The sequence below is a fragment of the Gluconobacter sp. P5H9_a genome, from assembly GCF_018812085.1.
Taxonomy (GTDB): domain Bacteria; phylum Pseudomonadota; class Alphaproteobacteria; order Acetobacterales; family Acetobacteraceae; genus Gluconobacter.
The window spans coordinates 57,672-142,819 of record NZ_JACRVW010000007.1 but is presented as its reverse complement, the minus strand read 5'-3'; the positions used below and the strand labels follow the sequence as shown (position 1 = coordinate 142,819).

The 85,148-nt window shown below is 56.6% G+C and carries 73 protein-coding genes and 2 tRNA genes (1 of these 75 only partly in view); 39 read left to right on the top strand and 36 right to left on the bottom strand.

Annotated elements, in window-relative coordinates; genetic code table 11:
- Window positions 1-373 precede the first annotated feature (373 nt).
- Complete coding sequence (locus tag KP708_RS09535) at window positions 374-1,378, top strand: lipid A deacylase LpxR family protein (protein ID WP_202207361.1); 1,005 nt, start codon at window positions 374-376, stop codon at window positions 1,376-1,378.
- A 66-nt stretch (window positions 1,379-1,444) separates the two neighbouring features.
- Here the strand turns inward: KP708_RS09535 and KP708_RS09530 are convergent, their stop codons facing one another.
- On the bottom strand, window positions 1,445-3,121 hold the full coding sequence (locus KP708_RS09530; protein ID WP_215750853.1) for a GGDEF domain-containing phosphodiesterase: 1,677 nt from the start codon (window positions 3,119-3,121) through the stop codon (window positions 1,445-1,447).
- A 95-nt stretch (window positions 3,122-3,216) separates the two neighbouring features.
- Window positions 3,217-5,319 (bottom strand): ATP-dependent DNA helicase RecG, encoded by a 2,103-nt coding sequence (gene recG, locus KP708_RS09525; protein ID WP_215750854.1) that lies wholly within the window; start codon window positions 5,317-5,319, stop codon window positions 3,217-3,219.
- 72 nt (window positions 5,320-5,391) lie between these two features.
- On the opposite strand from recG, the gene mfd reads away from it, so the two are divergent.
- Window positions 5,392-8,892, top strand: a complete 3,501-nt coding sequence (gene mfd, locus KP708_RS09520) for a transcription-repair coupling factor (protein ID WP_215750855.1) — start codon at window positions 5,392-5,394, stop codon at window positions 8,890-8,892.
- Between the two features lie 27 nt (window positions 8,893-8,919).
- On the opposite strand, the gene KP708_RS09515 is transcribed toward mfd, so the two are convergent.
- The gene (locus tag KP708_RS09515) at window positions 8,920-9,792 is read right to left on the bottom strand and encodes a DUF2125 domain-containing protein (RefSeq protein WP_215750856.1); all 873 of its coding nucleotides are present in this window, start codon (window positions 9,790-9,792) and stop codon (window positions 8,920-8,922) included.
- Window positions 9,793-9,902: 110 nt separating this feature from the next.
- Between KP708_RS09515 and KP708_RS09510 the strand changes: the two genes are divergently transcribed.
- Together KP708_RS09510 and KP708_RS09505 are read left to right on the top strand one after the other, a co-directional pair.
- Complete coding sequence (locus tag KP708_RS09510) at window positions 9,903-10,721, top strand: DUF1217 domain-containing protein (protein WP_211496916.1); 819 nt, start codon at window positions 9,903-9,905, stop codon at window positions 10,719-10,721.
- 76 nt (window positions 10,722-10,797) lie between these two features.
- Window positions 10,798-12,210, top strand: coding sequence for a pyridoxal-dependent decarboxylase (locus KP708_RS09505; RefSeq protein WP_215750857.1), 1,413 nt, complete (start codon window positions 10,798-10,800; stop codon window positions 12,208-12,210).
- Here KP708_RS09505 and KP708_RS09500 read toward each other — a convergent pair.
- From KP708_RS09500 to KP708_RS09490, 3 genes are all read right to left on the bottom strand, one after another.
- Window positions 12,179-14,053: a cobaltochelatase CobT-related protein gene (locus KP708_RS09500; protein ID WP_215757168.1), complete on the bottom strand. Its 1,875-nt coding sequence runs from the start codon at window positions 14,051-14,053 to the stop codon at window positions 12,179-12,181. The two genes, KP708_RS09505 and KP708_RS09500, sit on opposite strands and share 32 nt — an antisense overlap.
- Before the next feature lie 6 nt (window positions 14,054-14,059).
- Window positions 14,060-15,076 (bottom strand): cobaltochelatase subunit CobS, encoded by a 1,017-nt coding sequence (gene cobS / locus KP708_RS09495; protein ID WP_215750859.1) that lies wholly within the window; start codon window positions 15,074-15,076, stop codon window positions 14,060-14,062.
- Between the two features lie 78 nt (window positions 15,077-15,154).
- Window positions 15,155-15,769 (bottom strand): J domain-containing protein, encoded by a 615-nt coding sequence (locus KP708_RS09490; RefSeq protein WP_211500707.1) that lies wholly within the window; start codon window positions 15,767-15,769, stop codon window positions 15,155-15,157.
- Between the two features lie 67 nt (window positions 15,770-15,836).
- On the opposite strand from KP708_RS09490, the gene KP708_RS09485 reads away from it, so the two are divergent.
- Together KP708_RS09485 and KP708_RS09480 are read left to right on the top strand one after the other, a co-directional pair.
- On the top strand, window positions 15,837-16,127 hold the full coding sequence (locus KP708_RS09485) for a BolA family transcriptional regulator (RefSeq protein ID WP_215750860.1): 291 nt from the start codon (window positions 15,837-15,839) through the stop codon (window positions 16,125-16,127).
- The gene (locus tag KP708_RS09480) at window positions 16,124-16,717 is read left to right on the top strand and encodes an outer membrane lipoprotein carrier protein LolA (protein ID WP_215750861.1); all 594 of its coding nucleotides are present in this window, start codon (window positions 16,124-16,126) and stop codon (window positions 16,715-16,717) included. Before KP708_RS09485 ends, KP708_RS09480 begins: the two co-directional genes overlap by 4 nt.
- On the opposite strand, the gene lipB is transcribed toward KP708_RS09480, so the two are convergent.
- Complete coding sequence (lipB, locus tag KP708_RS09475; protein WP_215750862.1) at window positions 16,698-17,381, bottom strand: lipoyl(octanoyl) transferase LipB; 684 nt, start codon at window positions 17,379-17,381, stop codon at window positions 16,698-16,700. The two genes, KP708_RS09480 and lipB, sit on opposite strands and share 20 nt — an antisense overlap.
- A gap of 75 nt (window positions 17,382-17,456) precedes the next feature.
- Here lipB and KP708_RS09470 point away from each other — a divergent pair.
- The 7 genes from KP708_RS09470 to KP708_RS09440 all read left to right on the top strand — a co-directional run bounded on the left by KP708_RS09470 (window position 17,457) and on the right by KP708_RS09440 (window position 21,900).
- Window positions 17,457-17,542, top strand: a tRNA-Leu gene (locus KP708_RS09470).
- 213 nt (window positions 17,543-17,755) lie between these two features.
- A complete protein-coding gene (gene galU / locus KP708_RS09465) occupies window positions 17,756-18,634 on the top strand; it encodes a UTP--glucose-1-phosphate uridylyltransferase GalU (RefSeq protein WP_202207373.1) in 879 nt (292 codons plus the stop codon).
- 181 nt (window positions 18,635-18,815) lie between these two features.
- Window positions 18,816-18,998 carry a DUF3553 domain-containing protein gene (locus tag KP708_RS09460; protein ID WP_202207374.1) on the top strand — a complete coding sequence of 61 codons (183 nt, stop codon included), beginning with the start codon at window positions 18,816-18,818 and terminating at the stop codon, window positions 18,996-18,998.
- 9 nt (window positions 18,999-19,007) lie between these two features.
- Window positions 19,008-19,781, top strand: coding sequence for a ComF family protein (locus KP708_RS09455; RefSeq protein WP_256445259.1), 774 nt, complete (start codon window positions 19,008-19,010; stop codon window positions 19,779-19,781).
- Window positions 19,782-19,788: 7 nt separating this feature from the next.
- On the top strand, window positions 19,789-20,046 hold the full coding sequence (gene grxC, locus KP708_RS09450; protein ID WP_215750864.1) for a glutaredoxin 3: 258 nt from the start codon (window positions 19,789-19,791) through the stop codon (window positions 20,044-20,046).
- The gene (locus tag KP708_RS09445) at window positions 20,047-20,523 is read left to right on the top strand and encodes a DUF2147 domain-containing protein (protein ID WP_215750865.1); all 477 of its coding nucleotides are present in this window, start codon (window positions 20,047-20,049) and stop codon (window positions 20,521-20,523) included.
- 105 nt (window positions 20,524-20,628) lie between these two features.
- Entirely contained in the window at window positions 20,629-21,900 is a 1,272-nt protein-coding gene (locus tag KP708_RS09440; protein ID WP_202207378.1) for a lactonase family protein, read from the top strand.
- Window positions 21,901-21,941: 41 nt separating this feature from the next.
- Here the strand turns inward: KP708_RS09440 and ubiG are convergent, their stop codons facing one another.
- Window positions 21,942-22,697 (bottom strand): bifunctional 2-polyprenyl-6-hydroxyphenol methylase/3-demethylubiquinol 3-O-methyltransferase UbiG, encoded by a 756-nt coding sequence (gene ubiG, locus KP708_RS09435; protein WP_215750866.1) that lies wholly within the window; start codon window positions 22,695-22,697, stop codon window positions 21,942-21,944.
- Between the two features lie 175 nt (window positions 22,698-22,872).
- On the opposite strand from ubiG, the gene KP708_RS09430 reads away from it, so the two are divergent.
- The 6 genes from KP708_RS09430 to prfA all read left to right on the top strand — a co-directional run bounded on the left by KP708_RS09430 (window position 22,873) and on the right by prfA (window position 30,006).
- Window positions 22,873-24,195: an aspartate kinase gene (locus KP708_RS09430; RefSeq protein WP_215750867.1), complete on the top strand. Its 1,323-nt coding sequence runs from the start codon at window positions 22,873-22,875 to the stop codon at window positions 24,193-24,195.
- Between the two features lie 5 nt (window positions 24,196-24,200).
- Window positions 24,201-25,235 carry a nitronate monooxygenase family protein gene (locus KP708_RS09425; RefSeq protein ID WP_202207602.1) on the top strand — a complete coding sequence of 345 codons (1,035 nt, stop codon included), beginning with the start codon at window positions 24,201-24,203 and terminating at the stop codon, window positions 25,233-25,235.
- Window positions 25,236-25,251: 16 nt separating this feature from the next.
- A complete protein-coding gene (locus tag KP708_RS09420) occupies window positions 25,252-26,487 on the top strand; it encodes a helix-turn-helix domain-containing protein (protein ID WP_215750868.1) in 1,236 nt (411 codons plus the stop codon).
- A gap of 61 nt (window positions 26,488-26,548) precedes the next feature.
- Entirely contained in the window at window positions 26,549-27,700 is a 1,152-nt protein-coding gene (gene ispG, locus KP708_RS09415; RefSeq protein WP_215750869.1) for a flavodoxin-dependent (E)-4-hydroxy-3-methylbut-2-enyl-diphosphate synthase, read from the top strand.
- Window positions 27,700-28,941, top strand: coding sequence for a histidine--tRNA ligase (hisS, locus tag KP708_RS09410; protein WP_215750870.1), 1,242 nt, complete (start codon window positions 27,700-27,702; stop codon window positions 28,939-28,941). Before ispG ends, hisS begins: the two co-directional genes overlap by 1 nt.
- Window positions 28,942-28,944: 3 nt before the next feature.
- Complete coding sequence (gene prfA, locus KP708_RS09405; protein WP_215750871.1) at window positions 28,945-30,006, top strand: peptide chain release factor 1; 1,062 nt, start codon at window positions 28,945-28,947, stop codon at window positions 30,004-30,006.
- A 4-nt stretch (window positions 30,007-30,010) separates the two neighbouring features.
- Here prfA and KP708_RS09400 read toward each other — a convergent pair whose 3' ends face one another.
- On the bottom strand, window positions 30,011-30,469 hold the full coding sequence (locus KP708_RS09400; RefSeq protein ID WP_064273185.1) for a hypothetical protein: 459 nt from the start codon (window positions 30,467-30,469) through the stop codon (window positions 30,011-30,013).
- A 30-nt stretch (window positions 30,470-30,499) separates the two neighbouring features.
- On the opposite strand from KP708_RS09400, the gene prmC reads away from it, so the two are divergent.
- Together prmC and KP708_RS09390 are read left to right on the top strand one after the other, a co-directional pair.
- Window positions 30,500-31,348, top strand: a complete 849-nt coding sequence (gene prmC / locus KP708_RS09395) for a peptide chain release factor N(5)-glutamine methyltransferase (RefSeq protein WP_215750872.1) — start codon at window positions 30,500-30,502, stop codon at window positions 31,346-31,348.
- A 259-nt stretch (window positions 31,349-31,607) separates the two neighbouring features.
- On the top strand, window positions 31,608-32,042 hold the full coding sequence (locus tag KP708_RS09390; RefSeq protein ID WP_371822766.1) for a DUF4167 domain-containing protein: 435 nt from the start codon (window positions 31,608-31,610) through the stop codon (window positions 32,040-32,042).
- A gap of 40 nt (window positions 32,043-32,082) precedes the next feature.
- Here KP708_RS09390 and KP708_RS09385 read toward each other — a convergent pair whose 3' ends face one another.
- Both KP708_RS09385 and KP708_RS09380 read right to left on the bottom strand, forming a co-directional pair.
- Entirely contained in the window at window positions 32,083-32,952 is an 870-nt protein-coding gene (locus KP708_RS09385; protein ID WP_215750874.1) for a glycosyltransferase family 2 protein, read from the bottom strand.
- 72 nt (window positions 32,953-33,024) lie between these two features.
- Window positions 33,025-33,099, bottom strand: a tRNA-Met gene (locus tag KP708_RS09380).
- Between the two features lie 174 nt (window positions 33,100-33,273).
- Between KP708_RS09380 and KP708_RS09375 the strand changes: the two genes are divergently transcribed.
- Window positions 33,274-34,461: a mechanosensitive ion channel family protein gene (locus KP708_RS09375; RefSeq protein ID WP_064273188.1), complete on the top strand. Its 1,188-nt coding sequence runs from the start codon at window positions 33,274-33,276 to the stop codon at window positions 34,459-34,461.
- Window positions 34,462-34,619: 158 nt separating this feature from the next.
- Window positions 34,620-35,552 (top strand): GIY-YIG nuclease family protein, encoded by a 933-nt coding sequence (locus tag KP708_RS09370; protein WP_215750875.1) that lies wholly within the window; start codon window positions 34,620-34,622, stop codon window positions 35,550-35,552.
- 27 nt (window positions 35,553-35,579) lie between these two features.
- Here KP708_RS09370 and KP708_RS09365 read toward each other — a convergent pair whose 3' ends face one another.
- Window positions 35,580-37,109 (bottom strand): APC family permease, encoded by a 1,530-nt coding sequence (locus KP708_RS09365; protein WP_215750876.1) that lies wholly within the window; start codon window positions 37,107-37,109, stop codon window positions 35,580-35,582.
- 39 nt (window positions 37,110-37,148) lie between these two features.
- Window positions 37,149-37,991 carry an undecaprenyl-diphosphate phosphatase gene (locus tag KP708_RS09360; RefSeq protein WP_046901482.1) on the bottom strand — a complete coding sequence of 281 codons (843 nt, stop codon included), beginning with the start codon at window positions 37,989-37,991 and terminating at the stop codon, window positions 37,149-37,151.
- A 128-nt stretch (window positions 37,992-38,119) separates the two neighbouring features.
- On the opposite strand from KP708_RS09360, the gene KP708_RS09355 reads away from it, so the two are divergent.
- On the top strand, window positions 38,120-38,584 hold the full coding sequence (locus KP708_RS09355) for an MlaD family protein (RefSeq protein ID WP_215750877.1): 465 nt from the start codon (window positions 38,120-38,122) through the stop codon (window positions 38,582-38,584).
- A gap of 6 nt (window positions 38,585-38,590) precedes the next feature.
- Here KP708_RS09355 and KP708_RS09350 read toward each other — a convergent pair whose 3' ends face one another.
- Together KP708_RS09350 and KP708_RS09345 are read right to left on the bottom strand one after the other, a co-directional pair.
- Complete coding sequence (locus KP708_RS09350) at window positions 38,591-39,655, bottom strand: ATP-grasp domain-containing protein (protein ID WP_215750878.1); 1,065 nt, start codon at window positions 39,653-39,655, stop codon at window positions 38,591-38,593.
- A gap of 4 nt (window positions 39,656-39,659) precedes the next feature.
- Window positions 39,660-40,226: a DedA family protein gene (locus KP708_RS09345; RefSeq protein WP_215750879.1), complete on the bottom strand. Its 567-nt coding sequence runs from the start codon at window positions 40,224-40,226 to the stop codon at window positions 39,660-39,662.
- Window positions 40,227-40,395: 169 nt separating this feature from the next.
- Between KP708_RS09345 and KP708_RS09340 the strand changes: the two genes are divergently transcribed.
- The 8 genes from KP708_RS09340 to KP708_RS09305 are packed head-to-tail and all read left to right on the top strand — an operon-like array spanning window position 40,396 to window position 48,204.
- Window positions 40,396-41,379, top strand: coding sequence for a lytic murein transglycosylase (locus KP708_RS09340; protein ID WP_215750880.1), 984 nt, complete (start codon window positions 40,396-40,398; stop codon window positions 41,377-41,379).
- On the top strand, window positions 41,366-42,223 hold the full coding sequence (locus KP708_RS09335) for a septal ring lytic transglycosylase RlpA family protein (RefSeq protein WP_215750881.1): 858 nt from the start codon (window positions 41,366-41,368) through the stop codon (window positions 42,221-42,223). Before KP708_RS09340 ends, KP708_RS09335 begins: the two co-directional genes overlap by 14 nt.
- Window positions 42,220-43,497 carry a D-alanyl-D-alanine carboxypeptidase family protein gene (locus tag KP708_RS09330; RefSeq protein WP_046901487.1) on the top strand — a complete coding sequence of 426 codons (1,278 nt, stop codon included), beginning with the start codon at window positions 42,220-42,222 and terminating at the stop codon, window positions 43,495-43,497. Before KP708_RS09335 ends, KP708_RS09330 begins: the two co-directional genes overlap by 4 nt.
- On the top strand, window positions 43,481-44,146 hold the full coding sequence (gene tmk / locus KP708_RS09325; RefSeq protein ID WP_215750882.1) for a dTMP kinase: 666 nt from the start codon (window positions 43,481-43,483) through the stop codon (window positions 44,144-44,146). The genes KP708_RS09330 and tmk overlap by 17 nt, the downstream gene beginning before the upstream one ends.
- On the top strand, window positions 44,143-45,066 hold the full coding sequence (locus KP708_RS09320) for a DNA polymerase III subunit delta' (RefSeq protein ID WP_215750883.1): 924 nt from the start codon (window positions 44,143-44,145) through the stop codon (window positions 45,064-45,066). Before tmk ends, KP708_RS09320 begins: the two co-directional genes overlap by 4 nt.
- 29 nt (window positions 45,067-45,095) lie before the next feature.
- The gene (gene metG / locus KP708_RS09315; protein WP_215750884.1) at window positions 45,096-46,634 is read left to right on the top strand and encodes a methionine--tRNA ligase; all 1,539 of its coding nucleotides are present in this window, start codon (window positions 45,096-45,098) and stop codon (window positions 46,632-46,634) included.
- Complete coding sequence (locus tag KP708_RS09310; protein WP_215750885.1) at window positions 46,631-47,416, top strand: TatD family hydrolase; 786 nt, start codon at window positions 46,631-46,633, stop codon at window positions 47,414-47,416. Before metG ends, KP708_RS09310 begins: the two co-directional genes overlap by 4 nt.
- Window positions 47,413-48,204, top strand: a complete 792-nt coding sequence (locus KP708_RS09305) for an MBL fold metallo-hydrolase (RefSeq protein WP_203547423.1) — start codon at window positions 47,413-47,415, stop codon at window positions 48,202-48,204. Before KP708_RS09310 ends, KP708_RS09305 begins: the two co-directional genes overlap by 4 nt.
- Before the next feature lie 38 nt (window positions 48,205-48,242).
- Here the strand turns inward: KP708_RS09305 and KP708_RS09300 are convergent, their stop codons facing one another.
- Complete coding sequence (locus KP708_RS09300) at window positions 48,243-49,871, bottom strand: hypothetical protein (RefSeq protein ID WP_099212388.1); 1,629 nt, start codon at window positions 49,869-49,871, stop codon at window positions 48,243-48,245.
- A 514-nt stretch (window positions 49,872-50,385) separates the two neighbouring features.
- Here KP708_RS09300 and KP708_RS09295 point away from each other — a divergent pair.
- The gene (locus KP708_RS09295) at window positions 50,386-51,765 is read left to right on the top strand and encodes an MFS transporter (RefSeq protein ID WP_215750940.1); all 1,380 of its coding nucleotides are present in this window, start codon (window positions 50,386-50,388) and stop codon (window positions 51,763-51,765) included.
- 16 nt (window positions 51,766-51,781) lie between these two features.
- On the opposite strand, the gene KP708_RS09290 is transcribed toward KP708_RS09295, so the two are convergent.
- The 16 genes from KP708_RS09290 to mutM form a co-directional block, all read right to left on the bottom strand.
- The gene (locus KP708_RS09290; protein ID WP_202207398.1) at window positions 51,782-54,346 is read right to left on the bottom strand and encodes a cation:proton antiporter; all 2,565 of its coding nucleotides are present in this window, start codon (window positions 54,344-54,346) and stop codon (window positions 51,782-51,784) included.
- Window positions 54,347-54,420: 74 nt separating this feature from the next.
- Window positions 54,421-55,026: a thiamine phosphate synthase gene (locus KP708_RS09285; protein WP_215750886.1), complete on the bottom strand. Its 606-nt coding sequence runs from the start codon at window positions 55,024-55,026 to the stop codon at window positions 54,421-54,423.
- Entirely contained in the window at window positions 55,027-55,812 is a 786-nt protein-coding gene (locus KP708_RS09280; RefSeq protein WP_046901496.1) for a thiazole synthase, read from the bottom strand. It lies immediately after the preceding gene.
- Between the two features lies 1 nt (window position 55,813).
- Window positions 55,814-56,011 (bottom strand): sulfur carrier protein ThiS, encoded by a 198-nt coding sequence (thiS, locus tag KP708_RS09275; protein ID WP_046901497.1) that lies wholly within the window; start codon window positions 56,009-56,011, stop codon window positions 55,814-55,816.
- A 41-nt stretch (window positions 56,012-56,052) separates the two neighbouring features.
- Window positions 56,053-57,021, bottom strand: coding sequence for a glycine oxidase ThiO (gene thiO, locus KP708_RS09270; protein WP_215750887.1), 969 nt, complete (start codon window positions 57,019-57,021; stop codon window positions 56,053-56,055).
- A 52-nt stretch (window positions 57,022-57,073) separates the two neighbouring features.
- On the bottom strand, window positions 57,074-58,654 hold the full coding sequence (locus KP708_RS09265) for a hypothetical protein (protein WP_215750888.1): 1,581 nt from the start codon (window positions 58,652-58,654) through the stop codon (window positions 57,074-57,076).
- Window positions 58,651-61,638 carry an FAD-binding and (Fe-S)-binding domain-containing protein gene (locus KP708_RS09260; protein ID WP_215750889.1) on the bottom strand — a complete coding sequence of 996 codons (2,988 nt, stop codon included), beginning with the start codon at window positions 61,636-61,638 and terminating at the stop codon, window positions 58,651-58,653. The genes KP708_RS09265 and KP708_RS09260 overlap by 4 nt, the downstream gene beginning before the upstream one ends.
- A 93-nt stretch (window positions 61,639-61,731) precedes the next feature.
- Window positions 61,732-63,558 carry a glutamine--fructose-6-phosphate transaminase (isomerizing) gene (glmS, locus tag KP708_RS09255; RefSeq protein ID WP_215750890.1) on the bottom strand — a complete coding sequence of 609 codons (1,827 nt, stop codon included), beginning with the start codon at window positions 63,556-63,558 and terminating at the stop codon, window positions 61,732-61,734.
- Window positions 63,558-64,892 (bottom strand): bifunctional UDP-N-acetylglucosamine diphosphorylase/glucosamine-1-phosphate N-acetyltransferase GlmU, encoded by a 1,335-nt coding sequence (gene glmU / locus KP708_RS09250; protein ID WP_215750891.1) that lies wholly within the window; start codon window positions 64,890-64,892, stop codon window positions 63,558-63,560. The genes glmS and glmU overlap by 1 nt, the downstream gene beginning before the upstream one ends.
- 77 nt (window positions 64,893-64,969) lie before the next feature.
- Window positions 64,970-65,788 (bottom strand): DUF3108 domain-containing protein, encoded by an 819-nt coding sequence (locus tag KP708_RS09245; RefSeq protein ID WP_215750892.1) that lies wholly within the window; start codon window positions 65,786-65,788, stop codon window positions 64,970-64,972.
- Window positions 65,778-68,222, bottom strand: coding sequence for a DNA topoisomerase (ATP-hydrolyzing) subunit B (gene gyrB / locus KP708_RS09240; protein ID WP_211512025.1), 2,445 nt, complete (start codon window positions 68,220-68,222; stop codon window positions 65,778-65,780). Before gyrB ends, KP708_RS09245 begins: the two co-directional genes overlap by 11 nt.
- Before the next feature lie 82 nt (window positions 68,223-68,304).
- Window positions 68,305-69,408, bottom strand: a complete 1,104-nt coding sequence (gene recF / locus KP708_RS09235) for a DNA replication/repair protein RecF (RefSeq protein WP_215750893.1) — start codon at window positions 69,406-69,408, stop codon at window positions 68,305-68,307.
- 10 nt (window positions 69,409-69,418) lie between these two features.
- On the bottom strand, window positions 69,419-70,543 hold the full coding sequence (dnaN, locus tag KP708_RS09230; protein ID WP_215750894.1) for a DNA polymerase III subunit beta: 1,125 nt from the start codon (window positions 70,541-70,543) through the stop codon (window positions 69,419-69,421).
- 96 nt (window positions 70,544-70,639) lie between these two features.
- Window positions 70,640-72,055 carry a chromosomal replication initiator protein DnaA gene (gene dnaA, locus KP708_RS09225; RefSeq protein ID WP_215750895.1) on the bottom strand — a complete coding sequence of 472 codons (1,416 nt, stop codon included), beginning with the start codon at window positions 72,053-72,055 and terminating at the stop codon, window positions 70,640-70,642.
- 314 nt (window positions 72,056-72,369) lie between these two features.
- Window positions 72,370-72,639: a 30S ribosomal protein S20 gene (gene rpsT, locus KP708_RS09220; RefSeq protein ID WP_046901507.1), complete on the bottom strand. Its 270-nt coding sequence runs from the start codon at window positions 72,637-72,639 to the stop codon at window positions 72,370-72,372.
- Window positions 72,640-72,763: 124 nt separating this feature from the next.
- Entirely contained in the window at window positions 72,764-73,597 is an 834-nt protein-coding gene (mutM, locus tag KP708_RS09215; RefSeq protein ID WP_215750896.1) for a bifunctional DNA-formamidopyrimidine glycosylase/DNA-(apurinic or apyrimidinic site) lyase, read from the bottom strand.
- Between the two features lie 30 nt (window positions 73,598-73,627).
- Here mutM and KP708_RS09210 point away from each other — a divergent pair, with 30 nt between their 5' ends.
- The 5 genes from KP708_RS09210 (at window position 73,628) to KP708_RS09190 (ending at window position 79,136) form a co-directional block, all read left to right on the top strand.
- Window positions 73,628-74,416 carry a class I SAM-dependent methyltransferase gene (locus tag KP708_RS09210; protein WP_064273224.1) on the top strand — a complete coding sequence of 263 codons (789 nt, stop codon included), beginning with the start codon at window positions 73,628-73,630 and terminating at the stop codon, window positions 74,414-74,416.
- A gap of 3 nt (window positions 74,417-74,419) precedes the next feature.
- Window positions 74,420-75,610 carry a bifunctional phosphopantothenoylcysteine decarboxylase/phosphopantothenate--cysteine ligase CoaBC gene (gene coaBC, locus KP708_RS09205; RefSeq protein ID WP_215750897.1) on the top strand — a complete coding sequence of 397 codons (1,191 nt, stop codon included), beginning with the start codon at window positions 74,420-74,422 and terminating at the stop codon, window positions 75,608-75,610.
- A gap of 23 nt (window positions 75,611-75,633) precedes the next feature.
- A complete protein-coding gene (dut, locus tag KP708_RS09200) occupies window positions 75,634-76,089 on the top strand; it encodes a dUTP diphosphatase (RefSeq protein WP_215750898.1) in 456 nt (151 codons plus the stop codon).
- Between the two features lie 90 nt (window positions 76,090-76,179).
- Window positions 76,180-77,826 carry an ABC transporter permease subunit gene (locus KP708_RS09195; protein ID WP_215750899.1) on the top strand — a complete coding sequence of 549 codons (1,647 nt, stop codon included), beginning with the start codon at window positions 76,180-76,182 and terminating at the stop codon, window positions 77,824-77,826.
- Complete coding sequence (locus KP708_RS09190; protein WP_099212431.1) at window positions 77,823-79,136, top strand: AAA-associated domain-containing protein; 1,314 nt, start codon at window positions 77,823-77,825, stop codon at window positions 79,134-79,136. The genes KP708_RS09195 and KP708_RS09190 overlap by 4 nt, the downstream gene beginning before the upstream one ends.
- A gap of 37 nt (window positions 79,137-79,173) precedes the next feature.
- On the opposite strand, the gene msrA is transcribed toward KP708_RS09190, so the two are convergent.
- Both msrA and KP708_RS09180 read right to left on the bottom strand, forming a co-directional pair.
- Window positions 79,174-79,716, bottom strand: a complete 543-nt coding sequence (gene msrA / locus KP708_RS09185; protein ID WP_046901514.1) for a peptide-methionine (S)-S-oxide reductase MsrA — start codon at window positions 79,714-79,716, stop codon at window positions 79,174-79,176.
- Between the two features lie 50 nt (window positions 79,717-79,766).
- Window positions 79,767-81,698, bottom strand: coding sequence for a CocE/NonD family hydrolase (locus KP708_RS09180; protein WP_215750900.1), 1,932 nt, complete (start codon window positions 81,696-81,698; stop codon window positions 79,767-79,769).
- Between the two features lie 153 nt (window positions 81,699-81,851).
- Here KP708_RS09180 and ilvD point away from each other — a divergent pair, with 153 nt between their 5' ends.
- Window positions 81,852-83,708 (top strand): dihydroxy-acid dehydratase, encoded by a 1,857-nt coding sequence (ilvD, locus tag KP708_RS09175; RefSeq protein ID WP_202207413.1) that lies wholly within the window; start codon window positions 81,852-81,854, stop codon window positions 83,706-83,708.
- Here the strand turns inward: ilvD and KP708_RS09170 are convergent.
- Window positions 83,686-84,600, bottom strand: coding sequence for a hypothetical protein (locus KP708_RS09170; protein WP_252347500.1), 915 nt, complete (start codon window positions 84,598-84,600; stop codon window positions 83,686-83,688). The genes ilvD and KP708_RS09170 overlap by 23 nt on opposite strands.
- A protein-coding gene (locus tag KP708_RS09165) for a valine--tRNA ligase (protein ID WP_215750901.1) crosses the window boundary here: on the bottom strand, window positions 84,557-85,148 show its 3' portion. Its footprint extends 2,075 nt past the window's final position; 592 of the gene's 2,667 nt are visible here — the last part of the coding sequence; the start codon falls outside the window, past its right edge; the stop codon is at window positions 84,557-84,559. Before KP708_RS09165 ends, KP708_RS09170 begins: the two co-directional genes overlap by 44 nt.

Genomic DNA, 85,148 nt, shown 5'->3' with positions numbered 1-85,148 from the left:
CCATAKKATGGCTGGGACGMATAGTCCCCGTCAMACCCGCCGCGGCGAGGTGAGTTAAAGCTGCGGTCGGTTCTGTTGTTTCTCAACGGTCTAATCCCGAGACTGGGGTGCCACGGAGGGCTTCTATCCCCTGCCATGACGTATTTCAAAAAGGTGAGAAAAGCCTCAGGCCTTCCTCTGAGGGAATCACTAGCATGGTTTTTTCCCGCACTGCCACAACGAAAGTGCGAGAAGTGCCCAACTCGCGCGGATTTTAAGATTGTCTCAGTCCACCAAGGGGCTCCGAAGGCTTTGCTTTGATGCCCAGTAATGACATAAAGACACAAATTAATAGCGTCATTACCCTGATCGTACGCGAGATGCAGAGGTGCCCATGCAGACCCGACTGACTCTTTCCTTCGGGGCCTGTGCCCTACTCGCACTGGCATCTTCGACCGCCATGGCAACTCCTTTGCAGGATCCTTACGGCACCTGGACGATTCAGGGCGAGAATGATGCCGTCTCCACTCTGAAGGGGACATCAGATCAGTATTATACATCTGGCCTGCGCATTAACTGGACGTCAGGAACCGACAATCTTCCGGAGCCGATTGCGAATCTGAATCATTTCCTGATGGGAAATGGGATGCAGCGCATCAGTATCGGTTTGCAGCAGCTGATTTTTACGCCGCGGGAAACCCAGATGGCGCAGCCGCCGCAGGGTGACCGCCCTTACACAGGCCTGATGCTCGGAACGGTCAATCTTATTAACGATACGGATCTGTCCCGTACGGTTATGGGAATCCAGTTCGGTGTCATGGGCCCCGCAGGCCTGGGACGTCAGGTGCAGAACGGGTTCCATAACCTGATCAGCGATACACCGAACAAAGGCTGGAAGCATCAGCTTGCGAATCAGCCGGTCATGCAGATTCAGGCTGGTCGAATTTGGCGTCTGCCAGTTGCCAAGGTTTATGGCATCGGAATGGATGTCCTGCCTGCGGTTTCCGGAGCAGCAGGTGACTATCGGACATATGCAGACGCTGCTGCAACTTTCCGCATCGGTCAGGGGCTGGACAGTGACTTTGGCAACTCCACGATCGGGCCGGGGCTGGATGGTACGGATGCTTTCCGTGGAACGCGCCCTGTTGCCTGGTATTTTTATGGCGGCGTAGAGGGGCAGGCTGTCGGGTATGATGCGTCGTTGCAGGGCAACACAGTGCGCCCCAACTCGCCGCATGTTGAGAAAGTCTGGGATGTTGGCGAAATTCACGCCGGCGTTGCCGTCATGTGGCATGGCATGCGTCTTTCCTATAGCCAGAACTGGCAGACGGCTCAGTTCAAGTCTCAGAAAGCGGGCTTGTTCAACTACGGGTCGCTCAAGCTCTCCGTCAAATTCTAAGACCAGACTTTAGGGTAACGCCCACACTAAAAAGCCCGACCGCAGAAAGCGGGACGGGCTTTTTTCTTAAGTGGATTGCGACGCAGGTTTAGCCTGATCTCCGACCGGGGAGCCAAGGAGATATCCTTGAACCTCTTCGCACCCATAAGCGTCCAAAAAGGCCATCTGGGATTCAGTCTCTACACCTTTGGCACACGTCGTGATGTTCAAGGCGCGTGCAAGTGCGAGAATCGCGCACATGACTTCGTTCGCGCGATTATTTTCCCCGAGGCTATTGATAAACCTGCGATCAAGTTTGATCTGATCCAAGGGATAGAAGCGTAGACGCTCCAGAGATGAAAAGCCGGAGCCAAAGTCATCAAGCGCAAGTCTGACACCGAGCGCGCGGACACGGGACAACTCACGGAATGTGATGTCTTCCGGCCCGAAGAAGCGAGGTTCGGACATTTCAATCTGCAGGCGTTCAGGGGCGAGGCCGCTCTCCTGTAGGATTTCCTTGACCAGTTTTGAGAGGCGCTCGCTGACCAGCCAGACCGGTGAGATATTGACGCAGACCCTGTGAGGAACATCCCATTTTGCCGCCGCCATGCAAGCCGTTCTGAGACTCCAGCTATCCAGCATCTCAACAAGACCTGCTTCTTCGGCGCAACGAATGAAGAGTGCAGGCGGGACTTCGCCGTAACCAGGTCTGGTCCACCGCAGAAGAGCTTCATGAGCGACGATCTGCTGGGATGCTGTGTCAACAACTGGCATCCAGTTCAGGAATAGGCCGTTCTGTTCTACGGCAACGGCCAGATCCTGTTCCAGGCTGGAGGACAGGATATGCATCCGCGTTGTTTCTTCGTCTGCGCGCCTTTCATGGCCACCGCCGAGGCGTTGGGCTTCCATGAGTGCAGCCTTGGCGCTCGTGAGAAGATCATCAACCGTATTCCCATCTTCCGGGAACATTCCCCATCCAACGGATAAAGAAAATGGCAAAGAGGAATTGGCAAGAGCAACGGGAGTTTCAGAAATCCGAAGGATGGATGTCATTAATGATCGTGTTGTTACCTGCGTATAGCCAGATGGCGTCAGCACGATAAAGTTGCCGCCGCCCATGCCGCCAAGGAATGCGCCTTGCGGCAGAAGCTTTTCAATTCTCCGAATGATCTCTTCGAGAATGATGTCGGCAACGTCCCAGCCGTAACGTTCATTAATGAAAGACAGGTGATCGAGATTGAAACGTATTAATCCGAACTTCGCCCGCCTTGTCAGGGTCGCAGTCTGCTCGATGTACCACTGCACGGATTCCATGCTTTGCATGCGGTTCGGCAGGACAGAACCTGTGTTGTAAATTGGATTCCGTGTCAGGCTTGCGAGATCCTCAAGCGCGTCCAAAGTCTTCTGGCCTGAAAGCTCAGCCGTTTCACCCGCAAGCAGGAGGAAAAGAGAAGTTGCCGTTCGCATGTGGCGATGCGCGCTGCCGATACTGATCCCTGCAACGGTTAGTCCTTGTGAGACTTGGAAGGTCTGTGATGAGGGGGTTGCAGAGAGTTCAGCGAAAGGAAAATTACCCAGCGTATCGGTGAGGGGAGCGCCGACATAAGCAATTTCAAACGGTAAGGCCTGCTTTGAAAGGGCGACTATTCCCGCTGAGGAGGCGCCGGTTAAGGAGCGCGCCAGTCTGAGCAGAGGCAGGTAACTGGCGGACGACGTCCCTTTCAGGAAAGAAGCTGCGTGCTGATCGTCACCAGTTGAGAACATACTGTAAACCCGATTATGGATAAGTCGTAAAACCGTCAAAGAACGATAAAGTTCCTTCTCGGAAGACAGATTAACAATTCTTTCTTAAAGGTCCTTTAACCAGAAATCAAAAGGCGGTCGGGCTCGGAGCGGTCAAAGAGCGTTAGCATAATTCTCAATGCTTCGCCCCGAGAACCTTTTAAAGATGGATTACGCATCAGTTCTCGCTCACTATCTTGCTGCATTGCAGTCAAAAGGAGTGAAATTCTTGCTCCTTGGGCTAGTCGGAAGCCCGGAAGGCCTGACTGACGGTCCCCGGCAAGGTCGCCTCCACCTCGGATTCGGTAATCCTCGTCAGCAATCATAAATCCATCGTTAGTGTCTCGTAAAAGTGTAAGTCGCCTGACGGCGGTTGGTGTTGCCAGTCCATCATGCAGTAGCAGGCAGAAGGATTTTTTTGATCCACGACCTACGCGACCTCGGAGCTGGTGGAGCTGGGCCAGACCAAAACGTTCTGCCTGTTCGATCACCATGACGGAGGCGTTAGGGATATCCACACCAACTTCAATCACGGTTGTGGCAACCAGGATGCGTGTTTCACCTCGTCGGAATGCTTCGAGGGCAGCCTGTCGAATAGCTATGTCCTGCTTGCCGTGGGCCAGCCCTACGATGTTGGGGAAGCGTTCTCCCAGCATGGCCCAACGTTCTTCTGCTGCCGCTGCGGATTGTGTTTCGCTGTTTTCAATGAGGGGGCAAACCCAGAAAACCTGAACCCCGTCAGCGACGGCACGAGATATGGCCGCCAGAATGTCTGGCATGGCGTCCATGTTATGCAGGGTCGTGCGAATGGGTTGTCTGCCTGCTGGTTTGGAATCCAGGCGGCTTACGCTCATTTCTCCCCATTCCATGAGCTGAAGCGTTCGCGGAATAGGGGTGGCGGTCATGACCAGAATATCTGTTGCCTGTCCCTTAGCGCTCAGATTCATCCGTTGCTTCACGCCAAAACGGTGCTGCTCGTCAATGACGGCCAGTCCAAGGTCCGCAAACGTCACGCCTTCCTGAAACAGGGCGTGAGTCCCGACGATGATGCGCGCGGTTCCATCGGCAATGGCCGCCAGTGTCTCGCGGCGTGCTGCGCCTTTGATCGTCCCGCTCAGATAAACGCATTGCGTGGGACAAAGGCGCGACACTGTCTCGAAGTGTTGGCGTGCCAGAATTTCAGTTGGCGCCATAAGGGCTGCCTGGGCACCTGATTCCACGGCTTGAAGCATGGCATTCATGGCAACGAATGTTTTGCCGGCTCCCACATCTCCTTGCAGAAGACGCATCATGGGGGCCGTGGCGGCCATATCCTGCCGGATTTCAGTAATAGCTGAGGACTGGGCTGCCGTCGGCTTGTGACCGAAGCGACGATTTAGCTCTGCCTGGAGTGCGCCCGTGCCTGGCATGCTGCGGCCCATCCGGCTGCGTGCTTTGAGGCGAGCCAATCCAAAGCAGAGTTGGTCAGCAAGAAGTTCATCCGCAGCAAGACGGGAAAGTGCGCGCTCTCGCACTGGCGCCCATTCGACATGAGCAGGAATGCTCTCCGGGGCCTGAAGGATGTGGAGCGCCTGTGTAAAAGCTGGCCAGCGGCGCTTTTGGACAAGGGCGTGGTCCTGCCATTCGGGAAAATCGGGCAGAAGCGTCAGGGCCGCGCGCATGGCTTTGCGCACTGTGTATGGAAACAGGCCCGCCGTCAGGGGCCAGACGGGTTCAAGTCTGGGAAAGCTGTCACGCTTTTCCCATGTTGTGACATGATCCGGCTGGGGCATCGTCAACTCACCCTGGAACCGGCTGGTCTTGCCCGAGACAAGAAGTTCTGCCTCGACCGTTGGGGCAGGCATGTTTTTCTGCTGGAAAAAAACCAGATCCAGCCTGCCTGTATCGTCTTCTGTGCGAATGATGGAGGGTTGGCCGGGGCGTGCAGCCTTGCGGATTGAGAGGACACGGACACGCGTTGTCAGGATTTCTCCCGGTGCGAGATTGTGTCCTGCGGCAACTGTGCGCAGAATACGACGGTCAACAATTCGCTCGGGAAGGGTGAACAGCAGGTCCAGGACGCGCCGTCCTCCTGCGATCTTTTCCAGCAGACTTGCATGTCTTGGCCCGATTCCGGGCAGGGACGTCAGTGGTGCGAAGAGTGGAGCAAGAAAATCTGGAGAGGGCTGTTCGGACTGCATTGCAACGGGCGCTCCCCGGGGCTTTTCTTGGTATGGCAGGGTCTGGAACGGCAGGTATAGGGCAAGAGCAGGATGGAACAAAACGAAACCATGAGCCGTGAAATGCCCCTCCCATCCTTTGGTCCGACCGTCTGGGGTGTCCCGGACGGGAGTGTGGCGCTGCTGCTTCGCCAGCGGCTGGCAGAGCATGAAGGGCCGTTGCTGCATGTTGCGCGGGACGACGCTGCTGTTGCGGCTCTGATGGACATGTTGTCCTATCTGATGCCGGAAGTTGAAGTTCTGCGCCTGCCTGCGTGGGACTGCCTGCCTTACGACCGTGTCTCTCCCAACGCTGCTTTGGTTGCGGAGCGTGTTGGAACATTGTGCCGCCTGCTGGAGCCGACGAAAGCACGCCGGATTGTTCTGACGACCGTGCACAGTCTGTTGCAGCGCGTTCCACCGCGATCGGCTTTCAAAGGCCAGTCCATCAGTGTGGCTACGGGTGAAATGCTGGATCAGTCTCTCCTGATCGAGGTTCTTGTCGCCAATGGCTACACGCGGACTGATACAGTCATGGAAGCGGGGGAGTTTGCGGCGAGGGGCGGCATTTTCGACCTTTTCCCTGCCGGCGCACCAGACCCGATCCGCCTCGACCTTTTCGGCGATGAAGTCGAAAATATCCGTGCCTTTGATATCGCTACTCAGCGCTCGACAGAAAAGCTTGCGCGTTTCGAGTTGCGACCTGTCTCGGAGTTCTCTCTCAGTCCGGAGCGTATCAGTCTTTTTCGCACGGGATGGCGCGATACGTTTGGGCCATCAGCTGCATCGGACACGCTTTATGAAAACGTCTCTGATGGGCGGCGTTATCCGGGTCTGGAGCACTATCTGCCGCTTTTCCATGATGGCGATGGCCACCAGATGGAAACGCTGCTGGATTATCTGCCAGACGTTGCAATCAGCTTCGACAGCCATGCACCGGAGATTCTGAAAGCCCGTCTGGACATGATCGCCGACCACTATGAGGCGCGTCGTGTTCCTGTTCGTGATGGCGAGATGCCGTATCGGGCACTTCCGCCGCATCGTCTCTATCTGGACCAGCATGGCTGGAATGCCATGCTCTCCAGGGCGCCATCTGTTTTGCTGAACGCATTTGGCAAACCGGATCTGGGAGAAGGCGTAGAAGCCGGAAGCCGTCCCGGACCGCTTTTTGCCCGGGCCAAGGACGGGTCTCGCGAGGGTGTTTTTGAAGCGTTCGGTAAGCAGGTTGAAGAGTGGGCGCAGTCTGGGCGCCGCACGTATGTCACGGCCTGGAGCCGTGGCTCGCGGGAGCGGATTGCCCATCTGCTTCAGGAACATGGCGTTGGCGTTGAAAGTTATGACGACTGGCCGTCCGCAGCAGGCATGTCCCGCGGGACAGTTGGTCTGCTCGTTCTCGGGCTAGAGCGTGGGTTCGTTTCAGATCGTCTGTGTTTTGTGTCTGAACAGGACCTTCTGGGAGAGCGTATTTCCCGGCCGCCTCGTCGCAAGAAGCGTGGTGAACAGTTCATTTCGCAGGTGGGCGAGATTTCCGAAGGGGACCTCGTTGTTCATCAGGAATACGGGATTGGACGCTATGTCGGGCTTGAGACCATCCGCGAAGGGCTGGTTGCGCATGACTATCTTTCCATTCTGTATGATGGAGAGCAGCGTCTTCTTCTGCCGGTAGAAAATATCGAACTCTTGAGCCGGTTCGGTTCGGAGCAGGCCAGCGTCCAGCTCGACAAGCTCGGTGGTACGGCCTGGCAGGCCCGCAAGGCCAAGATGAAGTCCCGCATCCGCATCATGGCGGGTGAACTGATTCGGACGGCAGCTGCGCGTGCATTGCGTGAAGCTCCTACGCTCGCGCCGGCAGAGGGACTCTGGGATGAATTCTGTGCCCGTTTCCCGTTCGTGGAGACGGAAGATCAGTCCCGTGCCATCGCTGATGTTCTGGAAGACATGAGCTCCGGTCGCCCAATGGACCGGCTGGTGTGTGGCGATGTAGGCTTTGGAAAAACCGAAGTTGCCTTGCGTGCGGCTTTTGTTGCCGCGCTTTCAGGAATGCAGGTGGCTGTTGTTGTTCCGACAACGCTTCTGGCTCGTCAGCATTACCGCGGCTTTGTGGCGCGATTCGAAGGTCTGCCAGTTCGGATCGGACAACTGTCACGCATGGTGACACCCAAGGAAGCGACAAAAGTCCGCGAAGAGATGGCGGATGGTCGTCTGGATATCGTCATCGGGACGCATGCCCTTCTGGCCAAGACGGTCTCTTTCGAACGTCTTGGCCTGCTGATTATTGATGAAGAGCAGCACTTCGGTGTCTCTCACAAGGAAAAGCTCAAGGCCCTGCGGGAAGACGTGCACGTCCTGACACTGTCAGCCACGCCGCTGCCACGTACGCTCCAGTTGTCCCTGTCCGGTGTGCGGGAAATGAGCCTGATTGCGACGCCGCCGACGGATCGTCTGGCAGTTCGCACGTTTATTACGCCGTTTGACAGCGTCATGATCCGCGAAGCGATTCAGCGTGAGCGTTTCCGAGGTGGGCAGGTGTTCTGTGTGTTGCCGCGACTCGCTGATCTGGACCGGATGGCAGAGCGCCTGGCCGAGATTGTTCCGGATGCGAAGGTCATTCAGGCGCATGGGCGTTTGACGCCGACCGAACTGGAACGCGTCATGACCGAATTTGCCGACGGCAAATATGACATCCTGCTCTCCACCAATATCGTGGAGAGTGGTCTCGATATGCCCAGCGTGAATACGATCATCATTCATCGGGCAGATATGTTTGGCTTGGGGCAGCTTTATCAGCTTCGCGGGCGTGTTGGGCGCGGTAAGCAGCGTGGCTATGCCTATCTGACCTGGCCGCAGACGAACCCATTGTCGGCCGCTTCTGAAAAACGTCTGGAAATCATGCAGACGCTCGACTCGCTTGGTGCTGGCTTCACATTGGCATCGCACGATCTGGATCTTCGGGGTGCTGGAAATCTGCTGGGCGATGAGCAGTCCGGGCATATCAAGGAAGTCGGGATCGAGCTGTATCAGCAGATGTTGGAAGATGCTGTCCTGGATTTGCGTCGCGAACGCGGTCGGAAGGCGGAGGAAGAAGACAGCTGGACGCCGAATATTATCCTCGGATTGCCGGTACTGATTCCAGACACGTATGTGCCTGATCTGCCGGTTCGGCTGGGGCTATATCGGCGTATTGCATCTCTGACCGGAGAAGCAGAAGTCGAGGCCATGCGTGCTGAACTTGTGGACCGGTTCGGATCATTGCCGCCAGAGGTGGGGAATCTTCTGGATGTTGTGCTCATCAAGCGTCTTTGCCGTGAGGCTGGTGTGGAGCGTCTGGAAGCCGGGCCGAAGGGTATGGTGCTTCAGTTCCGCAAAAACCGGTTCCAGAACCCCGCCGGGCTGATCGATTGGGCGACTCGTAAGAAGGATTCGGGCGTGAAGATCCGCCCCGATCAGAAGCTAGCCATTATTCGCGAAATGACGAACGCCACCCGCATTGGTTTTGCGAAGAAAGTAACGACCGTTCTGTGCAAACTCGTGCGGAAACTGGAAGACGCCGACTAAGCGTCTTTCCAGCTTCCGCAGTGGCACTCAGGGAACGGCGATAGGGAGCGGAATACGGTTGACCGTCGCTACGCCGCCCTGAAGGGCAATATCCCACGTGGTGGTGTCGCCGCTCTGGCGTCCCATCAGGCGGGCAATGGTAAGGGCGGTGACCACTTTGGTTGGGGCTGTCTGGCGAATGGCCTCGATCAACTGTGCAACATTGGTGATGCTGACATGGGTGTCTGCGGTGGATGTTGCGGCTGAAGAGCCGATCTGAATGGTTCCTGTGCCATCAATAGTGCTGCTTCCGGAAATGGCATGCAGGGCGTTGATCGTGATCTGCTGTGAGGAGCCGGAGAGGCCGCTTACGGACAGATCGGCGGACAGGGACGATGGAATAAGAGGCTGTTTCGAGTCGTGAATGCCTGTTCCATTGACCTTGATGCGGAGCTCAGGGCTGGTCTGGACTGCGTTGATCGTCGCGTGCTGGATGGTCATTGTGTGACCAGGGCGGGACAGTTTTACGCTGCTCCATGAGGCTTCTGGCGTTCCTTCATGGATGTTGTGGACTGTAATGGTGGCATCCTGCCCCTGACAGGCCGGGCTGATACCGCCACGGAAAGCACTCAGTGCTGCATAAGCGGCCGTTGCATTGAACTGTTCCAGCTTGGCTTCCGTGACTGCGCCTTTGGGGTCTTTCAGGGTGATAGGCCCGATATCGAGGCCGATGCCGGTTCCTGTCAGGGTGGCGTGCAGGCCTGATGCTGAAAAGCCGTGGGCGGCAGCCTGGTGGCCGTTCAGGGAATAGGTGAAGCAGGATGCAGGAATGTTCGGCAGCGTGTCTGCAAGAGCAGATGACGCGAAGGAAGGCAGAGCCATCGCTAATGCTGTTACGAAAAGGGTTTTAAAAGACATCATGCCCTCAATGCTGTGGTGTCTGATCTCTCAGACAGAAAGACTGTTAAGACTCTCTTAGGATTATGGAGAGACAATGGTTCCCCATAATCCTTCCTTGCGGGTGAGTGTGCATGTCTTCGTCCATTTCCGCCATGCCAGCGGTGCCGCAATACCTGTCCATCGTGAAAGACGAACAGGCCTCCGTGAACCGATGGGAAAAGACCAGTTCATCTTCGCAGCAGGCATTGACGACGTTCAAGGCTGAGGCCTCTTCCATCACAACGCCTGATCAGCTTCTGAAGAACTACAAGGCGCTGAAAGTCGTTCTTGGCGCCTATAACATGTCTTCCAATATTGATCAGACGGCCGTCCTGAAGCAGCTCATGACGCAGGACCCTACGTCTTCCAAGTCGTTGGCACAGAGAAGCGGGAATGCGTCCTGGAAAGCGTTTGCGACTGCGTTTTCAGACTGGTCGACGTCTCCCCTCTCGTCAGAAGACACTTTGTCTAAAATCGCCCAGAATTACCTGACGAACGGGTATGAAAGCAGCGTTCAGGACGAGACGCCGGGCCTTGGGGATGCTCTTTATTTTACCCGAACCGTCACGTCAGACATGAAGCTTTCCAGCATCATGGCAGATCCGAAACTGTTGAAGGTGGCGGAAAAAGTGTGTGGGTTCGATACAACCCAGTTTGGCGCACTGGATTACGACCAGCAGGTTCGACTGCTGGGGAACAAGCTGGATCTTTCACGTCTCAGCACGTCCCAAGGCGTGCAGCGGTTTGCTGAACAATATCTGGCGCTTCTACAAATCAGCCCTGAAGCATCCACGACGCCTGCCAGTATGCTCACACTTTACGGAAGTGGAGGGACATCGGACGGTATTCTGTCCCTTTTTACAGGAAGCAGTAGCAGTTCCTCGTCATCGCTGTATTCCGCACTTCTCTGATCCGATTGCGTGACATCCTGAGAGGAGGCCTGTATCGCGGCTAGGGGAAACGTGGCAGCGAAAAGGATCTCTCTTCATGGCGGGACTGGACCCTGAAGACTGGAGCGGCATTCGTGCCATGGGACATCAGATGCTGGATGCTCTGTTTGATCGTATGGAACATGTCGGGGAAGGTCCGGTCTGGCGCCCTATGCCGCAGGCAGCCAGGGATGAGCTGAGAACAGGCTTTCCTGCCGAAGGGACCTCTCTGGAAGAGCTGCACGAGCGTTTCACTGAGCTCGTTGTTCCCTATGGCAATGGTAATACTCATCCGGGTTTCATGGGTTGGGTGCATGGCGCCGGAACACCCGTCGGGATGCTGGCAGAAATGCTGGCGGCCGGTATGAACGCCAATTGTGGTGGCCGCAGCCATGCTGCAAATGAAGTCGAGCGTGAAGTTATTCGCTGGGCTCTTTCCATGGTTGGAATGCCGGAAGATGGGTCCGGTTGTCTGGTGACCGGATCTTCCATGGCCAACTTCATCAGCATCATTACGGCCAGCCGGGCGCGTGATCCGTCATTGCGACGGCATGGCGTTGGGCAGAGCAGAATGGTCGGATATGCCGCGACAACGGCCCACGGGTGTCTGCCTCGTGCCTATGATCTTGCTGGTTTCGGAAGCGAGGCTTTGCGCCGTGTTCCGGTGACGGGTGATCATAGGATGGATCTTGCGGCCCTGCGCCAGATGATCACCGAAGACCGCCAGAGCGGGCTGGTGCCCTTCATGGTAGCCGGAACGGCCGGAACGGTGGATTGCGGCGCTATTGATGATCTTCAGGGGATCGAGGCTATCGCACGGGAGAACGGCCTCTGGTTTCATGTGGATGCAGCTTTTGGGGCGCTGGCCTGTTTGTCGTCACGTTTCAAGGCGCAGCTTTCCGGCATTGAAAAGGCTGATAGTCTGGCATTCGATTTTCATAAATGGGCACAAGTCCCCTACGACGCGGGCTGCGTTCTGGTGAGGAATCGTGAACTTCATGCGGCGGCGTTTGCTCAGTCGCTCGACTATCTGACGCGTGAAGCCAGAGGGCTTGCGAGTGGCGCGCCCTGGTTCTGTGATTTCGGGCCAGATCTTTCCCGCGGGTTTCGGGCGCTCAAAGTCTGGATGACGCTGGGCCATTATGGCTCACAGCGTATGGGGCAGATGGTGGAAGAATGTTGTGACGTTGCAGAGCATCTTGCGCGCCGCGTGCAGGCTACGCCCGGGCTCGTTCTGCTCGCGCCAGTAACGCTGAATATTGTCTGCTTCGGAATAGAGGGCCTATCAGATCAGGATGTTTCCGAGCTGGTACAGGATTTGCATGAAAGCGGTGTGGCGGCCCCATCCACAACGCGGATCAACGGTCGGTTGGCGGTGAGGGCGGCGATCGTTAATCACCGCACCACGACCGTCGATACCGACCGTATGTTGGATGCCGTTATCGCGCTCGCCGCTGACCGGCGGGGGTGAACAACTCACTTAACTGGGCCATCATAGTGCCGCCGAGGTCTTCGGCGGAACTGATGGTTACGCTGTGTCGATAGTAACGCGTGACGTCATGGCCAATACCAATAGCCAGAAGCTCCGTGTTCCGATCGCTTTCGATCCGCTTGATGACCTCACGCAGATGGTTCTCAAGATAGTTATGTGGATTGGCGGAGAACGTACTGTCATCCACGGGTGCACCATCTGAAATCACCATGAGAATATGGCGGTGTTCCGGACGCCGTTTCAGGCGCTTCCAGGCCCAGAGCAGCGATTCGCCGTCAATGTTCTCCTTGAGGAGACCATCACGCAGCATGAGGCCAAGGTTCTTCCGGGCCCGGCGCCATGGGGTGTCTGCATCTTTATAGATGATGTGACGCAGGTCGTTCAGACGGCCCGGCTCGGGTGGTCGCCCGTTTTTGACCCACTGTTCCCGGCTTTGTCCACCTTTCCATTGGCGCGTCGTGAAGCCTAGTACTTCAACTTTCACGCCGCAGCGCTCCAACGTGCGCGCCAGAATGTCACCGCAGATGGCTGCGGTTCCAATTGGACGGCCACGCATCGAGCCTGAATTGTCGATCAGGAGTGTGACGACCGTGTCGCGGAACTCCATTTCGCACTCATACTTGTACGAGAGCGGCATGGTGGGGTTCGTGACGACGCGGGATAGGCGCCCGGCATCAATGATGCCCTCCTCCTGCTCGAACTCCCAGCGGCGTTGTTGCTGAGCCATGAGCCGCCGTTGCAGACGATGCGCGAGACGGGAAATCAGGCCCTGAAGTTGAACGAGCTGCTGGTCGAGCTGCTGGCGTAGCCGGTCCAACTCGTCGGGATCGCAGAGCTCGGCAGCTCCGACTTCTTCATCGAACTTTGTGGTGTAAGCTTTATAGGTTGAGCCGCCGCCGATAGCCGTGCCTTCACCTGACTGGTCAGACGGCCCCGCAGCTTCTTCCGAACCTGTCTCAGGGGAATCAAGCGCGTCAGAAGACGTCTCTGTTTCGCCTGTTATTCCGCTTTCACCGCTCTCTGGCTGATAACCATCTTCCTCATCAGGGTCATCGCCTGCAGGTGTCTGCTGATCTTCCTGCGGAACCGCGGCTTCATCTTCGGAAGGCTGTTCGTCTTCAGATAAATCGTCTGAAGGGGCCTGTTGTTCGATTTCCTCTGGGAGTTCTGTGAGCTGGCAGGCACCGAGCAGATGTGTGATCGCGCGTGCGAAGGCTTTCTGGTCAGATTGCGTGACAGCCATTTCCGCCAGTGCGTTTTTGGCTGACGGAGAGAGAGATGCGCGCCAGGCTTCCAGCGCCGGGCCGGCCTGCGAAGGGGTATGCTCTCCTGACATGGCCTCCCGAGCTAGCAGGCTCAGAGCCATGGCGGCAGGCATTTCGTCTTTGGTCGCCATGCGGTTGCAGCCCGCCTCGGCGCACTGCTGGATGACGCGCTGGTCAAGATTGGCGCGAACGCCAGCCATATGGCGGGAGCCATAAACTTCACAGCGCGCCTGTTCGAGGACGTTGAACGCCTCCTGAGCTTGCGGCTCTGGAAACTGCGCGTTCMGGCCACTCTTGTGGTAGCGCAGCTTCAGCGCCGCAGCATCGGCTGCTCCGCGAATTTTCTGAATTTCGCGGTCGTGCATGCTGCGGGACAGGTAGGGCAGTTGCACGGCATCAGGTGCCAGCGGAGCGGGCAGCCTGTTGCCAACAACCGCACCCTGAAAATCCACGCTCTGTTCAGGCGTGCCGCCCATGGCGCGAAGGGTTGCGATTGTGGCGCGGCGGAAACCTTCCTGACGGTTTTCGTCAGGAGGGGAGTTCTTGGGCGCGGACAAGGTTTTTTACTCCACCGGGGAGGTGTTGAAACAACGCTGATAGTATTCCGCAACAATACCGCGCTCGGCTTCGTCGCACTTGTTCAGGAACGTGAGGCGGAACGCGAAAGCGACATCGTTGAAAATGTTGAAGTTCTCAGCCCAGGCAATGACAGTTCGTGGGGACATGACTGTGGAGATGTCTCCGGCCATAAAACCCGAGCGTGTCAGGTTGGCCAAAGCGACCATACGCTCGACCATCTTTGTCTTGTCCTTGTCGTCCGTACCGATTTTCAGCTTGGAGGTGACAATGGCGACTTCCTGTTCAAGCGGCAGATAGTTGAGGGTGGCGACAATGTTCCAGCGATCCATCTGACCCTGATTGATCTGCTGCGTGCCGTGATACAGGCCTGTCGTGTCACCAAGGCCAACGGTATTTGCGGTCGCAAAGAGGCGGAAGGCCGGGTTGGGACGGATCACGCGGTTTTGGTCCAGAAGGGTAAGGTGACCCTCTGCTTCGAGAACGCGCTGAATCACGAACATCACGTCCGGACGGCCTGCGTCATATTCATCGAAAATTAGCGCACAGGGATGCTGCAGGCACCAAGGCAGCAAACCTTCACGGAATTCCGTTACCTGCTTGCCGTCGCGCAGGACGATGGCGTCCTTGCCGATGAGATCAATACGGGACACGTGGCTGTCGAGGTTGATACGGACGCAGGGCCAGTTCAGGCGCGCAGCAATCTGCTCAATGTGGGAGGACTTTCCCGTTCCATGGAAGCCCTGAACCATCACGCGGCGGTTATAGGCAAAACCCGCAAGAATGGCGCGTGTCGTGTCTTCATCGAACTTGTAGGATGGATCGATGTCAGGGACGTGCTCTGTCCGGACGGAATAGGCTGGGATCTGAAGATCGGTCTTGATGCCAAAGACTTCACGCGAAGACACCGTGAGGTCGGGCGCACCAAGAACACTGGTTGGGACCGCAGAACTTTCGGCGGTGGTGACGGTTTCCGGGGCGTCGATCGTCGCGAAATCACTCATGAGACTGGCGGACTTTCATTGAATTCAGGAATGTTCTGAAAAGATGGGCCTTTAGGCTCTATTCTTCCAGAGAGAAAATCAGGAAACGAACTCTGACTCGCGACTGAAATGCGTTTTCAGCACGGCATACGCGGATCCGATGGCCTTGAAACGCTCTTCAGCCTGCTTGTCGCCAATATTCGCATCAGGGTGGTGACGGCGGGCAAGGGCACGATATCGGCTTTTGACGTCATCCAACGACACGGGCCATGTCAGGTCCAACGTTGCGAGAGGCAGTCGAAGCGGTTCTGGTGGGCCGTCGGCTGTGGCGCGCTGACGTGCACTGTCTTTGGCGCGCTGGGCTCGGTCGCGGCGGCTGGCACCGAGAATATCCAGTGGGTCCAGAACATCTTCTTCGTTGAATTCGGCTTTCTGTGCCGCACCCGTCCCAAGTTTCCACGAAGGGCGCTGCCACGACGTGTCAGCTCTGAGCTGGGCTTCGATCTGGGCCGGTGTCATGCCGCGATAGAAGTCCCATCGCGCGTTATAGTCGCGAACGTGTTGAAGGCAGAACCAGAAGTAGGACCGCAGGGCATCGCGCCCGCGGGGAGCACGGTAGCCGGCAGGCTCTGCACAGCCTGGATGATCGCAGGTCTGGTCCGGTGCCTCTGGATCGGGGTCAAAAGCCCGATGTCTGGTAGATTTACGCTGCATGGTGTCTGATATGGGCAATGTGAGCCGTTTGATGCAAGCGGACAAACCAAGTCGGATTTAATTGACCATGACGCAGCCCCTCACCAGACGGGATCGAATAGCTGAAATTCTCCAGCGGGAACTGGCGCCGAGCGTCCTTGAAATTCAGGATGACAGTGCCCGGCATGCCCATCATGCAGGAGCAAAAGCTTTGGGGAGTATGGGAGAAACGCATTTCAATGTCGCCATCACCAGTGCGAAGTTTGACGGACTGAACCGGATTGCCCGGCATCGCTTGGTGAACGGATTGCTGGCAGGGGAGTTTGAAACAGGACTTCATGCCCTGTCTCTTGTTCTGTACGGAGAAGCTACTCCATGAAGCGTGCACTTCTAGCTCTTCTTTTTCTGTCTGGCTGCGCCACGAGTGGGTACGGGCATCTCCCTGCAGACCAGCAGGCAGACGTTCATAGAATTGAAACCTACATGAACGGTGTGACCGGGATGCAGGCGTCTTTCAATCAGACTGGCCCTGATAATGGGGTCAGTGCCGGACGATTCGTTTATATGCCCGGGCATCTGCGACTTGATTACGTGACGCCGCACACAATGGAACTTGTGGCCGGGGATGGTCATCTGGTTCTGGATGATATGGATAGCGGGGCTGTGACCCATCTGTCCCTGAAGCGGAACCCATTGGGGCTGCTGCTTCATTACCCAATCCGGTTTGACCAGGGGATCCAGGTGACGGATGTGCGACGCGGCCAGGGGTCTCTTCAGGTTTCGGTCGCAGAAGCGGATAACCCTTCACAGGGACTGCTGACACTCCAGTTCTCCGACACCGCCGGAAAGCTCTTGCTGATTGGTTTGCAGGGTGTGGATGCCCGGCAAAACCATTTCAGCGTGTCTCTGGGGAATATAGCGGAGGGGGTAACAGTGACCCCGACCGTTTTTACTCCGCCCGGGGGATAGTACCGAAATGCGCTGGCCAGGAAGCGGCCAGCGCCCGATCCAGGTCTTCCATGGAAAGGGTTGGGTTGAACCGTCTGAGGCTGGTGACGCCGAATTCTCGTATTCCGCAGGGAACGATGCCGTCAAAGTCATCAAGGGCTGGATCAAGGTTGATCGAGACGCCGTGCCAGCTGACCCATCGGCTGACCCGGATGCCAAGCGCAGCGATCTTGGCTTCTTCGCCTGTAAGAGGATCAAAGGCCCAGACGCCGATGCGTCCTTCTCTCGTAAAAGCCGTTACACCGAGGTGCTTGAGGGTCTCAATGATCCAGGTTTCAAGTCCTTTGACGAAAGCGCGAAGATCCTTGGGAGGTATCGTGCCGTTTTGGTGGCTGAGATTCAGGAGAACGTAAGCCAATCTCTGACCTGGCCCATGATACGTCCACTGACCGCCACGGCCTGCCTCATAAGTAGGATAGTGATGTGGATTATAGAGATCCTGCTGCTTTGCCGACGTTCCGGCCGTAAAGACGGGGGGATGCTCTACAAGCCAGACGACGGGATCGGCTGTTCCCTCGTGGATTTGGCGCGAGCGAGTGGCCATGAAGTTCAGAGCATCAGGGTACGGCGTTAGCCCGTCGGATTTTTTCCACAAAATTTCTTCACAAATATCGTTTCTGGTCATTGCTCTCGTTTCAGGCATCAGCTATATCGCCCCTCACCGGACGGTCTTGCACTACACAAGACGGTTTGTCACGGGGCGGCCGTGGCGGAATGGTAGACGCGCAAGCTTGAGGTGCTTGTGGGGGCAACCCCGTGGAAGTTCGAGTCTTCTCGGCCGCACCATCACTCTTCTGAAGTGATGGAAAAAATCTCGAAAATAAAAAATAAAACTCACCCTGAATGCCAAAGTTAAGGCATCAGTGTGATGTTTTTCTGTCTGTGCCATTTTGTTGCCAGACTGCTCATCCACAGTTATGCCTAACGATGTTTTCATCTGAACGCTGTTTGCCTTCGAGGCAGTGGTCAAATGATGTCTTGGCTGATGTGTGAGGTTTCGTGATCAAGCCCTTAAAAAAAGCAGTCCTTCCCGTTGCAGGACTAGGAACGCGTTTCCTTCCCGCTACTAAGGCGATGCCGAAGGAAATGCTTCCTGTCGTCGACAAGCCTCTGATTCAGTACGCTATCGACGAAGCCCGTGAAGCTGGCATCGAAGAGTTCTGTCTTGTTACGGGGCGTGGCAAAGACAGCCTGATCGATTATTTCGATATCGCTTACGAGCTTGAAGCGACGCTGAGAGAGCGTGGAAAGAAAAGTGCGCTTGAAGCCCTTCAGCCAAGCAGCGTTCAGGCGGGTTCTCTCGTCGCTGTGCGTCAGCAGGAGCCGCTGGGACTGGGACACGCAATATGGTGTGCTCGTTCTTTCATTGGGGACGACCCTTTCGCTATTCTGCTGCCAGATGACATTGTAAAGAGCGGCCGTAGCTGTGTTGCTCAGCTGGTGGATGCGTACAACCAGACCGGCGGCAACGTTGTCGCTGTTACGGAAGTGCCGCGTGAGCACACGAACCGTTATGGCATTCTTGATGTCGGTGCCGACGACGGCAAACTGGTTGAGGTGAAGGGGCTGGTTGAAAAGCCAAACCCTGAAGATGCCCCCTCCAACCTGTCCATCATTGGACGCTACGTTCTGACGGCTGATGTGATGAAGCATCTTGCCAAGCTAGAGCGCGGTGCCGGTAACGAAGTGCAGCTTACGGATGCCATGGCCAAGATGATTGGGCATGTTCCGTTCCATGGATTGCGTTACGAAGGCACACGTTACGACTGTGGTGACAAGGCGGGCTTCCTGGAAGCACAGATCGCGTTCTCTATTGATCGTCCTGATCTTGGGGATGCGGTTAAGGCGTTTCTTAAAAAGTATGTCGACGCCGTTTGATCTTTAGGACACAGCATTATTGCCTGATGGTAGTGCTGATTTAAGAAGGAAGAGCTTTATCATTAAACGATAAAGCTCTTTTTTTTTGCCCTCATGACGGACGGCTATCACAGAATCTTCGCAGCGGGGTTTTGGCGAAAATGCTGGGCAACAATGCGCCTCTCATGTCATGAAGGGTGTCATGTCCATGCCATTTCAGTCTTTTTTAGAGCCAGGTCAGATTGTTCAGCATCCTGATTTTCCTGAGTGGGGATGGGGGCAGGTGCAATCTGCAATCGGCGAGCGTGTTACGGTCAATTTTCAGAATGAGGGTAAAATTCTGATTGATGCGTCACGTGTGGAGCTGAAATTGGTTAAAGGCTGATCTCAGCCTTTGATCCGCTCTTTATTCGCGAAGTATAGCCGCAACGCCCTGAACGTCCTGCTTCCTCCGGTTTGTGGAGTGTGTGGAGCAGACGTCATGACGAATGGTGCTTTCTGTTCCGATTGTTTTTCTGCAGCTCGGAGAATTATTTTTCCATGCTGTGAAAAATGTGGCGTTTCGCTCTCTAATGAGGCCTTCGGGGGTACACGAAATATCTGTGTATCCTGTCAGTTGCGTCCTCCAGTCTGGCGGTCTGCACGGGCTGCCTTTGAGTATGATGACTGGTCCAAGCGGCTGATTCTTCCCCTGAAATATTCTGATCGGACCGAGAACGCACATATCCTTGTGCAGGAAATGTCTCGCGCAGGATGTGTCTTGCTGGATCAAGCGACCCTTCTGATCCCCGTTCCAATGCATCGCACCAAGTTGTGGCGACGACGATATAATCAGGCCGCTCTACTGGCGCATGGTTTATCCCGCAGAAAAGGCGTTCCCGTGCTTGCTGATGGTCTTGAGAGGCGCCGGGCAACCAGGCCACTGGCGCGTTTGTCTGCCAAGGAGCGTCAAAGGGAAATCGCTGACACGATTGTTGTGCGCGCCCGGCGGAAAAAACGAATTGAAGGGCAGGCCGTTCTTCTGGTGGACGATGTGCTGACGACAGGTGCGACTGCTTCTGTTTGCACTGGCGCCCTTTTGAAGGCCGGGGCATTGTCGGTGGATATTCTTGTTGCAGCGCGAACCTGCAAAGGCGATGAACAGGACGTTCCGTATCCCGAGGAGTAAGAACCTTATGTCAAAAATCGAAATCTTTACCCAACCGGGATGCCCTTATTGTGTTCATGCTGTTGATCTTCTGAGATCAAAGGGCGTGGCGTTTAAGGAGATCAACGCGCCGCACGGAACCCAAGAGCGTGAAGAATCCATCAGTCGCTCGGGCCGCAGGACTGTCCCTCAGGTGTTCGTAAATGGGCAGTCTCTAGGAGGATGTGATGATATCGTGGCTTTGGATCGGGCTGGGCGGCTTGATTCTCTGCTTGGCGGTGCCTGAATGCGCTGGGGACGGCTTCTTGCTGGCGCACTGCTCTGCCTGACACCCTTCATGGGCTATGCGGCAGCACCGGTAATCTCTCAGGCAGCCTCCGAGCCTTCCGAACTGGGCCTTTGGCTATCCGCGGGTAAAGACGGTGTGTTCTCTATCGAGCATTGCGGAAATGCCCTTTGCGGCAAGCTCGTCGGGATGGACTATGACGGGGAGATGCCGAAGGACGTTTGGGGCCGTGCAGAGTGCCATCTTTGGATTTTGACAGATTTTGTAGCAGCAGAAGATCAGAAATGGCGGGGTCACATCCTTGATCCACGAAGCGGACGTATCTATCAGGCATACATCTGGCTCTCCGAGCCAAATGTTCTAAAGCTGCGTGGCTTTGTTCTGGGAATGCCGCTTCTGGGGCAGACCGAGACCTGGACGCGATATACCGGAGGCTCATTCGGGCCACAGTGTAAGATGTCTCCGCAGCCTCACTGAGAAACTACAATGGCAGGCCATGTCTCTCTGATATGGTTTGCCAGAAACATGCAGACCAATTTCAGGTCTCTGCTTCTGCCGAACTGAAAGGACCGTGGAACCACTATGTCCCACCCTCTTTCCCGCCGCGATTTTGCGCTCGGGCTGGCTGCTGGTGCGGTTGGCGCCAGCGTGGCAGGCACGTCTTATGCCGCTGACGAACCGAAAATTATTCCCGTTCCCCCGCCACCGCCCAAGCCTGTTTCCAAGACGATATGTTTCGTCGGAGGATATACAAAACACGCGCCTCCAGGAGGAGCTGGAAACGGGCAGGGTATTGCGGTGTTCGAGATGGACCGCGAGTCAGGTGTTCTGACGCCGATCACCACCTACACTGACATTGCCAGCCCGTCTTTCATTACGCTTTCTGCAGATAATCGCTTTCTGTATGCCCTGAGCGAAATCGACGATTTCAACAAAGATGGTGACGGATCTGTCACGGCTTTCGCCGTTGATCAGAAGACCGGCTCTCTGCGCAAGCTCAATAGCGTTAGCTCTGGCGGGGCGGTCCCGGCCCATCTGAGTGTGCATCATTCTGGCCGTTATGTTCTGGTCGCGAATTATGTTGGCGGGTGTGTTGCGGTTCTGCCTATCCGCAGCGATGGGTCCTTGGGTGACGCGACGGATGTGGTCCATAATACCGGGCCGCGTCAGCCAGAGCGGGCATCCGATAATCCGCAGGGAAATTTTGCAGTTTCCGATCATTCCGGCTCTCATCCGCATATGATTCGTTCTGATCCAAGTGGGCGTTTCGTGATTGCGGATGATGCGGGGCTGGATCGCGTCTATGTCTGGATGCTGAATCTGGCGACTGGAAAGCTAATTCCGGCAAAGACACCCTATTACGAGATGGAACCGGGCTCTGCGCCGCGTCACTTCGAGTTCAATCACTCTGGACGCATCATGTACAATCTGTGCGAGCAGAACTCGAAGATTGTTGTGTCCACTTTTGATCCGCTGACGGGTGCGATCACGAATATCCAGACGGTCAGCACTGTCACGCCGCATTTCCGTGGCTCGACGCTGGCTGCGGAAATTCTGATTTCGGCCAGTGGCAAGTATGTCTACGCGTCCAACCGCCTGGGCGATTCGCTGGCTGTGTTCGCGATTGCTGCGGATGGAACGCTGTCCCTGCAGGATGAAGTCTGGATGCATGCCGATTATGGCCGCGCCATGATGTTCGATCCGTCCGGGACGTTCCTGTTCTGCGCCAACCAGCGTTCGGATGCGGTGACGTCCTTCAAGGTGGACAAGAACACCGGGCAGCTTGCGTTTACTGAGAACTTTACGCCTGTCGGTAGTCCGACGACGTTTGCGTTCATGAATACGCAGGTCTGACATTCAATGGAAAAGGCGCTCTTCGGAGCGCCTTTTTTATTTTAGCCCTTCGTGAACATCGCGATGTAGTTCACGCCGGTGTCGCGGGTTGTGCGCCAGCGCGGAGGCAGGTAGCTCATGCCGGCAATATCGGTCATGCGCAGGCCGGCGTTCCGGGCCATGGCTGCCAGTTCTTCCGGCTTGATGAATTTCTTCCAGTCATGTGTTCCGACAGGTAGCATCCGCAGAAGGTATTCCGCGCCCAGCTTTGCCATCGCGAACGAACGCGGTGTGCGGCTCATTGTAGAGACGGCAACCATGCCACCCGGGCGGGTCAGGGTTGCAAGCATGTGCAGGAAATCCTGCGGATCGTTGACGTGCTCGATGACTTCCAGAGCTGACACGACGTCGAATTCTGCGCCTTCCTCGACCAGATCTTCCGCGCTGCCATTACGATAAGATAGAGGCGCGGCACTCGGTGGTAGTGGGTAGGTAGCCTGATGGGCGCGGGCAGCTTCGATCCCGTCCGGGCTTGCATCAAGGCCGAGTGTCTCGAACCCCAGCTTTGCAAAAGCTTCGCTGGCGAGGCCTGCGCCACAGCCAATATCGAGCAGGGAAAGGCGTTTTCCTTCGGACGGCTTGAGAGAGGTCGTTCGGGAGGCGACCCAGTCCGTCCGCAGGGGGTTCATGGCATGCAAAGGGGCCATCGGACCACGCGGATTCCACCAGTCCTTGGCCAGCGCACTGAAATGGGCGATTTCGGAATCGGAAACGGAAGAGCGATGTGAGGTGCTTCCGGAAACGGTTTCTGAGGCCATCAGAACTGTCCTTCTGTGTGCCCGCATGATGCCGTCGGCTGGACGCGGCGTGGCGAGACGAGTATGTGGACCGGCAGAGTCTGTTCAGAAGACCGGCCGGCAAATCTGTTTTGTGCCGTATCCGATGCCAGACCCGAGCGCGCAACGCCAGACACGTACTGGAGCCTTATCCGCGATGTCCATGTCCGATACTTCCGTTCACGACCAGGTTTCCGGTCGTGCCGATACTCTTTCCATGTCTGTGGATAGCGGGAAACGGAAAACGATCGTCATGAAATTCGGCGGTACGTCCGTCGGAACAATTGAACGCATTCGGGTCGTTGCGCAGCGGGTTAAGGCCGAGCATGCGCAGGGGCGTCGGGTAGCCGTTGTCGTGTCGGCCATGGCGGGTGTGACCAATCAAATGGTTGGATACTGCGCCGAGTTGGATCCGCTGGCGGACCCGAAGGAATATGATGCCGTTGTCGCGTCTGGTGAACAGGTCACGAGTGGTCTTGTGGCTATCGCGCTACAGGCACTAGGCGTTCCGGCACGCTCTTTTCAGGGCTGGCAGATCCCGCTTGTGACGGATGACGCGCATGGCAAAGCGTCCATTGATGGTGTTGATGGCACGGAACTGCTGAAATGCCTTGATAGTGGCGTTGTGCCAGTTATTGCCGGTTTCCAAGGGATGGGGCCGGATAACCGGATTGCCACACTGGGGCGTGGCGGATCGGACACATCTGCTGTAGCGATTGCCGCGGCGATCCATGCGGATCAATGCGACATCTATACGGATGTTGATGGAATTTATACGACGGACCCGCGTATCGTGAAGCGTGCGCGGAAGCTGGATCGCATCACTTATGAAGAGATGCTTGAACTCGCTTCCGTGGGCGCCAAGGTACTTCAGACCCGCAGTGTCGGGCTGGCGATGCGTGAAGGGGTCCGTGTACGTGTGCTGTCGTCATTCTCCGAGACGGACGATGACAGTGGGTCGATTGTGGTGGATGAGGACGAGATCGTGGAGAAGGAACTGGTTGCGGGCATTGCCAGCTCGCATGATGAAGCAAAGCTCTCCGTCCGGCGTATCCCGGACCGTCCGGGCATTGCCGCGGCCATCTTCGGACCTCTGGCTGAAGCAAACATCAATGTGGACATGATCGTGCAGAGCACGGGCGTTGACCGCATGACGAACATGACCTTCACGGTCGGTAAAAGCGATGAGGCTGCTGCCCGCGCTGTTCTGGAAAGTGCTCATGGCATCATCCAGTATGGCGAGCTTGAGACGTCCCACAATGTGGTGAAGATCAGCGTCGTGGGTGTTGGTATGCGATCGAATGCCGGGCTTGCGGCGACCATGTTCGCTACGCTGGCGGAACGTGGGATCAACGTGCAGGTGATTTCCACCAGTGAAATCAAGATCTCCGTCCTGATTGATTCGGAATACAAAGAGCTTGCGATGCGTGCACTGCACACCGCGTACGGGCTGGACAAGAAAGAGGAACCCTCTACGTGAGTGCAATGACGGACGCCCGCGAGACCCTGAACCGCCTCTGGAAGCCAGGATGTGACTTCCTGGGCAGCGAAGTCGCCATTCTTGGCGGCGCGATGTCCTGGGTGAGCGAGCGCAATCTTGTGTCCGCCATTTCCAATGCTGGCGGTTTCGGTGTGATTGCCTGCGGTGCCATGACGCCGGAGCGTCTTGAGGAAGAAATTGTTGCCACGCAGGCTCTGACGAAGCGCCCGTTTGGTGTGAACCTCATCACCATGCATCCTGAGCTAGAGCGTCTGGTGGATGTTTGCCTTGCACATAACGTATCCCACGTCGTTCTAGCTGGTGGTGTGCCGACAAGCGCGATCATCAAGCGCGTTCGTGATGGCGGAGCCCGTGCGATCGGTTTCGCGCCTGCGCTGGCACTGGGCAAGCGTCTGGTGAAGCTGGGTATTGAAGCTCTCATTATCGAGGGTTCGGAAGCTGGTGGTCATGTCGGACCAGTTTCCCTGACGGTTCTGGCACAGGAAATCCTGCCGCACATCAAGGATGTTCCTGTCTTTGTTGCTGGTGGTCTGGGCCGTGGTGATGCCATCGTCTCCTACCTTGAGCAGGGCGCTTCCGGTGCGCAGCTTGGAACGATCTTTGCTGCGTCTGAAGAGAGCATCGCGCACGAGAACTTCAAGAAGGCGTTCCTGCGGGCCAATGCCCGTGACGCTGTGACATCCGTGCAGCTTGATGAGCAGTTTCCGGTCATTCCGGTTCGTGGTCTTGCCAATGCTGGAAGCCGTGGCTTCCTGAAGCATCAGGCAGAGACGATCCGTACGTTCCAGAGCGGTGGTGTCAGCAAGGAAGATGCTCAGCTCTCCATCGAGCATTTCTGGGCTGGTGCGCTTCGTCGTGCCGTAATCGAGGGTGATGTCGAGAACGGGTCTGTCATGGCTGGCCAGTCTGTTGGTATGGTCAAGGAAGTCCGTCCGGTTTCCGAAATCATTGCCACACTCGTTGAGCAGGCTGTTGAAGCCATTGCGAAGCGGGAAGATCGCGTTCACGCTTCTGCCTGATCAGGTTTTATCAGCCATGTCTCCTCCCTCCGACCGTCCGATGCCGCTTCGCTCAGACCAACCCAGTGTTGGCACGATTCTGCGTACGCGACGGGAAGAGTTGGGATGGCAGATAGATGACGTTGCGCAGTGGCTGCGTATCCGGTCGCGTCTGCTGGTTGCGCTTGAAGCTGATGATCTCTCGTCTCTGCCAGGCGTGGCGTATGCTGTCGGCTTCCTGCGGACGTATGCCCACGCCATGCAACTGGATGCCGATGGGCTGGTAGCCCGGTTCCGTCGAGAATACCGGGGCGTCGTCAACCGGAAGACGGATCTCGTTTTTCCGCAGCCGGAAGGTGAGCGCGGGCTGCCAATTGGTCTTCTGGTTGGGGCAGGACTTGTTGTTGTCGTGGCGGCCTATGCGGGCTGGTATCGTTTTGCGTCGCATGAGAGTCCAGCAGACCGTCGTATTCCTGCTGTCGCGGAGTTGATGCCAGGTGCCGCGACGTCTGCGACGACGTCTCCGCAGGTTGCTTCTGTCATGCCGGGCAGGGCGCCAACTCCAGATCCGTCTCTTCCCCATGATCCGCTTCCCGCGTCCGTAGCTCCAGTTGTTCCTGCTCCGGCACCGCAGCCGGTTATCGCATCAACTGAGTCTGCGACGCCTGCAGCATCGTCAGCGTCTCCCTCGCCGAGCGCAGAAGAGGATGAGGCCGCGCCGAACAATACGGATCAGTTTGGCCCCGCTACAGATGTTCCTGCTGAAACTCCCGCTCCAGCTGTCCCCGTCGGGGCTGTTGTCGTGCGTCTGTTGGCGCCTGTCTGGATGCAGGTGAAGGACAAGGACGGTCATGTTCTTGTGTCTCGCGTGCTCAAAGCTGGCGAGAGCTGGCAGGGTGACGCTTCTGCAGCGCCGTTCCGCATGTCTTTTGGCAATGCGGGTGGTGTTGTCCTTTCGACAGATGGCTGCACGAGCGCGCCCCTAGGTCGTCAGGGCGAAGTGCGCCGCAATGTTGAAGTTACAGCGGATGCCATCCGCTCAGGTGCATTCGGCAATGGTGTTGCTCTCCCGGCACAGCCATCTGCCGTGGTGGCTACGCCTTCCGAGCAAAGTGTTGACGGGTCGACTGCGGCCGCACCAGATGATTCGTCTGCGGCACCTGCTGTTAAGCCTGTAATTCGTCACCCTAAAAAAGCTCCTACGCCTTCCGCAGAAGTTTCTGCTGACGATCTGAATGCCCGGCAACTGGATCAATCGTCTCCATCGCATTAAACAGGGGGGTAACGCCCCTGACCCAAAGGACCCGGTTATCCCGGGCACGAAGAGGTAAATCATGAGCAGCTACCGCCCCTATCAGCACATCGAGCGTCGCAAGTCGCGCCAGATTCATGTCGGCAAGGTTGCGGTCGGTGGTGATGCGCCGATCTCCGTGCAGACCATGACCAATACCCTGACGTCTGACGCGCAGGCGACGATCGACCAGATCCGTCTCGCCGAACTGGCGGGCGTGGACATCGTTCGTGTGTCCTGTCCGGATGAAGCCAGTACGGCCGCTCTGAAGGAAATCGTTCATGAAGTGAACGTGCCGATCGTTGCAGATATTCACTTTCACTATAAACGCGCGATCGAAGCTGCAAAGGCCGGCGCGGCTTGCCTGCGTATCAATCCAGGCAATATCGGCAGTGCCGAGCGCGTGCGTGAAGTTGTGAACGCTGCCAAGGATTACAGCTGTTCCATCCGTATCGGCGTGAATGCTGGCTCGCTGGAAAAGCACCTTCTGGAAAAGTACGGTGAGCCTAACCCGGAAGCGCTGGTCGAGAGTGCTCTGGAGCACGCAAAGATCCTTCAGGACCATGATTTTCATGAGTTCAAGATCAGCGTGAAGGCGTCTGACGTGTTCATGGCAGTTGCGGCCTATCAGCAGCTTGCAGACTGCTGTGACCACCCACTGCACATCGGCATTACGGAAGCTGGCTCCAAGCGTGCCGGTACGGTGAAGTCCTCCATCGGTCTAGGCAATCTGCTTTGGGCGGGCGTGGGTGACACCATGCGCGTTTCACTGTCTGCGGCACCGGAAGAAGAAGTACTGGTAGGCTGGGATATTCTGAAGTCCCTTGGCCTGCGTCATCGTGGTGTGAAAATCATTTCCTGCCCGTCCTGTGCACGTCAGGGCTTCAACGTGGTTGAGACGGTCCAGACGCTTGAAGATCGCCTCCAGCACATCAAGACGCCACTGACGCTGTCCATCATCGGATGCGTTGTGAATGGTCCGGGTGAAGCCCTAATGACCGATATCGGTGTGACCGGCGGTGGCTCAGGCCGTCACATGGTCTATTCGGCGGGTCGTCAGGACCACACGATGCCGGCAGAAGACATGATCGAGCACATTGTGGACCTGGTTGAGACCAAAGTTGCCGCTATTGAGGCAGACAAGGCTCAGACAGAAGCTGAAGCAGCCAAGTTGTTGGACCCGGCGGCTCACTGATGTCAGGATTGCAGCCACCTCGCGGCACACACGACCTTATTGGCGACACGATGCGCCGTCACCACCATGTGGTGCAGACCGCCAGAGCTGTTCTGGAAACCTATGGCTTTGAAGAGTGGAGCACCCCCATCTTCGAAGATACGCGGGTTTTCTCGCGGACACTCGGGGAAACCTCCGATGTCGTCTCCAAGGAAATGTACACCTTTGAGGACCGGGGCGGCGAAAGCATCACGCTGCGTCCCGAAAACACAGCTTCAATCTGTCGTGCTCTTGTGACAAACGGCCTGACCCAGTCTTTACCTCAGAAGGCGTTTTATCACGGGCCGATGTTCCGTTATGAGCGCCCGCAGAAGGGGCGTTATCGCCAGTTCCATCAGATTGGTGCGGAACTGCTGGGCGCAGAAGGCCCTCTGCGAGACGCCGAAGTCATCACAATGGCTTACGACATTCTGAAAGCGCTTGGTCTTTCAGAACATGTTGTTCTGGAAATCAACACGCTCGGGGATATTGCGTCCCGGCAGGCGTGGCGTGAGGCTCTGGTGGCGTATTTCCGTCAGCACGCAGATGCACTTTCTGAAGAAAGCCGTGTGCGTCTTGAGGTAAACCCGCTGCGAATTCTGGACAGCAAGTCCGAGCAGGATCGTGCGCTGCTGGCCGATGCGCCGGCTTTTGCGGATTATCTGAACGATGAGTCTCGTAAATTCTGGGACGACCTGCGGTCTTATCTGACGGCATTTGGCGTGGAATTTGTCGAGAACCCGCGGATTGTGCGTGGCCTTGATTACTACAGCCACACGGCTTTCGAGTTCGTGACGACGAAGCTGGGCGCTCAAGGTACTGTTCTGGCTGGGGGACGCTACGAAGGTCTGGTTGAGCAGATGGGCGGTCCTGCTGTTCCGGCAATTGGCTGGGCCGGTGGTATCGAGCGTCTTGCCCTGCTGCTTGAGGACGCGCCTGCTGTTCCTGCTGGAATTGCAATTGTTCCTATGGGAGACGAGGCTCTTCTCAAAGGTGCTGCGATTGCCCGGTCCCTGCGCGAAGCAGGACTGCGTGCTGAAATTGAGACGCGTGGGAACATGAAGAAGCGCATGGAGCGCGTTGTGAAGTCCGGTGCATCTCATGCGGTTGTTCTGGGTGATGAAGAAATTGCGCGCGATGTCGTGCAGCTTCGTGATCTGGGAACGCGTGATCAGCAGGAGGTATCTGTTGCGGATCTGGTTCAGGCACTGAAAGGCGCCTGACACGTGGCATTTGACGACAGGCTTGAGCGAATTGTTGCGCGGTCGGAGGAAATTCAGGCTCTGATGTCCGCAGGTGAGGCGACGGGGGAAGAGTTCACGCGTCTTTCACGGGAGTATGCAGAACTCGAGCCTGTCGTTGCTTCAATCCGGGCCTGGCAGGACGCCGACACACAGCGCGATGGAGCCAAAGCTCTTCTTTCTGACCCGGAAATGAAGGAACTGGCTCAGGCTGAGCTGGAAGAGATTGAAAGCCAGATTCCTGAACTGGAGCACAATCTCCGACTCGCTCTTCTTCCCAAAGATGCAGCGGATGAACGCAGCGCTATTCTGGAAATTCGTCCGGCGGCCGGTGGTGACGAGGCAGGGCTTTTTGCCGCTCAGCTTTTCGATGCCTATCGCCGGTTTTCGGAGCAGAATGGCTGGCGTTTTGAAGTCATGGAATATGCCGAGAATGAAGTTGCAGGCCTGAAAGACGGCATGGCGGCAATTTCCGGCCGTTCCGTGTTTGCTCGACTGAAGTATGAGTCTGGCGTGCATCGCGTACAGCGCGTCCCGGCGACTGAAAGCCAGGGGCGCATTCATACGTCCACGGTGACGGTTGCTGTTCTGCCAGAAGCCGAGGAGGTGGACGTCACGATCAATGACGACGATCTGCGGATTGACGTTTATCGTGCGTCGGGCGCGGGTGGGCAGCACGTCAACAAGACGGAAAGTGCCGTTCGCATTACGCATATTCCTACTGGCGTCGTAGTGGCGATGCAGGAAGAAAAGAGCCAGCACAAGAACCGTGCCAAGGCTATGAAAATCCTCCGTGCACGTCTGTATGAGCGGCAGCGTTCGGCAGCACATGAATCCCGTGCCGCGGATCGACGCTCTCAGGTTGGAACAGGGGACCGGTCAGAGCGGATTCGGACGTATAACTTCCCGCAGGGGCGTGTGACGGACCACCGCATCAATCTGACGCTCTACAAGATCGAACGCATCATGGCGGGCGAGTTTGATGAGATTATCGATGCGCTGACACGTGAAGAACAGACAGAGCTTCTGGCAGCTGAGGGCTTTTAAAGCCTCAGCTGCTGGGAACTGCGCAAACAGCAGCCCGTCCATGCCGATGAGTGGCGACGGAGGGGTCGTTGTAATCTACTAAAAAAAAGTCTGTGAAATTATTGCTTCCGACTGCATCCAGGGCATGGTCTTGCGGGCTATGAAGCTGTCCGTCGCTGCTGACCTGATGCGTTTCCTGATGTCCGTTGTGCATGATGGTGATTTCGCCGCACAGGGCGTAGTCAACATCGTTGCGTCCGGCAGGTAGCGTGATGGTCTGCGTTTCTCGCGATTTGGATAAGCCAAGGCGGAAGGTCGCCACCAGGTTACCGTTCAGGTAAAGGCGAGAGACTTCGGAGATTTCTTCAGGAGCACGTTCATCGGTGACGGTGAAGGTGCCAGGAAGTTCAGACTGGGCGCTGGCTGAATGCAGGGCGCATCCCAGAAGAAGGACCGAGAAGAAAAATGCACGTTTGGACTTCATGATCACAGGTATAGCAGGTTCACTGACAAAATGACTGCAAAAGATGACATTCTTCAGCGTGCAGCAGTGGTCTTGCAGCAGGCTGGACTTGAAGATCCTCGTCGTGAAGCCCGATTGCTGCTGTCCTGGGCCACGCAGCGTGATCTGGCTGGATTGTTCGCTCTGAACGTTCTTTCGGAAGATGAAGCGAATCGCTTTGAGGCGGCTGTTCAGCGGCGGGCGTCTCGCGAACCTCTGGCTTTCATCACGGGTGAAACAGGGTTCTGGACTCTTGATGTCTTTACGTCACCCGAGACGCTGATTCCACGGGGAGACAGTGAAGCTCTGATTGAAGCGCTCCTGATCGTTCGGCCGGACAAGGCGGAGGCTCTCACCATGCTAGACCTTGGAACGGGGACAGGGTGCCTGCTGTTGTCCGCGCTTTCAGAATATTCCCGGGCATGGGGGGTAGGCGTTGATCTTGCACCTGGCGCGGCACTTCTGGCCCAGCGGAATGCGGTTCGGAACGGACTGGAAAAACGCAGTGCGTTTTTGGCAGGGAACTGGGATTCTGCCCTGAACGGGCAGTTTGATGTCGTGATTTCCAATCCCCCCTATATCGAGAGTGCTGACGTGCCCGATCTGATGCCGGAGGTCTCCCGCTATGAGCCCGCCCGGGCGCTGGATGGAGGAACGGACGGCCTGGATGCCTATCGGTTGTTGTGTGACGCGTTGCCTCGACTGCTTGTTCCCGGGGGGCACGCCATTCTGGAAATGGGCATCGGGCAGATCGATGCTGTGTCCGAACTGGGGAGCCGGCGAGGGCTGAAAGAGGTCGTGCGGCATGATGATCTGGGGGGCATTGCACGCGCTCTTGTTCTGCAGCGGACAGAAAACTGAGGAAAGACGTTGGCTTAAGGGCCGAGAGTTGGTATGACCCAAAAGCTACGTTTTGGAGTGAAAGCCGTAATGGCGGTTTTTTCCTCACGGAGTTGCTCCTGTTGGCCGTCTTTCAGTAAGCCGGTAACAGATGAGAAGGCTGGCCAGTGTCCAGCCACAGCGAGATAGACAGACGTCTTTTCGACAGCGGCGGATGCATCCTTCTGCAAGGGCAGAAGAGGGGCCCGCCATCAGGAAAGTGCATCACGGGTCGATGAATATGAAGCGTATAAGAGGCCGGCATCATCGTGCAGGCGGCGGGACACCACGCACAAGTAGTTCCCAGACCCCTCTGAACCGCAACCATGTGTTTGACAGCAATGGCCCGGACCTCAGAATTCGCGGAACTGCTCAGCAGCTTTTCGAGAAGTATCTCCAGCTTGGTCGGGATGCCACGGGAACCGGGGACCGTATTCTTGCGGAAGCCTATTTCCAGCATGCCGAGCACTATTTCCGCATTCTGAATGCGATGAATCAGGCGGCCCAGCAGAGTCAGCAGGAGCGCAACGAGCGTCAGGCGCAGCGTCAGCGCGCTTATGAAGATCGTCGTGAGCCACGTGGTGACGAAAATTATCAGGGCGGTGACAATGAAGGTGGCGAACAGCCTTCCTTCGAGGCCCAGCGGCCTCAGGACGCTTCAGCCGAAGCTGAATAAGATTTGAAAAAGAGCCGGTCCTGAAAAGGTCCGGCTCTTTTTATATCCGCCCGATAAAGCGCTCGGGGAGGTGCCAGAGCTCGGTTCCATTGATGTGCAGGTCAAGCCGGTACTGGTCACGATCGCGGCCGATCGCACTTTGTTCGACGGCATGACGCCAGTTCTTTAGCCGCTGGTCCTGCTGATCGAATGTTGGGTGCACTATCGGAAGGCCTGCCATGTTGCGGAGCATGTTCTCCCAGTCCTGATCAAGGAGGCGCTGGTGCTGGCCGGCATTTTCTGAGCTCCAGGGCTGCGTTCGGGTTCGGTTCAGACGCCTGAGGCCTGAGGCAAGGTCGGCGTAACGCAGGTGGAAAAGAAACAGCGGTGCTGTCAGCTGAGGGCTGACTTCTTTGCAGCAATGAAAGCCAGGAGCCCACGTCACCGCGGCGCGGATGAGTACAGGCTTACACATCGCACTCGAAAATCGTAAATGCTGCCTCTGGATTGAAACCGGCCGACTATAATCGAAGTCAGTTTCGCTGTTGGGCAGATGGATGACGTCTAGCCCCGTGGCTGTGACAACAGGGCTACTATTGGCAACAGCAAAATGGGTGAGGGACGGGTAGATGGCAGGATCTGCCAGGAGAAGCTCATCTACATCACTGTAAATGACGCTGTCATACCATTCGAGAAGACTGGCACAGAATGCGCCAATGGCACGCGTACGTCGTTCGTCATCTTGAGGAGAGCGCGGAATTCGGATCCTGTTGACCTGACCAAGATGATCCGTCGATCCGTCATTGGAGCCATGGTCAATAACGTAACATGACGCTTCGCCGACCTGAGCGCCATAATGCCGACGCCAGATCTGAAGATGTTCTGGTTCATTATAGGCCATGGTGACGACGGCAATAGGCTTCTTGATCATGTCAGCATGATACAAAAATGCTTTCAGATCAGATACCTGAAAGATTTTTATTTAATTTTAGGAAAATAAGGATGGTAGCGGTGGACGGATTTGAACCGCCGACCAAGGGATTATGATTCCCCTGCTCTACCACTGAGCTACACCGCCATCCCACCGGGCAACCCGGCGTTGAGGCGGGTTTTTAAGGGGGATCTGTTGGTGTGTCAACACGTTATCAAAAGGAAAATGCAGGATTTTAGTCACCGCATTTTTCACAATGGTCATATCTGTTATGGTTTTCTGAATCCCTCAATTCCCTCTTGATATGGAGCTTCCTGCCTAGTGACGCAGCACTTCGTCAGCACGCTGTTTGCCGTAAGGTCTTATTTTACGTGGCTTCCGGCAGCCGTTGTTTCTGTTCTGATGCTCGCGGTCGTGGGTATTCTGGCTTTTTATTGCGGTAATCTCGTAACGTCCCTGACGTTGCGGATCCCCGGCTCCCGAAGTGGTGCCCTGATCCGCCGGATCGTGGCTGCGCTTCGGCGTCCAACACGGATTATGATCGCACTGCTAGCGATGATTGCGGCTTTGCCTGCCGTGACAGGCTTTGCCTACGAGACTGAACAGAACCTCAGACTCTTTTTCCTGTTTCTGCTGGTTCTGACATTTGGCTTTTCTGCCATTATCGTTTTCCGGATCATGACGGAAGCATATCTCAATCGGCTTTCTTCAAGAGAACAGACTGACGACATCATGATCCGTACGCATCAGACGCAGATCCGCGTTCTGAGGCGCCTGACGGAAATCATGGTGGGCATTGTGACTGTGGCGTCTGCCCTTATGCTGTTCCCGTCCGTAAAACAGTATGGCGTGTCGCTCTTTGCTTCGGCTGGAGCCGCGTCACTGATCGTAGGTCTTTCAGCGCGTGGCTTGCTGACTAATTTGATTGCAGGCGTGCAGATTGCTGTGACCCAGCCCATTCGTATGGAAGATCTCGTCATCATCAATGGTGACTGGTGCTGGGTTGAGGAAATCAACGCGACATATGTTGTGCTGCGGGTGTGGGACTGGCGCCGTCATATTGTGCCGATTTCTTACTTCCTGGAGAACCAGTTCGAAAACTGGACGCATAATTCTGCGGCGATCATCGGTGTTGTGTTCCTATGGCTCGATTATGAGGCGCCAATGGATCGCATTCGGGAGATGCTGAATGAAATCATCCGCACATGCCCGCTTTGGGACGGCAAGGTTTTTGATGCGCAGGTGGCGGACTGTAACTCTCAGGTGATGTCGATCCGTATTATCGCCAGTGCGCGCAATGCTCTTCAGAGCTGGGATTTAAGGTGTGATATCCGTGAGAAGATTATCGCGCGGATCCGGGAAGAATGTCCGGAGGCTCTGCCGCGGGCACGGTTTGCCATGATGCCGCCCCGGCCGGGGGCTGAGGCTTGGCCAAGCGAGCTTTTGTCTCCAAAAATCGATCGGCCGCCACCGGGGAGTTATATGGGGCCTGGAACACCGGGAGCCTGACACAAGAACCATCGCCTTGGCGGTGGTTTTTTTGTTTGAGGAAAGTGGCTGGCAGGGGTGGCCTGCATCTGGCCGGCTTAGCGTATGGCTGTTACGTCGGACTTGAGTGTTTCTGGTTGAAGCATGAATGCCGGATCTTGTGCAGGACTGAAGAAAATATGTCGGAACATCCTCAGACCATTCAGATCTTTCTTCCTTCCGGTGATCCTCAGGGTATTCGTACAGCAGCCATCACAACGCGCATTGTGCAGGTTGTTGAAATTCCACGAGTGCGTCTTGAGTCCTTTTTGGCGATGCCTGAAGCAGGGTTCGTCGGGGTTTATGTTCTTTTCGGCGAGAATGAACAGACTTCTGCACCCATGGGTTATATTGGGCAAACGGGAAATCTGGGCGCGCGCTTGAAGCAGCACAATGAGAAGAAGGATTTCTGGAACCGAGCCGTCGTGGCATTGTCTTTGACGCAGAGCCTGACGCTCACGCATGCTTACTATCTGGAATGGCTGTCCATCAGTCGCGCAGCGCAAGCTCAGCGCTTTGAGCTGGATAACGGTACGATCGGTACCAAGCCGCATACGCCACCAGCGATGGAAGCTGAATGCCGGGAAATCTTTGAAACATTCGATATTTTGCTGACGACGCTGGGCTATCCGCTCTTTGATCCATTGATCAGGGCTCGTGTTGGTCAAAGTCCAGTCATCACTCCGCATGACACCTATAATCCTGTGGCATCGGAAGATGTGGAACAGGAGTTTTATTGCAGAGCATCCGGAGTGAATGGCCGGGCGCGGTATACTGAGGAAGGTCTTGTAGTTCTCGCTGGATCGTACGGGAGAACAGAGGTCTCCGAGGCGTTTCTGAAAAACGGATACTATCAAAAGCGGCAAGACTTAATTGATCAAGGCGTTCTGAAGGTGGAGGGAAGTCGTGTCATCTATACGCGTGACACGCTTTACAAATCTCCCAGTTCATCCGCCGCTTATTTGCTCGGGCGGTCGGCTAATGGATGGTTTGAGTGGAAAAACAGCGTCGGTGTGTCTCTTGGAGAAGCCATGGGCCGCTATGGTGCCACGGAAGAAAGCGTTGTCGAATAAACGCTATTCTGCCGTAAGACGAGACTTTCACCCTGCCATTGTGGAATTGCGGCGTCCGTAAAATACATATGTGACGATGCCGAGAATGACGTAGCCGGTGAGTAGAATAAGGGGCACGGGATTACCGTTGGCAACGGAGTGGATCATGTCTGTGACGAGCGGAATGGTCATGAACAGGCAGAAAATAATCCCGAGCAGTGGTGTTATACCGATCCAGAAACCACGCACTCGGAACCCGCCCAAGGGGACACTGAAAGGCCGATGCAGATCCGGCCGTGTGTTCCGCTGCCAAATGACCGTAAAGCACACGATACCAAAAGCTGCTGCTGTACCGATTGAAACCAGATCACTGATAATGTCGATGGGGAGCGTTGCCGTCATGATGGCAACGATGATCCCCAACACGATCGTGCCGAGCCAAGGGGTGCGGAATTTGGCATGAACCTTGCCGAACAGCGAGGGGATCAGGCCGTCACGGCTCATTGTCATGAGCACACGCGACTGGGCATACATCAGCCCCATCAGAACGGAACACAGTCCGATAGTTGCGCCCACATTAATGAAAATGGACAGCCAGGGCGTGTTCATTACGCGCACAGCGATGGCCAGTGGGTCCGGAACGTCCAGATCTCGGTAAGGGACGATCCCGAGAAGAACCGCAGCAACGATGATGTATACAATCGTGCAGATCAGAAGGCTGCCGATAATCCCGATGGGGACATCCCGTGTCGGGTTCTTCGCTTCTGCTGACGCAGTCGAGACGGCTTCAAATCCGACATAAGCGAAGAAGATGATCGACGCTGCCCGGAAGATCCCTTTGACACCGTAGTGAAAGCCACCTTCGTTGGGCGGAATAAACGGGTGCCAGTTTGCGGGGTGAATGGCATGGATGCCGAAGGCAACGAACAAACCAAGAACACCGACTTTCAGGATAACGATCAACGTATTAACGCGGGCAGATTCCTCAATGCCACGCACCAAAAGGCCGGTTACCAGGAAGACTGCCGTCAGGCCGATAAGATCCAGTCGCCAGCCAGCGCTAATAGCAGTGCCATCCGAACCGGGGACGGGTTGCAACGTCGCCTGAGTAAGGGGGGCGGGAATATGGATACCAAAGACCGCAAGGAGAGACGACGCATAACCGGACAGTCCGGCGGCGACGGCTGCACAGGAAATTCCGTATTCCAGAAGGAGCAGCCACCCCACGATCCAGGCCACTTTCTCCCCCATGGAGATGTAGGCGTAGGAGTATGCCGAGCCCGAGACTGGAAGCGTGGATGACAGCTCGCCGTATGAGAACGCGGTGAAGAGGCAGGCGAGGGCGGCTACCACGAACGAAACAAGAACAGACGGCCCTGCATATTCGGCAGCAGCCGTTCCAGTCATGACGTAAATGCCTGCGCCGATCGTGGAGCCGACGCCCAGCAGAATAAGCTGCGTGGCCGTGAGGCTGCGTTTCAACCCATGCGCTTCATTCTCGGACATGATCTGTTCGAGACTCTTTCGACGGGCAGCCGTGGCTGAGGCGGATGAGCTGGATTGTATCGGAAGTGGCATGATCCCTAATCTGCCGGGAAAAGCGGCGTCTTGAAAGGTTTATAGAACGATGAGAACGCCTGCCAGCAGGCCGGCAGCAATGCAGTAGATGCCGAAAGGCTTGAGAGCCCATTCGTCATGATTGCGGAAGAAGCGCAACATCAGGAGAGAACAGATAAGAGCTGTGATGCCGGCAGCGATGGCTCCCACGACGCACTGAAACATCACGTCGTGGGAAATCGTCATGTGCCGCATCTGCCAGCCTTCCTTGACGGTCGCTGCCAGAACGACCGGCTGGGCCATGAGCAGGGAGAAACGGGCGGCGGTACCGTGATCCAGTCCGCGCAGAAGACCGCCATTCATGGTGGCGCCTGAACGCGACAGACCAGGGAACAGGGCAAGACACTGCCAGAACCCGATAATCAGAGCATCCTTGGGAGACAGGGAAGAAATCGGACGGTGATCCGCCTGTCCGCGCTGTCTGCGGAGCCATTCCGTGACCAGAAGCAGCAGGCCATTCAGAACCAGAAAGCCTGCGACGGCCAGAGGCGCCCCGAATATGGAGCGTAGGCTATGTTCAAAAAGCCCACCGAAGATGACGGCCGGGATTGTCGCGATGACGAGAAGACCAAAAACCCGAATCGATTCAAGCTGGTTGTATCGGCCGTGCAGACCCAGCATCCCGCGAAGGATGGCCATCCAGTCGCGCCAGAAGACGCCGGCCAGAGCCACCAGGGTTCCGACGTGCAGCATTGTCAGAAATGGCAGGAACATTTCCGAATGTTCGTCCAGGTTCCAGTGAAGGATACCGGGCAGCAGAACGGCATGGCCGAGGCTACTGACGGGAAAGGGCTCAGTAATGCCCTGAACGATGGCGAGAATGATGGCCTGAAAAAGCGTCATGGAGCCTGCACGGATGGGCGGAAAAGGAAGTCACTTGCCTGATGGCGCGAAGGGACGCAACCTTGACCGTGCTGTGGGGGAAGACTAACTCGCCAGCTTACCGGGTTTTTTGAAAGTTGAGGCACCACATGAAGGCAGGATACAGCGGGCGCGGTGGCGCCATTCTGGCAAGCGGTCTTGTCCTTCTCGTTGCCGGGGCTTTTCTTGTTTATGGCGATGAGCTTCGCAAGGGGCCGGTTCAGCACAGCATCGTCATGCATGCGCAGTTCAATTCAGCGAATGGCTTAAAAGCTGGCGCGGATGTTGATCTCGCCGGGGTGACGGTGGGGCGTGTCCAGTCGATCAGCCTCAACCCACACACCCAGATGGCTGACGTGACGTTTTCCGTTGATCAGCAGCTCAATCTTCCGGTTGATACGGCTGTCGGTATCGGTGCGCCTAGCATGACAGCTGACAACGCGCTTCAGATTGAACCAGGGAAAGATCCTAAGACGCTGTCTGCTGGCGGGGTCATCAAGGACACCCGCGACCAGATTTCGCTGGAGCAGCAGGTCAGCAACTATATCTTTGGCGGTGGTAAACTCGGGAACTGAGTTCTCTCAGTCGTTCATTGGATAGGACGCCAGCAGACGGCGCTGTTTGCGCCAGGAGTGCAGCATTCCGAAAGCGCCTGATGTCTTCCATCCACGCGCCTTGTTGGCAGCGCCGATGAGGAAGGTCTGGTGATAGTGTGAGAACTGTGCCCGATACGCTTCCCACAGGGTCGTACGTCGGTCCCAGATATGGATTGCTTCGGAGCCGACACCATTAATTTCGATAATGCGAAGGCCTTCTCCGCGCTGCAACGCTTCAACCGACGGAACCTTCACGTCTACACGGCCGAAATAGAAGTCCGGAACGTCTTTCATGATGGCGTCCAGGCGCGCGGTCAGCTCTGGGGTGGTATCCGCCCGGCCATCGCGAAAGACAGACCCTTTGCAATGATTGCCAGCAAACACGAGGGGTAGAACTTCCCCTTCTGCCAAAACCGACTTTTCCCGACCTGCCAGACGCGGAAGATAGATTTGCGGAACCTGACCCATGCGAGGATCACTCATGATGAGTTCCTCAATGGTGGAATGTCCGTCGCCCGTGAGAACCGGGGCTTCCTTGTATGTTACCGACGTGATGCGGCCTTGCGGTTGATCGGGATGGCGGATGTAAAACAGGCCGGCTTCGACAGGATAGTCGATGAGTTCCTGCACCATCAGGTCCACGTCGTTCGGGAACTGAGGGAGAACGCTCTCGAGTTGCTCCCGGGAGCGGACAAGTTTCACGCCTGTTCCGTTGCAGCCAATATCGGGTTTGACCACTACCGGAAATGACAGCTCCTTTCGTTCCATCGCGGCTAGCGCACGATCCAGCGCGCCAGCGCCACTCGCAAAAACAGCGTAAGGGGCAATAGCCTCCTGGGCGATTGGGCCAGCCATGTCGAGAATGGAAGACTTGCTCTCTCCGCAAAGACCACCGGTCTCGATGCGCGGATTGGCAGCCGTCGGAATGCTGAGATCCCGGTACTTCAGGCCCATTGCGATCCAGTACAGGACGATGGGCGTGTAAAAGATGGAACCAGGCCAGAACTCGAAAAGCGAGAGGGGATTTTGTTCAGTCTCTGTCTTGGACATTCGGTTACTGGCTCACGGTCTGGATACGGGCGATCAGGCGCCCGACAACAACAATACACAGAACAAATCCCGCCAGTCCGGCCCAGCGCCAGCCTCCCTGATGCGCCAGAAGCCAGCCGCCAATGCGCATGGCTAGCAGGAACAGCAGTGTTGTCCACACAAGGGTGGCGAGCACTGCTGTCAGGGCAAACCGCAGAAACGGTGCGTAGAAGAAGCCGCAGGCTGTGTAGAGCGGGAGGCGCGCGCCGGGCACGAAGCGGGAAATGGCGACGATGCGGATGACGTTCTTGGAAAACCAATCCTGCGTTCGTTCCTGCTTGGGAAGCGTCAGGAAGCGGCGAAGACGGGGCCAGCGTGCACCAGCGGCGCCAAGGCCATATAGCCCGAGATCACCGATTGCGACGCCAAACCAGAGTGCACCCAGGGCCAGAGCGATGCTGACATGCCCCGCACGCGCAGCCACTCCGGAAAGAACGGTTGCCACGTCTTCGAGGATAAAGGTTCCCACAATGATGCTGACTGCTTTCAGCCAGGCAGGCTGTGACGCCAGGGCGGGGCCAATGGCTATCATGCCGCGGGATGTTCCATGATCATGGAACGTTGATGTCGCATGTCAGCGCGCTGGCGACAATCTCATTGACCGGAGAATGCTCGAAAGGTTTTGCGGAAGACTGGTAGGGAGCATCACAGGTTGCTAGCGTGCGCTTCAAATGAACCACCCTCTGGGGGCTGATATTCCCGTGCTTAAAAGACGTCATCTTCTTGCTGCCTTTTCCTCTGTTGCCGGAGCGGCTGCGATGGGGATCCGCTCTGCTGAAGCTCAGGACTACGGTGCATTTCTCGCCGGCGTCCGATCGCAGGCACTGGCGCAGGGGCTTTCTGCCAGCATCGTCTCCCGTGCTCTGGCTTTGACGCGAGAACCCAATGCCAAGGTTCTCAAGCTCGATCGGCATCAGCCGGAGTTCACCCTGACATGGGCGCAGTATCGTGATCGCGTGTTGCCGGAGTCGCGTTTTCAGAAGGGCCGGACAGTCTATTCAGGCGTAGAGAGCGTGATGGCACCCGTCAGTGAGCGCTTTGGATGTGACGATCGGGGCGTGATGGGGATCTGGGGTCTCGAGTCGGGTTTTGGTGCGCATACCGGCACTTTCTCTGTCGTGGATGCCCTTGCGACTCTGGCATTCGATGGGCGGCGTTCAACGTTCTTTCGTGGGGAGCTGATGAAGGCCCTCCAGATCCTGAATGATGGTGATATCGCACCGGAAGCCATGATGGGCAGCTATGCCGGTGCCATGGGGCAGGCCCAGTTCATGCCGAGCGCGTATCTGCGGTATGCGGCTGATGGTGATGGTGACGGCAAGCGTAATATCTGGACGTCCCAGCCCGATGTGTTTGCGTCTATCGCGAACTATCTCGGGAAATGCGGTTGGCAGCCTTACGAGCCATGGGGACAGGAAGTCACATTGGCCAGCGCATTGGATAAAAGTGAGATTGGCCGGACCAATACCAAGTCACTGGCAGAGTGGATGTCTCGCGGCGTGCGGCGGGCAGATGGTGCGCGTTTCTCCCGCACGGATGTAAAAGGCGCGATTGTGCAGCCGGATGGTCCGGGGACGCAGGCCTTCATGGTTTACCATAATTTCAACGTGATCCGTCGTTATAACCCGTCTGATTATTACGCGCTGGGCGTAGGTCTTCTGGGAACCGGCATTGTTTCTCCGTAATTTCGCGCCACTTCTGGCGTTCTTGCCCCTGGTTGGGGCGTGTCATCAGGATGATGAGCCTGCTATTGCGCCGCATCCCCACTATGAGCTGGGGAATGCGTGGCACGGCCCGCAGGGTTGGTTTTATCCCAATGAGCAGTTCGACTATCGGGCAACGGGTCTGGCGACACGTGAGGCGCCGTTACATGGGCAACTGGCTTCTGACGGAGAGGCTTGGTCATCAGGTGGAATGACCGGGTCACACCAAACCCTTCAACTGCCGTCGATCGTGACGGTCCGAAATCTGTTGAATGGGCGGGTGGTTCGGATCCGGCTGACCCGGCGGGGGCCGGAAAGTGCAGGGCGTGTTGTCGCGTTGTCCCCAAAGGCCGCAGATCTGCTGGGCATGACGTCTGATACGCCTGTTGAGATTGTGGAAGACGAAACCGCGAGCCGTTCCGTTATGGAGGGACTGACGGGTGCGCCGCATCTGGACGTCCAGTCTGCTCCGGTTGGGGAAGTTCGGGCAGAGTCGCTTGATGGTGGCGCTTCAAAAAAAGTCTATGGCAGCGACTCGTCTGTGGGCGGCCAACCGTCTCCCGCGCTCACGCCGTTACCTGTAACGTGGTCTCAGGGGATGACAGGTCCGCAGGGGCTATATGTTCTTCTTGGAAAATTTTCCGGGCATGGAGCCGCCGCAAGTGTGGCAGTGCGCTGTTCCGGCGAGGTTCAGCGTGTGCCAGATGGAGCAGGCCTGGACTGGCGCGTAAGGTCCGGACCCTATACCGATACCGCCCAGGCCGATGCGGCACTGGACCGGACCCATGCGTGCGGGGTAGAGGGCGCGCGGATCATTGTGGAATGACGGCCGTGACAAAGGCCGAACAACTGGGGACGAACGTGCGGACTAGACGCTCTCTTTTCGGTGGTGTTGCGGGCTTTGCAGCCTGTGCTTCTTTTGGCGGGCCGCTGAGTGCGCTGGCACGCCCGCACCATCATGCCGCAGCTCATGCAAAAGCCGCTGCCGCCGCTTCTGATGTTCCGGCTGCTCCGGTTGGGACGCCTGCCAATACGCCGATTGGTCCGTTCGATACCGTTGCGCGCTGGGCTTACATTGTGGATTCCAGCACGGGTGCAGTTCTGCTGGATAAATCTGCAGATGAGCGGATGGCACCATCGTCCCTGACGAAAATGATGACGGCCTATATCGTGTTCGGCATGCTGGCGACCGGACGTCTGCACCTGGAGCAGGGACTTCCGGTCAGTGAGAAAGCCTGGCGCACGCAGGGTTCCAAGATGTTCGTGCCGCTGGGTGAGAGCGTACTTGTCTCTGAACTGATCCAGGGCATGGTCATTCAGTCAGGCAATGACGCTTGCGTTGTGCTCGCAGAAGGGATCGCCGGCTCTGAAGAGCGCTTCGTCGCCATGATGAACGAGGAAGCTCCGAAGATCGGGCTGACGAATTCGCACTTCATGAACGTGACGGGTCTGCCTGCCGAAGGGCATTACATGTCCGCGCATGACGTCGCGACCGTGGCCATGCACCTGATCCGTGACTTCCCGCAATATTACCATTTCTTCGGTGAGACGGAATTCACGTTCAACAAGATCCGTCAGGGCAACCGTAACGTTCTGGTCGACAAGGGACTGGCTGATGGCCTGAAGACGGGTCACACCGATGCGGGTGGGTTTGGTCTCTGTGCGAGCTCCAGCCGGAACGGAAATCGCGTGATTGTCGTGATTAACGGGACAGCGTCCAGCAATGAGCGCGCGCATGAAGGTGAACGCCTCATGTCCTGGGCGTTTGCAAACTTCGAAAATGCCACGTTGTTCCGCAAGGGGCAGGTTGTCGATCACGCGCCGGTCTGGATGGGTGAACACAAGGCTGTACCGCTTGTCGCGGGTGCTGACATTGTGATGACCATGCCGGTGGGCTGGCAGCAGCGCTCCCATATTGCAGTGGATTATGCGTCACCAGTGATTGCACCGGTCGTTGAAGGTCAGGCCTGTGGTGCGATCGTAATTTCAGCGCCGGGCATGGGTGATATTCGTGTGCCGCTTCAGGCTGGTGCATCCGTTGCAAAACTCGGACTGGTTGGACGTGCGATGGCGCGCCTTGGTCATGGCCCTGCAAATTAAAAACGGTTTGTTCGTTACGCTGGAAGGTGGCGAGGGCGCGGGGAAATCCACGCAGGCGCGCCTTCTGGCAGACCATATTCGTGGGCTAGGGTACGAAGCCATTCTGACGCGTGAACCGGGCGGAACGCCGGGCGCAGAAGCAATCCGGCATCTTCTGCTTTTCGGAGAAGAAGAGCTGTCCTGGCGGGCAGAGGTGCTGGCTCATATGGCAGCCCGCTGTGACCATCTGGACAACCTCATTCTTCCGGCTCTTCAGCGTGGCGCAGTTGTGGTTTGTGATCGTTTCCATGATTCGACGCTGGCTTATCAGGGCTATGGTGTCGGGCGAGGATCAACGGAGCGTCTGGACTTCATTACTGGCGCACGACGTCTTGTCGGGCGAGAGCCTGATCTGACATTGCTGCTTGAACTGCCACGCGAACAGGCGCTGGAGCGGCTGGAAAGTCGCGGAGGTCGGACAGACCGATACGAAGGACAGGCTGAGGCTTTTCATCAGCGTGTCCTTTCTGGTTTCGACGCGATTGCCAAGGCAGAACCGGAGCGCGTGAAGCGTATTAACGCCGGGCGCACAGCGGAAGCTGTTAGCCGATCCCTTCTGAATGCTGTGTCGGAGAAGCTCGGTCATACGGCGTGCGCGTCTGACGCGTGACGGATCCACGGCACACATTCGACCTGCGAGGCCACGAAGCGGCTGAAGAGACGTTTCGTGCTGCCCTTGCATCTGGGCGATTACATCATGCATGGCTGATTTCCGGCCCCGCCGGGATTGGAAAGGCGACGCTCGCGTTCCGGCTGGCGCGGATACTGCTGAATGGAGAAGATCCAGCCTCTGCAGCCGCACGGCGTATTACGGCTGGGACGCACGGAGACCTTTTGGAAATCTCTCGTGCTGTGGACGAGAAAAAGGGCCGTTTGCGGGGAGAAATCACGGCTGCAGATGTGCGGCCAGTGCAATCCTTCCTGCACCACACAGCAACAGAAGGTGGCTGGCGTGTCGTGATCGTGGACGGCGCGGAATATCTGAACCGTTTTGCAGCAAATGCGCTTCTAAAAATTCTGGAAGAGCCGCCCCCGAAAGCTATCCTTCTGCTGACAACCGCGTCTCCCGGACGGCTGCTTCCGACCATCCGCAGTCGATGTCGCGCGCTTGCCCTTTCGCCTCTGCCTGACGCGGATATGCGCGTGCTGGTTCCTGATGTTCCAGAAGATGTTCTTGCGCGGTCTCATGGTTCTCCAGGGCGCGCATTGTTTCTTGCTCAGGATCGGGATGGAGCGATTGCTGCGTTTGTGGCGGAAATACTGGCGGGAAAGACGCTTACGGCTAATATGCTTCCTCTCATTGACCGGATTGCTCGAGAGACGGAAGGTTTCGCATTGCTCTGTGATTTGCTAGGCGAGGGACTGGCAGACCGTGCACGCTCGGCAGCACGACGTGGCGACCTGCCTGTTGCTGATTCTTCTGCCCGTCAGTGTTCGGAACTTGATACACTGAGGCGGCAGACAGACGGTTTTAATCTGGACAAGGCCCAGGCCATCCGTCAGGCAGTGGAACTCGCTGCCGGAACGTGAATGGCTCAGGCATGACAAGACGAGTGGACATGACGCGGCGCTTCACCATTACAACTCCGATTTTCTACGTGAACGGCGCTCCGCATATCGGGCATGCCTATACGTCCATCGCGGCTGACGTTCTGGCCCGTTTCCATCGCCTGAATGGTGAAGACGTCCTGTTCGTCAGCGGCACGGATGAGCACGGCCAGAAGGTCGAGCAGACCGCGACCGCTCAGGGCATGGAAACGCAAGCCTACGCTGACAAGATTTCTGCGTCTTTCCGCCAGATGCAGCAGGACATGGCAATCTCCACGGATGAATTCATCCGCACGACGGATGAGCGCCACAAGGTTGCTGCAAGTGCATTGTGGGAAAAAGTTGCGGCTAACGGTCACATCTATCTCGGCGCGTATGAGGGCTGGTACTCCACACGCGATGAAGCGTTCATTGGTGAAGATGAGCTGGTCAAGAAGCCAGATGGCACGATGGTTGCTCCATCCGGTGCGCCAGTAGAGCGCGTCAAGGAGCCGTCCTACTTCTTTAAACTGTCTGAGTTTCAGGACCGTCTGCTGAAGTTGTATGAAGATAACCCCGACTTCATTGGGCCCCATGGGCCGCGTCGGGAGATCGAGAGCTTCGTGAAGCAGGGGCTGAGGGATCTTTCCGTCAGCCGCACCAGCTTCAAATGGGGGATTCCGGTTCCGAACGATCCGGATCACGTCATGTATGTCTGGTTCGATGCGCTCGCCAACTATCTGACGGCTGTGGGCTACCCGGATCTGAATGATCCGCGTGCGAAGTTCTGGCCGGCAGATTTGCATATTGTTGGCAAGGAAATCGCCCGGTTCCATTGTGTGTACTGGCCGGCTTTCCTGATGGCTGCGGGTATTGAGCTGCCGAAAAGCGTCTTCGCCCATGGCTGGTGGACGGTCGAAGGCGAGAAGATGAGCAAGTCTCTCGGCAACGTTCTGGACCCGAAGGCGCTGGCTGATGAGTTCGGTCTGGATGCGTTGCGGTTCTTCCTGATGCGAGAAGTGCCGTTTGGTGGTGATTCAAACTTCAGCCGTCGTTCGATGATTACGCGCACGAACGTCGAACTGGCGAACGATCTCGGCAATCTGTGCCAGCGGACGCTGAGCCTCGTGGCGCGCAATCTTGGTGGCGTTGTCCCGGAACGCGGGCCACAGACAGAAGACGATCTGGCCATTCTGGCCACGGCGCAGCTTTTGCCGTCTCTGATGAGCGAGCAGATCGAGCGCAAAGCCATTACGGATGCGCTTGAGGAAGTCTGGAAGATCATCCGTGCGGCCAATTCGTATATTGACCGTCAGGCTCCCTGGGCGCTGAAGAAGACTGATCCGGAGCGGATGGCGCATGTTCTGCGTGTGTTGCTGGATGTGATCCGTGCGATTGCGACGATGCTTCAGCCCTATATGCCCAACACGATGGACAAGATGCTGACCCAGCTTGGTGTAGAAGAGAACGAGCGGACATTCGCCGCTCTTGAAACGCCGCTTCCAGGTGGGCGCACATTGCCAAAGCCGGAAGGGCTGTTCCCGCGCTTCGTCGTCGAGGAAGCAGAATGACGGGACTGATCGACAGTCATTGCCATCTTGATCGTCTGGACGATGTGCCTGCCGCGCTGGAGATCGCGCGGCAGTCTGGTCTAGCTGGCATGATTACGATCGGGACGCGCTTTTCACAGGCAGAGGCCCAGATTGGTCTGACGCGCTTTGACGCGCCAGATCTTCGCGTCTGGTGCGCGATCGGCACGCATCCGGATCATGTGGGTGAAGAGCGCCTTCCTTCTGTGGAAGAGCTGGTTCAGAAAGCCGAGCCATCCTGCGTGGTGGCCATTGGTGAGTCCGGGCTGGATTATTTTCACAGCGGAGATGAGGCGAAACCGGCGCAGCACGCTGCATTTCGCACGCATATTGCTGCGGCTCGTGAGACAGGTTTACCGGTCGTTATTCATACGCGACAGGCAGACGACGATACGATCGCGATTTTGCGCGAAGAAAGCGGGAAGGGTGCGTTTCCTTTTCTGATTCACTGCTTTGCTTCGGGACCCAAGCTTGCTGAGGCTGCGCTCGAACTCGGGGGCTATATCAGCTTCTCCGGGCTTCTGACGTTTCCAAAATGCCAGGAAATTCGGGACGTTGCGCGGATTGTCCCTGAGGATCGGCTGCTGGTTGAAACGGACAGTCCGTTTCTTGCGCCCGTTCCAAAGCGCGGTAAGCCGAATACGCCGGGATATGTGGCCCACACAGCTGCGCGACTGGCGCAGGAACGGGGGGTTTCCGCTGAAAAAATCGCGGATATCACCACCGAAAACGTACATCGCCTTTTTGCAAGGACACGCCTGTGAAAGTCACAATCCTTGGATGTGGAGGTTCTGCTGGCGTGCCAATGCTTGGCGGTCAGAACGGTTCACAAACGGGGATCTGGGGGCACTGTAATCCGCAGAACCCCAAGAACAGGCGTACGCGTTCTTCGATTGTTGTTGAAGGTGAGGGCGGGTTTCGGCTTCTGGTTGATTCCGGGCCGGATTTCCGCTCTCAAATGCTGAATTGTGGCCTGAGCCACATTGATGCAGTGCTCTATACGCACCCGCATAGTGACCATATCGCAGGACTTGATGATCTGCGGGCCATCAACCGTGTGATTGACAAGCCACTTCCGCTTTTGGCCGCGCAAAGCACTTTGGAAGAGCTTCGGCAGCGGTTTGCCTATGCGTTTGCGCCTTGGAAAGGCCCGGATTTTTATCGTCCGGTTTTCAATGAGCAGGTCGTTACCGCTGGAGAAGACGTCGATTTTCCCGGTCTCAAAGGGCGTATTTTCGAGCAGCGTCATGGTCGGATCACGTCTCTGGGGCTGCGGTTTGGAAAATTTGCCTATTCCACGGATGTTGAAACATTGTCCGAAGACGCTCTGACGCTTCTGGATGGTGTGGATACGTGGGTTGTGGATTGCTTCCAATATGAACCGCATCCAGCTCATGCCTGGCTGGAACGTGTACTGGAATGGCGCACGAAAATCAGGGCAGGGCGCACAATCCTGACTCATATGGGCACAGATATGGATTACGACATTCTATGCCAGACCCTGCCGCCGGATGTGCGTCCGGCTTATGATGGAATGGTTCTGACGTTCTGAAAAAACCGGGCAGGGTGGTCTGCCCGGTTTTTCTGGGCTCAGAAGGTGATCATCGCGCCCGCTGACATGGTGTGATCGCTCTCATGGTTCGGGCCATGAGCATCGGATTCCGTATGGGCATATTCACCCACGAGGAACATCCAGTCTGTGAGTGTGTAGTACAGTGCCCCGACTTCGGACTGATTGCGACGGACCAGCGATGGATTGTCTTCGCCCGCAGCCTGATAAAGATTGCTGACACCGTAGCTTCCAACCAGCTTCAGGCGTGGCAGAATCTTGTAGGAGGCCTGAACGTAATAGCCTTCCGAGTTTCGTTTACGGCCGGACTGGGAAATGCCGTCAAACAGCAGGCCGGTCGTGCCCAAACCATTACCGTAATAGTAATAAGCCACGCCTTCAAACGGTCCGCGGGAGAGCTTGACGCCAACATCGCCTGCAGCGACAGTCGCGCCTTTGCGGCTGTCTGTACCCAGGGTTGAGCTTGTCAGGTTCTGGACGTGCTGGGTCAGGAAGCTGGCCCAGAGACGTGTGGTGAAACCTGCAATTTTTGCGTCGTAGGTAACTTTACCCTGAACCATTGGCGAACTGTGCTGCGTGCTTGTCGCAGATAGGCCACCGCCAGCATAGTTGAACGGATCTAGCGGCGTCATGATGCCGACAGATCCCTGAAGACCATGCCACTTTGGGGAGATGTAGGTGATCTGTGGGAGCCAATCCGTGTAGACGTAACCCACACCGATGCGGCCCAGAGACGTATTGGCCGGATTGGCATTGCTTCCCGTACTGCCGACACTCAGCAATGTTGCATCATTCAGAATGGCATCAGATGCGAACAGGGCGATGTCACGACCGATCTTGATCGTACCAAGTCTGTCGGTGCCAGCTGTCATGTACACCTGACGGAAATCAACGCCCGCTGTTCCGAGGCCCACGGGGCTGCCACCGGAGTTGGCGTTGAACGCGCCGACATCTGCGTTGTTCAGTCCCGGATACATTCCGAAGACCGCGCCAAGTTTGATGCCGTCCTGAACCGTATTTAGTTTCAGGATGAGGCCACCAGGAAGCAGGCCGTTTCTGACGGATGAGGAATCAAATCCACTGGAGCCGGTGGAGACGCCACCTGCAACGGGCTTGCCGCCACCAGGGCTGTTATACGTGTAGAAGCCGTTAACGAAGCCTGAGAGATTGATCTCGATCTGGCCAGCCTGAACAGTTACGCCTTTGCCTGCGACGTAAGGTTTGACGCGCACAACGCTATCTGGATCGTAGCTCGCGCGCGCCTGGCGGAGCATGGAACGTGTGTCACGTGCATCAGCCGCAGCTTCGCTTGCTGCACGACGTGCGGCCTGAGCGGCGGCGATGGTCGTGACATCGGGGGGCTCAAGGCTGCCATCATACTGAGTTGGATTGTAGCGGCGGTATCGGTTGCGTTTTGCCGGGGGGCTTGAGGTGCCATCCTGATTGGAGGATGCCTCGGATCGGCTGTGTCGCAGATGGTGTGCCAGAAGGCTGTTATATTCTCCGTGTGTCAGGCTGCCTTTGGCCCGAAGGATATCCAGAAGTTCGGTGTAATCATCGGCGTGTGCGGTTGCAGGAAGAACCGTGAGAGACCCAACAGAGAAAACGCAGCTCAGAAAAGCAATCTGGCGCAATGAAAGGCGTGGCATGCAACAACCGCTCCAGCGGAGGATCTGGTTCACGACAATGGGTTCGTGCACCAGAAGAATTGAACTTCGTTTCAGGTTAGCGCGAAAAATGACATTCTTCGCAACAAGTCATCGTGTATCACGGATATGTGAGTTTCAGGCTGTTTTTGATATGTAAGTTGGCATAATATATATTATACGACATACGTGTGAAGCAAAATATAAAAGCCTCTTCACGTTTTCAGACCGAGTATCTGAGACTGCAATCGGCTTATTTCCAACGATTCCGGTCTAATTTGACGTTTTTTGCATCGGGCTGCACAACCTATGGCATTTTGCCATTGATCCCGGTTTTTATGCTGTTTTGGGAGATCATTAGCCGCAAATTGGCGCTCAATGGCAAAATGCCATGAATATCGACTGCAAATTAACTATGGCATTTTGCCATTAAGGTTATGACCTCTTTACCGGTGCTCTGATTGGCCTCTACCCATGGTCTCTCCTCTCCTCACCCTGCGAGACCGTTTTGACTGAAGTGATTCCCAACGCCCCTGCGGTCGATGCCGTGAAAGTACCGTCTTCCAAGGATTTGTTTGGGCACCCCAAGGGGCTTTGGGTCCTGGTTCTGACTGAAGGCTGCGTGGCATTTTCGCTTTACGGCATGCAGGCCATTCTCGTGCTCTATCTGGCGGACTACCTGCTTCAACCCGGGCATGTGGAGCATGTGCTGGGTATGAAGGCACTGAAGTCTTTTCTTGATGTGCTCTATGCACCAGTTGGAATACAGGCCACGGCAGGCGCGATTACCGGTCTGTTTTTGGCACTGATCTATGCCACGCCTCTCCTCGGCGGCATCGTTGCTGACCGGTTTCTTGGCCGTACACGGACGATTTTCCTAGGCGCAATCCTCATGACAGTCGGGCATGTGCTCATGTCCTTTGACTGGAGCTTTGTCATCGCGATCACGACCCTCTTATTGGGACTTGGAGCGGCTGGTGGTCTACGCGCGCAGGTTGGCGCTCTTTACACATTGGATGATCCGAGACGTTCAGAGGCTTACCAGATCTATTCTTTGGGTGTTCAGGCCGCAGTTATTGTGGCTCCTGCGCTGTGCGCCTATCTTGCACTGAAAGCATGGCACTGGGGCTTTCTGGCTGCCAGTTCGGGAATGCTGATCGGGCTTTTCGTTTATATGTTGGGCAAGCATTGGTTGCCAAACGACAGTATTGCGAGTGCATCCGTCCCTCGCCCGTCTTTGACGTCTGCAGAAAAGAAAACGACTGTTCTGCTCCTGGCGCTTCTTCCTGTTCTGGCATTGAGTGCGCTGCCAAATTCAGAAATTTTTGACGGATATCTGCTGTGGGGACGCGAGCATTACCAGCTGACGCTTCTGGGGCATCCGTTTCCGGTCAGTAGTCTTGTGTCGCTTGATGGTCTGGTCAGTACCGTTTGTACGATCGCTGTTCTTGGGTTTTGGAAGCTATATAGTCGTCGGCGGCCGGATCCAGCTGAGATTACGAAGGTTGCAATCGGCGCTTTTATTGCCTCTCTGGGCCCGCTCGTACTCGCCATAGCGTCTTGGCTCTACCCTGTCCCACATCAGGTGAGCCTGATCTGGGGGATCGCTTTTCACACGATTAACGATATTGGCTTCAGCATGAGTTATGCGATCGGCATGGCGCTGTATTCACGCGCTGCGCCCGCAAGCCTCAATACTATTCTGGTCGCCTGCTTTACCCTGCATCTCTTTCTGGCGAACCTCCTGATCGGGAAGCTTTCAACCCTGATTGGTCATGTCGGGGATGTGCCCTTTTGGCTCATTCATAGTGGGGCCTGTCTTTTGGCCGCATGTGTTCTGATGGGATGTGCCTTCTTCTGGCGGGACCTTTTGGCCCCGCAGAAGAAGGCTATCTAATGTCGGAAGTCTGCGCTCAGGAAGACGCTATTCCCTTGAGCCCCTGAGCGGGAGCAAGCCTGACACCTTCTGCCGTTTTAACCACGTAAGGGTCTAGGAGGCCGTCTGCGCGCTTGTTGCTGCGGGCAATGATGAGGCGCTGGACAATCGGATAGTCGGTGATCAGCTTCTCGAACACCGGCTTGGGGATTGCCAGCAAATGGCTGAACTGAAGCGACCGAACGGTCCCTTGTAGTCGCTCTCCACGGATGACGGAGGCTGCGCCGATCAGGTCCCCGCTGCCGAACAGGATTTCACGCTCAGGAAGATGAACTTCGGCAAGGCCTGCGACCTGTGCGTAGACAATCCTTGCTTTCTGGCCACGCTTGAAAAGAACCTCCCCAGGAGAGACAAACCGCATGGCAACCTTGCGGGAAAGGGTGTGCAGAACGCTGTCGGGGACGCCATTGAAGGCTGGGAAAGCTCGCAGCCGCTGTTCAATACCGCTCTTGAGATTAAAGCGTAGAGGCGCTTCAAGACGCGCGCTCCGGCGTTCGATATCCCGGTGGAGTTCCCGATGCAGCTCTTCGGAGATGAGATTGTCAGCCTGAAGCGCATCGTATTCTTCGTCTTCCAGGCGCAGTGCGATCTGACGGAGAATACGGCTCTCAAGAGCTTCCGAGTAACCGGAATAATGCAGGCGGAGTGTTTCCAGAGCATCATCCAGAAGCTTGCGCTGACGACCCAGAACCTCGGATACGATTTCCGTAATACGCGGACCGAGGGTTGGCTCCATGCGCTGCCTCACAAAGCGCTGCAGCGACAGTGACACGAGATGTGCGATGATCAGCATCTCGAAGCGTTCCATCATCGCGTACATCAGAGGTTCGTCGAAATGGAAGCGGCTGTGCAGTTCCTGAGCAACCCGGAACCTCACTGGAGGCTGTAGTCGGCGCTTCAGGGCGCGGACATAGCCATAACGTCCTTCGAGACGCGCGCCATCGGCCATGGCTTCAGCCGTCCGCAAGAGCGTTTCCATGACCCGGCGCGACAGGCCTTGAATGCGAAACAGGTCCAGCAGAAGAGAGCGTTCCTGATTGGCAATCGTGATGAGCGCGATATTGACGCGAGCACGGTCGCTCAGGGCAGATTCAAAGTTATTGGCCGCCCTCTCCTTTTCAGCGCGCTTCTCGATCCGGCTGATGACACCAATGCGCGTCTGTTCGCTAAAGCCCAGCTCATCAGACATCACGCGCGTCCGTTCCGCGACTTCACCAAGGCCGATCCCGAGGATCTGCTGGCGGATCGCCTGATCGATTGGTGACAGTTGATCAAGCTTCAGGAACAGGACGAGTGAACGCAGGGTCGTCCCGTTAACCAGTAGGGTAATCAGCACGAAGCCTGTCGCGATGATACCGATGAAGTGCGCTACGGGGCTTGAGACGCTCTGGTTCTCGGTTACGGCCAGTGCGAGCGCCAGAGTGATGGCGCCACGCAGGCCACCCCAGACCATGGTAGCCTTGAAAGGCGTTGGGACAGGTGGCGAAAGCTTCGTGAAAGCAAGGATCGGCAGCATACCGAACACAACGGCACCGCGCGCGACCAGACCTGCCACGCTCGCGATCAGGATGAGCACACAGTCCCACTTGGTCATGCCAATCAGGAGGCGTGGAACCAGCATGGAGGCAAGAAGGAACACCAGAGAGCCTGCCCAGAAAACGAGCTGCTGCCACAGCTCGTTCAGGAAGCGCCAGACTTGCGGACGGAAGGTGGACGGTCCGTAAGCTGAGACTGTCAGGCCTGCGGCTGCCGTGGCGACAACGCCGGAGAAGCCGAGCATTTCGTCACAGAGAATATAAACCGTGTATGGCAGAGCGAGGGTCAGGGTGATTTCTGCTGCCGGGGCTCCGCCCAGGCCTGCAATGAGCAGCAGGGTCAAGCGGCCAAGACAGACGCCGACAACAATGGCGCCACCAAAAGCGGACGCAAAATCAACGACCGCCTCACCGAGATGGATGTGCCGGTGGGAGGTGACGGAGGCCAGCAGGATAGCGAAAATCGCAATCGCGGCGGCGTCGTTCAGGAGCGCCTCACCTTCGACAAGGCGCGTCAAACGTGACGCAGCGCCGATCTCCCGGAAGATACCTGCCACGGCTGACGGATCAGTCGTGGCGACAATAGATCCGAGGAGAAGGCAGACCACGAGACTCTGATTGGCGAATGGGTAAAGCGCCAGACCAATGGTGGCTGTGGAAACCACAACCGCCACAACTGCCAGCAGAAGTACTGTTGCCGTTTCATGGGCCAGACGACGAACATCAATGCCCATGGCACCCTGGAACACCAGAATGGGCAGGAAGATCAACAGGAAGGCTTCACTGTTGATCGGGAAATAGATCAGGGCTTCGGCGGCGCCATCCAGCAGGTCCGTTGCGGAGGAACGAACAACAAGAGACGCAGCGCCACCCAGAACGATGCCAGCAAGGGCCAGCAGAACCGTTTCGGAAATCTCAAGCCGTTTGGCCAGAGGCTGAATGATGCTGACGAGCGTGAGCAGGAACGCAATCGCGAGAAGAACGGCTGCAAGGCCTGTCACCATCATTGTATTCCGTACTCCCTTGGTTCGAAAACCATCCTAGAGACGGTTGACGCCCCACGATAGCTCTGTCTTGCAAATTATGTGTCAGCAGCTGCAAGCCACTGTCTGACCTGGCTTTCCGGGTCTTCGGCGCGAATGAAATCGCTTACGGCGGCAACGCTGTCTGCCCCTGCCTTCAGGCAGAACGGCAGCCGATCGAGCGTGATGCCACCAATGGCCACCAGAGGGACATCGCCGCTGAGTTCACGCCACTCGGTCAGGCGCTCAACACCTTGCGGACCAAACGCCATCTTCTTCAGTTTCGTTTCCCAGATCGGACCGAGTGCAACGTAATCGGGCTTGCAGGCCAGCGCACGCTGCAGTTCTTCATGGCTATGGGTTGAGATGCCGAGGCGAATGCCCGTCTGGCGGATGGCCTCAAGGTCTGCGGTCTCAAGATCTTCCTGCCCCAGATGTAGCCACTCATAGCCAAGTTCGATTGCCAGCTCCCAATAATCGTTCAGCACGAGGGCGACATTATGGCGGGCGGCCAGTTCCTGAGCAGTTTCAGCCTGCGCCCGGATTTCTTCCGACGGCATGTCCTTGAGGCGCAGCTGAATGAAACGCGCGCCCGCTCCGCCGAGGCGTTCGACCCAACGAGGATGATCAACGACAGGATAGATTTTCGAAGGCAGACGGGACATTTACAGCATTTCTCCACCGAGGCTGCGGGCCAGACCAAGGGTCGGGGTCGAGGGCACCGCCATATCGCGTTCTTCCATAGGGTCTGCAGCAAATCCGGCAAGCCCGGCTTCGCACGCCAGGCGAAACGCGGTGGCCATCTGGGCCGGGTTTCCTGCTTTGGCGACGGCCGTGTTGATCAGAACGGCATCGTATCCGAGTTCGAAGGCTGCCGTGGCGTGAGAGGGCTTTCCGATGCCAGCATCCACAACCATTGGGATGTCCGGGAAATGGCTGCGCAACGCGCGGAGGCCGAAGAGATTGTTCAGCCCCCTGCCCGAACCAATTGGTGCGCCCCATGGCATCAGCACCTCCGCACCTGCACGGAGCAACCGTTCAGCCACAACCAGATCTTCCGTTGTGTATGGGAAAACCTTGAAGCCATCTTCCGTCAGGATGCGTGTGGCCTCGACCAGCCCAAATACATCTGGCTGAAGCAGGTCTCCCTGGCCGATCACTTCCAGCTTGATCCAGTCTGTTCCGAAAACATCCCGGGCCATCTGTGCCGTGGTGACAGCTTCCCGGACCCCGTGACACCCTGCGGTGTTAGGGAGAATGGGGACGTTCAGACTCTGGATCAGAGACCAGAACGCCTGTCCCGCCTGAGCGCCCGCCGCTTCGCGACGCAAAGACACGGTTACAACACCAGCCTGAGCGGCCTTTACCGCGTCTGCGAGAATGGCGGGGCTGTCATATTGGGCCGTGCCCAGCATCAGCCTTGAAGAGAGTTCAGTGCCGTAAAACTGCATGTCAGCCTCCCTGCATGGGGGCAAGAATTTCGAGCACGGCCCCCTCTTCCACCGTTTGTGCACTTCGCTGGGTGGCCGGAATGAAAAAGCCGTTCAGGGCCGTTGCTACACGCGCTTTGCCGTAACCCAGTTCATCAAGAACCGCGCCAAGTGTTCGTGCATGAACTTCATGGAGTTCGTCATTTACGGTGATCTGCATGATGTCTCTCCCATTTGGAGCTATAACAGGAAGAAAGGGTCTCAGGCCCGATCCGTTCCGAAAATGATGTCACAGACTTCTTGTGCACGCGCGGGCGATAGCAGGAAGCCGTGGCGATACATGCCATTGAGGGAAATGTTCTTCCCGTTCTGCCTGACCCTCGGAACATTGTCAGGATAGGCTGGTCTGAGGCCAGCATTGGCCTCCAAAAGCTCTGCTTCCGCGAAGGCTGGGTGCAGTGTATAGGCCGCATTGAGCAGTTCGGTTACGGCGCGCACCGTAATGCCGCGCGTATCATCACTCTCGATCATAGTGGCCCCGACCATGAACACGCTGTCTGCCCTAGGCACAATATAGACCGGAATGCGCGGATGCAGCATGCGAACAGGCCGGTGAAGGCTGATTTCCGGACAGCGTAGCAGAACCATCTCCCCGCGCATGCCTCTAAGGTCATTTTGCGTGGTCCGGGCCGCTACGCCCGTACAGTCAACCACCCAGTCGAATTCATTATCGTTAATCGCCTGAACCGTCAGGACTTGGCCGCCTTGTTGTTTGAGGCGGTGAGCAAGAGCCACCAGGGCCTTGCGAGGATCGACATGACCTTCTTCCGCAAAGAAGAGTGCCTTGTCGAAACGGCCTGCCAGATCTGGTTCCAGCGCACCAATCTGGGACCCGTTGAGGGTTTCGAAGTGACTGGTGCGGCGTCCGAAGCGATTTAACTCCGGCGTATCGCGAGGCGGTGCGACAACAAGGCTGCCTGCCTGAACCACGTCTGGAACGTGGGATTTCCACCAATGGAGCGATGTCAGACTGTCCTGTGTGACTTCATCTGGTGCTGATTCTGCCTCACACCAGGGGGCCAGCATTCCGCCCGCAAACCATGAGGCACCAGCGCCAACCCGGCCGCCGGTGTCATAAACCGTGACCTGTGCGCCGTGTTCTGCCAAAGCCACAGCGGTGACCATTCCGGCTACGCCGGCGCCTCGAACCAGAATGCGAGGTCCAGTCATCCATGTCCTCCTCGTAAAAGCGGGACGTGTTTAACATGGCTTGTCTGTTTGGTCAGGAGGCACGCACGGGGAGATGATCGGCTGCGTACACAAAGATCCTATAGCGCCCTTCCGTCAGACGTTTGGCCGGAGTGCCGAATGTTCGCAGCACCTCGGCTTCCCCGAAGGTTTCTTCCGGGTGTGGGATCAGGACGAAAAAGGCTTTTCCATCAAAGCTATGCCAATCCATTTTCTTGCGGATGTGCACAAACGGCGCAACCGTACCGTCTCCCTGCTTCATCCCAGGGTAAAGGTGCATTTTTCCGAGAGAGGCCACTTCCAGGTTGCCGGAACTCCACCAGGAACCAACGCCGTCCGGTGGGACGTCGCGCTCAAGTCGGCTGAGAAGCTGGTTATCATCGGAACTTAGAAGGCCAGTCGAATGCGTTGGGAGGTTCCGGTAATCCGTAATGAGCGTGACGACCAGGATCATGGCTGCCAGACTCACGGCTACGCCTTTCTTCGGCCAGACAAGCGCTGTGAGGCAGGCCAGATCAATCCAAAGCGGAAAAAGATAGCGCGCGACAGCAATGGGGCTCCCATCCAGAGCGATGCGGCTGCTGAGAGCGAGCGCCACGAAATTCAGGGCGGCGGACAGAAGCAGCATCATGGGGAATGCGGCAATCTGGCCCCTGTTCTGCCATCCTGATCGGACCATCTTGAAAGCTGCGGTGAGAGCGAGGGCGACGAGAAGAAGCCGGAGGCATTCCGGTATTGTGGATGCTACGGCCTGCCCAGAGGGTTCTGCTCCATAGAGGAGAAAAATAGCGCGAACGGATGTCCCGAAGTTGCTGCCCAGTTGTTCCCATGGTGCAAAGCGTGTTTCCAACGGCTCCGTGACAAAGCCGCCGGTCACGGCATTGATGTGCAGAATGGCTTTGGCCAGCACGGTTCCTGTCAAGGATGCGAGGACCAAAAGCCCACGTTGGCGAAGAGCAAAGTCCTGAGCCAGAAAAGCGTAGGCGATGATCGCCCCCGCTCCTGTCACTGCGAGTAAAGGGTCCCCAATCACCCCGAGGCACAGTAGCACTGCCACGGCCGCCAGTGATCGGTAGGAGCCCGATGAGAGAAACCGGTCAGCCCAGTGAAGTGCCCAAAGACCGTAAATCAGCGCGCCCATATGGATGGCGGACAGCGTGATGAAATATGCCATCGGAGAGCGCATCAGGGGAAAGGCAAGCACTGGCAGAAGGAGGGTCGCTGCGCCGAGGCGTTCCTCAATGCCTCGCAAGCGCAGAAAAACCACCGAGAAAGCTGACGCGACAACGCCGACCCATAGGATTGCGGGTTGCACCATCAGAAGAAATGGGCTGCCTGCCGGTCTGCCTAACAGGTGCCATAGTCCACTCAGGAGGGCGCTGAGAGGGATATCGGACGTCCAGAAATCCGGCGGGGTCAGAACCCAGTCATGCAGGCGCCAGTTTCCATGCAGTACATCCAGTCCGGCAAGGAAATAGGACGCCTGATCCGATGTCTTGGGCCACAGCGAACAGACGTAAACCGCCAGAACGAGATAAAGCGTCAGCCCTATGAGCGAGGCGACAAGATATCTTTTCCTGAAAGAAAAATTTCTATCAAATACCTTTGATATCATTGAGTTAAGTAGTCTTTCTCATTTTTCATCTGAAGATGAGATACGAGTATTTCGACTGGATGAGCGGGTCGCCGCCCAGCAAGACGCTTTGTCTGGCAACGACAGGAGAAGCCCGTTGCCAGAATATTGCCTTCCACCTTGCTGGCCCAGTTCTGGGCAAAAATGCTGGCGGACAGATCGGCGTGTTCCTTCTCATGGCCGAACAGGCCGGCCATCCCGCAGCAACCAGCTTTGCCCGCATCTGCCTGAACGCCCAAATGTCGCAGAATGGCCGTCCAGTCCTCAGCACTCCCCGGACGCACAGCCTGCTCTGTGCAATGTGAGATGATGGTCAATGCTGCCGTGTCAGGTTTTACCGCATTTGAAGGTATGATGCCCTTGGTGATCTGGCGTTTCAGAAAGGCTTCCAGTGAAAGCACGGTTGGGATGGCTTCGGACCCTGCGATATCCCGATATTCCTGCTCAAACATCAGACCTGTAGCGGCATCCAGAGAAATAACGGGTACGCCGTGACGCGCGATATGCTTGAGCTGCTTCAGGGTCTTGCGAGCAGTGGCAGAGAACCCTTTACGAAATCCTCGTACATGCCGGGCCTTGCCATTATCCCAGACGGACGTGACGCGCGGGTCCATCCCAAGGGATTTGAGCAGCGTGTATGTGCTTTCGATGACACCGCCATCAAAGCTTCCCGTAAACGAGTCCTGGATCAGAACAACGGACCGGTCATTGTTTCCTGCTTGTTCAAGCCATTCTGTGCTGACCTGCGTGATTTTGGGCAGTCTTGCGGGGCTGATCTTCGGAAGATCGACAAGCCCCAGCTTCTTGAGAAACACAGTCGAGATCGGGTTCTGCATCAGAATATTGGCGAGCGCCGGCATCTGTCGGCCGACCTTCAGGAGAGGCTCGAGCCAATACACGAGATAGTCCCTCACTGGACGGCGATGCTTGAGGAAATAGAGGTCCAGAAACTTCGACCGCATGGATGGAATGTCCACCCGGATCGGACATTGCGTGGCACAGGCCTTACAGGACAGGCATGTGTCCAGACTGGCTTTGAGCTCGACTGTTAACTCGGGAAGCGCACTTTTGTCAGCGGCGGTATCTGGGAGCGAATTCAGTCGCGCCCAGCTTCGCAGCAAGGTCGCTCGGCCCTTAGGTGACTGAAGCCTGTCCCTCGTAGCCTTGTAGGACGGACACATGGCCATGTCAGGTTCGCGATTATAGCAGGCCCCATTTCCATTGCAGCTCACAGAGAGGCTGAAGTCATTTCGCAGATCTGAGGAAATCTGCTCGTCAAACTGACCTTTGAACGGGATGCCATCTATCCGGTCTACTGGATATTTGAGACCAACGGGCGCAAGCTTCCCGCGATTAAAAATATCTTTGGGATCAAAGACTTCTTTGATGCGGCAGAGCTCTGCGAAGAGTGTCTCCCCAAAGAAAAGAGGCGAAAATTCTCCGCGGTAACCTCTCCCATGTTCCCCCCAGAGCAGCCCACCATGGCGTTTAGTCAGATGGGCCACGGCGTCAGAGATGGGGCGGATCAGTGCTCGATCATGCTCGGACAGCATATCCAGAAAAGGACGGACATGCAGGCAGCCAACATCGGCATGCCCAAACATGCCGTAAGACAATCCGTATCCGTCGAGAATAGCCCGGAACTCAGACACATAGTCAGCTAGGGCTTCCGGTGGAACGGCTGTGTCTTCGACAAAAGCCACGCCCTGTTTATGGCCATCCGGACGGCCGAGAAGCCCCACGGATTTTTCACGCAGGGTCCAAAGCTGATTAATGATCGACTGATCAGAAACTGGTTTATAGTCAATGACTTCGTAGGGAGAGCTTTCAAGAAGGGTGACGGCTTCCTGCATCTGTTGATGGAGATGGTCTTCGTCATCTCCCACAAATTCAACAAAGCTCATCCCCCGCACGGGCTGCTCTGAACGGGCACCAAGAACGCTTTCCAGGGACTGCCAGACAATATCCTGCGACGCTTTCTCCAACACACGGTCATCCAGTACTTCCACTGCCGAAGGATTGGCCGGAAGAATGGTCTGGACGTCCCGGAGAGTGCTGTCGAAACTGGCGTAGCGCACGACGAGAAGCTGACGATATTTCGGAAGCTTCCGAACACGCAGCACGACACGCTTCGTTAAGGCCAGTGTTCCCTCTGAACCCGCCAGCAGGCGAGCCAGACTGAACTGGCCATTCTCAAGAAGAACGTTTTCGAGGTTATACCCGGTCAGTCCCCGGTTCATGTCTGGGAAAATCCGACGGATTTCGTCCGCCTGCTCCGTCACCACGCGGTACACTTCGCGATAGACCCGCGCAGAGAGATCGCTACCGGTCTTCTTGCGTTCAAGAGCGTCGCTGGTCAGTGTTTCAACGTGTAAATCACTGCCATCCGATAGCACCACATCCATGGTCTCAATGTAGTCGGATGTGCGGCCGTAAATGCGAGAGCCCTTGCCTGAAGCGTCGGTCGCAATCATTCCGCCGATCGTGGCACGGGTCGCAGTTGAAACTGTAGGCGGGAAAAAATAACCGTGGGGCTTTAGAAAGGCATTCAGTCTGGCCAGAACAACGCCGGGTTCGACGGTTACGTGCCCAGTGTCAGGGTCAAAATCCAGAATGCGATCCAGATATCGGGCCACATCAACGACAATCCCTGCAGTCAGGGATTGACCGTTGGTTCCTGTGCCGCCTCCACGCATGGCCAGTGTAAGGGAGCCGTCTTCTGCCGCACGCACGGCACGGTTCAGGTCTTCGGTTGTTCGGGGATAGATGACGGCCAGTGGAAGGCGCTGGTAAATGCTGTTGTCTGTCGCCCCGACTAATCGGGCAGAGACCTGAGGCGTGATATCCCCCTCAAAGCCTTCGGCAGCCAGTCTGGCGAGGAAAACATCGCGGATGTGCAATTCAGATGCGGCAAGATAGAGGCTGGAGCGTCCGGCCACACCTGTCAGATCTGCATCGCCACCCATGTTCGTTTCTCCCCGGTCGTATAGCGTGTTGGAAGACTATCCTCGACGAAATGAAGCGTCTTGGAAAGTCCTCCTCACGGAAAGAAAATGTCCTTATTCCACCGTGACAGATTTCGCCAGATTGCGAGGCTGGTCTACGTCCGTACCCTTTAGAAGAGCGACTTCATACGCCAGGATCTGGACTGGGATAGCATAGAGGATGGGGGCGACGAACGCATCGACGTCCGGCAGGATGACGACATGCTCCGCAACGCCTTCCAGACGCTTGGCGCCGGTGGCATCTGTAAAGGCCAGAATACGGCCTCCGCGAGCCTTCGCTTCCTGAAGATTCGAAAGCGTCTTGTCGAACAGGATGGTTGATGGAGCGATCGCGACGACCGGAACGGTTCTATCGATCAGGCTGATCGGACCGTGCTTCAGTTCACCGGCCGCATAAGCTTCGGCATGGATATAGCTGATTTCTTTGAGTTTTAAAGCGCCTTCGAACGCGATCGGTGTGCAGATGCCCCGACCCAGATACAGAACATCGCGAGCTTCCGCGACAATACGCGCCATTTCCTGAATGGCCTCAACGCGTGTGAACACTTCGGCGGCCCGGGACGGCAAATCAAGCAGGCTTGCTGTCAGGGTCTCTTCCCGTGCCTTGTCGATCGTTCCACGGGCCCGTGCAAAATCAATAGAAAGAGCTGCAAGAACAGAGAGTTGCGCCGTAAAAGCCTTGGTTGACGCTACAGAAATTTCTGGACCAGCAACCATGCCCAGGACGAGATCGCTTTCGCGGCCCATCGTCGAATGCTCGACATTCAGGACCGACACAATGCTCTGTCCTGCCTTCTTGAGGCTGCGCAGGACGCCAAGCGTATCTGCCGTTTCTCCAGACTGGGAAATCAGCAGTGCCACGCCCTTGTCTGGTTGCGGTGCATCGCGATAGCGCATTTCAGACGCCACATCGATTTCCACCGGAACGCGAGCGAGGGATTCAAGCCAGTAGCGCCCGACCATGCCCGCATAGAAAGCAGACCCACACGCGGTAATCGTGACGCGGGGCATCTGTGCCGGATCGAAAGGCATTTTCGGCAGGGCAATTGTCTTGGAAGCTGGGTCTGTGATCCGCTGAAGCGTCTGGCCGATGGCGACCGGATGCTCGTGCAGCTCCTTCTCCATGTAATGGCGATAGCCATCCTTGCCGACCTGCCCTGCCATGAACGCAATGTTCTGGATCGGACGGCTGACTTCCTGACCTTCGCCATTGAAGATGATGACATTGCCGGGCGTCAGTTCGCACCAGTCTCCATCATCCAGATAGGTGATGCGGCTTGCCAGAGGCGCCAGGGCGAGGCTGTCGGAGCCAAGGAACATCTCGCCGTCGCCGTAACCCACGGCGAGAGGCGCACCGTGGCGTGCGCCGATGAGCAGACCGTCATGGCCTTGAAAGATGATGGCAATCGCATAAGCGCCTTCAAGACGCTTGATGGCCGCGAAAGCGGCATCACGCGGTGTTTTGCCCTGATCAAGGTAGAAATCGACGAGGTGGGCGACTGTTTCTGAATCTGTATCGGACAGGAAAACCCGGCCTTCACTTTCAAGCTCGGCCTTCAGTGTCGCAAAGTTTTCGATGATGCCGTTATGCACGATGGCAACTCGGCCTGCCGCATGGGGATGGGCATTGGCTTCTGTCGGTGCGCCATGTGTGGCCCAACGCGTATGACCGATGCCCGTGGTACCGGTTAGCGGGTCAGCCTTCAGAACGGCCTCAAGATTATCAAGTTTGCCAGCAGCGCGGCGGCGGTCAATCGTACCGTCGGCTGTAAGCGTGGCGATGCCTGCGGAGTCATATCCGCGGTATTCAAGCCTGCGGAGAGCTTCGAAGACGATCGGAGTGGCTGGACGATGGCCTACAACGCCACAAATTCCACACATCAGCCCTGCTCCTTTTTGGCTTTAAGGGTCTGTTTGATTTCAAGTCCGCGGTCTGGCTTGATTGTCTGGCGAGCGCGCCCGAAAGCGAGTGCACCGGCCGGGACGTCTTCCGTGATGGTGCTCCCCGCAGCGATCAACGCGTCATCGCCAATTGTGACGGGGGCCACCAGAATGGCATCAGAGCCGATAAAATTGCGGGCGCCGATCGTCGTCCGGTGCTTGAAGTATCCATCGTAATTGCAGGTGACGGTCCCTGCTCCAACATTGGTTTGTGCACCGACGGAGGCGTCACCCAGGTAGGTCAGGTGATTGGCTTTTGCGCCAGGGCCTAGATCAACATTCTTCAGCTCAACGAAATTACCGACATGGGTATCGGCAGCGCAGATTGTTCCGGGTCTTAGTCGCGCATAGGGGCCGATCATGGCGCCCTCGCCCACCGTGCAGCCTTCAAGATGAGAGAACGCACGGATCAGGGCGCCGCTGCGAACCGTGACGCCTGGGCCAAAAAAGACATTTGGTTCAACGACGACATCCGGCTCCAGGCAGGTGTCGGTGCTGAAGAATGTGGTTTCTGGGGAGACAAGTGTGACGCCGCCTTCCATCGCAGAAATGCGCAGACGCTGCTGAAGCGTGGCTTCTGCCTGGGCAAGCTCTACACGTGAATTGACGCCAGCCAACTCAGTCTCGGGCGCTTCCACGCACTGGACGCGCCCTTCCGAAGCGGCCATGGCGACAACATCGGTCAGATAATACTCACCCTGCGCATTGTCGTTGCCAACAGCGGCCAGCCACCGCCGGAAATCTGCGGCACCTGCGCACATGACGCCTGCATTGCAGAGTGCGATTTCACGTTCCTGCTCGTTTGCGTCTTTGTATTCTACAATTCGGCTGACGCGGCCCTGCTCTTCAACAATGCGTCCATAACGACCTGGATTGGCCGGGCGCATCCCAAGAAGTGCGAGGCTCACCCCGTCTTGCCGGGCTACCGTCAGACGACGCATTGTATCGGCTGTGATCAGCGGGTTGTCTGCGTAGAGAACTGCGATGTCGCCATCTCCGAACAGGTCTTTTGCAGTATTGGTCGCGTGTGCGGTGCCCAGACGTTCGGTCTGAACGACTGTTCGGTATGGCTGAACGGCTTTTTCCAGCTCAGGCATATCCGGTCCGACGACTACAACGACGTCGTCAAAGATTTCTCGGGCCGTATCGATGAGATGGGTGATCATCGGGCGGTTTCCAAGGCGATGCAAAGCCTTGGGAAGACGTGATTTCATCCGCGTGCCGAGGCCCGCTGCAAGGATGATGGCTGTGGTGTGGCGTGCGGTATTGGTCATGTTCCGTTCCGGGTATCCAAACCACGCCAATCCGTCAAACGATGGTTGAGTTAGGCTCCATCACTTCCGATTGCCATTTATTGCGAAAGGATGGCTGTGGATTTTGAAGGTGGAAGTGGCTGTTGCATGACAACAGTGACGTGCCCGAGCTTGGGATGATTGAATTCGATCCGCACTGGGACAAGTCCAACACCATCGATCTCTTTGAACCAAGCTGACCCAGGCTGTGGCGCGGCCATTTTCGAGCGATTTGGAGAGTCTTTTACAAAGCCTGCAATCTGTTGGCCGACAAAGTCGCAGCGAAGCGCTGGACCTGAATAGGCCTGCTTATGACTTTGAGGAATGTCAGATGTAACGGGACCATGCACCGTCATTTTTGTCAGACGAAGCCCATCAAAAATAACGCCAGATCCCTCACAGCTTTTCGTTTGGGTCAGGGTTTCAAGAAGTCGCGCCATACCACTGAGCGTATCAATGGTATGGGGAAGATCGCTGTCCGGAATGGGATCGCGGTCTGTCTCCGCAGGCTCCAGAATGTCTACATGCGGTGTGTTGCCATTGTAGGTCAGCAGGACGCGCCGATGTTGGCCCCGGGATAGCCCTCCGCTGTCATAACGGATGGGTTTGACGTTTCCGCCCGGAACGAAGTCGCCCTCGACGCGGGAATGAATGTCCATCGTCACGAACCAGCTGATCAGGCCTGCCGGTCTGATATGCGTCGTTCCGCCATAGCCCCAGGGCTCGATCTGATACGAGGCATCTGCGTCAAGCACATGAAGTCCGCGCATATAAATGGCGAACGTTGTGTTGACCTGTCCGGCCGCATGAGCTGTAGGCGCGAAGCCGACCAGCAGCATTCCTGCTGCGGCCAGCGCGCGGAGGCCCTTAAACGTCAAGGTTGGCAACCTTGAGGGCATTACCCACAATGAAGTCTCGGCGTGGCTCAACCACATCGCCCATCAGTGTGGAGAATACCTGGCCAGCCTCTTCCACATCGCCAACCTTGACCTGCAGCAGGGTGCGGGTCGAAGGATCAAGTGTGGTGTGCCAGAGCTGTTCATCATTCATTTCGCCAAGGCCCTTGAACCGGTTGATTGTCAGGCCACGACGACCCTGAGCAAAAATCCGGTCCATGACGTTGGACGGGCCAAACAGCGGAAATTCCTGCGTGTCCAGACGAAGTATGGCTGGCGTCATGAAGTCACGGGCCAGACGCTCGCCTTCCGAAGCAAGCCAGCGTGCTTCAGCAGATTTCAGAATGCTCTGCTCCAGACGGTAGATCTCGCTGACGCCACGTACAGAGCGGGCACATTCAATGCCCGTGCTGGAGAGTGAAACTTTCCAGCCACGTTCATTGGCAGGTGACGCTTCTTCCAGGTGGCGCTGGAATTCTGGAATACGATCGCTGATCGCTGCTGGATCAATATCAAGCACGCGGGATACGGCCGCCTGCTCTAAGATCCACACAGGGATTTTGGTCGCGATATTTTTCAGGTTCTGTGCCGCTGCAATCAGGAAGCGGACTTCTTCACGAAGCTCTTCTCCCGTGAGCTCAAGGCCATCACCGAAGCGTAGCGAAGCATTTGCCAGGGCCTTATCGAGCAGATACTGCTCCAGCGCGGCATCATCCTTCAGGTAGCGCTCTTCCTGGCCACGCTTTGCACGATAGAGTGGCGGCTGAGCGATATAGAGATACCCCTGCTCAATAAGCTCTGGCATCTGGCGGAAGAAGAACGTTAACAGCAGCGTCCGAATGTGGGAACCGTCCACGTCGGCGTCTGTCATGATGACGATTTTGTGGTAGCGCAGTTTGGCAGCCGAGAAACCACCCTGATCGACTTCACCACGACCAATGCCCGTACCGAGCGCCGTGATGAGTGTGCCAATTTCCGCAGACCCAAGCATTCTGTCGAAACGGGCACGTTCAACGTTCAGGATCTTGCCGCGCAGCGGTAGGATGGCCTGGAAGCGACGGTCACGCCCCTGCTTGGCCGTGCCACCTGCAGAATCACCCTCAACGATGAAGATTTCTGCTTTGGACGCATCACGCTCCTGACAGTCAGCCAGCTTGCCAGGCAGCGAAGAAACGTCGAGCACACCCTTACGGCGCGTCAGTTCACGTGCACGGCGGGCAGCCTCACGGGCACTGGCTGCGTCAATGATCTTGGCGACAATCGCCTTGGCTTCCTTGGGGTGCGTCTCAAACCAATGCGAAATCGAGTCAGCCGCCGTTGCATGCACGACCGGCTGAACCTCGGACGACACCAGCTTGTCCTTCGTCTGGGACGAGAACTTCGGGTCCGGAACCTTGACGGACAGGATGGCGGTCATGCCTTCACGCATGTCCTCACCCGTCAGCGAGCCTGCTTCACGCTTGGCAACGCTTTCCGCATATTTGCCAACAACACGCGTCAATGCCTGACGGAAGCCAGCGAGATGTGTGCCACCGTCCCGCTGGGGGATGTTGTTGGTGAAGCACAGCATTGTCTCGTGATAGCTGTCGTTCCACGTCAGAGCGAATTCGACGCGGATACCGCTTTCAGTATGGTCAATGAGGCCCGTGATCGGCGGGTTAACAATGGACGTCTTGGAAGCATCAAGCCATTCCGCGAAAGCACTCAGGCCGCCTTCGTAGAAGAACCGAAGTTCCTTGCTTTCAGCGTGACGCTCATCGCGCAGGATAATTTCCAGCCCGGAATTCAGGAATGCCAGTTCGCGAACGCGTCGTTCCAGAATGGAAAGTTCGAAATCGACCCTCGTAAAGGTCTGCTTGCTTGGCTTGAACGTCACTAACGTGCCGCGTGGCTCGTCTGACGGCCCTACAACCGTCAGGGCTTCATCGCGTTCACCGTGCTGGAAGCGGATCTTGTGCTCCAGACCATTCCGCCAGATGCGAACTTCCATCCACTCGGACAGAGCATTCACCACAGCCGCGCCCACGCCATGCAGACCGCCGGAAACCTTATAGGAATTCTGGTTGAATTTGCCGCCAGCATGCAGCTTGGTCAGCACGACTTCAGCGGCGCTGATGCCCTCTTCCGCGTGCATGTCTGTTGGGATGCCGCGGCCATCATCACGTACGGAAACGGAGCCGTCTCCGTTGAGTGTCAGGATGCAGCGGGTGGCGTGTCCGGCCTGGGCTTCGTCAACGGCATTATCGATGATTTCGAACACCATGTGGTGCAGGCCGGAGCCATCATCCGTGTCACCGATATACATGCCGGGGCGTTTGCGGACAGCGTCCAGTCCCTTCAGTACCGAGATCGAGGAGGCGCCGTAATCGTCACCGTCTGCGCCTGGAATCTCCGGCTGGTTCTGGGTCTCTGACATGCGCGAGGCGGTCTCCGTGGAACTCTGAAAAACTGTTGTATGACTATAGCGTGTCACAGGCCGTGAGGCCAGAGCACACACATCATGCGGACTGGATATGACCATCCTGAACGCTGAAAAAGCCCGCTTTTTCGATCAGGCTGGAAAACGGATCAGGATCTGTTCCGGTCAGGAGAACCGGCGTTTTCAGCTTGCTAAGACTGGACAGAAGCGCATCCCGTCTGGGCTCATCCAGATGAAGAAGTGGTTCGTCCAGCAAAATGGCAGGTGCATCACCCCTGCTCTGTTGGATCAATGCAGCATGGCACAGAACGACCCCCAAAAGCATGGCTTTTTGTTGCCCGCTGCTTGAGAGTTCGGCAGACCGTCCTGTGGTGTGATCAAAAAGAAGAAAATCCGCCTTATGAGCACCCAAAGATGTACTGCCTTTAAGGCGATCTTCCCGCCGACTGTCCCTTAACTTTGCCCGCAACCAGTCTTCCACCTGCAAAGCCGGGCTGACCATCAGTTGTTGCGTAATAGCGCAGTCAAGATGCAGGCGGCTTTTTGGAAAATCGGAACTGTCGAAGGGGTGAGTGTTCATGCTTTCCACAAGCGCCAGCCGAGCGGCTGATGCGGCGACCGCATGACGGGCAATGGAGTCTTCCAGCGACGTGAGCCAGAGCCCCTCGTCCGGCCTTTCCGACAGCAAGCGATTACGACTGGAAACTGATCGCTCGTGAGCGGTCATTTGCCGGGCATGATCCGGAGAAAGTGCCATGACCAGACGGTCAAGGAAGCGCCGCCTGCCGCCCGCACCTTCAAGAAAAATCCGATCCATCTGTGGCGTTAGCCAGACGCAGGAGAAGACTTGAGCAATTTCTGCCTGAGACCGAACGGAAGAGCCATCAAGCTGGAATGAACGCCGGCCGTTCTCGGAGAGGTTGGCTCCAGTCCCGAGAATAGTCTGATCGATCCCGTGAGAAAGCGTTGCAGCAACGCCCCAGTGATCGGCATCTGTGCGGCATAGCGTTTGAAGGGGCGCGCCTCGCAGGCCTCGTCCAGGAGCCAGAAGCGAAACAGCTTCCAGAAGATTGGTCTTTCCAGAGCCGTTCTGGCCGGTCAGAACGGAGATATTTGTCTCAGGCTTCCAGACGGAGTGCCGGTAATTCCGGAAATCCGTCAGGGCAAGGCGCGTTAGTCTCAATGCGGACCGATCAGACCCGCATCGGCATCAGAACATACAATGCAGAAGGTGATGCTGTGTCACGGACCAGTGTCGGAGCTGAGCTGTCGGCAAAAGCAAACTCCACTTCAACATCGATCTGATCCGTAATATCCGTCAGGTACCGTGCCTGAAAGCCAATCTCGATCGGAGGCGCGTCATACGTGACCGTGCTGTCGTCCAACTCTTCCTGTGCCACGCCCTGATCGGGGCTGATGGCCGACAATGTCAGCATGTTGTGCGTGACAGAGAGCTTGACTGGGCGGGAGCGCTCCTGGCTGATGGCAGCGACGCGACCTACTGCAGCTGCGAAATCCTTCTTCGTGATGCGCAGGATGCGGTCATTGCCCTTAGGGATCACGCGCTCATATTCCGGGAACGTGCCGTCAATCAGCTTGGACGTCAGCAGGACAGGGCCAGCCTGAAACTGAATACGCGTATCCGAAAGGGAAACCTCCAGATCCGCAGCGCCTTCGTCCAGCAGCTTGCGAAGTTCAGCAACGGTCTTGCGCGGGATAATAACGCCCGGCATGCCACGTGCGCCTTCCGGAAGCTCGGTCTCGACGCGCGCAAGGCGATGTCCATCCGTTGCGACGGCGCGGAGCATCGGGATGGTGCCGCTTTCCGTAACGTGCAGATAGATGCCGTTCAGGTAGTAACGCGTTTCTTCGTTGGAAATCGCAAATTTCGTCCGGTCGATCAGGCCACGTAGCGTTCCTGCAGGAATGCGGAAGCGGTGCGGGAGATCGCCAGCAACCATGGCCGGGAAGTCATCAACTGGAAGAACGTTGAGGCTCGTCGCGTAACGGCCCGCACGCAGTGCGAGGGGCGCATCGCTCTCCGGATGATCGAACTCGATTTCCACGCCGTCTGGCAGCTTGCGTACAATTTCGAAAAGCACGGCTGCGGGGACTGTGGTGGAACCTAGGCGTTCACCTGCTGCCGGAACGTCTTCGACGACCGCAATTTCCATATCCGTGGCCGTGAGGCGAAGCACATCGCCTTCATAGGACAAGAGAACATTCGCCAGAATGGGAATGGTGTTCCGCTTTTCTGCAACGCCATGAATATGCGCCAGGGCCCGTTGCAGCAGGGTGCGGTCAACCTTGAATTTCATCGTTTTTTTCCCTGGGTCGGCAATCTTTAAGTTTTGCCGTTTCTTAGCAGACAGCCGCCTCCGGTGAAAGGCACCGAAGGCGACTTGTCGTCTTCCTTAGCCTTCGAGCATCCGGCGCAGAAGTTCGACGTCTTCTGCAAAGGACGGATCCTGCTCCATCAGTTCACCAACGCGATTGACAGCATGCATGACGGTTGTGTGATCACGATTGCCAAACTTGCGTCCGATCTCGGGAAGAGAGCGGCTTGTCAGCTGTTTTGCGAGGAACATTGCCACCTGCCGTGGGCGAGCAACAGCACGTGCACGGCGCGCGGAGGACATGTCTGTCAGGCGGATATTCCAGTGCTCGGCAACCTTGCGCTGGATTTCCTCGATTGTGACGCGACGGTCATGCGCTTTCAGCATGTCCTTGAGGACATCCTGCGTCGTATCCAGTGTGACAGGGCGCCCAACCAGATCGGCGTGTGCGACAAGGCGATTCAGTGCGCCTTCAAGTTCACGAACGTTCGATGTGATCTTGTGGGCAAGATACTCAAGCACCTTTGACGGAACATGCGTGCCTGAGGCTTTCGCCTTGGCTTCCAGAATGGAAATACGCAATTCAAACGTGGTGGCATGAATATCTGCGACCATGCCGCAGCCGAGCCGCGTTCTCAGGCGGTCTTCAAGCCCCGACAGATCGGATGGGCTTTTATCGGCGCTGACGATGATCTGACGTCCGGCATCAACAAGGGCATTGAACGTATGGAAGAACTCTTCCTGCGTATTGTCCTTGCCGATCAGGAACTGAAGATCGTCGATCATCAGCACGTCCACGGAACGAAGCTGTTCCTTGAACTCCATGGTGGACTGCGAGCGGATCGCCGCGATGAAGCGGTACATGAACTTCTCAGCTGACATATAGGCAACCGAGACATTGCCCGTCTTCGTCAGTTCAGACCCAATGGCATGCATAAGATGCGTTTTGCCGAGGCCGACGCCACCATACAGGAAGAGTGGATTAAAACCGGGGCTGGATGGTTTTTCGGCCACACGACGTGCACAGGCATAGGCAAACTCATTTGGCTTGCCGACGATGAACGTATCGAAAGAAAAGCGTGGGTCCAGCGGAACAGCAAGATCGCTGCGAACCTCATGACTGGTTGCGACCTGCGCTGTCACTTCCTCGATGACGCTGTCACCGTCCGTCTCAACTGATGGAAGGACTTCAGGTAGGCCACGCTTGACCTGCAGTTCAATGCCCTGCACGTCCTGCCGCTCGGTGCGCCACAGGGTCTGGAGGCGCTCTTCGTATTGGCTGCGAACCCAGTCTCTCAGAAAGCGCGTCGGCAGATAAAGGATGAGTTCACCATCCTCCAGCGGGCCAAGAACGATCTGACGAAGCCAGGTGCGGTATTCGACTTCACCGACCTCGCCCTTCAGCTTCTCGCGAACCCTGTGCCAGGAAGTTTCCAGCGGGCTCGACGAGCTGGGGGCGGAGGCGCTGGCGTCCAGATACTGAGCGTTTTCCACCTATGGTACCCCCTTTCATTTCGGCCCCGGGAATTGCGGGGCGTCTGTCTTGATTCCCTGCGCGCAGGGTGAATACGTCCTCAACGGGAAGTGACCACACAAGCTGCATGGCGCTTCAGAAAAAGCTGACGCTTCCCGGAGAAAACAGAGCCTCTGGCACTGACTTGATCTGACAGGATAGGCTTCTGGTCAGACCGAAGCAAGCTGGAACACGAAAGGTTCAGAAGTGCTGCAGAGGGGTGTTGCCATATAGTCAAAAAAGAACGCGCTCCCGTGAGAGAGCGCGTTCTTCAGTTCAAACCCTGCAAAGGGTCTCAGGCCGTGGCGAGAGACTTGATGCGGGCAGAAAGACGGGACAGCTTGCGGCTGATCGTGTTCTTTGCAACGACACCCTTACCGGCAGCGCGCTGCATTTCAGGTTGTGCAACCTTGTATGCTTCGGCAGCAGCCGTCTTGTCGCCGGACTGGATGGCCTGTTCGACCTTCTTGATGAAGGTACGCATACGGGACATGCGGGCGACGTTGCGCTCGCGGCGACGTTCGTTTTGACGGATGCGCTTACGGGCAGAAGCTGTATTTGCCATGGATCTTTCGGTTCAGTTAGCGGTCTTGTCGCGGAAAATGATTGGCGCCCTCTACCCGTCATGAGCGGCGGCGTCAAGCGTTTTACACATTTTATACACACTGCCCCCAAAGGGGCGGAGGCCACTATTTCTGGCAGTTTGCACAGAAAAATGTCGAGCGCCCCGCCTGGGTGATGCGTGAAATGGTGGAGCCTGCCCCACACTGGCGGCATGCCTTGCCTTCCCGCCCATAAACAAGGTGGAGATCCTGAAATCCCCCTTTCGTCCCGTCAGCCTGAACATAGTCTCTTAAAGAGGAGCCTCCTGACGCGATGGCCTCTTCCAGAACAGTTCGAATGGCATTTGCAAGACTGTCGGCTTCTGCCTCTGTCAGCGTTGCGGCAGCGCGTGCGGGATGGATATGGCTCCGGAACAGCGCCTCACACACATAGATATTGCCAAGGCCCACAATCAGCTTCTGGTCCAGAAGCGCTGTTTTGATCGGCGTGCGGCGACCCTGCATGACCGTATGAAGATACGCGCCAGTCATATTCGCGGATAAGGGCTCGATTCCCAGGCCGCTCAGAAGGCGATGTGCGTCTTCCTGATGTGTGGGAACCACATCCACCATGCCGAACCTGCGTGGGTCAACAAGGCCAGCGCGTGCCCCGTTTTCCGTTTGCAGGACAAGGTGCTCATGTTTTGGCGGAGTCGTATTCATGCCTGACTGCCCAAGGAGCAGTCTGCCGGACATTCCCAGGTGCAGCATCATGCTCCATCCGTTCTCGACGCGCATCAGGATATACTTGGCGCGACGATGAAAGGAGAGCACGGTCTGCCCTTCAAGCCTTTCCCGGAGATCCAAGGGAAATGGCCACCTCAGGTCAGGGCGGTTGACAGTAACGCGACGGATCCTCTGCCCCTGAAAGGCATCCTGGAACCCACGCATGACGGTTTCGACTTCTGGAAGCTCTGGCATGACTGGTCACAAAGATATATCGATTGCCCCATGACCGATAGCGCTGAACATAACGTCCCGCCCTTCCCGTCTTCCGAGCAGACCGGAGACACCACGGATTTTGGTTACCGCAATGTCCCGCGGAACCAGAAGAAGACCATGGTCAGGGAGGTGTTCGAGAGCGTCGCTGGCAAATATGACATCATGAATGATGTCATGTCGCTGGGGATCCATCGCGTCTGGAAGCGGATTTTCGTGGGCATGCTCGGTGCCCGTCCGAACATGAAGCTGCTGGATCTGGCTGGCGGTACAGGTGACATCACATTCGGCTGGCTTCGTGCAGGCGGTGGCCCGGCCATTCTCTCTGACATTAACTCGGCGATGTTGTCCGTTGGGCGTGATCGCGCAATCAAGGCTGGTCTGATCGGCCAGATTGAAGTGTGTGTCGTCGACGCCGAAGCGATTCCCCTGCCCGACTGTTCTGTTGATCGCGTGACCATCGCTTTTGGTCTGCGGAACTGCACCGACAAGGATGCAGTGCTTCGTGAAGCGCGTCGTGTTCTGAAGCCCGGTGGACGCTTCTTCTGTCTTGAATTCTCTCGTGTCGAAATTGCGGCTCTTTCGCCTGTCTATGATACGTGGTCTTTCAAGGTTCTCCCAAAGATGGGACAGTTGATCGCCAAGGACGCTGAGAGCTACCAGTATCTTGCCGAGAGCATCCGTATGTTCCCGGACCAGGAAACACTTGCTCAGATGATGCGGAATGCAGGTCTGGAGCGTGTTCAGTATCGCAACCTGTCTGGCGGTATTGCTGCCATTCACTCCGGTTGGCGTCTGTAATTGATGCGCCGCGTTCTGCTGATTGTTGGCGGAGGAATTGCTGCTTATCGGGCGCTGGAGCTGGTGCGTCTGTTGAAGGCAGACAATGTCTCCGTGACACCGGTTATGACGGATGCGGCAAAAGCATTCATTACACCTCTTAGTCTTGAAGCTCTGTCGGGGGAGCGGGTGCATGATGCGCTCTTTGCTCCCACGCAGGAGAGCGAGATTGGCCATATCGCTCTGTCACGCAGCGCAGATCTTGTCGTGGTCTGCCCGGCTACAGCCAATCTCATGGCCCGTATGGCGCATGGCATGGCCGATGATCTGGCCACAACGCTCCTTTTAGCCACCACGACGCCTATACTGCTGGCGCCTGCCATGAATGTGCGCATGTGGGAGCATCCCGCGACACAGGCCAACCTCGCCCTTCTGAAAGAGCGTGGCGTGCGGGTCGTAGGCCCCGATGAAGGCAGTATGGCGTGTGGGGAGTTTGGTCCGGGGCGTCTGAGCCAACCTGACGTCATTCGGGACGCAATCCTAGAGGCGCTGGCGTCAGATCATTCTTTGGCTGGCAGGCATGCTCTCGTTACTGCGGGGCCAACAGTTGAACCTCTGGATCCTGTCCGGTTTCTCTCCAATCACTCTTCTGGCAAGCAGGGCTATGCGATTGCCGCCGCTCTTGCGGCGCGAGGCGCAAAAGTAACACTTGTCAGTGGTCCGGTTACTCTGCCTGTCCCGTCAGGTGTTGTCTGCGTAAAGGTTCAGACGGCACGTGAGATGTTAGGGGCGTGTGAAGCCGCACTTCCTGCCGAAATTGCCGTTTGCACCGCTGCGGTCAGTGACTGGCGCGCAAAGGCAGCGGCTCAGGGTAAAATCAAGAAGACCAGTGAGGGGCCGCCTGTTCTCGAACTGGTTGAAAACCCGGATATCCTTGCAACTCTCTGTCGATTGGCAAATCGGCCGAAACTGATCGTCGGCTTCGCCGCTGAGACTGATGACGTGCTCGAGAATGCTGTGGCCAAGCGTCAGCGCAAGGGGTGTGACTGGCTGGTGGCCAACGATGTGCGTCGCGGCGTCTTTGGAGCAGACAGAAATTTGGTCAGCCTGATCACTGAGACGGGCATCGAAACCTGGCCTGAAATGGACAAGTCTCAGGTTGCCGGGAAACTGGTACAGCGGATTTCTGACGTCTTCGTCTCTTCAATCCCCTGAAAATCCAAGATAAGAAAGGCCTCATGATGACCGATCTTATTGATGTACGGATTATGCGCCTTCCTCATTCCGAGGGGCTGCCTCTGCCAGCTTACGCCACCTCTGGTGCCGCTGGTTTCGACTTTGTTGCAGCAATTGCAGAACCCATTGTTATCGCACCGGGTGGCCGTGCGCTCGTTCCCACAGGGCTATGCATTGCCCTGCCCTCTGCCTACGAACTTCAGATCCGCCCTCGGTCTGGTCTGGCCCTGAAGCACGGCATTACCCTCCCGAATTCTCCGGGCACGATCGATGAAGATTATCGCGGGGAAATTGGCATTATTGTCATGAATGCCGGGAGTGAGCCCTTCACGGTAGAGCGTGGCACCCGCATTGCTCAGGGGGTTTTGGCACCGGTTTCCCGTTTGAAGTGGCAGGAAGTTTCTTCTCTCGATGAAACGGATCGCGGTGCACGCGGTTTTGGCAGCACAGGCCACTGAGACGCTTTGGGACATGCAGAAAACACTTGAGCCTCCGGAAGAACCTTCCTTACTCTTGGTCATCATGAAACCGGGAGGACGACAGTCATCATGACGGGCAGCCCGCTGGCCATGCCCATTCGCGTCATGCATCGCTGGCGACAGCGTATGAGTGGCGTAGAGTTATCAATTCTGTTTGCCATGACGGGTCTGTGTCTTTTCCTGCTGAAGAGCGCAGCCTGGGTTCCGGGTGCCCTGCCCTTGCCACTCAAGCCGGCATTCTCGATCTGGCAGGAAGTCGCCTGGACTGTCTTCCACGCGGTGCTGGCTCTGACGACAGTCGTTGTGGTGTCGCTCGTGCTGGCAGGTACGGCGCGACAGTTTCCACGGTTTCGCAGTATTCTGGTGCCTGCACTCTCTGTTGCACGCGCTGTTCCGGGGCTTGGCCTGACGGGGCTCTTACTTCTATTTTTACCTCCCCTTGTCGTGATTGTAGCGGCAGCGGCCTTCAATATGATCTGGCGTGTTCTGACGGCTCTTCTCGATGCTCAGGACACGCTTCCAGCCGAGCTTGAAGAAGTCGCCACCGGCTTACGTATGACTGGCTGGCAGCACTTCTGGCGGTTGCAGGTTCCGGTTGCCATCCCTCTGGTGACGTTCCGTGCTGTGCAGGCCATTCCGGGGTTATGGTTTCGCCTGCTGTGTGTGGAGGGTCTTATGACCCTTCTGATGCGGCGTGACGTCGGAGGGTGCGGGGCGCAGGCGCTGGTCGCGCTTGAAACCCATCATCTGAGCTGGTTTCTGGAGGCTGGCGTCTGCGCGGTTCTTTTGATCGTGATCATGGACCAGTGTCTGATCAGGCCTATGACCGGATGGGCGCAGCGGTACAGGCTGGATGGTCCTCAGCCACAGAAAAAACGTACCCACTCCTGGATGCTTCAGTTCTGGAGAGAAACAGGTCTTCTGAACGGTGTTAGCGTGAGTTTGCACACGCTCATTAGCGGGATCGGTAACTGCCGGATCGGCCGGACGATGCGCTACGTTCAACCCTCCTCCCCGAAATCCCTGCCGGTGCCTGGCTGGCTTATTCCTGCGGCCTCCCTGCTCTTTCTGGGTTTCGCCGTTGCGCAGAGCCATCTGGCGGCGCGTTTGCCTTATGATGTGCTTGAGAGTGTTCTGACGCTTCTGCATGTTTGCGGGGCTCTTATCCTCTGCATTGTGCTCTGGTTACCGCTGGCGCTGTTTTTCTTTGACGCTGGAGCTGGTATTTTCCGGGTCAGCAGAATGATTATTCTGGCAGGGTCGCTTTTCCCGGCCGTTCTTCTTTATCCTGCCTTCCGTGGGCTGGATGTCGTTCCCACCGCTGTTCTTCTGTTCCTCGGTGCCCATTGGCTCACGGGTGGGACGGTACTTGACGCCATACAGGCTATTCCGGCGCCCTTCAGGCAGGTTGCGCGCGGACTGCGGCTTAAAGGCGTTCTGCTGTGGAAGCGCCTTATCTTACCAGCCATTGCACCTGATCTGTGTGGAGGCCTGCTTTTGGCTGCTGTTCCGATCTGGGATGCCGTGATGGTGGCTGAGGCGTTTGTGCCTTCTGATAGCGGACTGGGTGCGACGCTGCTGGCCGATATGCTTCAGGGGCAAATCGGCGCACAGATCGTTATTCTTATGCTTCTTACGCTTCTTTCCATGCTGCTTGATCGTCTTGTTCTTCAGCCCCTCGCGGTTTACGCCGCACAGAAATATGCAATCCGATGATCTATTCCCTGCTTAGCCTTCAGGACTGCCGCCAGATTTACCAGAAGGACAGCAATGCTGATCTTGTGGTGCTTGATCAGGTCAGTTTCGATGTGCGTCCTGGTGAAATCCTTGGGCTTCTTGGCCGGTCCGGTTCTGGCAAGTCTTCTCTCTTGCGGATCATGTCCGGACAAACGCCTCCTGTTGAAGGAAAGGTTTATTGGGAGGGCAAGCCTGTAGCTGGCCCACTGGAAAAGGTGGCGACAGTTTTTCAGTCGGGCGCGATGTTTCCGTGGCTGACCCTTCGACAGAATGTGTTGCTGGGGCTTGAAGCGCAGCGCTTATCCCGTTCTGAGCGGGAAACGCGTGCCAGTGCCGCGATTGAAGTCATGGGACTTGAGGGATACGAAAACGCCTATCCCAAGGAGTTATCTGAAGCCCTCAGCCAACGTGCTTCGTTTGCACGGGCACTGGCGCTTCAACCCTCTCTTCTCATGCTGGATGAGCCGTTTTCGGCCCTCGACGTTCTGAGTGCGGAAAATCTAAGAACGGACCTGATTGAACTCTGGGCCGAGAAACGCCTCTCGTCGCTCAATGCGATGATACTCGCGACGCATGGAATTGAAGAAGCCGTGCTGATGTGTGACCGGATCCTGATTTTCTCGTCCAGCCCAGGGCGAGTGACGCACGAAATTTCCGTTCCATTTCCTCATCCGCGAAATCGGGAGGGCGCTGATTTCCGGAGCTTCGTGGACCAGATCTACACTCTCATGACACGACGTGCGCCGATCGTCTCGGAAGTCGATACTACGGTTGGGGTGTCAGCTGCCGCGTTGCCGCCTCTGTCCATTGTATTGCCAGACCTTCAGATTGAAGTGCTGGTTGGCCTTATGGAAGTTCTGAGTGGAGAGCCTCTATCAGGACGCGCTGATCTGCCGGAACTTGGTCAGCGTTTGCAGATGACGCTCGATGATCTTCTGCCGCTGGGAGAATCCCTGCAACTGCTTGATCTTGCAGAACTGGAAGACGGAGACATTCTTCTCACGGATGATGGGCGATCATTCGTCGAGGGAGACGCCGATGCCCGCAGGGATATTATGCGCACGGCGCTCCTGCATTATCTGCCGCTCCTTCGCGTCATTCGAAGCACGTTGGATGAGCGGCCGAACCATGTGGTGGATGCCAATCGCTTCCGCAAAGCTCTCGAGGAGAACATGTCTCCCGATTATGCCCAGCAGACACTGACAACAGCTATCGGCTGGGCACGGTATGCTGAACTGTTTGATTATGATGAAGAGTCAGACCGCTTCCATCTGGAAACGGAAGAATAGGATCTGCTTCTGCCCTTCAGCAGAAGCAGAAAACCCTTCAGGCCGGTGTCTTGAGACGGTCCCGGTATAGCTTGCGCGCCTTGGCAACCTTGGGGGCTACAACAGCCGCACAATAGGCCGTTTCCGGATTGCGGGCGAAATAGTCGAGGTGCTTTTCTTCGGCGCGCCAGAAATGCGCCGGACCTTCAATAGACGTGACAATCGGTGCGGGCCAGATCTGCTCTGCGGTGATCTCGGCTTTTACCTCCTGTGCAACACGCTGTTGGTCGGCATCTCCGAAAATAACAGAGCGATACTGCGTCCCGACATCATTGCCCTGCCGATTGAGCTGCGTGGGGTCATGGGTCGTGAAAAAGACCCGCAGGACATCTGCCAGAGAAATTTCCGCTGGATCAAACACGACCTTCACGACCTCTGCATGTCCGGTGTTCCCGGTACAAACAGCTTCGTAGGACGGATTATCGACATGACCGCCTGCATAGCCCGGGTCTGCCGAGATAATGCCGCGCAAGCCGGTATAGACGGCTTCCACGCACCAGAAACAGCCTGCACCAAGAAGAATGGAAGAGTGTGCACTCATAAACTGAGTCTCCTGAGACGATAGCCTCCCCATATGGGGAGGCCTCTTCCTTATTTCACCACTGGTAACCAGATTGCGCTTGCAGCATTGCCGCCGCGATGAATGGTCTGGGTTGCAGAGTGATAGTCCGATGCTTTCGCGTCGAAGATATTCTGAACGAAGCTTTGCGGATTGCGGTCATAAAGCGGGAACCAGCTGGACTGGATCTGGATTTGAATCCGATGGCCCTTCTGGAAAACATGGTTCACTGCCGGCAGCGTGAACTTGTATTCCTGAATCTGTCCTGCGGGTATGGCCGATGGGTGCGCAAAGTCATTGCGATAGCGTCCACGGAAGATGTCCATCGAAACTGGAAGCTCATACCCGCCCATTTCCGGACGATCCGGCGTAACGCCAGGCTGCACGTCGATAATTTTTACAACCCAATCGGCGTCCGTGCCGGTCGTGGAAGCAAAAATATCGGCGGTCGGGACGCCTGACACGCGCACGGGCGCGTCCAGAACGGGAGTTTCGTAAGTCAAAACGTCCGGGCGGCTCTCGGCAAAGCGCTGGTCCGTAACAAGCCATGCTTTCCATCGTGAATCCCCTGCGTTGTAGGGGCGCGGCATGAAAGGAACAGGATGCGCGGGATCAGAGATATAAGCATCCGTTCCAGGCAGCGTCCGCTTGAATGATAGGCCGTGGTCAGGCTGAAGATACAGACGCTCTCCACGCATCATGCAGGTCGTGTCACACTCTGCGAGCCAGTTGCGGAAATGATCCCAGTGATTTTCGCCCGTGTTGTAGATAATCGCTTCATCAAGATGCGGGTCAGCGCCATCCTTCAGATAATGATCGAAGAATGGACGCATGACGTTGGAGCGGTACCAAAGGGCCGTGTCACCTTCAAAGTGCAGTGGACCCAGCGTCGATCCGTCATAATTGACGCCACTATGGCGCCATGGTCCCATGACGAGAACATTTGGGACCTGTGTGTGGTGAGCCTTGAGGTTCATCCAGGAATGGATCGCCCCCCACATGTCTTCCTGATCCCACAGGCCCTGTTCCCAGATTGTCGGGACCTTTAGAGGCTTGCGGACCAGGATCTGGTCAAGCGCCTGTTCCTGCCAAAACGCATCATAGGATGGGTGTGCTTTCAGGCGGTTCCACCACGGATACTGGTTCAGCCCTGCTTTGGTTGCAAATGCCCCCGTTGAGCCAGCCTGCAGGAAATTGGTGTAATCGTCGGCATCTGCGCGAGGAATTGTCGGCCCCTCGCCGGCTTCGCTCATCTGCATGGTAAAATAGTCGAGGCCAGGCTGACGGAACGCACCGTAGTGGAACCAGTCATCACCCATCCAGCCATCTACCATAGGGCTTTCCGGAGCGGCCACTTTGAGGGCTGGATGTGGGTCCAGCAATGCCATCACAACGGTCCAGCCTTCATACGAAGAGCCAGTCATGCCAACGCGACCGTTGCTTTCCGGAAGGTTTTTCACGAGCCAGTCGATCGTGTCCCACGCATCGGTGGTATCGTCTGTCTTGGTTGGATTGAGGGCCCCGATCGGCGGACGGGTCATGATGTAATCGCCCTGGGACCCGTACTTTCCACGAATATCCTGGAAAACGCGGATATATCCTTCCTCGACGAAGACCCCATCGCCCTGAGGGCAAATTTCACGCATGGTTGGCGCGTTGGGAATTCGGTTCAGGCGCTCACTGGCATGATATGGTGTGCGCGTGAGCAGGATTGGTGCGTTTTTTGCTCCCTTGGGAATGACAATCACGGTATGGAGCTTCACTCCGTCCCGCATGGGAATCATGATGTCACGCTTGATGTAGTCCTGCTGATCAGTTGGCAGGGCGGCATGAGCTGGAATGTCGTTTCCGGTCTGGATCATGTCTGGCGTTACGGCGGGTCCAGCAGATGCCGGGGCAGCCAGTGCGGCAGGGATACAGGCAATGGAAAGAGCCGTTCCAAGGCTGAGAAGATAACGTTTCACAAAAGGCTCCTGATCTTTGGATGGATTTTGGCCTTGTGTGTTCCCATCTAGCAAGAGCGGGAGAGAATGCTTTTCATATCTTTCCTGCGCTGGTCTTTTTTTGTTTGATTCGCTATGGAGCATGGCTCCTTCTGTTATGAAAGTTCTGTTCTGATGCCTGCCTATCGTTCCCGCACTACGACCCATGGCCGCAACATGGCTGGCGCGCGTGCGCTTTGGCGCGCAACGGGGATGAAGGACGGTGACTTCGGAAAGCCTATTATCGCGATTGCCAACTCTTTTACCCAGTTTGTTCCTGGGCATGTGCATCTGAAAGACATGGGCTCTCTCGTGGCATCTGCCATTGAAGAAGCCGGCGGCGTCGCTAAAGAATTCAACACGATCGCTGTGGATGATGGCATCGCAATGGGACACGGCGGAATGCTGTATTCCCTGCCCTCACGAGAGCTGATTGCTGACTCCGTTGAGTATATGGTGAACGCGCACTGTGCTGATGCCATTGTCTGCATCAGCAACTGCGACAAGATCACGCCGGGTATGCTGATGGCCTCCCTGCGACTGAACATTCCTGTTGTGTTCGTGTCTGGTGGCCCCATGGAAGCGGGCAAGCTCAATGGGCCAGGTGTTGAGCGTAAGCTGGACCTTGTAGATTCAATGGTTGCTGCGGCGAACCCGAACGTGACGGACAGTGAATCTGAGCAGATCGAGCGCTCAGCTTGCCCGACCTGTGGCTCATGCTCTGGTATGTTTACGGCCAATTCCATGAATTGCCTTGTGGAAGCGCTGGGTCTTGCGCTGCCTGGTAACGGGTCTCTGCTGGCAACCCACGCTGACCGTCGCGATCTGTTCCTGAGGGCTGGTCGTCTCTCAGTTGAGCTGGCACGTCGCTGGTATGAGCAGGACGATGCCTCCGTTCTGCCGCGGAGCATCGCAACCCGGAGTGCGTTTGAGAATGCCATGGCGCTGGATATTGCCATGGGTGGATCGACGAACACCGTACTGCATCTGCTGGCCGCTGCCCGCGAAGGTGAAGTGGATTTCCACATGGCAGACATTGATCGTCTGTCCCGCAAGGTGCCGCATCTTTGCAAAGTCGCGCCTGCCAAAGCAGACGTTCACATGGAAGACGTGCATCGTGCAGGTGGTGTTCCAGCCATTCTGGGCGAACTCGATCGCGCAGGCCTGCTGCAAACATCTCTTCCAACCGTTCATGCTTCCACATTGGCCGATGCCCTTCAGAAGTGGGACATCATGAATGGCGGCGAAGAAGCGGTTAAAATGTTCAAGGCCGCTCCTGGTGGAGTGCGCACCGTGCATGCCTTCTCACAGTCCAGCCAGTATCATGAACTGGATACGGATCGTGAGAATGGCGTCCTGCGAAGCCGTGCTCATGCCTTCTCGCAGGATGGTGGGCTGGCCGTTCTGTACGGCAACCTCGCGGAAGACGGCGCGATTGTCAAAACGGCCAGCGTAGCCAAAGACATTCTGACCTTCACAGGTACGGCCCGCGTGTTTGAAAGTCAGGACGATGCTGTTGCCGCTGTTCTTGGGAACAAGATCGTTGCTGGCGATGTCGTTGTTATCCGCTACGAGGGGCCGCGCGGTGGTCCAGGGATGCAGGAAATGCTGTACCCGACCAGCTATCTGAAATCCAAAGGGTTGGCTGAAGTCTGCGCTCTGGTGACGGATGGCCGTTTCTCGGGTGGTAGCTCAGGCCTCTCCATTGGGCATGTCTCGCCGGAGGCTGCGGAAGGCGGCGTGATCGGCCTGGTAGAAGATGGTGATCGCATTGTGATCGACATTCCAAACCGCACGATGCGCCTTGATATCTCAGATGCCGAAATCTCTAGCCGTCGCGAGGCTATGAATGGGCGTGGCGAAAATGCTTGGAAGCCGAACCGTACGCGCGTTGTATCTCGTGCCTTGCAGGCTTATGCGGCGATGACAACAAGTGCTGCCAACGGTGCTGTTCGTGATCTTTCTCAGATCATCGTGAAGACACGCGGCTGATAACCCGCTCTACGGCCTCTCTCAATTCGGGAGAGGCCAGCATTTTTGGACCGTCATGCCCTGTGTTGGGTACGATATCGATGTCCCAGTTAAACGGGACATCAAGCCGGTAGGCTTCTTCTCTGGCTTGGGCGTAGGCCCATTGCCCTCTCTCCAGACGGTTGCGTCCCTGCCCCATGGCCTGTGCAATACGACCAGCCTCAAGCGTCGTTTCCACATCATCCGAGCCAAGCAAAATGGTGAGGTGCTCAGCCAGATAACGCTTGATGGATTGCTGTTGAGTATTCTCCGGCCAGCCATTGAACCCATAAGGGACCGGGCTCTCAGCTTCCGGCTCTACATATGTTGCCGGATTCATGAGGATGATCTCGACTTCATTTGCCGGAGCATATGCCGCCACACGGTCCAGAAACTGTGCGCCGGCTGAATGTCCAATCAGAATGATGGGAAGATTGGGCTGCTGGGTTTCGTCCCATGCCCATTGTTCCATGGGCTTGATCAGGGTCGCTGCGGGCAGTTCGCCTTGGCGTACAGGAAAACCACCGCGCTGATATTGCCAGGTAGGAAACTGCTTCAGAGGAAAAGACGGCGCAAAGACAACTCCGCAGACTGCGCGTGCAAGCGGAATACTTTGATCGCGATATGCCTCGTTATCACGGTCTTTGGCGGCCATTACGAACAGGATGACCCGTAGACGGCAATCGGCTGGTCGGAACGTGTCTATGTCCAGAGATCGCCCATACAGAATGGCTTTCTGGGTGCTCGATCCGACAGGAAGTTCTGTGGCTCTGGCGATGGGGATCTGTGAGACCACCATTGCCAGAGCAATCAGGAAAAGCTTGGGAGGCTTAGCCAAGCCGCGCAAGGGCTGCCTTGAGGCGTTCGAGATCATGCTCGAAGGTCTCAAGACGCTGATGGTTTTCTTCAACCACTTCCGGCTTTGCACGTGCAACAAAATCAGCGTTGTCCAATTTGCGGCGGACCTTGATGATTTCACTTTCGTTCTTGCTGATCTCTTTTGCAAGGCGTCCCCGTTCTGCATCGAGATCAATCAGGCCCTCCAGCGGGATAAAGATTGTCGCTTCATCAAGCACGATCTGAGCGGCATTCTTCGGTATCTCGCCCTGGAAAATATCGACTTCAGAGACACGCGCCATGCGGCCAATGGCTTCAGCCCATGTCTTTGCACGAGTGAGATTTTCGGGCGAAACATCGCGGAAAATCAGCGGTGCTTTCTGTGCCGGGGGGATGTTCATCTCAGAGCGCAGCGTACGAACTTCGCTGATCAGGCGTACAACCCAATCCAGTTCTGCACGGGCTTCCTCTGCGTTCTGGACAGGCATCTTTTCAGGCCAGCGGATCGAAGTGAAGTCCCCCGAGTAACCCAGTTCTTTCCAGAGAGTGGCTGTTACAAATGGTGTCACAGGCTGCATGAGGCGC

What these genes read in the sequence shown, in the direction of transcription:
- KP708_RS09355 (WP_215750877.1), top strand. Translation starts at nt 38,120, where the DNA reads ATGAAGGCAGGATACAGCGGGCGCGGTGGCGCCATTCTGGCAAGCGGT.
- thiO (WP_215750887.1), bottom strand. Translation starts at nt 57,021, where the DNA reads ATGACTGGACCTCGCATTCTGGTTCGAGGCGCCGGCGTAGCCGGAATG.
- KP708_RS09290 (WP_202207398.1), bottom strand. Translation starts at nt 54,346, where the DNA reads ATGATGGTGACAGGCCTTGCAGCCGTTCTTCTCGCGATTGCGTTCCTG.
- glmS (WP_215750890.1), bottom strand. Translation starts at nt 63,558, where the DNA reads ATGTGTGGAATTTGTGGCGTTGTAGGCCATCGTCCAGCCACTCCGATC.
- cobS (WP_215750859.1), bottom strand. Translation starts at nt 15,076, where the DNA reads ATGAGTGATTTCGCGACGATCGACGCCCCGGAAACCGTCACCACCGCC.
- KP708_RS09365 (WP_215750876.1), bottom strand. Translation starts at nt 37,109, where the DNA reads ATGCCACTTCCGATACAATCCAGCTCATCCGCCTCAGCCACGGCTGCC.
- KP708_RS09480 (WP_215750861.1), top strand. Translation starts at nt 16,124, where the DNA reads ATGAAGCGTGCACTTCTAGCTCTTCTTTTTCTGTCTGGCTGCGCCACG.
- rpsT (WP_046901507.1), bottom strand. Translation starts at nt 72,639, where the DNA reads ATGGCAAATACAGCTTCTGCCCGTAAGCGCATCCGTCAAAACGAACGT.
- KP708_RS09190 (WP_099212431.1), top strand. Translation starts at nt 77,823, where the DNA reads ATGATCTATTCCCTGCTTAGCCTTCAGGACTGCCGCCAGATTTACCAG.
- KP708_RS09345 (WP_215750879.1), bottom strand. Translation starts at nt 40,226, where the DNA reads ATGATAGCCATTGGCCCCGCCCTGGCGTCACAGCCTGCCTGGCTGAAA.
- msrA (WP_046901514.1), bottom strand. Translation starts at nt 79,716, where the DNA reads ATGAGTGCACACTCTTCCATTCTTCTTGGTGCAGGCTGTTTCTGGTGC.
- KP708_RS09420 (WP_215750868.1), top strand. Translation starts at nt 25,252, where the DNA reads ATGTCTCCTCCCTCCGACCGTCCGATGCCGCTTCGCTCAGACCAACCC.
- KP708_RS09530 (WP_215750853.1), bottom strand. Translation starts at nt 3,121, where the DNA reads ATGTTCTCAACTGGTGACGATCAGCACGCAGCTTCTTTCCTGAAAGGG.
- KP708_RS09330 (WP_046901487.1), top strand. Translation starts at nt 42,220, where the DNA reads ATGACGGCCGTGACAAAGGCCGAACAACTGGGGACGAACGTGCGGACT.
- KP708_RS09385 (WP_215750874.1), bottom strand. Translation starts at nt 32,952, where the DNA reads ATGATCAAGAAGCCTATTGCCGTCGTCACCATGGCCTATAATGAACCA.
- KP708_RS09535 (WP_202207361.1), top strand. Translation starts at nt 374, where the DNA reads ATGCAGACCCGACTGACTCTTTCCTTCGGGGCCTGTGCCCTACTCGCA.
- hisS (WP_215750870.1), top strand. Translation starts at nt 27,700, where the DNA reads ATGTCAGGATTGCAGCCACCTCGCGGCACACACGACCTTATTGGCGAC.
- KP708_RS09280 (WP_046901496.1), bottom strand. Translation starts at nt 55,812, where the DNA reads ATGCAGTTTTACGGCACTGAACTCTCTTCAAGGCTGATGCTGGGCACG.
- KP708_RS09400 (WP_064273185.1), bottom strand. Translation starts at nt 30,469, where the DNA reads ATGAAGTCCAAACGTGCATTTTTCTTCTCGGTCCTTCTTCTGGGATGC.
- mutM (WP_215750896.1), bottom strand. Translation starts at nt 73,597, where the DNA reads ATGCCAGAGCTTCCAGAAGTCGAAACCGTCATGCGTGGGTTCCAGGAT.
- grxC (WP_215750864.1), top strand. Translation starts at nt 19,789, where the DNA reads ATGTCAAAAATCGAAATCTTTACCCAACCGGGATGCCCTTATTGTGTT.
- tmk (WP_215750882.1), top strand. Translation starts at nt 43,481, where the DNA reads ATGGCCCTGCAAATTAAAAACGGTTTGTTCGTTACGCTGGAAGGTGGC.
- KP708_RS09170 (WP_252347500.1), bottom strand. Translation starts at nt 84,600, where the DNA reads ATGATCTCGAACGCCTCAAGGCAGCCCTTGCGCGGCTTGGCTAAGCCT.
- KP708_RS09390 (WP_371822766.1), top strand. Translation starts at nt 31,608, where the DNA reads ATGAAGCGTATAAGAGGCCGGCATCATCGTGCAGGCGGCGGGACACCA.
- prmC (WP_215750872.1), top strand. Translation starts at nt 30,500, where the DNA reads ATGACTGCAAAAGATGACATTCTTCAGCGTGCAGCAGTGGTCTTGCAG.
- dnaN (WP_215750894.1), bottom strand. Translation starts at nt 70,543, where the DNA reads ATGAAATTCAAGGTTGACCGCACCCTGCTGCAACGGGCCCTGGCGCAT.
- glmU (WP_215750891.1), bottom strand. Translation starts at nt 64,892, where the DNA reads ATGACCAATACCGCACGCCACACCACAGCCATCATCCTTGCAGCGGGC.
- recG (WP_215750854.1), bottom strand. Translation starts at nt 5,319, where the DNA reads ATGCAGTCCGAACAGCCCTCTCCAGATTTTCTTGCTCCACTCTTCGCA.
- KP708_RS09445 (WP_215750865.1), top strand. Translation starts at nt 20,047, where the DNA reads ATGCGCTGGGGACGGCTTCTTGCTGGCGCACTGCTCTGCCTGACACCC.
- KP708_RS09300 (WP_099212388.1), bottom strand. Translation starts at nt 49,871, where the DNA reads ATGCCACGCCTTTCATTGCGCCAGATTGCTTTTCTGAGCTGCGTTTTC.
- KP708_RS09515 (WP_215750856.1), bottom strand. Translation starts at nt 9,792, where the DNA reads ATGATGTCTTTTAAAACCCTTTTCGTAACAGCATTAGCGATGGCTCTG.
- KP708_RS09265 (WP_215750888.1), bottom strand. Translation starts at nt 58,654, where the DNA reads ATGATATCAAAGGTATTTGATAGAAATTTTTCTTTCAGGAAAAGATAT.
- KP708_RS09260 (WP_215750889.1), bottom strand. Translation starts at nt 61,638, where the DNA reads ATGGGTGGCGATGCAGATCTGACAGGTGTGGCCGGACGCTCCAGCCTC.
- KP708_RS09490 (WP_211500707.1), bottom strand. Translation starts at nt 15,769, where the DNA reads ATGCAGCGTAAATCTACCAGACATCGGGCTTTTGACCCCGATCCAGAG.
- metG (WP_215750884.1), top strand. Translation starts at nt 45,096, where the DNA reads ATGACGCGGCGCTTCACCATTACAACTCCGATTTTCTACGTGAACGGC.
- KP708_RS09485 (WP_215750860.1), top strand. Translation starts at nt 15,837, where the DNA reads ATGACGCAGCCCCTCACCAGACGGGATCGAATAGCTGAAATTCTCCAG.
- thiS (WP_046901497.1), bottom strand. Translation starts at nt 56,011, where the DNA reads ATGCAGATCACCGTAAATGACGAACTCCATGAAGTTCATGCACGAACA.
- ubiG (WP_215750866.1), bottom strand. Translation starts at nt 22,697, where the DNA reads ATGGCCTCAGAAACCGTTTCCGGAAGCACCTCACATCGCTCTTCCGTT.
- KP708_RS09210 (WP_064273224.1), top strand. Translation starts at nt 73,628, where the DNA reads ATGACCGATAGCGCTGAACATAACGTCCCGCCCTTCCCGTCTTCCGAG.
- KP708_RS09285 (WP_215750886.1), bottom strand. Translation starts at nt 55,026, where the DNA reads ATGTCCCGTCTGCCTTCGAAAATCTATCCTGTCGTTGATCATCCTCGT.
- KP708_RS09505 (WP_215750857.1), top strand. Translation starts at nt 10,798, where the DNA reads ATGGCGGGACTGGACCCTGAAGACTGGAGCGGCATTCGTGCCATGGGA.
- KP708_RS09360 (WP_046901482.1), bottom strand. Translation starts at nt 37,991, where the DNA reads ATGACGCTTTTTCAGGCCATCATTCTCGCCATCGTTCAGGGCATTACT.
- KP708_RS09510 (WP_211496916.1), top strand. Translation starts at nt 9,903, where the DNA reads ATGTCTTCGTCCATTTCCGCCATGCCAGCGGTGCCGCAATACCTGTCC.
- KP708_RS09370 (WP_215750875.1), top strand. Translation starts at nt 34,620, where the DNA reads ATGTCGGAACATCCTCAGACCATTCAGATCTTTCTTCCTTCCGGTGAT.
- ilvD (WP_202207413.1), top strand. Translation starts at nt 81,852, where the DNA reads ATGCCTGCCTATCGTTCCCGCACTACGACCCATGGCCGCAACATGGCT.
- KP708_RS09430 (WP_215750867.1), top strand. Translation starts at nt 22,873, where the DNA reads ATGTCCATGTCCGATACTTCCGTTCACGACCAGGTTTCCGGTCGTGCC.
- KP708_RS09460 (WP_202207374.1), top strand. Translation starts at nt 18,816, where the DNA reads ATGTCCATGCCATTTCAGTCTTTTTTAGAGCCAGGTCAGATTGTTCAG.
- lipB (WP_215750862.1), bottom strand. Translation starts at nt 17,381, where the DNA reads ATGACCAGAAACGATATTTGTGAAGAAATTTTGTGGAAAAAATCCGAC.
- coaBC (WP_215750897.1), top strand. Translation starts at nt 74,420, where the DNA reads ATGCGCCGCGTTCTGCTGATTGTTGGCGGAGGAATTGCTGCTTATCGG.
- mfd (WP_215750855.1), top strand. Translation starts at nt 5,392, where the DNA reads ATGGAACAAAACGAAACCATGAGCCGTGAAATGCCCCTCCCATCCTTT.
- KP708_RS09195 (WP_215750899.1), top strand. Translation starts at nt 76,180, where the DNA reads ATGACGGGCAGCCCGCTGGCCATGCCCATTCGCGTCATGCATCGCTGG.
- KP708_RS09350 (WP_215750878.1), bottom strand. Translation starts at nt 39,655, where the DNA reads ATGTCCAAGACAGAGACTGAACAAAATCCCCTCTCGCTTTTCGAGTTC.
- gyrB (WP_211512025.1), bottom strand. Translation starts at nt 68,222, where the DNA reads ATGTCAGAGACCCAGAACCAGCCGGAGATTCCAGGCGCAGACGGTGAC.
- dut (WP_215750898.1), top strand. Translation starts at nt 75,634, where the DNA reads ATGATGACCGATCTTATTGATGTACGGATTATGCGCCTTCCTCATTCC.
- ispG (WP_215750869.1), top strand. Translation starts at nt 26,549, where the DNA reads ATGAGCAGCTACCGCCCCTATCAGCACATCGAGCGTCGCAAGTCGCGC.
- KP708_RS09310 (WP_215750885.1), top strand. Translation starts at nt 46,631, where the DNA reads ATGACGGGACTGATCGACAGTCATTGCCATCTTGATCGTCTGGACGAT.
- KP708_RS09440 (WP_202207378.1), top strand. Translation starts at nt 20,629, where the DNA reads ATGTCCCACCCTCTTTCCCGCCGCGATTTTGCGCTCGGGCTGGCTGCT.
- KP708_RS09425 (WP_202207602.1), top strand. Translation starts at nt 24,201, where the DNA reads ATGACGGACGCCCGCGAGACCCTGAACCGCCTCTGGAAGCCAGGATGT.